Origin of the sequence: Streptomyces smyrnaeus (assembly GCF_017676345.1) — a bacterium.
Lineage (GTDB): Bacteria > Actinomycetota > Actinomycetes > Streptomycetales > Streptomycetaceae > Streptomyces > Streptomyces smyrnaeus.
The window spans coordinates 1-114491 of record NZ_JAFFZM010000019.1; the positions used below are offsets into that span (position 1 = coordinate 1).

At 71.9% G+C, this 114491-nt stretch carries 97 protein-coding genes, 6 pseudogenes and 1 riboswitch (1 of these 104 running past the window's edge); of the genes and pseudogenes, 52 read left to right on the forward strand and 51 right to left on the reverse strand.

Features of this window, described 5'->3' with window-relative positions:
* Positions 1 to 290: 290 nt before the first annotated feature.
* The 6 genes and pseudogenes from JW613_RS27045 to JW613_RS27070 all read right to left on the reverse strand — a co-directional run bounded on the left by JW613_RS27045 (position 291) and on the right by JW613_RS27070 (position 7561).
* Positions 291 to 1355, reverse strand: a complete 1065-nt coding sequence (locus tag JW613_RS27045) for a YeiH family protein (protein WP_209213515.1) — start codon at positions 1353 to 1355, stop codon at positions 291 to 293.
* Complete coding sequence (locus JW613_RS27050) at positions 1355 to 1927, reverse strand: cysteine dioxygenase family protein (RefSeq protein WP_209213516.1); 573 nt, start codon at positions 1925 to 1927, stop codon at positions 1355 to 1357. Before JW613_RS27050 ends, JW613_RS27045 begins: the two co-directional genes overlap by 1 nt.
* A 97-nt stretch (positions 1928 to 2024) precedes the next feature.
* Positions 2025 to 2930, reverse strand: coding sequence for a LysR family transcriptional regulator (locus JW613_RS27055; protein WP_209213517.1), 906 nt, complete (start codon positions 2928 to 2930; stop codon positions 2025 to 2027).
* A gap of 59 nt (positions 2931 to 2989) precedes the next feature.
* Positions 2990 to 4585: an MFS transporter gene (locus JW613_RS27060; protein ID WP_209213518.1), complete on the reverse strand. Its 1596-nt coding sequence runs from the start codon at positions 4583 to 4585 to the stop codon at positions 2990 to 2992.
* 117 nt (positions 4586 to 4702) lie between these two features.
* Positions 4703 to 5815, reverse strand: a pseudogene (locus JW613_RS27065) (N-acetylmuramoyl-L-alanine amidase); the annotation flags it as partial.
* Between the two features lie 240 nt (positions 5816 to 6055).
* On the reverse strand, positions 6056 to 7561 hold the full coding sequence (locus tag JW613_RS27070) for an FG-GAP and VCBS repeat-containing protein (protein ID WP_307866051.1): 1506 nt from the start codon (positions 7559 to 7561) through the stop codon (positions 6056 to 6058).
* Between the two features lie 371 nt (positions 7562 to 7932).
* Here JW613_RS27070 and JW613_RS27075 point away from each other — a divergent pair, with 371 nt between their 5' ends.
* The 4 genes from JW613_RS27075 (at position 7933) to JW613_RS27090 (ending at position 12410) form a co-directional block, all read left to right on the forward strand.
* Entirely contained in the window at positions 7933 to 8595 is a 663-nt protein-coding gene (locus JW613_RS27075) for a hypothetical protein (RefSeq protein ID WP_209213520.1), read from the forward strand.
* A 121-nt stretch (positions 8596 to 8716) separates the two neighbouring features.
* A complete protein-coding gene (locus JW613_RS27080; protein WP_209213521.1) occupies positions 8717 to 10516 on the forward strand; it encodes a DEAD/DEAH box helicase in 1800 nt (599 codons plus the stop codon).
* Positions 10517 to 10853: 337 nt separating this feature from the next.
* Entirely contained in the window at positions 10854 to 11498 is a 645-nt protein-coding gene (locus JW613_RS27085) for an IclR family transcriptional regulator (protein ID WP_099881334.1), read from the forward strand.
* An 87-nt stretch (positions 11499 to 11585) separates the two neighbouring features.
* Complete coding sequence (locus tag JW613_RS27090) at positions 11586 to 12410, forward strand: S16 family serine protease (RefSeq protein ID WP_209213522.1); 825 nt, start codon at positions 11586 to 11588, stop codon at positions 12408 to 12410.
* A gap of 23 nt (positions 12411 to 12433) precedes the next feature.
* Here the strand turns inward: JW613_RS27090 and JW613_RS27095 are convergent, their stop codons facing one another.
* Positions 12434 to 12916: an Lrp/AsnC family transcriptional regulator gene (locus tag JW613_RS27095; protein ID WP_099881330.1), complete on the reverse strand. Its 483-nt coding sequence runs from the start codon at positions 12914 to 12916 to the stop codon at positions 12434 to 12436.
* Between the two features lie 150 nt (positions 12917 to 13066).
* Between JW613_RS27095 and hppD the strand changes: the two genes are divergently transcribed.
* Both hppD and JW613_RS27105 read left to right on the forward strand, forming a co-directional pair.
* The gene (hppD, locus tag JW613_RS27100; RefSeq protein WP_099881327.1) at positions 13067 to 14227 is read left to right on the forward strand and encodes a 4-hydroxyphenylpyruvate dioxygenase; all 1161 of its coding nucleotides are present in this window, start codon (positions 13067 to 13069) and stop codon (positions 14225 to 14227) included.
* A 747-nt stretch (positions 14228 to 14974) separates the two neighbouring features.
* A riboswitch (SAM riboswitch) is annotated at positions 14975 to 15093 on the forward strand.
* Positions 15094 to 15281: 188 nt separating this feature from the next.
* The gene (locus JW613_RS27105) at positions 15282 to 16658 is read left to right on the forward strand and encodes an aminotransferase class V-fold PLP-dependent enzyme (RefSeq protein ID WP_209213523.1); all 1377 of its coding nucleotides are present in this window, start codon (positions 15282 to 15284) and stop codon (positions 16656 to 16658) included.
* Between the two features lie 54 nt (positions 16659 to 16712).
* Here JW613_RS27105 and JW613_RS27110 read toward each other — a convergent pair whose 3' ends face one another.
* Complete coding sequence (locus JW613_RS27110; RefSeq protein ID WP_209213524.1) at positions 16713 to 17942, reverse strand: MFS transporter; 1230 nt, start codon at positions 17940 to 17942, stop codon at positions 16713 to 16715.
* A 95-nt stretch (positions 17943 to 18037) separates the two neighbouring features.
* On the opposite strand from JW613_RS27110, the gene JW613_RS27115 reads away from it, so the two are divergent.
* Entirely contained in the window at positions 18038 to 18979 is a 942-nt protein-coding gene (locus JW613_RS27115) for a LysR family transcriptional regulator (protein WP_307866052.1), read from the forward strand.
* Here the strand turns inward: JW613_RS27115 and JW613_RS27120 are convergent.
* Positions 18968 to 20353, reverse strand: a complete 1386-nt coding sequence (locus JW613_RS27120) for a helix-turn-helix domain-containing protein (protein WP_307866054.1) — start codon at positions 20351 to 20353, stop codon at positions 18968 to 18970. The genes JW613_RS27115 and JW613_RS27120 overlap by 12 nt on opposite strands.
* A gap of 168 nt (positions 20354 to 20521) precedes the next feature.
* On the opposite strand from JW613_RS27120, the pseudogene JW613_RS36460 reads away from it, so the two are divergent.
* Together JW613_RS36460 and JW613_RS37115 are read left to right on the forward strand one after the other, a co-directional pair.
* Positions 20522 to 21043, forward strand: a pseudogene (locus JW613_RS36460) (NAD-dependent epimerase/dehydratase family protein); the annotation flags it as partial.
* 125 nt (positions 21044 to 21168) lie between these two features.
* Positions 21169 to 21615 carry an NAD-dependent epimerase/dehydratase family protein gene (locus tag JW613_RS37115; protein WP_504739762.1) on the forward strand — a complete coding sequence of 149 codons (447 nt, stop codon included), beginning with the start codon at positions 21169 to 21171 and terminating at the stop codon, positions 21613 to 21615.
* Here the strand turns inward: JW613_RS37115 and JW613_RS27130 are convergent.
* Complete coding sequence (locus JW613_RS27130) at positions 21612 to 22487, reverse strand: glycosyltransferase family 2 protein (protein WP_209213525.1); 876 nt, start codon at positions 22485 to 22487, stop codon at positions 21612 to 21614. The two genes, JW613_RS37115 and JW613_RS27130, sit on opposite strands and share 4 nt — an antisense overlap.
* An 80-nt stretch (positions 22488 to 22567) precedes the next feature.
* Here JW613_RS27130 and JW613_RS27135 point away from each other — a divergent pair, with 80 nt between their 5' ends.
* The gene (locus JW613_RS27135; RefSeq protein ID WP_209213526.1) at positions 22568 to 23272 is read left to right on the forward strand and encodes an LbetaH domain-containing protein; all 705 of its coding nucleotides are present in this window, start codon (positions 22568 to 22570) and stop codon (positions 23270 to 23272) included.
* A gap of 159 nt (positions 23273 to 23431) precedes the next feature.
* Positions 23432 to 24067: pseudogene (locus tag JW613_RS27140) on the forward strand (SDR family oxidoreductase).
* Between the two features lie 12 nt (positions 24068 to 24079).
* On the opposite strand, the gene JW613_RS27145 reads toward JW613_RS27140, so the two are convergent.
* The 10 genes and pseudogenes from JW613_RS27145 to JW613_RS27190 form a co-directional block, all read right to left on the reverse strand.
* Positions 24080 to 24640, reverse strand: coding sequence for a GyrI-like domain-containing protein (locus tag JW613_RS27145; RefSeq protein WP_209213527.1), 561 nt, complete (start codon positions 24638 to 24640; stop codon positions 24080 to 24082).
* Positions 24637 to 25467: a MerR family transcriptional regulator gene (locus JW613_RS27150; RefSeq protein ID WP_209213528.1), complete on the reverse strand. Its 831-nt coding sequence runs from the start codon at positions 25465 to 25467 to the stop codon at positions 24637 to 24639. The genes JW613_RS27145 and JW613_RS27150 overlap by 4 nt, the downstream gene beginning before the upstream one ends.
* A 57-nt stretch (positions 25468 to 25524) precedes the next feature.
* Complete coding sequence (locus JW613_RS27155; RefSeq protein WP_209213529.1) at positions 25525 to 25881, reverse strand: hypothetical protein; 357 nt, start codon at positions 25879 to 25881, stop codon at positions 25525 to 25527.
* Positions 25878 to 27095 carry a glycerate kinase family protein gene (locus tag JW613_RS27160; protein WP_209213530.1) on the reverse strand — a complete coding sequence of 406 codons (1218 nt, stop codon included), beginning with the start codon at positions 27093 to 27095 and terminating at the stop codon, positions 25878 to 25880. Before JW613_RS27160 ends, JW613_RS27155 begins: the two co-directional genes overlap by 4 nt.
* A gap of 43 nt (positions 27096 to 27138) precedes the next feature.
* The gene (locus tag JW613_RS27165) at positions 27139 to 28590 is read right to left on the reverse strand and encodes an SLC13 family permease (protein WP_209213531.1); all 1452 of its coding nucleotides are present in this window, start codon (positions 28588 to 28590) and stop codon (positions 27139 to 27141) included.
* 80 nt (positions 28591 to 28670) lie between these two features.
* The gene (locus JW613_RS27170; protein WP_099879974.1) at positions 28671 to 29330 is read right to left on the reverse strand and encodes a response regulator transcription factor; all 660 of its coding nucleotides are present in this window, start codon (positions 29328 to 29330) and stop codon (positions 28671 to 28673) included.
* Positions 29327 to 30713: pseudogene (locus tag JW613_RS27175) on the reverse strand (sensor histidine kinase). Before JW613_RS27175 ends, JW613_RS27170 begins: the two are co-directional and overlap by 4 nt.
* 76 nt (positions 30714 to 30789) lie before the next feature.
* A complete protein-coding gene (locus JW613_RS27180) occupies positions 30790 to 31146 on the reverse strand; it encodes a hypothetical protein (protein WP_209213532.1) in 357 nt (118 codons plus the stop codon).
* A gap of 91 nt (positions 31147 to 31237) precedes the next feature.
* Positions 31238 to 31519 carry an Lrp/AsnC family transcriptional regulator gene (locus JW613_RS27185; RefSeq protein ID WP_099879968.1) on the reverse strand — a complete coding sequence of 94 codons (282 nt, stop codon included), beginning with the start codon at positions 31517 to 31519 and terminating at the stop codon, positions 31238 to 31240.
* The gene (locus JW613_RS27190; protein WP_209213608.1) at positions 31516 to 32187 is read right to left on the reverse strand and encodes a rhomboid family intramembrane serine protease; all 672 of its coding nucleotides are present in this window, start codon (positions 32185 to 32187) and stop codon (positions 31516 to 31518) included. The genes JW613_RS27185 and JW613_RS27190 overlap by 4 nt, the downstream gene beginning before the upstream one ends.
* 329 nt (positions 32188 to 32516) lie before the next feature.
* Between JW613_RS27190 and JW613_RS27195 the strand changes: the two genes are divergently transcribed.
* The 5 genes from JW613_RS27195 (at position 32517) to JW613_RS27215 (ending at position 38134) form a co-directional block, all read left to right on the forward strand.
* Complete coding sequence (locus tag JW613_RS27195; RefSeq protein ID WP_099879966.1) at positions 32517 to 32756, forward strand: hypothetical protein; 240 nt, start codon at positions 32517 to 32519, stop codon at positions 32754 to 32756.
* Between the two features lie 32 nt (positions 32757 to 32788).
* Complete coding sequence (locus JW613_RS27200; protein WP_372448004.1) at positions 32789 to 34222, forward strand: NYN domain-containing protein; 1434 nt, start codon at positions 32789 to 32791, stop codon at positions 34220 to 34222.
* 349 nt (positions 34223 to 34571) lie between these two features.
* A complete protein-coding gene (locus JW613_RS27205; RefSeq protein WP_209213533.1) occupies positions 34572 to 35603 on the forward strand; it encodes a C40 family peptidase in 1032 nt (343 codons plus the stop codon).
* 217 nt (positions 35604 to 35820) lie between these two features.
* The gene (locus JW613_RS27210) at positions 35821 to 36867 is read left to right on the forward strand and encodes a C40 family peptidase (protein WP_209213534.1); all 1047 of its coding nucleotides are present in this window, start codon (positions 35821 to 35823) and stop codon (positions 36865 to 36867) included.
* A 34-nt stretch (positions 36868 to 36901) separates the two neighbouring features.
* Complete coding sequence (locus tag JW613_RS27215) at positions 36902 to 38134, forward strand: eCIS core domain-containing protein (RefSeq protein ID WP_307866055.1); 1233 nt, start codon at positions 36902 to 36904, stop codon at positions 38132 to 38134.
* Here the strand turns inward: JW613_RS27215 and JW613_RS27220 are convergent.
* A complete protein-coding gene (locus JW613_RS27220) occupies positions 38088 to 39404 on the reverse strand; it encodes a glycosyltransferase 87 family protein (protein WP_307866056.1) in 1317 nt (438 codons plus the stop codon). The two genes, JW613_RS27215 and JW613_RS27220, sit on opposite strands and share 47 nt — an antisense overlap.
* Positions 39405 to 39492: 88 nt before the next feature.
* Between JW613_RS27220 and JW613_RS27225 the strand changes: the two genes are divergently transcribed.
* Positions 39493 to 40635, forward strand: coding sequence for a glycosyltransferase family 4 protein (locus JW613_RS27225; protein ID WP_209213611.1), 1143 nt, complete (start codon positions 39493 to 39495; stop codon positions 40633 to 40635).
* 13 nt (positions 40636 to 40648) lie between these two features.
* Here the strand turns inward: JW613_RS27225 and JW613_RS27230 are convergent, their stop codons facing one another.
* Positions 40649 to 41554 (reverse strand): sigma-70 family RNA polymerase sigma factor, encoded by a 906-nt coding sequence (locus JW613_RS27230; RefSeq protein WP_209213536.1) that lies wholly within the window; start codon positions 41552 to 41554, stop codon positions 40649 to 40651.
* A gap of 70 nt (positions 41555 to 41624) precedes the next feature.
* Here JW613_RS27230 and JW613_RS27235 point away from each other — a divergent pair, with 70 nt between their 5' ends.
* The gene (locus JW613_RS27235; protein WP_245226366.1) at positions 41625 to 42440 is read left to right on the forward strand and encodes an NAD(P)H-dependent oxidoreductase; all 816 of its coding nucleotides are present in this window, start codon (positions 41625 to 41627) and stop codon (positions 42438 to 42440) included.
* Positions 42441 to 42509: 69 nt separating this feature from the next.
* Here JW613_RS27235 and JW613_RS27240 read toward each other — a convergent pair whose 3' ends face one another.
* Positions 42510 to 44324, reverse strand: coding sequence for an AMP-dependent synthetase/ligase (locus JW613_RS27240; protein WP_209213537.1), 1815 nt, complete (start codon positions 44322 to 44324; stop codon positions 42510 to 42512).
* A 357-nt stretch (positions 44325 to 44681) separates the two neighbouring features.
* Here JW613_RS27240 and JW613_RS36645 point away from each other — a divergent pair.
* The 6 genes and pseudogenes from JW613_RS36645 to JW613_RS27265 form a co-directional block, all read left to right on the forward strand.
* Positions 44682 to 45440, forward strand: a pseudogene (locus JW613_RS36645) (metallophosphoesterase family protein); the annotation flags it as partial.
* A gap of 141 nt (positions 45441 to 45581) precedes the next feature.
* Complete coding sequence (locus JW613_RS36650) at positions 45582 to 46058, forward strand: SRPBCC family protein (protein ID WP_099886430.1); 477 nt, start codon at positions 45582 to 45584, stop codon at positions 46056 to 46058.
* Positions 46059 to 46120: 62 nt separating this feature from the next.
* Positions 46121 to 47491 carry an ArsA family ATPase gene (locus tag JW613_RS27250; RefSeq protein WP_209213613.1) on the forward strand — a complete coding sequence of 457 codons (1371 nt, stop codon included), beginning with the start codon at positions 46121 to 46123 and terminating at the stop codon, positions 47489 to 47491.
* A 112-nt stretch (positions 47492 to 47603) separates the two neighbouring features.
* Entirely contained in the window at positions 47604 to 48152 is a 549-nt protein-coding gene (locus JW613_RS27255; protein WP_209213539.1) for a DUF5304 family protein, read from the forward strand.
* A gap of 174 nt (positions 48153 to 48326) precedes the next feature.
* The gene (locus tag JW613_RS27260) at positions 48327 to 49268 is read left to right on the forward strand and encodes an ROK family glucokinase (protein ID WP_099886428.1); all 942 of its coding nucleotides are present in this window, start codon (positions 48327 to 48329) and stop codon (positions 49266 to 49268) included.
* Between the two features lie 21 nt (positions 49269 to 49289).
* Positions 49290 to 50075, forward strand: coding sequence for an endonuclease/exonuclease/phosphatase family protein (locus JW613_RS27265; RefSeq protein WP_209213540.1), 786 nt, complete (start codon positions 49290 to 49292; stop codon positions 50073 to 50075).
* A gap of 27 nt (positions 50076 to 50102) precedes the next feature.
* On the opposite strand, the gene JW613_RS27270 is transcribed toward JW613_RS27265, so the two are convergent.
* Together JW613_RS27270 and JW613_RS27275 are read right to left on the reverse strand one after the other, a co-directional pair.
* The gene (locus JW613_RS27270; RefSeq protein ID WP_209213541.1) at positions 50103 to 50732 is read right to left on the reverse strand and encodes a hypothetical protein; all 630 of its coding nucleotides are present in this window, start codon (positions 50730 to 50732) and stop codon (positions 50103 to 50105) included.
* The gene (locus JW613_RS27275; protein WP_209213542.1) at positions 50719 to 51513 is read right to left on the reverse strand and encodes an alpha/beta hydrolase; all 795 of its coding nucleotides are present in this window, start codon (positions 51511 to 51513) and stop codon (positions 50719 to 50721) included. The genes JW613_RS27270 and JW613_RS27275 overlap by 14 nt, the downstream gene beginning before the upstream one ends.
* Positions 51514 to 51744: 231 nt before the next feature.
* On the opposite strand from JW613_RS27275, the gene JW613_RS27280 reads away from it, so the two are divergent.
* The 4 genes from JW613_RS27280 (at position 51745) to JW613_RS27295 (ending at position 55825) form a co-directional block, all read left to right on the forward strand.
* Entirely contained in the window at positions 51745 to 52530 is a 786-nt protein-coding gene (locus JW613_RS27280) for a lysophospholipid acyltransferase family protein (protein WP_209213614.1), read from the forward strand.
* 79 nt (positions 52531 to 52609) lie between these two features.
* On the forward strand, positions 52610 to 53833 hold the full coding sequence (gene macS, locus JW613_RS27285; RefSeq protein ID WP_372448005.1) for a MacS family sensor histidine kinase: 1224 nt from the start codon (positions 52610 to 52612) through the stop codon (positions 53831 to 53833).
* Positions 53823 to 54494, forward strand: a complete 672-nt coding sequence (locus tag JW613_RS27290; protein ID WP_185016649.1) for a response regulator — start codon at positions 53823 to 53825, stop codon at positions 54492 to 54494. Before macS ends, JW613_RS27290 begins: the two co-directional genes overlap by 11 nt.
* 302 nt (positions 54495 to 54796) lie before the next feature.
* Entirely contained in the window at positions 54797 to 55825 is a 1029-nt protein-coding gene (locus JW613_RS27295) for a 6-phosphofructokinase (RefSeq protein ID WP_209213543.1), read from the forward strand.
* Positions 55826 to 55875: 50 nt separating this feature from the next.
* On the opposite strand, the gene JW613_RS27300 is transcribed toward JW613_RS27295, so the two are convergent.
* Positions 55876 to 57828: an anthranilate synthase family protein gene (locus tag JW613_RS27300; protein WP_209213544.1), complete on the reverse strand. Its 1953-nt coding sequence runs from the start codon at positions 57826 to 57828 to the stop codon at positions 55876 to 55878.
* Between the two features lie 310 nt (positions 57829 to 58138).
* Here JW613_RS27300 and JW613_RS27305 point away from each other — a divergent pair, with 310 nt between their 5' ends.
* Together JW613_RS27305 and JW613_RS27310 are read left to right on the forward strand one after the other, a co-directional pair.
* Complete coding sequence (locus tag JW613_RS27305; protein WP_209213616.1) at positions 58139 to 59482, forward strand: class II 3-deoxy-7-phosphoheptulonate synthase; 1344 nt, start codon at positions 58139 to 58141, stop codon at positions 59480 to 59482.
* A 188-nt stretch (positions 59483 to 59670) separates the two neighbouring features.
* Positions 59671 to 59976 carry a (2Fe-2S)-binding protein gene (locus JW613_RS27310; protein ID WP_209213545.1) on the forward strand — a complete coding sequence of 102 codons (306 nt, stop codon included), beginning with the start codon at positions 59671 to 59673 and terminating at the stop codon, positions 59974 to 59976.
* A gap of 31 nt (positions 59977 to 60007) precedes the next feature.
* Here JW613_RS27310 and bfr read toward each other — a convergent pair whose 3' ends face one another.
* Entirely contained in the window at positions 60008 to 60496 is a 489-nt protein-coding gene (gene bfr / locus JW613_RS27315) for a bacterioferritin (RefSeq protein ID WP_209213546.1), read from the reverse strand.
* A 217-nt stretch (positions 60497 to 60713) separates the two neighbouring features.
* On the opposite strand from bfr, the gene JW613_RS27320 reads away from it, so the two are divergent.
* Positions 60714 to 61337: a sulfite oxidase-like oxidoreductase gene (locus JW613_RS27320; RefSeq protein WP_099879931.1), complete on the forward strand. Its 624-nt coding sequence runs from the start codon at positions 60714 to 60716 to the stop codon at positions 61335 to 61337.
* 24 nt (positions 61338 to 61361) lie between these two features.
* Here JW613_RS27320 and JW613_RS27325 read toward each other — a convergent pair whose 3' ends face one another.
* From JW613_RS27325 to pknB, 4 genes are all read right to left on the reverse strand, one after another.
* The gene (locus tag JW613_RS27325; protein ID WP_209213547.1) at positions 61362 to 61874 is read right to left on the reverse strand and encodes a DUF4396 domain-containing protein; all 513 of its coding nucleotides are present in this window, start codon (positions 61872 to 61874) and stop codon (positions 61362 to 61364) included.
* Between the two features lie 96 nt (positions 61875 to 61970).
* Positions 61971 to 62825 carry a deoxyribonuclease IV gene (locus JW613_RS27330; protein WP_209213617.1) on the reverse strand — a complete coding sequence of 285 codons (855 nt, stop codon included), beginning with the start codon at positions 62823 to 62825 and terminating at the stop codon, positions 61971 to 61973.
* A 29-nt stretch (positions 62826 to 62854) separates the two neighbouring features.
* Positions 62855 to 63640 carry a transglycosylase SLT domain-containing protein gene (locus tag JW613_RS27335; protein ID WP_209213548.1) on the reverse strand — a complete coding sequence of 262 codons (786 nt, stop codon included), beginning with the start codon at positions 63638 to 63640 and terminating at the stop codon, positions 62855 to 62857.
* A 372-nt stretch (positions 63641 to 64012) separates the two neighbouring features.
* Positions 64013 to 66076 (reverse strand): Stk1 family PASTA domain-containing Ser/Thr kinase, encoded by a 2064-nt coding sequence (pknB, locus tag JW613_RS27340; RefSeq protein WP_209213549.1) that lies wholly within the window; start codon positions 66074 to 66076, stop codon positions 64013 to 64015.
* Positions 66077 to 66745: 669 nt separating this feature from the next.
* On the opposite strand from pknB, the gene JW613_RS27345 reads away from it, so the two are divergent.
* Genes JW613_RS27345 through JW613_RS27360 form a run of 4 tightly spaced genes read left to right on the forward strand, consistent with a single transcriptional unit; the run spans position 66746 to position 71233 of the window.
* Positions 66746 to 67672, forward strand: a complete 927-nt coding sequence (locus JW613_RS27345) for a carbohydrate ABC transporter permease (protein ID WP_209213550.1) — start codon at positions 66746 to 66748, stop codon at positions 67670 to 67672.
* A 5-nt stretch (positions 67673 to 67677) separates the two neighbouring features.
* Positions 67678 to 68508: a sugar ABC transporter permease gene (locus JW613_RS27350; protein ID WP_209213551.1), complete on the forward strand. Its 831-nt coding sequence runs from the start codon at positions 67678 to 67680 to the stop codon at positions 68506 to 68508.
* Positions 68509 to 68558: 50 nt separating this feature from the next.
* Positions 68559 to 70223, forward strand: a complete 1665-nt coding sequence (locus tag JW613_RS27355; RefSeq protein WP_209213552.1) for a glycoside hydrolase family 13 protein — start codon at positions 68559 to 68561, stop codon at positions 70221 to 70223.
* Complete coding sequence (locus tag JW613_RS27360) at positions 70220 to 71233, forward strand: LacI family DNA-binding transcriptional regulator (RefSeq protein ID WP_209213553.1); 1014 nt, start codon at positions 70220 to 70222, stop codon at positions 71231 to 71233. Before JW613_RS27355 ends, JW613_RS27360 begins: the two co-directional genes overlap by 4 nt.
* 26 nt (positions 71234 to 71259) lie before the next feature.
* Here JW613_RS27360 and JW613_RS27365 read toward each other — a convergent pair whose 3' ends face one another.
* Positions 71260 to 71916: a response regulator gene (locus JW613_RS27365; protein WP_099880170.1), complete on the reverse strand. Its 657-nt coding sequence runs from the start codon at positions 71914 to 71916 to the stop codon at positions 71260 to 71262.
* 156 nt (positions 71917 to 72072) lie between these two features.
* Between JW613_RS27365 and JW613_RS27370 the strand changes: the two genes are divergently transcribed.
* Together JW613_RS27370 and JW613_RS27375 are read left to right on the forward strand one after the other, a co-directional pair.
* Positions 72073 to 73011, forward strand: coding sequence for an ATP-binding cassette domain-containing protein (locus JW613_RS27370; protein ID WP_209213554.1), 939 nt, complete (start codon positions 72073 to 72075; stop codon positions 73009 to 73011).
* Positions 73008 to 73793 (forward strand): ABC transporter permease, encoded by a 786-nt coding sequence (locus JW613_RS27375; protein WP_307866058.1) that lies wholly within the window; start codon positions 73008 to 73010, stop codon positions 73791 to 73793. The genes JW613_RS27370 and JW613_RS27375 overlap by 4 nt, the downstream gene beginning before the upstream one ends.
* A gap of 29 nt (positions 73794 to 73822) precedes the next feature.
* Here JW613_RS27375 and JW613_RS27380 read toward each other — a convergent pair whose 3' ends face one another.
* From JW613_RS27380 to JW613_RS27410, 7 genes and pseudogenes are all read right to left on the reverse strand, one after another.
* Complete coding sequence (locus tag JW613_RS27380; RefSeq protein WP_209213555.1) at positions 73823 to 75643, reverse strand: hypothetical protein; 1821 nt, start codon at positions 75641 to 75643, stop codon at positions 73823 to 73825.
* Between the two features lie 69 nt (positions 75644 to 75712).
* A complete protein-coding gene (locus tag JW613_RS27385; RefSeq protein WP_372448006.1) occupies positions 75713 to 76840 on the reverse strand; it encodes a sensor histidine kinase in 1128 nt (375 codons plus the stop codon).
* Positions 76841 to 76888: 48 nt separating this feature from the next.
* Positions 76889 to 79936, reverse strand: coding sequence for an alpha-N-acetylglucosaminidase (locus JW613_RS27390; RefSeq protein ID WP_245226367.1), 3048 nt, complete (start codon positions 79934 to 79936; stop codon positions 76889 to 76891).
* A gap of 272 nt (positions 79937 to 80208) precedes the next feature.
* A complete protein-coding gene (locus JW613_RS27395; RefSeq protein ID WP_209213557.1) occupies positions 80209 to 80856 on the reverse strand; it encodes a LuxR C-terminal-related transcriptional regulator in 648 nt (215 codons plus the stop codon).
* A 67-nt stretch (positions 80857 to 80923) separates the two neighbouring features.
* Entirely contained in the window at positions 80924 to 81415 is a 492-nt protein-coding gene (locus tag JW613_RS27400) for a nuclear transport factor 2 family protein (protein WP_307866061.1), read from the reverse strand.
* A pseudogene (locus JW613_RS27405) lies at positions 81410 to 81787 on the reverse strand (VOC family protein); the annotation flags it as partial. The pseudogene JW613_RS27405 and the gene JW613_RS27400, both read right to left, overlap by 6 nt.
* Before the next feature lie 95 nt (positions 81788 to 81882).
* On the reverse strand, positions 81883 to 82830 hold the full coding sequence (locus JW613_RS27410) for a S1 family peptidase (RefSeq protein WP_307866062.1): 948 nt from the start codon (positions 82828 to 82830) through the stop codon (positions 81883 to 81885).
* Positions 82831 to 83451: 621 nt separating this feature from the next.
* Between JW613_RS27410 and JW613_RS27415 the strand changes: the two genes are divergently transcribed.
* From JW613_RS27415 to JW613_RS27425, 3 genes are all read left to right on the forward strand, one after another.
* A complete protein-coding gene (locus JW613_RS27415; protein WP_209213558.1) occupies positions 83452 to 84297 on the forward strand; it encodes a putative protein N(5)-glutamine methyltransferase in 846 nt (281 codons plus the stop codon).
* A gap of 41 nt (positions 84298 to 84338) precedes the next feature.
* Complete coding sequence (locus tag JW613_RS27420) at positions 84339 to 84770, forward strand: MerR family transcriptional regulator (RefSeq protein WP_209213559.1); 432 nt, start codon at positions 84339 to 84341, stop codon at positions 84768 to 84770.
* 71 nt (positions 84771 to 84841) lie between these two features.
* On the forward strand, positions 84842 to 86077 hold the full coding sequence (locus tag JW613_RS27425; RefSeq protein ID WP_209213560.1) for an MFS transporter: 1236 nt from the start codon (positions 84842 to 84844) through the stop codon (positions 86075 to 86077).
* Here the strand turns inward: JW613_RS27425 and JW613_RS27430 are convergent.
* The gene (locus JW613_RS27430; RefSeq protein WP_209213561.1) at positions 86031 to 86915 is read right to left on the reverse strand and encodes a Gfo/Idh/MocA family protein; all 885 of its coding nucleotides are present in this window, start codon (positions 86913 to 86915) and stop codon (positions 86031 to 86033) included. The genes JW613_RS27425 and JW613_RS27430 overlap by 47 nt on opposite strands.
* Positions 86916 to 87112: 197 nt before the next feature.
* Between JW613_RS27430 and JW613_RS27435 the strand changes: the two genes are divergently transcribed.
* Together JW613_RS27435 and JW613_RS27440 are read left to right on the forward strand one after the other, a co-directional pair.
* On the forward strand, positions 87113 to 88579 hold the full coding sequence (locus JW613_RS27435) for an aldehyde dehydrogenase family protein (protein ID WP_209213562.1): 1467 nt from the start codon (positions 87113 to 87115) through the stop codon (positions 88577 to 88579).
* A gap of 34 nt (positions 88580 to 88613) precedes the next feature.
* Entirely contained in the window at positions 88614 to 90194 is a 1581-nt protein-coding gene (locus JW613_RS27440) for a GMC family oxidoreductase (RefSeq protein WP_209213563.1), read from the forward strand.
* Positions 90195 to 90290: 96 nt separating this feature from the next.
* Here the strand turns inward: JW613_RS27440 and JW613_RS27445 are convergent, their stop codons facing one another.
* Positions 90291 to 92642, reverse strand: coding sequence for an MMPL family transporter (locus JW613_RS27445; protein ID WP_209213564.1), 2352 nt, complete (start codon positions 92640 to 92642; stop codon positions 90291 to 90293).
* A 460-nt stretch (positions 92643 to 93102) separates the two neighbouring features.
* Between JW613_RS27445 and JW613_RS27450 the strand changes: the two genes are divergently transcribed.
* Positions 93103 to 94320, forward strand: a complete 1218-nt coding sequence (locus tag JW613_RS27450) for a sensor histidine kinase (protein ID WP_209213622.1) — start codon at positions 93103 to 93105, stop codon at positions 94318 to 94320.
* A 6-nt stretch (positions 94321 to 94326) separates the two neighbouring features.
* On the opposite strand, the gene JW613_RS27455 is transcribed toward JW613_RS27450, so the two are convergent.
* The gene (locus JW613_RS27455) at positions 94327 to 95256 is read right to left on the reverse strand and encodes a LysR family transcriptional regulator (RefSeq protein ID WP_245226369.1); all 930 of its coding nucleotides are present in this window, start codon (positions 95254 to 95256) and stop codon (positions 94327 to 94329) included.
* Between the two features lie 75 nt (positions 95257 to 95331).
* On the opposite strand from JW613_RS27455, the gene JW613_RS27460 reads away from it, so the two are divergent.
* Complete coding sequence (locus JW613_RS27460) at positions 95332 to 96702, forward strand: MFS transporter (RefSeq protein ID WP_209213565.1); 1371 nt, start codon at positions 95332 to 95334, stop codon at positions 96700 to 96702.
* On the opposite strand, the gene JW613_RS27465 is transcribed toward JW613_RS27460, so the two are convergent.
* Complete coding sequence (locus JW613_RS27465) at positions 96688 to 98433, reverse strand: NsdA family TPR-like regulatory protein (protein ID WP_209213566.1); 1746 nt, start codon at positions 98431 to 98433, stop codon at positions 96688 to 96690. The two genes, JW613_RS27460 and JW613_RS27465, sit on opposite strands and share 15 nt — an antisense overlap.
* A gap of 241 nt (positions 98434 to 98674) precedes the next feature.
* On the opposite strand from JW613_RS27465, the gene lipB reads away from it, so the two are divergent.
* The 4 genes from lipB to JW613_RS27485 all read left to right on the forward strand — a co-directional run bounded on the left by lipB (position 98675) and on the right by JW613_RS27485 (position 102099).
* Complete coding sequence (lipB, locus tag JW613_RS27470) at positions 98675 to 99529, forward strand: lipoyl(octanoyl) transferase LipB (RefSeq protein ID WP_209213567.1); 855 nt, start codon at positions 98675 to 98677, stop codon at positions 99527 to 99529.
* 194 nt (positions 99530 to 99723) lie between these two features.
* Positions 99724 to 100671 (forward strand): lipoyl synthase, encoded by a 948-nt coding sequence (gene lipA, locus JW613_RS27475; RefSeq protein WP_099880137.1) that lies wholly within the window; start codon positions 99724 to 99726, stop codon positions 100669 to 100671.
* Positions 100672 to 100993: 322 nt separating this feature from the next.
* Positions 100994 to 101185 carry a hypothetical protein gene (locus JW613_RS27480; RefSeq protein WP_209213568.1) on the forward strand — a complete coding sequence of 64 codons (192 nt, stop codon included), beginning with the start codon at positions 100994 to 100996 and terminating at the stop codon, positions 101183 to 101185.
* 224 nt (positions 101186 to 101409) lie between these two features.
* Positions 101410 to 102099 (forward strand): DUF4191 domain-containing protein, encoded by a 690-nt coding sequence (locus tag JW613_RS27485; protein ID WP_099880133.1) that lies wholly within the window; start codon positions 101410 to 101412, stop codon positions 102097 to 102099.
* A 103-nt stretch (positions 102100 to 102202) separates the two neighbouring features.
* On the opposite strand, the gene JW613_RS27490 is transcribed toward JW613_RS27485, so the two are convergent.
* Entirely contained in the window at positions 102203 to 102673 is a 471-nt protein-coding gene (locus JW613_RS27490; protein ID WP_209213569.1) for an RDD family protein, read from the reverse strand.
* Between the two features lie 446 nt (positions 102674 to 103119).
* Between JW613_RS27490 and glnA the strand changes: the two genes are divergently transcribed.
* A complete protein-coding gene (gene glnA / locus JW613_RS27495) occupies positions 103120 to 104535 on the forward strand; it encodes a type I glutamate--ammonia ligase (RefSeq protein ID WP_099880129.1) in 1416 nt (471 codons plus the stop codon).
* 504 nt (positions 104536 to 105039) lie between these two features.
* Here the strand turns inward: glnA and JW613_RS27500 are convergent.
* The 3 genes from JW613_RS27500 to JW613_RS27510 form a co-directional block, all read right to left on the reverse strand.
* Entirely contained in the window at positions 105040 to 105300 is a 261-nt protein-coding gene (locus JW613_RS27500) for a hypothetical protein (RefSeq protein WP_099880121.1), read from the reverse strand.
* A gap of 179 nt (positions 105301 to 105479) precedes the next feature.
* Positions 105480 to 105683, reverse strand: a complete 204-nt coding sequence (locus JW613_RS27505; RefSeq protein WP_209213570.1) for a hypothetical protein — start codon at positions 105681 to 105683, stop codon at positions 105480 to 105482.
* Positions 105684 to 105688: 5 nt separating this feature from the next.
* Positions 105689 to 106273 carry a DUF5994 family protein gene (locus JW613_RS27510; RefSeq protein ID WP_209213571.1) on the reverse strand — a complete coding sequence of 195 codons (585 nt, stop codon included), beginning with the start codon at positions 106271 to 106273 and terminating at the stop codon, positions 105689 to 105691.
* A 344-nt stretch (positions 106274 to 106617) separates the two neighbouring features.
* Here JW613_RS27510 and JW613_RS27515 point away from each other — a divergent pair, with 344 nt between their 5' ends.
* The gene (locus JW613_RS27515; RefSeq protein ID WP_209213572.1) at positions 106618 to 107145 is read left to right on the forward strand and encodes a DUF5994 family protein; all 528 of its coding nucleotides are present in this window, start codon (positions 106618 to 106620) and stop codon (positions 107143 to 107145) included.
* Between the two features lie 85 nt (positions 107146 to 107230).
* Here JW613_RS27515 and JW613_RS27520 read toward each other — a convergent pair whose 3' ends face one another.
* The 3 genes from JW613_RS27520 to arsM form a co-directional block, all read right to left on the reverse strand.
* Positions 107231 to 108154 (reverse strand): hypothetical protein, encoded by a 924-nt coding sequence (locus tag JW613_RS27520; protein ID WP_209213573.1) that lies wholly within the window; start codon positions 108152 to 108154, stop codon positions 107231 to 107233.
* On the reverse strand, positions 108147 to 109616 hold the full coding sequence (locus tag JW613_RS27525) for a radical SAM protein (RefSeq protein WP_209213574.1): 1470 nt from the start codon (positions 109614 to 109616) through the stop codon (positions 108147 to 108149). The genes JW613_RS27520 and JW613_RS27525 overlap by 8 nt, the downstream gene beginning before the upstream one ends.
* A gap of 365 nt (positions 109617 to 109981) precedes the next feature.
* Positions 109982 to 110761, reverse strand: a complete 780-nt coding sequence (arsM, locus tag JW613_RS27530) for an arsenite methyltransferase (protein WP_209213575.1) — start codon at positions 110759 to 110761, stop codon at positions 109982 to 109984.
* A 288-nt stretch (positions 110762 to 111049) separates the two neighbouring features.
* Here arsM and JW613_RS27535 point away from each other — a divergent pair, with 288 nt between their 5' ends.
* Positions 111050 to 112495, forward strand: coding sequence for a glyceraldehyde-3-phosphate dehydrogenase (locus tag JW613_RS27535; RefSeq protein WP_209213576.1), 1446 nt, complete (start codon positions 111050 to 111052; stop codon positions 112493 to 112495).
* A gap of 149 nt (positions 112496 to 112644) precedes the next feature.
* On the opposite strand, the gene JW613_RS27540 is transcribed toward JW613_RS27535, so the two are convergent.
* The gene (locus JW613_RS27540; protein WP_209213577.1) at positions 112645 to 113421 is read right to left on the reverse strand and encodes a hypothetical protein; all 777 of its coding nucleotides are present in this window, start codon (positions 113419 to 113421) and stop codon (positions 112645 to 112647) included.
* Between the two features lie 418 nt (positions 113422 to 113839).
* Here JW613_RS27540 and JW613_RS27545 point away from each other — a divergent pair, with 418 nt between their 5' ends.
* Positions 113840 to 114491, forward strand: partial view of an NADP-dependent isocitrate dehydrogenase gene (locus JW613_RS27545; protein ID WP_209213578.1) — the 5' end (the start) only. It continues 1571 nt past the right edge of the window; the window shows 652 of its 2223 coding nt (coding positions 1-652); the start codon lies at positions 113840 to 113842; its stop codon lies off the right edge, out of view.

Consider the following 114491-nt stretch of genomic DNA (forward strand, 5'->3'; position numbering starts at 1 on the left):
CCGGCGTTGCCGGTAACGCCGGTGCGGGCGGAGTGGCACCAACACTCGACCCGCAGGGTCGTCACCGGCCGAATTGGGGGCAGCAACAGGCAAGCGGATTCCATGTATGTCAATGGCTTGCCTGGTTGCGGCAGGGGGGTTCTAGGGGGGCGAAGCCCACCTAGCGGGGGGCGTTGGGGGGCGGAGCCCCCCGACACGACCCCTCGGCGACAGCCGAAAGACCAAGGGGGCGTGCCCCCACAACGGGGGCGGCGGCAGCCGGAGGGGGACGGGGGGCGGAGCCCCCAGGGTTAGGTGAGGAGGATGCCGGTGTAGGCGGTGCCGGCGATGACGAGCCAGGAGCTCATACCGAGCGCGGCGACCCGCAACCCGGTGCGGGTCAAGGACGGCAGGTGGACGGCGCTGCCGAGGGCGAACAGGGCGGCGGCCAGCAGGATCTCCTGGATCCGGGCGGCGCCGTCCAAGGCGCCGCCCGGCAGCAGGCCGGTGGTGCGGAAGGCGACCATGGCGAGGAAGCCCACCACGAACAGCGGCACCAGCGGGGGGCGTTTCTCCGCGGCGGCGGAGCGCCCGCGCCGCCGCACCGTCAGCACCATTGCCGCGACGAGCGGCGCCAGCATCAGTACTCGCAGCAGCTTGACCAGTACGGCTTGTCCCAGTGCTTCCGGGCCGGCGGTCTGGGCCGTGGCGACGACCTGGCCCACGTCGTGTACGCCCGCGCCGACCCACCGTCCGAACTGTCCGGCGTCCAGTCCCAGGGGGGCCTGCAGCAGGGGCAGTACGGCGATGGCCAGGGTGCCGCACAGCGTCACCAGCGCGACGGAGGTGGCGACGTCCTCCTCGTCGCTGCCGCGTACCTCGCTGACGGCGCCGATGGCGGAGGCGCCGCAGATCGAGTAGCCGGTCGCGATGAGCACCGGCTGGTCGCCGCGCAGGCCGAGTCTGCGGCCGAGCCATACGGTGCCGAAGAAGGTGGCGACGACGACGCACACCACCATCGCCAGTGTCGCCCAGCCCAGCCCCAGCACATCGCTGAGTGCGAGCTTCAGTCCGAGCAGCACGATGCCGAGCCGCATCAGCCGCTTGGCCGCCAGTGTCAGCCCGGGGCGGGCGGCTCCGCGGACCAGCCCCCGTGCTCCGGGCAGATGGGCGGTGGCGATGCCCAGCACCACTGCCGCGGTCAGCATCGGTACGGCGGGCAGCAGGAGATGCACCGTCGACGCCGCTGCGACGCCGAGTGCGGCGAGGGCCAGCCCGGGCAGTCGGCTCGGTCTGTGTGCGGGCGGCTTGCTTGCGGGTGCGGTGGCGGGAGCCGTGGTCGGGGCTGTCCGTGCGCGGTCCCCCAGGAGTGCCATCAGGCGTCGGCCGGTAGGTCGTAGACGCGGCGGACGCTGCTGCCGAGCCGGGAGATGTCGGCGCCGTAGATGTGCAGGGAGACGGCGACGGTGTCGCAGCCGTTCCACACGCGGTGGATGTCGCCGGGCGGGGCGAAGCCGCACACGGCGCCCAGCGGGTTGACCACGTCCTCGGTGGCGACGAGGCGCGCGCTGCCGCCGGCGGCCTCGGCGGGCAGCAGCCGGTAGCGGCGCTCGTGTTCCTCGCCCTGGTGGACCCCGGTGACGCACCAGGAGACGTGGTCGTGGACGGAGGTGCCCTGGCCGGGCAGCCACACCAGGGCGACGACGGAGAAGCTGCCGTCGCGTTCGGCGTGCAGCACGTGCTGGCGGTAGTGCTCGGGGTCGGGTTCGCACTGTGCGTCGGTCAGCAGATCGTCGGCGCCCAGGTGCGGTGTCAGCTTCTCGCCGACCAGGTACGCGGTCACGTCCGGCGGCAGCCCCCTGCCGACGGCCTCGCGCACGTCCTCGATGAGGCCCTGCAGGCGCTGCGTCGTCGGGGCGGCGGAAGGAGTGGTCGTCGTCGCTGTCATACGGGCAGCGTCGTGGCGGTCACCTATCACGTCCAACGACGGTTCGTTGGGGAGGTTCTCAGTTCTGCTTATGAGTGTTGCGGCGCCGGGGGCGCTGTCAGCAGCCCACGCGGCGTTCCGCCACCGTGCGCAGCGCGTCCAGGACGCGCGCGGTCGCCGGTATCTCCAGATGTTCGCGGAGCACATAGGCGGAGACCTGGCGGCGGGAGGCGGGGTCCAGTGCGCGTCCTGTCACCTTCTTGTGGAGGAGGAAGGAGAGGACCAGGCCCGGCACCATGGCGACTCCCAGCCCCTCGGCGACCAGGCTCTGCACCACCAGGTTGTCGTCGGTGGTGAAGGCGATCTCGGGGGCGAATCCCAGTTCGGCGCACTCGTGCAGGAAGTTGGCGCGGCAGCGCAGGCAGCCGGCGATCCAGCGCTCGTCGGCCAGTTCGCGCAGCTGTACCGCGCGGCGGCGGGCCATCGGGTGGCCGACGGGCAGCAGTACGGTGAGCTGGTCCTCCAGCAGTGGGATCTCGACCAGCTCCTCGGGCACCTGTTCGCGCAGGCCGGGATAGGTGAACGCGAGGGTGATGTCGCACTCGCCGCGCACCACCCGGCGCAGCGACTCGGGCGGCTCGTCCTCCTGGAGCCGGACGCGGATGCCGGGGTGCTCGGCGGCCAGTTCGGCCAGGGCCTCGGGCACCAGGGTGGCGCCCGCGCTGGGGAAGGCGCAGACGGTGACCTTCCCGGCCTGCAGCCTGGTGAGGGATTCCATCTGCTGCTGGGCGGTGCTGATGCTCTCCAGGATCACCTCGGAGTGCCGCGCCAGCGCCTCCCCGGCCTCGGTGAGCCGCATCCGGCGGCCGACGCGGATGAACAGCGGGGTGCCGACGGATCGTTCCAGCGCCTTCATCTGCTGGGTGATCGCCGGTTGGGTGTAGCCCAGGGCGCGGGCCGCGGCGGAGTAGGAGCCCGCGCGCACCACTTCGTGGAAGGTCTTGATGTGCCGCGAGTCGAACATGGCAGAACCATAAGCAGATTTTGGGTTGGTGTGTCAGGCCGGGTGGCTCCGCTTCTGGATCACTCCCCTTGCACTGCTGCCCCGGCGGGCTCTTCCGTTTCGGCCGGCGCGGCCCTGCGGGGCTCCGCCTCGCCGGGCGCCCCGGTGTCCGGCTCGGGCCGCAGTCGGCCCGCCACCCAGACGCCCATGAGGGCGACGACGGCCGAGACGGCGTAGACGGCGGTGAACGCCGCCGGCTGTGCGGCGTCCGCTCCGCCCGCGCCCGTGTGCTCCCCCGCGCCCGAGGTCCCGGTGACGGAGACGGAGCCGCCGCCGAGGGCGGCGAAGAGGGTGCCGGTCAGGGCGAGCAGCAGCACATTGGACAGGCCGTCACTCAGTTGCAGGGCGGCGGAGTTGCGTCCGGCTTCGTCGGGTGCCGAGAGCCCCAGCAGCAGGACGCTCAGCGAGGAGATGGTCAGGCCCATGCCGAAGCAGCCGATGCCCATGGCGAGGGCGAGTGTCCATACCGGGACCGATTCCACCAGCACCAGCGGGGTGTAGGCGATGGCGAAGGTGACCAGTGCCATCCCGGTCTGCACCAGCCGTTCGCGGTGCGGCTCCCAGCGGGGCCGCGACTGGGTGAAGGAGCCCAGCGCCCACAGTGCGCCCCCGGCGGCGAGGGTGAGTCCGGCGAGGGTGACCGACAGCCCGCGCTGGGTCACCAGCATCAGCGGGACGAAGCTCTCCGCGACGACGTAGGAGCCGGCCGCGATGCCGCGCAGCAGGACAACGGCGGGCAGCCCGCGCGCCGCCCGTACGGTTCCGCGGGGGAGCAGCACCCGCAGGGCGAAGGCCAGCAGGGCGACTCCGGCGGCGGCGGGCAGCAGCGCGAGCCAGCGCGGGTCCTGGCCGGCGTACTGGAGCAGTCCGGCGCCCAGCGCGACGGCGACCGCGAGCCGGATGCGCCGCCCGCCTCCGGAAACGTTTCTGCGGCCACCTCCGGAGCCCGCCCCGCCCCCGTCCCCGGCGGCTGCCTCGGGCGGCCCGGAGGCCCGGCGCTTGAGCGGTGGCAGCATCACCAGCAGCGGCAGCACCACCAGCGCCGGTATCCCCAGGAACACCCAGCGCCAGCCCAGGTGTTCGGCGACGGTTCCGGATATCAGCGGGCCGACGATGGACGGCACCACCCAGGACGCGGCGAACGCGGCCATCACGGTGGGGCGCAGCCGTTCGGGGTAGGCCCGGCTGACGGTGACGTACAGCGCGACGATCACCAGCCCGCCGCCGACGCCCTGCACGGCGCGGCCCAGGACGAAGACCCACATGGCCGCGGCGGTGCCGGACAGCACGAGGCCACCGGCGAACAGCGCGATGCCGGTGGCCAGTGGGGGCAGCGGCCCTCTTCGGTCGCACCACTGGCCCGAGGCGACCATGCCGACGACGGAGGTGGTGAAGAACGCGGAGAAGGCGTACGCGTACAGGGAGATGCCGTCCAGCTCGTCGGCGGCCAGCGGCATGGCCGTTCCGACCGCGGTCGCCTCGAAGGCTATGAGGAGGACGACGGAGACGATGCCGAACGTCAGCGGCCGGTGGGTGCCGCTGAGGACGGACTCTGCGCGGAGCGTCGCCGGGTCTGGCGGCGGAAGGGGCTCGGGGCCGGTCTCGGTCGCTGGCATGCTCACCACGGTAAGTGCCCCCCGGGAAGGGCGACACCTACCGTGGTTGCTGAGACCGCTCCGCCGCTGGTCCTAGGCCGCGTCGGGCCGGGCGTCAGGGCGCGGTTGCGCTGCTCAGCCCTTGACCAGCTTCATGTACGTGTCCCAGTTCCAGTGCTTGCCCGGGTCGGTGTGGTCGTTGTCGGGGAGCTCGTTGTGCCCGACTATGTGCTTGCGGTCGAGCGGGATGCCGTGCTTGTCGGCCAGATGGCGGGTCAGCTTCGCGGAGGAGCGGTACATCGGGTCGGTGAACCAGGAGGCGTCGTCGACGTACCCCTCGTGCTCGATGCCCAGCGAGGAGGAGTTGGCGCTTCTCGCGTGGTAGGCGGTGTTCGCGTCGCGCACCATCTGGGTGACCTGGCCGTCCTTGGAGCGCACCACGTAGTGGGAGCTGACCTTGGCGTCGGGGTTCTGGAACCAGCTTATGGTGCCCGCGTAGGAGCCCTGCGTCACATGAACGACGATCTTGTCGATCTTGGCGCTGCGGCCGTCGGCGTAGTTGGCGCCATGGGCAGGCACCCATGCGGCGTCGGGGTAGTCCGGGGCCTTCGTGTCCAGTCCGGACGCGTCCACCTCGCTCTTGTCGGGGTGGACGGTACGGCCGGCGACCTCGATCCGCTCGCCGTCCGGTGTGGTGGCGCCGACACCCTTGTCCAGGGTGTCGTAGACGTCGTCGGCGTACATCCGGGCGACGGCTCCCTCGGCGCCGCTGTAGCGGGCGACGGCCGGGTACCACGCGTCCACGTCGTTGCGCTCCGCCGCGCTCAGACCGAGCTTGTCGGCGTGGGCGCGCAGTACGGCTGCTCCGCCGTGGATGTTGGCGTCGGTGTCCTCGCGCAGCTCGGTGACGGACTCGCCGGTGATCTCGGCCGCCTGTTCGAGCGTCTGCCGGGAGGGGTTGCTGACCAGGTGCATCACGCCGAAGCCGTGTGCCTGGCTGGGCTTGCCGTCGTGGCCGTCGAAGTGCGTCTCGCCGTAACCGACGGCGGCCAGCACATCGCGCGGTACGTCGTACTTCTCGGCGGCCGACTCGAAGGACTCGTTCATCGAGGGGGTGGAGTCCTTCGGTCCGGCCGTCGCCGACTGGACACCGGCGAACAGCGCGGTGGAGCCGAGGACGGCACCGAGACCGACGGCGACGGTGGCGCGGGTCCGCTTGTGCGACCTGCGGGCATGGGTGTGTGGGGGCATGGTTGCTCCTGTGGTGGGGGGATGGAGCTCAGGCGCCTGGGGCGTCACAGTACTCATGTGGTTAGGACATGACAACGCCCTTATGAACACCGGCAGTTGAGCACCCCGAAGGGGCGCGGGAGACCGCGCGGGCGACAACGACCATGCCGCCCCCGGCCGATTCCCCGCCCGACGGCGAAAAGCCGAACGCCGCCCCGGTGGAGGAATCCACCAGGGCGGCGTCGGCACACTCCGCGAAGGTCAGCGGGCGAAACTGCTCCCCAACTGCGAACCCTTCTCCGGGGCCCCCAAGGCCTTCGGCCCGTAGGACACGACGCCCTCAGCGGTCAGGCCGCCGGAGGCACCCCGCAGCACCCACACGGCGCCCGCGTCGGTGGCGGTGCTGTCACCGTCCTCCCCCGGAGCGCCGATGGCCAGGTCGTCCCGGCCGTCCTTGTCGGTGTCGCCCAGGGTCATCGCCGAGCCGAAGCCGTCCTGCGCCTCGACGGCGCCGGGCACGCCCGCGCTGCCCTGGTCCCAGTTCTTCGCGCCGGTGCCGGTCAGCCCGTTCTTGCCGCCCAGGAGCTGGACGACGGCACCGGTGTTCTTGCCGCCGGCGCCGCTGCCGATGTCCTCGCCGGGCACACCGACGGCGATGTCGGCGTAGCCGTCACCGTTGACGTCACCGGCGGCCAGGGCCTTGCCGAACTCGTCACCCTCCTCGTTGACGCCCGGGACGCCCGCGCTGTTCTGGGTCAGCGTGGCCGTCCGCTCGGCACCCGGGCCCTTGGCCGAGCCGTAGAGGACCTTGAGGGTGCCGTGGTCGTAGGGCAGATTCTCCACGACGCCGCCCGGGACGGTACGGATCACCAGGTCGCCGAAGCCGTCCTTGTCGACGTCGGCGATGACGCCGCTCTCCGCGTCGGTCACGTGCTGCGGCTTGTTGACGAGTCCGTCCTCGGAGCCCGCGAAGAACTCGCTGCTCTCGGACATCTCCTCGAACGCATGGGTGGTGACCAGGTCGTCGACGCCGTCGCCGGTGATGTCGCCCGCCGTCAGCGATGTCGGGCCGAACTCGTGGCCGGTGGTGACCTCGCTGCTCCTGGCCGCCTTGCCGTCCCGGGTGAAGCCGCCGTGGAGCACCTTCAGGCCCTTGTCGAAGTCGCCGGTGCCCAGGGCGAGGTCGGGCTTCTCGTCGCCGTCGAAGTCCCCCGCGACGAGCCGGGCGATGTGGTCGGTCGCTTCGGTGAGCTGCGTCGCGCTCGTGAGGCCCTTGCCCTTCTCGCCCCACAGCATGACGACGCCGTTGTTGCTGGTGACGGCCAGATCGCTGACGCCGTCACCGTCGAAGTCGCGGGCGGCGGTGTTGTGACCGAAGTTGCCGTAGGCCTCGGCCTCCCCGGGCACACCCGCCGAGTTGGCGCTGAAGAGCTGCCGGTGCGTGGTGCTCGCTCCCTTCGCCGAGCCGTAGGCGACGGTGAGATAGCCCGCGTACTGCTTGCCCCCGACGGTCGCCTTGTGCGCGGCCGCGACGGTGTCGGCGTACCCGTCCCCGTCGAAGTCGGCCTTCGGCGCGGCGGCGCCGGCTATGGCTGCGGCGCCAGGGGCCGTCGTCTTGCCCGGTGTCTGCGCGTTCGCCGGGCCCGCGACGAGCGCGGAGCCGGCCACCAGGACGGCCGCCAGCCCGATGACGCGGGCAGCGGTGGCGGTGGCGGTGGTGGTGGTGCTTACGGTGCCGGTGGGGGTGGCTTCTGCGTGGTGACGCACTCATCCTCCTGTGGGTGGTGCTCCGGTCCGCAGCGGCCTTGTCATGAGCGGAAGTTGGGCCTGCGGGGACGGACCGGGACCGGGGCGTTGGTCATTCACCGGTGAGACCTGCGAGACGGGTGAAGGGTTGCGCTGGGCCGACAAGCGGGTTGCCGCGAGGTTGCCGTGCCGGGGCGGGCAGGTCGGTGCCGGGTCCGGCCGGCTGCTTTCCGCTCGCTTTTCCGTATTCCCGGTCCGGCGGAGACGAAGGGGAGAAACCATTCCGTTTGTGATGGTTTTGCTGTGCCTGCTGTGGCAAACTCCCCGGGAAATTCCCTTTTGGGCGAGCCGCCCCTTTTCCGGGTCGGCCATCGGACAGGACAGGAATGCTCGTGCGGGGAACAACTCCACTCGTCGCAGGTGTCGTCGCGGTCGTGGCACTCACCCTGTCCGGCTGCGCCGGCGAAGGGGACGGCAAGAACCCCGAGGCGGCCCGGAAGCCCGGGCCGGACCGCAGCGCGAGCCGAAGCCCCGGCCCGGAGAAGGACAGCGCCCCGCCCGGGGCGAGCTCCTCCGCCGGCGCCTCCTCCGCCACCGGGACCTCGGCCCGCCCCTCCGCGGAGTCCTCGCACTCCTCGTCGGCGGGCAACGGCAGCGCCCGCGCCGCGGAAGCCTCCGCCTCCAGCAGTCCGGGCCGCGCCACCGGCTCGGGCACCGCGGACGGCGAGCGGGCGCCCGGCGCGGGAGCCGGCCCCGACTCCTCCGAGCGGCAGCACGGGGGCGGTGGCCGGGCCGCCGGTGTGCAGGGGACCTGGTACTTCCCCTACCTCGTCAAGGGCAGGGCCATCACCTTCACCGTCAACGGCGGCTCGTACACGTTCTCCGGCAGCGGCGTCAGCTGCACCGGGACGATCGACCGCGATCTGCGGCTCGGCGGCAGCTGCCGGGGCCGGACCCTGACCGGGCGGGCCGTGGTCAGCGAGGGCGGCCGGAAGCTCACGCTCAACTGGGACAACGGCAAGCCGGACCAGTTCACCCGCGCGCAACCCAGGTGACCTGCCGGGAGGTTGGTCACAGTGACCCGGGGCTGCTCCGCACGCGCCGGGCCGACGGTAGGGTTGCCGGGGTTGTGCCCAGTCGGCCGCCGCCGTACCTGACCCCGTCGTCCCGGAGACCGTGACTACCACCCCCACCACCCCCAGCAACAACCACCATCTGTCTCCCGCCTTCCCCGGCCGCGCCCCCTGGGGCACGGCCAGCAAGCTGCGGGCCTGGCAGCAGGCGGCGATGGACGCGTACCTGGAGCGGCAGCCGCGCGACTTCCTCGCCGTCGCGACGCCGGGCGCCGGCAAGACGACGTTCGCCCTCACCCTGGCCTCGTGGCTGCTGCACCACCACGTCGTGCAGCAGGTCACCGTCGTCGCGCCGACCGAGCATCTGAAGAAGCAGTGGGCCGAGGCGGCGGCACGGGTGGGGATCAAGCTCGATCCGGAGTACAGCGCGGGCCCGCTGAGCAAGGAGTACCAGGGGATCGCCGTCACCTACGCGGGCGTGGGCGTACGGCCGATGCTGCACCGCAACCGCGTCGAGCAGCGCAAGACCCTGGTGATCCTGGACGAGATCCACCACGCCGGCGACAGCCGCTCGTGGGGCGAGGCCTGCCAGGAGGCGTTCGAGCCCGCCACCCGCCGTCTGGCGCTGACCGGCACCCCGTTCCGCTCCGACACCAACCCGATCCCGTTCGTGGAGTACGCCGAGGACGGCGAGGGCGTCCGGCGGTCGGTCGCCGACTACACCTACGGCTACGGCGACGCGCTCGCCAACGGCGTCGTGCGGCCCGTCATCTTCCTGTCCTACAGCGGCAACATGCGCTGGCGCACCAAGGCCGGGGACGAGATCGAGGCCAGACTCGGCGAGCCGCTGACCAAGGACGCGATCTCCCAGGCGTGGCGCACCGCGCTCGATCCGCGCGGCGAGTGGATGCCCGCCGTACTGCGCGCGGCCGACCACCGGCTGACGGAGGTCCGCAAATCGGTGCACGACGCGGGCGGCCTGGTCATCGCCTCCGACCAGGACTCGGCCCGCGCCTACGCCAAACTGCTGCGGGAGCTCACCGGCAGCAAACCGACCGTCGTCCTGTCCGACGACACCGGCGCCTCGCAGCGCATCGAGGACTTCCGGCATAACGAGGACCGCTGGATGGTCGCCGTCCGCATGGTCTCCGAGGGCGTGGACGTGCCCCGGCTGGCCGTCGGGGTGTACGCCACCACCGTCTCCACGCCGCTGTTCTTCGCCCAGGCCGTCGGCCGCTTCGTCCGCTCCCGGCGGCGCGGCGAGACCGCCTCCGTCTTCCTCCCGACCATCCCCACGCTGCTGACCTTCGCCAACGAGATGGAGGTCGAGCGCGACCACGTCCTCGACAAGCCGAAGAAGGGCGACGAGGACGACCCGTACGCCGAGGAGGCGGACCTGCTCAAGGAGGCCGAGCAGGAGAAGGACGAAGAAGTCGGCGAACAGGACCAGCTGCCCTTCGAGGCGCTGGCCTCGGACGCGGTCTTCGACCGGGTGATGTACGACGGTGCCGAGTTCGGCATGCAGGCGCACCCCGGCAGCGAGGAGGAGCAGGACTACCTCGGCATTCCCGGACTGCTGGAGCCCGATCAGGTGCAGCTGCTGCTGCAAAAGCGGCAGGCCCGGCAGATCGCGCACAGCAGGAAGAGGCCCGACGGCGAGGCCGACCTGCTGGAGATGCCCGCCGAGAAGCGTCCCGTGGTCACCCACAAGGAGCTGCTGGAGAAGCGCAAGCAGCTCAACAGCCTGGTCGGCGCCTATGTGCACCAAAGCGGCAAGCCGCACGGTGTCGTGCACAACGAGCTGCGCCGGGTGTGCGGGGGGCCGCCCAGCGCGGAGGCGACCGCGAGCCAGATCGAGGCACGCATCGCGAAAGTGCGGGAGTGGGCCACCCGGATGAAATAGCCGGGCGAAAAGAATTTCGAGTCCGCACCTTCGGGATTTTTGTGGTGAAGGCGGTCAGGCGGAGACCGGATTCTGGACAGACTCTTCCGGTCAGCGGTGCTCCTCGCTAGGTTTCCGGGACACACGGCCCGTGGCGACACCGCCACGGGCGGCCGGTTACCTCGATGACACTCAGCTTGCCCAGCTTGCATCGCTACAGCTCTTGCCAGTGCCACCGCGACCGGCGGCCTCCAGCGCTGCGCTTGGGGTACCGACCCAGGCCAGGGGCCGGGGGAGGTGACCGCCAACCGCTTCCGCACCCGCGGCTGCCGTCACTCACCCGAGGGAGGGGGGCGTCGTGACCGCGGAGACCTCTCAGACGCTCGACCGAGGGCTGCGAGTCCTCAAATTACTGGCCGACACCGACCACGGCCTCACCGTCACCGAGCTGTCCAACAAGCTCGGCGTCAACCGGACCGTGGTCTACCGGCTGCTGGCCACCCTGGAGCAGCACGCCCTCGTCCGCCGTGATCTCGGCGGACGCGCCCGGGTCGGGCTCGGTGTGCTGCGTCTGGGACGCCAGGTCCACCCCCTGGTACGGGAGGCGGCGCTGCCCGCGCTGCGCTCGCTGGCCGAGGACGTGGGCGCCACCGCGCACCTCACCCTCGTCGACGGCACCGAGGCACTGGCCGTGGCGGTGGTCGAACCGAGCTGGACGGACTACCACGTCGCCTACCGTACGGGCTTCCGCCATCCCCTCGACCGGGGGGCCGCGGGCCGGGCGATACTCGCCGGTCGCAGACCCGACAGCGAACGCGGGGCGGGATTCGTCCTCACCCACGGCGAACTGGAGGCGGGCGCCAGCGGCGCCGCCGCGCCGGTGCTCGGCGTGAGCGGGATCGAGGGCAGCGTGGGCGTGGTGATGCTGTCCGAGACGGTGCCCGAACAGGTCGGCCACCGCGTGGTCCGCGCCGCCAACGAGGTCGCCGACGCGCTGCGGTGACCGACCGCACCGCGGTACGCGGCCGTACGGGCACCGGCGGGACGGGGTGTCCGTACGGCCGCGTGGACCGCTCGATAGATTGCGGGGGTGTCCGCATCCAGCACCCGCGCCCCGGGAACCGACGGCCCGCGCCGTACCCGCCGCCGTACGCTCGCGCTCTGCGCGCTGCCCGTCGTCCTGCTGTTCGTCGTGGCGCTGCTCGCCCCGCTGCCGTACTCGCTCGCCCAGCCCGGCGAGACCGCCGATGTGCTCGGCAGGACCGACGGCAAGCCCGTCATCGCGATCGAGGGCGCCAGGACGCAGGGCGCGGACAAGGGGCGACTGCTGTCCGTCACCATCGCCGCGACCCGCCCGGAAGCCACCGTGCGGCTGCCCGACGTGGTGCGCGCCTGGTTCCGCGAGGACCGGGCCGTGATGCCGCGCGAGGCCGTCTACCCGGGTGGCGGGGACACCGAGGACGCCGAGGAGCGCATCTCCGAGGAGATGGAGGACTCCCAGCACAAGGCCGTCACCGCGGCCCTGCGCCAGCTGCACCGCTCGCCTGAGAAGGTGCGGGTACGGCTGCGCCTGGGGGACGTCGGCGGCCCGAGCGCCGGGCTGTTCTTCGCACTCGGCATCGTCGACAAGCTCGACGGGGACGGCGCCGGACACGGGCTGACCGGCGGCCGCACCGTCGCCGGGACCGGCACCATCGACGCGAACGGCAAGGTGGGGGCCGTCGGCGGCATCCCGCTCAAGACACAGGCGGCCCGGCGCGACGGCGCCACCTACTTCCTCCTGCCCAAGACGCAGTGCGGCCAGGCGCAGGCGCAACTCCCCTCCGGGCTGCGGCTGGTGCCGGTCGGCTCGCTCCAGGGCGCACTGGACGCGCTGAAGGAGATCCGCACGGACGGCAAGGTCCCCAGCTGCTGAACCGGGGCGTTCCGTCCCGCCGCTCACCCGGCGGCCCCGCTGTCCTGCGCGGCCTGCCGCACCAGCGGCACGATGCGCAGCGGCACCGGGTTCTCCATGACGATGGCCGTGGAGGCGCGGACGATGCCCTCCATGCCGACCACCCGGTCGATCACCCGCTGGAGATCCGCGTTCGAGCGGGCCACCAGCCGGCAGAGCATGTCGCCGCTGCCCGTCGTCGTATGCAGCTCCAGCACCTCGGGCACCGTCGTCAGATGGGCCCGTACGTCCGGGCCCTGGCCCTGCTTGATCTCCAGCGTCGCGAACGCGGTCACCGGGTAGCCGAGCGCCGCCGGGTCCACCTGCGGGCCGAAGCCCCGGATGACCCCGCCGGAGGTGAGCCGGTCCAGCCGCGCCTGCGCCGTCCCGCGGGCGACTCCCAGCCGCCGGGACAGCTCCAGCACCCCGATCCGCGGCTCCTCGGCGAGCAGTTCGAGCAGCCGTCCGTCCAGCCGGTCAATGCCCATGACTTGCCTCTCCGTGAGCGAAGGCGTAGGGCGAGCAGCGGCTGCACAGATTGCACACATCGTCCGCTGCTTCCCGTGTTCCACTGAACAAACTGCCCAGTGAAAACGCAAACTATTGCGCACCTTGTGGTCCGGCGAGACGCTGCCGCCATGACTGCTGCATCCGAAACGAACGTCCACGCGGCAACCCCGCAGACCGCACGGCAGGCAGACCCCTTCCCGGTCAAGGGGATGGACGCGGTCGTCTTCGCCGTCGGCAACGCGAAGCAGGCAGCCCACTACTACTCCACCGCCTTCGGAATGCGGGCCGTGGCCTACGCCGGCCCGGAGAACGGCAGCCGCGAGACGGCCAGCTACGTACTGGAATCCGGCTCCGCCCGATTCGTGTTCACCTCTGTCATCCGCCCCACCACCGACTGGGGCCGCTTCCTGGCCGACCACGTCGCCGCCCACGGAGACGGCGTCATCGACCTCGCCATCGAGGTCCCGGACGCCCGCGCGGCCTACGCCTACGCCGTCGAACACGGCGCACGCGGCCTCGAGGAGCCCTACGAGACCAAGGACGAGCACGGCACGATCGTGCGCGCCGCCATCGCCACCTACGGCGAGACCCGCCACACCCTCGTCGAGCGCTCCGGCTACGACGGCCCCTACCTGCCCGGCTACGTCGCCATGGACCCGATCGTCGAGCCCCCCGAGCGACGCTTCTTCCAGGCCGTCGACCACTGCGTCGGCAACGTCGAACTCGGCCGCATGAACGAATGGGTCGCGTTCTACAACAAGGTCATGGGCTTCACCAACATGAAGGAGTTCGTCGGCGACGACATCGCCACCGAATACTCCGCCCTGATGTCGAAGGTCGTCGCCGACGGCACACTCAAGGTCAAGTTCCCCATCAACGAACCCGCCGTCGCCCAGAAGAAGTCCCAGATCGACGAGTACCTGGAGTTCTACGGCGGCGCAGGCGTCCAACACATCGCACTGGCCACCAACGACATCGTCTCCACGGTGCGGAGCATGCGCGCCGCCGGCGTCCGGTTCCTGGACACCCCCGACACCTACTACGACACACTGGGGGAGTGGGCGGGCGAGACCCGCGTGCCCGTGGAGACCCTGCGCGAGCTGAAGATTCTCGTCGACCGCGACGAGGACGGCTATCTGCTGCAGATCTTCACCAAGCCGGTGCAGGACCGGCCGACCGTCTTCTTCGAACTCATCGAGCGGCATGGGTCGATGGGGTTCGGCAAGGGCAACTTCAAAGCCCTTTTCGAAGCCATCGAACGCGAACAGGCCCTACGCGGCAACCTATAGTCTCCCCGCCGCCCCATGAGGGCCCTCTCCCTCGGGGCTCCGCCCCCCGTCCCCCTCCGGCTGCCGCCGCCCCCTGTTGTGGGGGCACGCCCCCTTTGCCCTTCGGCTGCCGCCGAGGGGTCGTGTCGGGGGGCTCCGCCCCCCAACGGCCCCCCGCTAGGTGGGCTTCGCCCCCCTAGGACCCCCCTTCCGCAACCAGGCAAGCCATTGACGTACGTGCAATCCGCCTGTGCGTCACTGCCCCCGATTCGGCCGGTGACGACCCTGCGGGAGCGTCGCTGGTGCGACTCCTCCCGCAAAGGAGACACCGGCAACGTAATTTTCGGCTCCCTCCCGCCCGGCGTTGCCGCCCCACACTTTGCGGGCGGAGTGGCACCACAACTCGACCCGCAGGGTCGTCACCGGCCGAATTGGGGGCAGCAACAAGCACGCCGATCGCTCGAAAGAAAGGACAGCTCATTCGGGGGCAGGGGGGTCCTAGGGGGGCGAAGCCCACCTAGCGGGGGGCCGTTGGGGGGCGGAGCCCCCCGACACGACCTCTCGGCGGCAGCCGAAGAACCCAGGGGGCGTGCCCCCACAAAGCAGGCGACGCACCCCGCGGAGCGAGTGCGTGCCCCCACAAAGCAGGCGGCGCACCCCGCGGAGCGAGGGCGTGCCCCCACAACAGGGGCGGCGACAGCCGGAGGGGGTCCACATGGTGGACGGGGCGATGGTGGGGCCGCGAGGGCTGTGGCATACTCCCTCGCAGGTCACGAGCGACAGCGACCAAGGCCCCGGCCCGCTGTCCGGCAACCCTCCGTCCGTGGCGGGGTGCCCCGGGTGATGACCAGGCCGTAGGACAGCAAGGTCTACGGCAAGCGCGGATCCCTCTCCGCCAGGGGTCCTGGTCTACGAGGGAGCCTTCTGTGAGCAAGCGAATGCGCTAGGGCCGACGGGCGGCACTTTTCCACGCCCCGGCCCTCCACTGTCACGCCGTCAGGCGACCCGCAACGGTGTCGCCATGCCGTGATTCCCCCTTGCCGCTGACTGCCTTCACCTTGCCAGGAGTACCGCTATGTCGCCCACCGCCACTTTTGCCCCCTCTTGTTCCTCCGTGTCCGTCGACTCCCGTACCGATGAGGTGCTGCCGGTGCTGGGCCGCGACGTTCAGGTGCCGCTCGTCACCGGGGGCGAAGCCCCCTACGCGGCGCTGGACTACGCGGCGAGCGCCCCCGCGCTGCAGCGCGTGTGGGACGACGTGGCGGCGTATGCGCCGTACTACGGCAGCGTGCACCGCGGCGCCGGTCACCTCTCGCAGCTGTCGACGGAGCTGTTCGAGAACAGCAGGCGCACCGTCGCCGAGTTCCTCGGCTGCCGTGAGGGCGACCAGGTGGTCTTCACCCGGGCCACGACCGACTCCCTCAACCTTTTGGCGGCGGCACTGCCCGAGGGGACCCGGGTGTTCGTGTTCGAGACCGAGCACCATGCCTCCCTCCTTCCGTGGCGCGCGCACGACGTGACGTATCTGGACGCGCCGCGCTCGCCCGAAGCGGCCGTCGCCACGCTGGAGTCGGCGCTGCACGCGGCGCCCGCCGGGCCGAAGCTGGTCTGTGTGACGGGCGCCTCGAACGTCACCGGCGAGGTGTGGCCGGTGCGGGCGCTGGCCCGCGCCGCGCACCGGCACGGGGCGCGGCTGGTACTGGACGCCGCGCAGCTCGCCCCGCACCGCCGGGTCAGCCTGACGGAACTGGAGGCGGACTGGGTGGCGTTCTCCGGGCACAAGCTGTACGCGCCCTTCGGTGCGGGTGTGCTGGCGGGGCGCGCCGACTGGCTGCGCGCCGCGGAGCCGTATCTGGCGGGCGGCGGCGCGAGCCGCCGGGTGTCCCGCACCGACGACGGCACCGTGGAGGTGGAGTGGCAGCGCAGCGAGGCGCGGCACGAGGCGGGCTCGCCCAATGTCATCGGTGCCTACGCCATCGCTTCGGCCTGCCGGGCGCTGACCGAGGCCGGGTTCGACCGTCTCGCCGCCCGCGAGGAGGAGCTGCTGGGCCGGCTCCGCAAGGGCCTGGCCGACCTTCCCGAGGTGAAGGTCCTCTCGCTGTTCGGTGAGGACGCCGACCGGGTCGGCGTGGTCTCCTTCGTCGTCGAGGGGTGGAACAGTTCGCACTTCGCGGCGGCGCTCTCGGCCGAGTACGGGATCGGCGTCCGGGACGGTCTGTTCTGCGCGCATCCGCTGCTGCGCACCCTGCTCGGGCAGCGGGGCGACACCCCGGGCGAGTGCGGGGCGGCCGGGGGGACGCCCGCGCTGAACGCGATCCGTGTCAGCTTCGGCGCCGGAACGCCCGACGAGCACGTGGACCGGTTCGTCACCGCCGTCCGGGAGTTGGTGCGTGACGGGGCGCGCTGGACCTACCGTACGGAGGACGGCCGCTGCGTCCCGGATTCCGCCTGACGTAGACCCGGTCCGGCCGGGCGGGGTCGGCAATCGGTTGTGGGACCTGCCAGGTCAGTGCTTCGCCCGCACCCGCTCCAGGCCCCACACCGCCAGCGCGGCGGTGGCCAGTCCGGCGCCCAGCAGGCACACGCCGCTCCATCCGGCGTGGGTCCACACCACGGCGGTCAGCGCGGAGCCGGTGGCGCCGCCGACGAAGAAGCTGGTCATGAAGACGGAGTTGAGGCGGTTGCGGGCTTCGGGGCGCAGCGCGTACAGCACCGTCTGGCTGCTGTTGAGCACGGCCTGCTGGCCGATGTTGAGCGCGACGATGCCCACCGACAGCCACAGAAGGGAGCGTTCACCTGCCAGGAGCAGCAGCCAGCCGCCGCCGAGCAGGACGATGCCGGACCCGGTCACGTGCTGGACGAAACCGCGGTCGTTGAGCCGCCCGGCGAAGGTCATCGCCAGGACGCCGACGGCGCCGAGCAGCCCGAAGAGCCCGATCGCTCCCTCCGACCAGTCGTAGGGCGGGCGGGCCAGCACAAAGGTGAGTGCGGTGAGCTGCACGCTGTACGAGGCGAGGGAGAGGCCGCCGAGCAGTGAGCGGTGGCGCAGCAGCGGCTCCTGGCGCAGCAGGGCGAGGGAGGAGCGCAGCAGCGCGGGGTAGGACAGCCGGGCCGTCGACCGTACGCGCGGCAGGTACCGGTGCAGCAGTACGGCCATCACGGCGACGGGTATCGCGCTGACCCAGTACACGGTGCGCCATCCGCCGAGTCCGGCCAGCGCGCCGGAGACGGTACGGGCGAGCAGCCCGCCCAGCAGCACCCCGGACATCACGGTGGCCACCGCCCGTCCGCGTGCCTCCTCCGGTGCGAGGGCCGCCGCGTAGCCGACGACGACCTGTGCGCCGACCGCGGTCAGTGCCACGGCCACGGTGCCCGCCAGCAGCAGCGGGCCGTTGGGGGCGGCGGCCGTCAGTGCGAGGAAGAGCGCGGTGGCCGCCAGCAGTCCCACGGCCAGCCGGCGCCGGTCCAGGACGTCCCCGAGCGGAACGATCAGCAGCAGGCCGAGCGCGTATCCGGCCTGCGAGGCGGTCATCAGCAGTCCCGCGAGGGTGGTGCCGACATGCAGGTCGCGGGAGATGAGGTCGAGGAGCGGCTGGGCGAAGTAGTTGCCGGCGCAGGAGAGTCCGGTGGCGACCGCCATCAGGAGCAGCAGGCCCCGGCCGGGTGCGGCGGCACCGGGGTCCGGGCTGGTACGGGCGGGTCTCGCCGAGGAGGTGCCGAGGGCTGTTTCGGTCATGGATTCAGACTGCGGTGGACGTCATCGATGAGTCCAACACATCCTTGTCATATGAGCGATCGTGCAGCGCGATCGATCGGGGCTAGGGTGCGCGCATGGAACTCCAGCAATTGCGCTACGTCGTCGCCGTCGCCGAGACCGGTGGCTTCACCCGCGCCGCCGAGCGCTGCCATGTCGTCCAATCCGCGCTCAGCCACCAGATCGCCAAGCTGGAGAAGGAGTTGGGCGCCCGGCTGTTCGACCGTACGAGCCGGCGGGTGGCGCTCACCCCGGCCGGTGAGGTGTTCCTGCCCGCCGCCCGGCAGTCGCTGGAGGCCGCCGAGCGGGCCGCCGCCGAGGTCGCGGCGGCCACCGGCGAGATCCGCGGCACTCTCGCCCTCGGCGCGATCAGCACCATCGCCTCCGTCGACCTGCCACGGCTGCTCCGCGACTTCCACACCCGCTATCCGCAGGTGCGTATCAGCCTGACGTCCAGCCGCAGCGAGATGCTGGTCGAAGAGGTCCGCCGGGGCACGCTCGACCTGGCGTTCCTCGGCGTCACCCCGGCCTTCCGCACCAGGGGTGTCCGCAGCCGCACCCTGGTACGCGACCACCACGTCGTGATGGCCGCCCCCGACCATCCGCTCGCACAGGAGGGAACGCCGGAACCGCTGGAGCTGGCCCGGCTCGCCGAGGAGACCTTCGTCGACTTCGCCGCCGGCAGCCATGCCCGCGCCCAGACCGAGGAGATCTTCGCGGCGGCCGGACTGCGCCGTGAGGTCGCCTTCGAGGTCTCCCACTGGGAGTTCCTGGTCGGCCTCGTCCGCAACGGCATGGGCATCGCCCTGCTCCCCTCCGCCTTCGTCTCCCAGCTCTCCGGCGTGCGCGTCCTGCCCGTACGCGACGGTCCGCAACGCGAGGAGCGCCTGGTGTGGAGCGCCACCCGCCTCACCCCGGCAGGCACGGGCGTTCCTCCGGGAGTTGGGGGTGGGGGAGGGCGAGGAAAGAGGCGAACGGGCGGGCTGAGCCACTGCGGCCGAAGGCGTCTAGGCCCGTAGGACGCCGACTCGGGAGGCGAGGCCGCGGAGGTCGGGTGTCGTGCGGCCCGAGAGGAGCAGGCCGGAGACGAGGGATTGGACGGCGGGGCGTGCGTGTGTCTCCTGCGGGGCGCAGCGTTCGGCCACGAGGAGGCTGGAGATGCAGGCGTCCCGGTGCCCCCATCGGTGGTGGGCATGGGCCATGTCCGTGTACAGGCGGGCACGGCGCTCGGTGCTGGGCAACGCGGCGGGGTCGATGGTGTGTGCTGCTGCCAGCGCCCGGGCCGGGTCCCCGACGCTGTTCTCGGCCGAGACGAGGTGGAGTTGCACGGTGGCGGGGCTGAAGCCGCCCAGGTCCCTCAGCCGGGTGTCGCCAAGGCCGGAGGCGAGGGCGGCAGCTTCGGTGGTGAGCTCGCGCATTCCCGCTGGGTCCCCCTTCCAGGCGGCGGTGTAGGCGGCGGACTGGACGAGCAGTCCTCGCAGCGCGGTACCCGGTGCGCCGGCGTCGCGCAGTTCGGGCGCGTCGGCCGCGTCGAGTGCGAGGGAGAGCGCTTGGTCGTGCCACCCGGCTTTACGGGCGAGGACGGCGAGCTGGCGTGCCGACTCGGCGACGATGATCGGGTCCCCGGATACTGTCGCCAGCTGTCGGGCCCGGTCGGCGGCCATCCACCCGAGTTGCTGTTCGTCCAGCTTGATCAGGAGCCGTGTCGCGAGGAGATAGCTGCTGCACAGCACGCGGTGGTCCGTAGCGGGGGCCGCGTGGGCGGCGCTGATGAGGCGTGGCAGGCGTACGGCGAGGTCGGTGTACCCGCAAGAGCGGTAGTCGCGGTGCGCGTGGTCGAGCTCGGCGGCCAAGTGCTCGGAGTCCGGGACTGGCGTGGAGCTGCCAAGTCCGAGCATCGCGTCGCGCAGTCGTGCGACGAGGACTTCGCCCAGCTGAGCCTCATGGGCCTGCGCGGGGCAGTCGACGGGTGGAGCTCCGACGCTCGCCGCCGCGGCAGCACTGGCTGCGAGAAACTGCCGACGCCTCACACTCTCACCGTCCTCCCTGCCCCTCAGCGTAGGCACGGGGATTCGGGGATAGGGGCCGGTCGGCTCGATGTGTCGGCCAGGTCGGAGAGTGTCGAGGAGCGGGCCGAGAGCCCGGGACGGGATGCCGAGGGCGTCGGCGAAGGCCCGGAGGGCATCGACCGTCATCGGCGAGATGCCGCGTTCGAGACGGGAGAGCTGCGCGGCCGAGTACCCGGTCTTCCGCCCAGCTTCTCCAGCGTGACGCCCTGCTCCCGCCTGATACGGCGGACTAGGTCGCCCGGGGCTTCGTGCTTCGTGGACGAGGCGGACGGTAAGCGAATCACCGATCGCATCGGAACCCTCTGGGTCGCGCTGCCGGAGCACCCATCGTAGGAGCGGAAAACACGGTCGCGGTCACTTTTGCACGGGATGCAAAGACCGTGCGCACCCACCAGCTGCGTCTCCCGCTCACTTCCTGGCCGAGGCTCAATCGGTGTGGGCGCCCTACCCGAGCTGTCGTGGGGCGTCCTACCGACCGCAACGGGAGGCAACATGCCCGACACGTATCTGTCAGAGCTGGCTGGGCGAACCGTCTTGGTGACGGGAGGCGCCGGGTTGATCGGCAGCCGCATCACTGCTCGACTGCGCGAACTGGGAGCCCAGCCCCGTGTGCTGTGCACGCTGGACGCCTATCCCGCCCACACCTACCGGGACATCTTCGGCGTCGGCCTCGACAACCCCGACATCATCCAGGGAAGCGTCACCGATCAGGCCGCCGTTGCGTGTGCTGTTGACGGGGCCGACTACATCATCCACGCAGCAGCGCTGGCCGATGTGGCGGCCTGCACACGCCACCCGCATCGCGAGATCGCAGCCAATATCACCGGCACACAGACCGTGCTGGACGCTGCCGCCGCCAGTGACCGGCTGCGCCGGTTCGTCGTCGTCTCCTCCGCCAGCGTCTACGGCAACGGCGAGCCGGACGACTCCCTGCGCTGTGCCGAGTTGCGCTCAATGCGGCAACTGCTGGAGTCCGTCCACGGAAAGGCACCCGCGCTGTTCACCGAGGAGACCCCGCTGCGGCCCGTCTTGGTCTACGGCAGCACGAAGGCGTGGGGCGAGACACAGACGCGGCTGATGCTGGGCGCGGTCGGTATCTCCCATGCCTGCGCTACTTCTCCGTCTACGGAGAACCGCAGGTGGTCAAGGAGAACAGTCACTCGTGGGTCGTCGCCTGGTTCGCCGTGCGCGCCGCTCTGGGGCTGCCGCTGCACCTGCACGGCGGAGGCCGGCAGATCCGCGATCTGGTGCACGTCGACGATGTGGCCACCGCCACGGTGCGCAGCCTGGTCGCACCGCGTGCGCACAACGAGACCGTCAACGTCGGAACAGGAACGCCTACAAGTGTGCGCGCTGTGGCCGACCTGATCGCGGAACCCTTCCCCGGCACACGGTTGCTGGAGACGCCGATGCCTCCTGGCGACCCACTGGGCGGCTACGCCTCGCCTCACCGGCTGGCCGCAACGCTGGGGTGGAAGCCGTCCATCACCGTCGCCGACGGGGTGGCCCGCTATGTGCGGTGGTTGGGCGAGACGCCGGGTGCGGTACCGGAGTGGTTGCTGGCCGAGCGGGCCTCGGGCGTCTAGAGCACCGGCGGGCGGCCAAGGCGGGTCATGTGCCAGACCGTGGCCCACCGCATCGGGCGCCGGGGTGGACACGGCGTTCGTACGCCCTCGGTGAAGCCTCCGAGCCAGGCGCGGAGCCCGCCCCACGAGCGGGTCCGGGCCAGGGTGAGGAGGCTCCAGGCGCCGAGGTAGGCGGGGACGAGCGGTGCGGGCAGGTGGCGTTTGGCCAGCCATACCCGGTTCCGGGCGACCATGCGGTGGAAGACCGCGTGCCGGGTCGGCGAGGTCCACGGGTGCTGGAGCACCAGGGCGGGCTCGTAGAGCACCTTCCACCCCGCGTCCAGGGCGCGCCAGGCCAGGTCGGTCTCCTCGTGGGCGTAGAAGAAGGCGTCCGGCCAGCCGCCGGTCTGCTTCAGCATCCGGGCCGAGAGGGCGTGGCCACCGCCGAGGAAGGTGGTGACCAGGCCGCCGCGCATCGGGTCACCGGCCCGCAGCCGGGGCACATGGCGCCGCTGGGTACGGCCGCGCTCGTCGCAGATCCGGAAGCTGACGATACCCAGCCGCTCGTCCCGCTCGTACAGGGCGGCCAGGCGCGTGAAGACGTCCGGGCTGATCAGCAGGCCGTCATCGTCCAGATCCACCACCACATCGACGTCCCCGAACTCAGCCAGGTGGGCAAGGGCCGCGTTCCGGCCGCCGGCCACGCCCAGATTCTCCGGCAGTTCGAGGCCGGTCACCCCGTCCGGGAGCGTGGGCAGTGGCGCTCCGTTCCCGACCACCACCACCCGCTGCGCGGGCGTCTCCTGCACAGCTACCGACTCCAGCAGTTCCATCAGCTCGTCGGGCCGGTTTCCCATCGTCAGGATGGCGACGCCGATACGCGGGTGACTCACGGATGAACGCTCCGTTCCTCGGGACTGACGCAGATGCTAACGACCCGCGTGGTGGAGCCGACTACAGAAGAGAGGCCTTCATGCCCCGTCTACGTATCGGCGACTACCTCACCGCACCGAGCGCAGGGATGCTCGCCGACACCCCATATGCCGATCTGGATGACGCCGAGTTGGCCGATTTCCTGGCGGCGTGGGAGGACTGGCACCGCCAAGCCCTCGCACGGCTCCCTCACCCGCATCGCATCCACCCCACCGCTGAGATCCATCGAACAGCCCTCATCGGAGAGGACGTCATCATCGGGCCCGGCGTGCGGGTGTGGGAGTTCTCCACCGTACGGGCCGGCTCGGTACTCAGCGCGGGAGTCAGCGTCGGCTTCAACTGCGAAGTCACCCGGTCATTCCTCGGGGAAGGCACGATTCTCGGGCACCGCATCGGCCTCAACAGAACCCTCGTCGGTGACGAGGCGCATCTCTCCGCCAACGTCACCGTCGCTGCGATCAGCATGTGGAGCCCTCACATGTCCATGCCCGAGCGCGAGATCCGCTTCCGCGCGCCTGGGGGGATCTACCGGTGCGGAACGCCTCGCTTTGGTGCACTCCTCGGCGACGGCGTCCAGACCGGCAACAACATCAGTCTGGGTCCCGGGCTCGCGATCGGGCGATACTCACGGATCGCGAGCGGCGTCACTCTGGCCGGACGCACCCTCCCGGAGCGCAGCATCGTGACCGCACCACACACCGCCGAAGCACGCGTGCGTCGGCGGCCCCGGACGAGGCAGGCGTAGCCCGAGGGCAGCATGCGCCCGTCCGGAGCTCCCGGTGTCGTACGCGGGACTTGCGTTGGAGCGCACTCGAAGTGGCGGTAACCGCCAGGACGTTCGGGCACCGGCGTTCGTCCGGGGCCGGCGTGCCAGTCCGCTCCCTATCGCTGTCCTGGAGGACTCATGAACGACTCACCCGTCACGCTGATTACGAGGGGCTCTGCCGGTATTGGGGCTGCGGTGGCGCGGCGGTTGTTGGGGGTCGGGCATCGGGTGGCCGTCACCGGTCGGGATGAGCGGCGGCTGGGGCGGTCGCGGCGGAGGTCGGGGGCTCCGAAGTGTTGCTGACGGTGGCCGGTGACGCGGGCGACCACATGGCGGTCCAGGCCGCCGTGGACGCGACCGTCGAACGGTTCGGGCGGCTCAACAACGCCGTTGCGAACGCGGGGTTCGCCACCCACGACACCGTCACCGATGGCGCCCCCGCGGGCTGGCGGGACATGGCGCTCACCAATGTCCTCAAGTCCGGCTCTGATCCGGGCGGCCACGGAGCAGTTGCGGGTCACGGGAGGGCGGATCGTGCTGGTCGGCAGCGTCGCGGGCATCGTCCCGACGGTCGGCAACCTGTACGGGGTGACCAAGTGGGCGGTCACCGGGCTCGCCGAGAACGCTCGCCGCGCGGTCACCGGGGGCGGTGTCGCGGACAGCCCGATGCTGACCGCCGACCAGGTGGCCGAGTCCATAGTGTGGGCCCTCGGCCGGCCGGCCGGCGTCGACGTCAATACCGTCGCCGTCCGCCTGCTGGGCCAGCCCAACTGACGAGGGCCCGCCTCACGCGGGGCGGCACGGGTGGCGCAGCAGCGTCCGCATTTTGGCGGGGTCGGTCTCCGTCACGTCCGACAGATAGATCTCGTGGTGCAGCCCGTTCGGCACCAGACCGTTGTCCCGCATGTACCGGTCCATGCGGGCGAGGGAGGCCGGTTCGTCGGCGTAGGGCCCGTGGTGGACCAGCTGTACGCAGCGGCCCTCGGTGAAGGTCACCAGCTGTACCCGGTCGACTGCCGCGCCCGAGGGGCGCGCCGCTTCCCGGGCCTGATCGACGAGCGCGGGGTCCAGCTCGTCCGGCAGCCGCAGGAAGAGGTGCCACCGCCACAGCGCCCGCTCCACCTCCAAAGGCGGGCGCGGGTCCTCCACCCACCACCGGCCCTCCAGCGGTACCGGCCCGGCGCCCGGCAGCGCGCCGGCGACGGCGTACAGGGCGCGTACGCAGATTCCGTACTCCTCGCCGCCGGGTTCTCCCCGCCCGGTGACTCCCAGGCCGCGCACGGGCCCGAACTCGGCCGACTCGGGGTCGTCGGCGGCGGTGTACCAGGAAGCGGTATGGGTCCTCATACGAGCGTTCCGTTCGGTTGAGGCGTCTCGTGCACCGGAACCAGCAGATAGGTGACGAGCTGCTCGGGCGGGGTGGTGGCGGGGTCGCTGACGTAGACCTCACGCAGCGGTCCGGCGGGGTCGTGGCCGTGCTCTGCGCACCAGGCCAGCAGGGCGTGCGCGGTCAGCGGCATCTGCGCGTACGGGCCCAGGTGGGTGGCGCGGGCGAACATCCCGCCGGGCAGCAGGTCGACCGCGGCGGACTCCGGCGCCGGGGCCCCTTCCTCCAGCGCGGCGGTGATCGTGATCGGGATCTGCTCGCCCATGTCGAGGGGGAAGAGCCCGGTGAGCCGGGGAGGGCGGTCGCGCGGGAGCAGTGGCAGCAGCCGGGCCACGCACTGCGAGGTGACCCGCCCGATGCCGTACGGCGAGGAGGCGACGTCCCGTACGAGAGCGACCCGCTGCGGGGGCTCCTCGCGGAGGGTGACCTCGGTGGTGTCGGAGCCGGGCAGCCCTCGCTCCAGGATCCGTTCCAGCGCGGCGAGGCCCTGCTGCCGCCGGGCCAGCTCCTCGTCGAGCTGGTCCCGTACGGCCGCCAGCGCGCCGTCGGCGTCGGGCTCCCCGCGCAGCACCTCCGCGACGACGGGCAACGGCACGTCGAGGGAGCGCAGCAGCCCGACGGTCAGTGCGTCGCGGGCCTGACCGGCGCGGTAGTAGCGGTACCCGGTGGCGGGGTCCACCCGGGCGGGAGGCAGCAGGCCCAGGTCGGCGTAGTGCCGCAGCTGTTTGACGCTGAGCCGGGCCAGGCGGGCGAACTGTCCGATGGACAACAGGTGGTCGTCGTTCACGGGACAACAATGGACTCTCCCACGGAGGGAGAGTCCATCCCCGTCCGGTGCGTCGGTTCACCGGAACTCGTGCACGACCTCGATCGTCCCGACGATGTGCGCGTTGAACTCCGCCAGCTCCTCGGCCGGGACCCACAGTTCGAGGATGGTCTCGCCGCCCGCCTGCTGGACGGGGTAGCGCGCGAGGAACTCCGTGTCGACCTCGAACCGGGTCACATACCCCGCCCCGTCGTGCTTGACGTTCCAGTCCCGGGCGATCCGCACGGCGTAGTCCTCGTTGAGCACCGGATAGAAGATCGGCTGCTGTGGCAACCGTGGCGGCCACGCCCGCCACCCCAGCTCCCGTACCAGCTCCAGCTCCGCCGGCCCGGTGGGCCGCCACAGTGTGGTCGTCGCAACCTGCCCCGTGCTCATTCCCCCACGCTACCGGCCCCGGTCAGCTGCCGCCGTACGGGGAGTCGGGTGCCCAGCAGCACCATGCGGACGGCGTGTTCGGTGGCGTCGGCCAGATGGCGAGGCGCCAGTGCGAGGGCGTCGGAGAGGGCGAGCGGCGCGGGGAGTATGGAGCGGTAGGCGTCGATGCCGGTGGCGCGGGTCTCCTCGGCGCCCTCGCCCAGGGTGCCGGCCAGCGCCAGTACCGGCTTGCCGAACCCCTTGGCGCGGCGGGCGACTTCGGCGGGCACCTTGCCGCGCGCGGTCTGCCGGTCCAAGGAGCCCTCGGCGGTCAGTACGAGGTCGGCGCGGGAGAGCCGGGCATCCAGGTCGAGGTGGTCGAGCAGCACCTCGAACCGGGGCAGCAGCCGGGTGCCGAGTGCGGCCAGACCGGCCCCCAGGCCGCCGGAGGCGCCCGTACCGGGACCGGTGCGCAGGTCGACTGCCGCCCTGCTGTGGATCAGATCCCGCGCCAGGACCGTCGCCCACCGCTCCAGCGCCGCCGCCAGCGACCGCACCTGGGCGGGCGTCGCGCCCTTCTGCGGCCCGAAGACCCCGGCCACCCCCGAGGGCCCGCACAGCACGTTGAACGGATTGCAGGCGGCCAGCAGTTCGGTCTGCGCCAGCCGGGGGTCGAGACCGGACGGATCGATCCGCTCCAGCCGCGCCAGAGCGGCTCCGCCGGGTGGCAGCTCCGCCCCGTCCGCGTCCAGCAGCCGCGCGCCCAGCGCCTGCAGCGCTCCGGCGCCGCCGTCCGAGGTGCCGGAGTCGCCACATCCGACGATCACCCGGCGCACCCCGGTCTCCAGCGCCGCCCGGATCAGCTCCCCGACCCCGTACGTGGTCGTCGCCCCCGGATCGCGGCGGTCCGCCGGAACCAGGGAGAGACCCGCGACCGCGGCCATCTCCACCACCGCGGTGGGACGTGTGCCGAGAGCCCCGGACGTGCCCAGGAGCGCGAAGTGCGTGGGCACCGGCTCACCGACCGGGCCGGTCGCCGCACGGTGCACCAGTCGGCCGCCGGTCGCCAGGGCCAGCGCCTCGGCCGTGCCCTCGCCGCCGTCCACCAGCGGTATCAGGTCGAGCGTGGCTGTTGGCGCGACTCTGCGGACGCCCGAAGCCATGGCCTCGGCGGCCTGCCGCGCGGAGAGGGACTCCTTGAATCCGCCGGGTGCGAGAGCGAAGTGGAACGGCATCCGAAGCTCCTGGATGAGAGTGGAGGAGGAAGGGCGGTGCGGCTCAGCGCACGGGAACGCCGAGCAGCGGCCAGACCGCCAGGGCGAACACCACGACCAGCAGCGCCGTCAGCGGTGCCAGGACGGCGGACAGCCGCAGCAGGTCGCGCGGTGTGTAGGTGGGGGTCTCGGGGAGACCGGCGAAGAGGGCCACGGGCTTGGCCGAGGCGGGGAGCGTGTGGCAGAAGCCGGCCGCCGCCGTGGAGGCGAGCGCGGCCGACACCGGGTTGACCCCCGCCCCCGCCGCCGCGGCGACCACGAGCGGCACCAGCACACTGGAGCGCGCCGACCGCGACTGAAGCAGCAGATGCGCCGCCGTGCTCACCACCACGACACCCGCGAGGAACGCCCACGGCGGTACGGCCGCGCCCCCGGGCAACCCGCCCACCAGCCACTGCGCGGCACCCGAGGCCGACAGGGCGACGCCCATCGCCATCGTCGCGGCCATGAACAGCAGCAGCGACCACGGCACCGTCTTGAGCGCGTCCTTCAGCCCGACCGTGCCCAGCGCGGGCGAGGCGGCGACCACGGCGCCGATCAGCGCGACCAGCGCGGGCGAGACCCCGTGCAGCGGCTCCGCGCACCACAGGACGACGACCGTGCCCAGCAGCAGCGCCGAACGGGCCTGGGGCGGGGACAGCGGTCCGGTGACCCGGGTCGTGGAGTGCTGCTGGATGTCCTCGACGGTGACGCGTACCCCCTCGCGCCGATCAGCCCGCCGGGTGGTGGTCAGCAGCACCGCCTCGGCCGCCAGATGCGAGGAGGCGACGGCCAGCGGCAGGCCCAGCAGCAGCCACCGGGTGAAGCCGATGTGCTGCCCCGTCGACTCCCACAGCACGCTGACGGTGATCAGATGCGCGCCCGCGCCGATCAGCGTCGCCACCGCGGACAGCAGGATGACGGTGGGGAAGAGCAGCGCGAGCATCACCACCAGCCGCGCCCGTTCCCGCAGGGCGGCGGCGAGCGCGAGGAAGACGGGCAGCGCCAGCGCCGCCCGTCCCGAGGTGGCGGGTATCGCGAACGCGCTCACCACCAGCGCCGCGGTCGTCAGATGGACCAGTTGCCGCACCGATCGGGCGCCGCTGACCAGAAAGGCGGCCGCCCGCGTCGGCAGCCCCGTGCGCGTAACGGCAGCCGCGAGGACGAACGCGCAGATCAGCAGCCAGACCGTGGCGTCGCCCAGGGTGCCGAACAGCGTCTCGGAGCTGATCACCCCGGTCGCGGCCAGCGCCAGCCCTCCGCCGAGCGCGACATAGGTGTCGTCGATCGGAGTGCCGATCCATGCGCACGTCGTCAGGGCGAAGACGGCCAGGGTCAGCCGCGCCTGCCCGCTCAGCCCGGGGAAGTTGCCGGGGACGGCGAGCAGTGCGCACAGGCTCAGCCCGACGCAGAGCGCGCAGAGGGTGGCGGGGGAGAGGGCCTTCCGGACGGACGGCCCGGTGACGGACGCTGTCATGCCTGCGAGTCTTCGGCCCGGCGGTGAGCCGTCGATGAGCGCCTGATGAAGGCGGTTTCATCCGGCCCGCCCGGCCCGGCTCACGGCAGCCGGTATCCCATCCCGCGCACCGTCTCCACCCGCTCGGCGCCCAGCTTCTTGCGGAGGGCGCGCACATACACGTCCACGATGTTGGAGCCGGGGTCGAAGTCGTAGCCCCACACGTGCGAAAGGATCTGCTCCCGCGACAGCACCTGTCCGGGGTGGCGCAGGAACAGCTCCAGCAGAACGAACTCCCGCGCCGTCAGGTCCACCGTCCGGCTGCCCGCACGGGCCCGGCGGGTGCGCAGGTCCAGTGACAGCTCGCCGCTGCGCAGCACGGTGATCTCCGGTTCCCGTGCCGCCGTGCGCAGCCGCAGCCGCACCCGGGCCAGCAGTTCCTCGAAGCGGAACGGCTTGGTCATCCAGTCGTCGGCGCCGCCCTCCAGCCCCGCGACCGTGTCACGTACCGAGTCCCGCGCGGTCAGCACGATCACCGGCACCGTCACCCGTGCCTCGCGCAGCTGCCGCAGCACGGTGAAACCGTCCCGGCCCGGCAGCCCGATGTCGAGGATGACCAGGTCGAAACCGCCGGTGTGGGCGTAGTCGTAGGCGGTGTCCCCGTCGGCGGCGACCGTCGTGGTGAAGCCGCTGGCGCGCAGCCCCTTCTCCACGAACGCGGCGATCCGCTCCTCGTCCTCCACGATCAGCACCCGCGTCATCGCTCTTCCTCCTCCTGCTCCGGCCGGTCCGGCACCGCCTCGGGCAGCACGAGCACGAAAGTGGCCCCGCCGCCCGCCGTGGTCCGCAGCTCCACCCGGCCCGAGGGATGTCCCTCCGCGATGGCCTTCACGATGGCGAGCCCGAGCCCGGCTCCGCTGCCGCGCGAGCCGCGCCGGGCGGTGCCCCTGCGGAAGCGTTCGAAGATCAGCTCGGCGTCCGCCCCGCTGACGCCGGGCCCGCTGTCGGCGACGTACAGCTCGACCGTGCGCCTGGTGGGGCAGCGCCTCGAACCGATGCGTACGGCCGTGCCCCGGGCGGTGTGCTGGACGGCGTTCTGCGCGAGCTGCACCATCGCCTGGGTGACGCGCTGCGGGTCGAGCCGCACCGTGCCCTCCGCCACCTCGGCCAGCTGCCACGCCCGCTCGCCCAGCGCGCGCGCCTTGACGAAGACATCGGCCGTCAGCTCGGCGAGCTCCACCGGCTCGGGGGTGACGAAGTCCGGCCGCTCGGCCTTGGCGAGGAGCTAGGTCCTCCACGATGCGGCTCATCCGGTCCAGCTCGTCGGTGACGACCCGCACGGTCTCCTCCCGTTCCTGCGGACCGTCCCCCATCAGCTCCAGATGTCCCCGCACGATGGTGATGGGGGTACGCAGCTCGTGCCCGGCGTCGTCCACGAACTGGCGCTGCGCCGCGAAGGCCCGCTCCAGCCGGTCCAGCATGGCGTTGAAGGTCTCGGCCAGCGCCGAGATGTCGTCCCGGCCGCGCACCGGGATGCGCCGGGTCAGATCCTGCTCGGTCAACTGCGCCGCCGTCGTCCGCACCAGCCGTACGGGAGCCAGGATGCGGCCCGCCACGGCCCAGCCTATGCCGCAGGTCAGCAGCAGTGCGACGCCGGATATGGCCAGCAGGATGCGGAAGACCGTCTCGGGCCCCGCCTGTTCACGGTCGGCGTGGATGGCGACGACGAAGGTGCCCGACGGCGAGCCGCCGCCCGGCTCGATCGCGACGCGCGCCCAGCGCACCTCGCCCTGCGGCCTGTGCAGCACGCCGCTGCGCCGCTCGCCCGAGGTGATACGGCGCAGCGCCGCCCTGTCCTGGTACAGCGGCAGCGCGGAGGGGATGTCCCGGCTCTGCCGGATCACCTTGCCGCGCACCACACCCAGCAGTTCCTCGTCCGGGTCGGAGTACTGCCTCTCCAAGAAGACCTTCAGCAGCCGCCTGGCCTCGGTGAAGGGGCGCCCGGTGCGAGGGTCCTGGCCCCGTTCGACGAAGTTGGCGAACTCGCCGGTCTCCTGCTCCAGCAGCCGGGTCACCCGCTGTTCGACGTCCCGCACCAGGATCGACCTGGTGGTGGTGGCGACGGTGCCGAGCGCCACCGCCATGACCGCCAGCAGCCACAGCAGGATGCGGACGCGGGCCGAGATCCACGGCCGCCGCGCGGGGCCGCCGGCTGCGGTCTCAGCCGTCGTCGCCGCCGTCGTCCCGGCCGCCGGAGTCGTCGCGGTCGTCCCGGCCGCCGTCGTCGTTGCCGTCGTCCGTTTCCTCGCTGCGGTCATCGTCGCTCGTGTCGTCGGTGGCGGGCGGTCCGACCGTCTCGTCCCCGGACGGCCGGGGCGACTTCTGCGAAGGGGAGGAGGACGGGTCCGGGCTCTGAGCGGGCGGGCTCCCGGTGGACGGGCTCTCGCTGTCCAGCTCGACCTTCGCGGGCGGCTCGGGCGGGTCCGGGCTGTCGGTCAGCGCGTAACTGGTGGCGGCGATGCCCAGCGGGATCGCCACCACGGCCGTGAGGGTCGCGATGCGGTGTGAGAAGGCCATACGGGCCACGCTGCCGTGCCCACCGGTGCCCGGTGATGAAGCGCGGATGAGGAAACGTTCATCGACACCGCCGCCGGTGACGCGGGCCCGGTCAGGCGTCGAGACCGATGGCGAAGGCGGTTTCCAGGTCGTGCTGGGAGTAGGTACGGAAGGCGATGTGCGTCTCGGTGGACTCGACGCCCGGGACCTTGCTGATCCGGCCGGGGATGATGTCGGCGAGATCGTCGTGCTGGGCGACGCGGACCATGGCGATCAGATCGTGCGCACCGGTGACGGAGTAGACCTCGCTGACGCCCTCGATGGCGGCGATCTGCTCGGCGATCTCGGGGATGCGGTCGGTGCTCGTCCGGATGAGGACGATGGAAGTGATCACGGTGGGGTCTCTCCCTCTGACGCCGGGGTTGGCCCGGTCACTTTAGCCCGGCGGTAGTGGAGCCAGGCATACAGGAAGCCCAGCGTGAAACCCACCACATGGGCCAGGTGGGCGACGCCGGGCCCGTCGCCGTCCTGCCTGGCGGACAGCCACTGCAGGGTCAGCCAGAACAGCAGCACCACCCAGGCGGGGAAGCGCAGCGGAAGGAAGAGCAGGAAGGGGAAGACACTGGTCACCCGGGTGTGCGGATGCAGATAGAGGAAGGCGCCCAGTACCGCCGAGATCGCCCCGGAGGCGCCGACCAGCGTCTCACCCGAGGCGGGATGGGCCGCCGCGTAGCAGAGCATGGCCACATAGCCGGCGCCCAGATAGAAGAGGGTGAAGCGGACCGGCCCCATGCGCTGCTCGACCAGGCCGCCGAAGACGAACAGGAAGAGCAGGTTGCCGAGCAGATGCAGCCAATTGCCGTGCAGGAACAGCGCGGTCAGCGGCGTCGTGAGCGGGCGTACGGCACCGCTGAGCAGCGCGCGGGGCACCACGCCCCACTGGTTGAAGTAGGCCGACCGGGCTTCCTGGAGCGCCTGCCCCGTACCGTAGGAGGGGACGAAGCCGGAGGCCGGCCCGATCAGGAAGACCAGGCAGCAGCAGCCGATCAGGGTGTAGGTCATCAGGGGCCGCGCCGCCCGGGCACGGTCCGGGTGCGCGCGGTGGGACGCCCCGACGCGCCCCGGGGGCTCGCTGCGGTCCGCCTCGGTGCGGGGCGTGGGCTCGTCGCCCTCCGGGTGCGCGGCGTCGGCGCGGTCGGTGCCGTCCATGACCGGATCATGGACCGCTCGGTGTCCGGGCATGCTCCTCGACACACGCGGAGGCACGCGGACGGTCCCAGGCCGTAGGGTTTACGGGATGTGACCCCGCGCCGCATGTCCGTGACGTGTTCCGCGGAATCGACAGCCGAGACCTTCGAGACTTCGACCTTCGAAGAAAAGAGGACGAGACGATGGCGGTCCCCACGCCGACGGCCGAGACGCGCTGGCGCTGCACCCTGTGCGGCAATCTCACCCGGTTCGACGTGACCCGTTCCAGCAAGGTGGTCGAGTACGTCCATCTGGACCTGGCCGGAGCGCCGACGGTCGAGGAGCGGGACGTGGTCAGTGAGAGCATCGAGTCGGTGCGCTGCAGATGGTGCAACGCCGTGGACCAGGTCGAACTGGTGGACCGGCCCAGCGCTCAGGTGTAGGGCTCAGGGCTCAGAGACGGCAGGTGTGACCGGTGGAGGAACGGACGGGCGGCGACCCTCGGCAGCCGGAACCGGCTGCCGGGAAGGAAGCCGGGCCCGCTGCCCGCGCGGCGGCTGAGGGCCCGGCGGCCCGGACGGACCCGGACCCCGCCGAGCAGGAGAGCCTGGAGCGGCCGCTGCCGGAGCGGGTGCGGCGGCGGGTGGTCGCCTTCACCGGGGACGCCCTGGGCGGGCTGACCATCGCCGAACTCCCACCCCCGCTGCGGCAGTACGCCCGCTTCACTCCGCAGCGGCGCGCCAAGTTCGGCGGGAACGCCATGGCGGCGGCGCTGGAGAGCGACGCCGCCTTCCGGCAGCGCATCGCCTCCCGGGTACGCGAGCAGCTGCCCGAGCTGACGGGCGCCCTCGACGAGGGCACACCGCCTCCGGCCGCCGACCCGGTGGACGTGGCGGCTGCGGCCTACATCCTGCGGCCGTCCGGCTGGGCCAAGCTGGTCGCGGCGGCGGGTGAGGAGGCCCAGCGGGCCCAGGCCGAGCGCGCCGGCGAGGAGGCCCAGCGCGAGCTGGCCCGGCTGCGCGACGAGCTGTCCCAGGCCAGGGGCGCCGCCCGCGACGAGGCCGAACGGGGCCGCCGCGAACTGGAGGCGCTGCGCAAGGAGCTGGACGGCACCCAGCGCAAGCTGCGCAGTGCGCAGGCCGATGTGCGCCGCCGTGAGGCGTCGCTGCGCAAGCTCCAGGAGGAGCTGGACGCGGTGCGCTCGGCGGCCGGTACGGAGAAGGCGGCGCTCGACAGCGAGGTGCGCCGGCTCAAGTCGCGCCTCGCCGAGACGGAGTCCGCGCTGGAGGCGGGGCGGCGTGCCGCGCGGGAGGGCCGCAGCGTGGAGGACATGCGGGTGCGCCTGCTGCTCGACACCGTGCTCGACGCGGCCCAGGGGCTGCGCCGCGAACTGGCGCTCCCACCGTCCGAGACGCGTCCCGCCGATACGGTCGACGCCGTGGAGCCGGGCCGGATGTCGCCCAAGGACGTGGCGGCCCGGGCGCTTTCGGAGACCGATCCGGCGCTGCTGGACCAGCTGCTGGCCCTGCCCCAGGCCCATCTGGTGGTGGACGGCTACAACGTCACCAAGACCGGCTATCCCACGCTGCCGCTGGAGAAGCAGCGGCTGCGGCTGCTGGGCGGTCTCGCCGTGCTGGCGGCCCAGTCGGGCGCCGAGGTCACCTGTGTCTTCGACGGCGCCGAACTGGCCGCGCCCGTGCTGCTGGCCCCGCCGCGCGGGGTGCGGGTGCTCTTCTCCAAACCGGGCCAGACTGCGGACGAGTTGATCCGCCGTCTGGTGCGCGCCGAACCGCCGGGCCGCGCGGTCGTGGTGGTCTCCAGCGACCGCGAGGTCGCCGACGGCTGTGCGGCGGCCGGGGCCAGGCCGGTGGCTTCCGTGCTTCTCCTCAAGCGACTTGCCCGCAGCTGACCGGTATGCGCCTTGATGTGCCCGCTGGTGCGCGTTCTCAACTCCTTTGCACATAAGGGACATCCTGCCTGTCGTGCCGCGCGGGTGATGAGCGCTGTGTGAGGCGGTGCTCGCCGTGCGTGGGTGCCGGGTAAAGAATGCGGCTGTGAGACGCCTTTTTCCCTGAGGGATTTGATCGGATCACTACGCGTGGCTAACCTCAGGCGCGAACCTTCGCTCGGTTGATCACCTATCCGGGGTGGCAGCGGAGGACCGCCTCGTTCCGTCCGATCGGGATCGCCCAGTCCTGAGAAGCGGAGCCGGAGATGACCAGACCGGCAGGCGGCTGAGGAAGAAGGAGCTCGCCCCAGTGGCGTCCCACCGTCGTCCCAAGCAGCCGAGTCGCGCACGAGTCAGTGTCTTCACCATGACCGCTGCCGCGGCTGTAGCGCTCACCTCCCAGGCGGCCCACGCCGACCCGCAGTCCTCCAAGAAGGACGTCAAGGAGAAGGTCGACAAGCTCTACGAGGACGCCGAGGCCGCAACCGAGAAGTACAACGGCGCCAAGGAGAAGCAGTCCAAGCTCTCCAAGGAGGTCGAGAACCTCCAGGACAGCGTCGCCCGCGGCCAGGGTGAGCTCAACAGCATGCGCGACAAGCTCGGTTCGATGGCCACCGCGCAGTACCGTACGGGCGGTATCGACCCGTCGGTGCAGCTGTTCCTCTCGTCCGACCCGGACAACTACCTGGACAAGGCCTCGGCCATGGACCAGCTGAGCACCAAGCAGGCCAGCGCGCTCAAGAAGATCCAGGCCAAGCAGCGCAGCCTCGCGCAGCAGCGCAAGGAGGCCGCAGGCAAGCTGAAGGACCTCGCCAGCACCCGCGAGGAGCTCGGCAAGAAGAAGAGCGAGATCCAGGGCAAGCTCGCCGAGGCCCAGCGGCTGCTCAACACGCTGACCGCCAAGGAGAAGGCGAAGCTGGCCGAGAAGCAGGAGCGCGCCGACCGCGCCTCCAGCGACCGCGCCGACCTGGGCAAGCTGCCCGCCGGCTCCGGCTATGCGGCCACCGCGCTGGCCGCCGCCAAGGGCAAGATAGGCAGCCCCTACGTGTGGGGCGCCACCGGCCCCAGCTCCTTCGACTGCTCCGGACTGACCTCGTGGGCGTACAAGCAGGCGGGTGTCTCGCTGCCGCGTACCTCCCAGGCGCAGGCCAACGCCGGAACCCGCATCTCCAGCCAGAGCCAGCTCAAGCCGGGCGACCTGGTGCTGTTCTACAGCGACCTGCACCACATCGGCCTCTACGCCGGCAACGGCCAGGTGCTGCACGCCCCCAAGCCGGGTGCCAACGTGCGCTTCGAGTCGATGGGCAACATGCCCTTCCAGTTCGGTGTCCGCGTGGGCTGACCGATCAGCAGCCAGTGTGATGACCGCTAAACGTCCTTCGTCCGAGTGAACCCACCCGGGTGCGGATGACCCCCGGACCCGGCCGGTGACCTGCGTGATCGGCGAACGCCGGGGCGCGGAGCAGGACTTACGGGCACCGAACGGTCCTTTGTCCCCTGTAAGGGCACGGCTACATTCTGCGGGCGCAAGTCGCCTAGCGGAAGGAACGCCTCCTCCAGTGGCATCGCACCGGTCCCCTCGACGTACCCCGCAGCCCGGGCAGGGCTGGCCAGCGCGGGTCACCGTGCTGTCCGCCGCCGCTGCGGGCGCGGCAGCCGCGCTCGTGCCGTCGGCGCCGGCGGGCGCCAAGCCCGACGACCAACCGTCAGCAGCCGCCCTCAACTCCCGTGTCGACCGGCTCTACGAGCAGGCGGAAGTCGCGACGGAGAAGTACAACGGGGTGGCGGAGCGCGCCGGGAAGCTGCGCGAGCAGGTGTCCAACGCCCAGGACGGCGTCGCCCGCGGCCAGGCCAAGGTCAATCGGCTGCGCGACTCCCTCGGCTCCCTCGCGGGCGCGCAGTACCGCTCGGGAGGCATCGACCCGACCGTGGCGCTGATGCTCACCACCGACCCGGACAGCTTCCTCGACAAGGCCGCCACCCTCGATCGCATCAGCAGCCGCCAACTGCTCAAGCTGCGCCGGCTCCAGTCCGCCCAGCGCGATCTGGAGCAGCGGCGCAGCGAGGCGTCCGACAAGCTCGAACAGCTCGACGGCCTCCAAAAGACGCTGCAGCGCCAGAAGAAGGACGTCCAGCAGAAGCTGGCCGCGGCCCGGCGGCTGCTCGACCAGCTCTCGCCCGAGGAGCGCGCCTCCCGCAACAGCCATCGGTCCGGGAAGGAGGCGGCCGGTGCGGGCCCCGGCGGCGCCGAACCGTCCTCCGAGCGGGCTGCCGCGGCCGTCGCCGCCGTCAAGTCGGCGCTGGGGCGCCCCTACGCGTGGGGTGCGGCCGGGCCGGGGTCCTTCGACTGCTCGGGGCTCACCCAGTGGGCGTACAAACAGGCGGGCATCTCCATTCCGCGCACCTCCCAGGCGCAGCGCTCGGCCGGCCGGCAGGTCCCGCTCGGCCAGGCCCGCCCCGGCGATCTGGTGATCTACCGGGACGACGCCAGCCATGTGGGCATGTACGTGGGCGGCGGCCAGGTCGTGCACGCCCCCCATCCGGGCGCCCCCGTGCGCTACGACCCGGTCGGCATGATGCCGGTCTCCTCCGTCACCAGGCCCTGATCGGCCCGCTTCGCGCCCCCGTACCCTCGGTGGAGTGGGTGAGCGGTGGCAGTGGATGCACTACGGGCGGGCGCTGAGCGGTACGGCAGCGCTCGCCCTGCTGTGCGGGCTCGGCGCCTGTGTGCGCGCGGACGGCCGGCAGCACGCCCCGTTCCAGCAGATCCTCGACCGCCAGGCCGCCGCAGTGCGCAGCGGGGACGAGCACGGCTACCTCGCCCCCGTCGATCCGGGCGCCCCCGACCACCGCGACGCGCAGCGGCAGGTCTTCCGCAATCTGCGGAAGCTGCCGCTGGCCGAGTGGTCCTACGACGTGCGCCAGGTCACCGAGCGGGACCGCGCCGCCACCGTCGAGGCCACCTTGCGCTACCGGTTCGCGGGGTACGACCGGGTCACCACCACCGACACCGAACGGCTGCGCTTCGTACAGCGTGACGGTGCCTGGCACCTCGCCGACGAGGCCCCCGGCAGCGACCACCAGCTGTGGGAGCAGGGCGCCATGACGGTCGTACGGGGCGAGCACAGCCTGGTGCTGGGAGTGGGGCGGCAGCGGTCCGGGCTGCGGGCGCTCGCCGACGCCGCCGACCGCGCCGTGCCCGCGGTCGCCCGGACGTGGCCGAACGCGTGGTCCCGCAAGACGGTGCTGGAGGCGCCCGCCTCGACGCGGCAGATGGCCCGGCTGCTGGGCCCGCCCGACGCGAACTCCCGGACATACGCGGGCATAGCCGCCGTCACCACCGGGGAGGCGACCGGCGCGGCCGGGACCGACGCCGACCGCATAGTCGTCAACCCCCGTGCCTACGGGCTGCTCAGCGAAGAGGGACGGCAGGTCGTCCTCGCCCATGAGACGACCCATGTCGCCACCCGCCGGCAGACCACCTCCGCCACGCCGCTGTGGCTCTCCGAGGGCATCGCCGACTGGGCCGGCTACCGCGGCTCGCGACTGACCCCCCGCGAGGCCGCCCCGGAGCTGGCGCGCGCGGTCGCCGACCGGAAACTGCCCAACGCCCTCCCCTCCGACGACGACTTCCGCTTCGGCAACGACCCCGACGCGCTGGCCCGCGCCTACGAGTCCGGCTGGCTGGCCTGCCGCATGATCGCCGAGGAGTGGGGCACCGACGAACTGCTCGCCCTCTACGAGCGCGCGGGCCGCGGGAACGGGGGCGAACGCCCTGACACCGACGCCGCGCTGAAAGCCGTCCTCGGTGTCGACACCCACCGATTCACCGCCCGCTGGCGCGCCTATGCAGGTCGGCAGCTGGAGCCGTGACCCCTGCGGTGCTCCGGGGGAGGGACGCGCTCCTGACGGGGCGCGTCCCTCCCGCTGCGCGGGGCACGGTGGAGCGCCACAGCCGGACGCCGGCGATCACGGTCGCCACCACCAGCAGCACGTTCCGTACGGCCAGCACCAGCACCCCCTTCCCCTCGCTGGCCACCACGTCCGCGAACCAGACGGGGAACTCCAACTGGGTCAGTCCGGCGGCCACGACCACCAACCAGCCGGGCAGGGCCTGCCGGCTGGCCCGCAGGGTCAGACAGACCGCCGCCAGCCCCACCAGCCAGACCAGGTACTGCGGGCTCAGCACCCGGCTGGTGACGACGAAGACCAGCACGGCGGTGAACGCGGTGTCCGCCACGGTGGCGGGGGTCCAGGTGCGTGCCCGCAGCCGCCACAGCACCAGCCAGCCGAAACCCGCGCCCGTCAGTACGACGGCCACGTTGCTCACCGTCCGCACGCCCGGCCCCACGAACTCCATGGAGCCGTAGCGCAGCAGCACCTGGCCCTCCCAGCCGAACTGCCGGGCGGCGTGCAGCGCCAGCGAGGAGACCGATTCCACCTCGGTGCCCCGGCCGCCCTGCGCGGACAGGAAGTCCAGCGCGCCCGGCATCGTGGCGGCGAAGCCGGCGGTCACCACCACCACGGTCACCAGGGCGCTCAGCCAGAGGATCCGTGTCGCCCGGCCGCGCGGCGTACCGAGCAGCAGCAGCACCGGCCACACCTTCACCAAGGCGCCCACCCCGGCCAGCACCCCCGCGGTCCGCGGGTGCCGTGCGGCGGCCAGCAGCGCGGCGACGGCGAGCGCCGTGACCATCAGGTCGTAGCGCGCGTACGCCGTCGGCCCCAGCAGCGGCACCCCGACGACCCACGCCCACACCCCGGCGCGCCGCCGGGTGCCGGCTTCCGCGTCCCGCGGGCCGCGCTGTCGTACGGCGTACAGCAGCAGTCCGAACACCAGCGCGTCGGCGGCGCAGGCGAGCGCGAAGAACGCGGAGGTGTAGTCGAGCAGACCGACCCCGGTGAGCAGCCCGGGGGAGAGGATCACCAGGGCCGCGGCGGGCGGGTACTGCCATGTCACATCACCGGACGGAAACGTTCCGTCGCTCAGCCGGTCGAACCAGCCGTGGTAGATCACCGAGACGTCGGAGGTGATGTCCATACCGCCGGGCACGGTCAAGACCTTGCACACGTACAGCAGCAGCACCACCCGGGTGACCGCCCACACCAGCCCGGACACCACCGCACCGCGGGCTCTGTTCACCTCGCCCCGCACCCCTGTCCTTCCCACCACACTCTGCCCGCCCGGCCCGTCCCGGCACGCGGTACTGTCAGCCGCGATGCCCAAGACGATGCCCAAGACCCTGATCGTCACCAACGACTTCCCGCCCCGCCCCGGCGGCATCCAGGCGTTCCTGCACAGCATGGCGCTGCGCCTGGACCCGGACCGGGTCGTCGTCTACGCCTCCACCTGGAAGCGGGGCGCCGAGGGCGCGGAAGCCACGGCGGCGTTCGACGCCGAGCAGCCCTTCACGGTCGTCCGCGACCGTACGACGATGCTGCTGCCCACTCGGCGCGTGACCAAGCGTGCCGTCTCGCTGCTGCGCGAGCACGACTGCCGCGCGGTGTGGTTCGGCGCCGCCGCTCCGCTGGGGCTGATGGCGCCCGCACTGCGCAAGGCGGGCGCCGAGCGGATCGTGGCGACCACGCACGGCCACGAGGCGGGCTGGGCGCAGCTCCCGGCGGCCCGCAGCCTGCTGCGGCGGATCGGCGAGGAGACCGACACCCTCACCTACCTCGGTGAGTACACCCGCCGCAGGATCGCCCGCGCCCTCACCGGCGAGGCCGCAGCGCGGATGGCGCAGCTGCCGCCCGGCGTGGACGAGAAGACCTTCCACCCCGGCTCCGGCGGCGACGCGGTGCGCGCCCGGCTCGGACTGACCGACCGGCCCGTCGTCGTCTGCGTCTCCCGTCTCGTCCGCCGCAAGGGCCAGGACACCCTCATCGAGGCCATGCCCCGGGTGCTGGAAGCCGTACCCGAAGCGGTGCTGCTGATCGTCGGCGGCGGCCCCTACCGCGCCGAGCTGGAGAAGCTGGCCGCCTCCCGGGGGCTGACCGACGCCGTGCACTTCACCGGCCCGGTCAGCTGGGAGGAACTGCCCGCGCACTACGGCGCGGGCGACGTCTTCGCGATGCCGTGCCGCACCCGCCGCGGCGGGCTGGACGTGGAGGGGCTCGGCATCGTCTATCTGGAGGCCTCCGCCACCGGGCTGCCCGTCGTGGCCGGCGACTCCGGGGGAGCGCCGGACGCCGTGCTGCCCGGCGAGACCGGCTGGGTCGTCCCCGGCGGCGACCCGGAGCTCACGGCCGACCGGTTGGTCGAACTGCTCCGCGACCCCGAACTGCGCTCCCGCATGGGAGCCAGGGGCCGCCGCTGGGTCGAGGAGCGCTGGCGCTGGGACCTGCTCGCCGAGAAGCTGCGCGAACTGCTGTGAACCCGGCCCGCGCTCAACCGCTGCCGGCCGCGGCCGGCAGCGGATCGAGCAGCGCCAGCTCCAGACCGGCGAGCCGCGCCGGGTCCGCGATCACCTCGTACGCCGCGATCCGGCCGGCCTCGCAGCTGAATGTGAGCGCGCACAGCAGCCTTCCGCGCGGCGCCACGACGGCTCCCACGGCCCCGTCCACCAGCGCGGTCTGCGCGTACCGCGACCGCTGGGCCAGCAGCACCGTGCCCCGCGCCACGGCGTCCGCCCCCCGCACCAGCTCGGCGGCGCCCGCGGGCAGTACGGCCGGATCGCTGCGCCGCACCACATCGGGCGCGAGCACGGCGAGCAGCGCGGACAGGTCCCCGCCGCGTGCGGCGGCCAGGAACGCCTCGACGAGCGAGCGCTGCTCGGCCACCTCTCCGGCGGGCAGGGCAGGCGTGCCCCGTACCCGGCTGCGGGCGCGGCTGGCGAGCTTCTTGGTGGCGACCGGGGAACGTTCGACCAGCGGCGCGATCTGCTCGAACGGCACGGCGAACATGTCGTGCAGCACGAACGCGACCCGCTCGGCGGGGCCGAGCGTGCCCAGGACGACGAGCAGCGCCCTGCCCACCGAGTCGGCCAGCACCGCCTCCTCCTCCGGACCGTCCCCCTCCTCCTGCGGGAAGCCTTCCGGCACCTGCCCTCCCACCGGCTCCTCGGGGCGGGCGGCGCGGGCGCGCAGCATGTCCAGACAGACGCGGGAGACGACGGTACGCAGCCAGGCGGGCAGATTGTCGATGGCGTCGGCGTCCGTACGGCTCAGCCTCAGCCAGGCCTCCTGCACGGCGTCCTCCGCCTCGCTGAGCGAGCCGAGCATCCGGTAGGAGACGGCCAGCAGCAGGCCGCGGTTCTCCTCGAATCGCCCGGCCAGCCCGGTCAGCTCGTCCATCGGTCACCTTTCCCTCACGCGGTCCGTCACCTTCACCGACGTGTCCGACGGGAAAGAAGTGACAGGAACAATGACCCGAATCATGAAGCACGACGCGCCCACGCCGTCCCTGCTGCACCTCGACGCCAGCGTGAGCCCGGCCGGCGAGTCCGTCAGCAGGCAGCTGACCGCGCTGTTCGCCGACAGCTGGCGCGAGCGGTACGGCGACATCCCGTGCGGCTACCGCTACCGGGACCTGGCGGCCGCGCCCGTCCCTCTCGTCACGGCCGCCTACGCCCGCTTCGGGTACTGGGTGGAGCGCCACGGCACGGTGGCGGCCGACCAGGTGGCCGCGCTGGTCAGGGACGCCGAGGACGAGCGCGTATGGCGGACGACGCTGCCGCTGGTCGAGGAGGTGCTCGCGGCGGACGTCCTGCTGCTGGGGGTGCCCATGTACAACCTGACGGTGCCCGCCGCACTGATGGCGTGGATCGACCGCATCAGTTTCCCCGGCGCCCTCCTCGACCCCGGGACGGGGGACAGCCTGCTGCGGGACAAGCATGTCGTGGTCGTCGGCGCACGTGGCGGCGGTTACGGTCCCGGTGCCCCGCGTGCGGGCCTGGACTTCCAGGTCCCCTATCTGCGGGGGTACTTCACCGACCGCGGAGTGCCCGCGCAGCAGCTGCACTTCGTGACCGCCGAGCTGACCCGGGCCGGGGACGTGCCCCGGATGGCGCCGCTCCGGCCGCAGGCCGCCCGCTCGCTGGCCGCGGCGCGCGAGGCGGTCACCGAACTGGCGGCCCGGCTCGCGGCCCCGGCCGGGGCGCGGGGAGCGGCACGGGAGGCCGCGAGCAAGCCGCGGACTGCTGACGACAGCCGGGAGCAGCCCGTGACTAAAACGGCGTAGGTCCAAAGCCTGCAGCGGGTCCATGCGGGGCCGCCGAGCGCGGCGAGCCCGTGCAGCGGCGCAGCGCGACTACGCGTACAGCGCCTCGATCTCATCGGCGAAGTCCTTGGCGACCACGCCCCGCTTCAGTTTCAGGGAGGGGGTGACATGGCCGGAGTCCTCGGTGAACTGCTCCCGCAGCACCCGGAACTTGCGGACCGACTCGGCCTTGGAGACGGCCTTGTTGCCCTCGTCCACGGCGGACTGCAGCTCGGCGAGCAGCTCGGCGTCGGCCAGCAGCTGCTCGTGGCCGAGGTGCTCCTTGCCGTGCTCGGCCGCCCAGCGGGGCAGGAACTCCTCGTCCACGGTCAGCAGGGCGCCGACGAAGGGGCGCCCGTCACCGACGACCATGCACTCGGCGACCAGCGCGTGGGCGCGGATGCGGTCCTCGATGACGGCGGGGGCGACGTTCTTGCCGCCCGCGGTCACCAGGATCTCCTTCTTGCGGCCGGTGATGGTCAGATAGCCGTCCACATCCAGCGTGCCCAGGTCGCCGGTGTGGAACCAGCCGTCGGCCAGGGACTCGTCGCTGGCCTGCTGGTTGTTCCAGTAGCCGGTGAACAGGTGCTCGCCGTGCAGCAGGACCTCGCCGTCGTCGGCGATCCGGATGACGGAGCCGGGCAGCGGCTGCCCCACCGTACCGATCTTGGGCCGGTCGTAGGGGTTGAAGGCGGTCGCGGCGCAGGACTCGGTGAGCCCGTACCCCTCCAGCACGGTGAAGCCGACACCGCGGAAGAAGTGGCCCAGCCGCGAGCCCAGCGGCGCGCCGCCGGAGATGGCGTGGGTGGCCCGCCCGCCCAGCACCGAGCGGAGCTTGCTGTAGACCAGCTTGTCGAAGACCTTGTGCTGGATCCGCAGCTTGAGGGAGGGGCCGGCCGGGTCGTCCAGGGCGCGGCTGTAGGCACCGGCCACCTCGGCGGCCTTGTCGAAGATCTTGCCCTTGCCGCCCGCGACGGCCTGTGCCCGCGCGGAGTTGAAGACCTTCTCGAAGACGCGCGGGACGCCCAGCACCATCGTCGGCCGGAAGGAGCCGAGTTCGTCGGTGAGGGTCTTCAGGTCCGAGACATGCCCCAGTTTGATCGGCGCCATCACGGCCGCCACCTGCACCAGCCGGCCGAAGACGTGGGCGACCGGCAGGAAGAGCAGCACCGACCCCTCGCCGGGCCGGAACATCGGGCGCAGCCGCTCGACCACGTTCCCGCACTCCGCGAAGAAGCTGCGGTGGGTGAGGACACAGCCCTTGGGGCGCCCGGTGGTGCCGGAGGTGTAGACGATGGTGGCGGGTGAGTCGGCGTCAGCGACGGAGCTGCGCTCCTCCACCAGCTCGTCGCTGATCCCGGCGCCGAGGGCGGCGAGTCGGGCGACGGCGCCCTCGCTCTGCTCGGCGCCCGGCGCGGGCTCGATCTGCCACACGTCGCGCAGTTCGGGCAGCCGGTCGCGGACGGAGTGGACGGCCGCCGCGTGGCTGTCGGTCTCCACCACGGCCGCGACGGCGCCCGAGTCGCCGAGGATCCAGCTGATCTGCTCGGGCGAGCTGGTCTCGTAGACGGGCACGGTGACGCCGCCCGCGCTCCAGATGGCGAAGTCCAGCAGCGTCCACTCGTAGCGGGTGCGCGACATCAGCCCCACCCGGTCGCCGGGCTCGACGCCCGCGGCGATCAGACCCTTGGCGGCCTGCCGTACCTCGGCGAGGAACGCGGCAGCCGTCAGGTCCTCCCACCGGCCGTCGCGCTTGCGCCCCATGACGGCGAGGTCCGGGTGCTGAGCCGCGTTCCGGCGGATGAGGTCCGTCAGATTTCCCTCTGCGGGGACTTCGTAGAGGGCCGGAAGGCTGTACTCGCGCAAGACTGCTGCTCCTCGTCGGCGCGCCAACAGGGGCCGCGGGGGGTCGGCCTCCATTGGCTCGGTCCAGGGTCGGCGAACGATCCTGGAAGAATGACGGCCCGGACGTTACCCATCGGTATGGGGACAGGGGTAGAGGGTGACGCTCAGATGTCTTGTGCGTCACAGGTGGAGATGGCTGATAGCAGCCTAGTCGAGGCGTTCAGGGACACGGAAGTCGCGAGGAGGAGGGAGCGGAAAGAGCGGACGTACGGCGCTTTTCAGTCACCGGCGAGCAGAACGGCACCGCATGTCCGCGCGGATGCTCCCCCGGGGTCGCGCGCCCTCCCCGCGGTGTGCGGGGCGATCTAGGGTGGGCGCATGCGAGTCCATGTGGTCAGCGACGTACACGGCAACAGCGCGGACCTCGCGAAGGCGGGCGAGGGCGCTGACGCGCTGCTGTGTCTGGGAGACCTCATCCTCTTCCTCGACTACGCCGACCACTCGCGCGGCATCTTTCCCGACCTGTTCGGCGTGGAGAACGCGGACCGCATCGTCGCCCTGCGTACGGCCCGCCGCTTCACCGAGGCCCGCACGCTCTCCCGGCAGCTGTGGGCCGGGCTCGATCGCGAAACGGCGATGGAGGCGGCGGTGCGCAAGCAGTACGCCGAACTGTTCGCGGCGTTCCCCACGCCCACGTACGCCACCTACGGCAACGTCGACATGCCGCCCCTGTGGCCCGAGTACGCGCGTCCGGGTGTCAACGTCCTGGACGGTGAGACGGTGGTGATCGGCGGATGGCGCTTCGGCTTCGTCGGCGGCGGACTGCGTACGCCGATGCGCACCCCCTACGAGATCGACGACGAGGCCTACGCGGCGAAGGTGGCCGCGCTGGGAGAGGTCGACGTACTGTGCACCCACATTCCGCCGGAAGTGCCCGAGTTGTGCTACGACACCGTCGCACGCCGCTTCGAGCGCGGAAGTCCGCACCTGCTGGAGGCCGTGCGCACGCTGCGTCCGCGCTACCACCTTTTCGGCCACGTCCACCAGCCGCTGGCCCGGCGCATGCGGATAGGCGCCACCGAGTGCGTCAACGTCGGCCACTTCAACGCGACCGGGGTGCCCTGGGTGCTGGAGTGGTGGCCCGCGCGGCCCCGGGGCGGACGGGCGCGCGGTAGCCTTCCCCCGCAGACGCTTCCCCGCGCCACGGCGGGTATCCCGCACGGTCGTTCCACATCACTGCGGGCATTTCAGACACGGGTAAATCGGAGGGCCATGGCGATGGCGGAACACACCAGCTCGAGCATCACCGTTGACGCGGCACCCGAGGCCGTGATGAACGTGATCTCCGACTTCCCCCGCTACCCGGAGTGGGCCGGCGAGGTGAAGGAGGCCGAGGTCCTCGGCCGGGACGAGCAGGGCCGTGCCGAGCAGGTGCGCCTGCTGCTGGACGCCGGAGCCATCAAGGACGAGCACACCCTCGCCTACGAGTGGATCGGGGAACCGGAGCCCCAGGAGGTGCGCTGGTCGCTGGTCAAATCCCAGATGCTGCGCTCCCTGGACGGCGTCTACCGCCTCACCCCGCTGGCCGGCGGGGAGCGGACCGAAGTCATGTACCAGCTCACCGTCGACGTCAAGATCCCCATGCTCGGGATGATCAAGCGCAAGGCCGAGAAGGTCATCATCGACCGCGCACTCGACGGGCTGAAGAAGCGTGTCGAGGCAGGCGGCGCCGCGGCCTCCAAGGACGGCAACTGACCGGCGCGGCGGGCCCCGGCACCGGGTCGGCGCACCCCGACGGTCCGGGCCCACAGACGGTCCTGGTCACCGGAGCGGGCGGCGCGGGACGCACCACGGTGGCCGCCGCCACGGCCTGCGCCGCCGCGGCCCAGGGCCACCGCACCCTGCTGCTGAGCGCGGAGCCCGCACGCCGACTGGCCGCGCTGCTGGGCACGGACCCGTCCGAGGCGTCAGGCGCACAGCCGGCCCCGCAGCCGCCCCGGGAGCCGGGCCCCGGCAGGCCCGAACCGGTCGCCGGTGCGGCCGGGCTGTGGCTGCTGCGGATCGACTCGGGGGAGGAGTTCCGCAGGCAGGCCGTCGCCCTCCAGACGCGCGGCAGGACCGCGCTCGATCTGCTCGGTGCCGTACCGCTGGACGAGGACGAGCTGACCGAACTCCCCGGCGCCGGCACCTTCGCACTGCTGCGCGCCCTGCACACCACCCACCAGGGCGGTACCGGACGGAACGCGGACGACGGCACCGGACGGAGCCCGGGGGGCGGCTGGGACATCGTCGTCGCCGACATGCCCGCGGCGCCCGAGGGCCTCAACCTGCTCGCACTGCCCGAACAGCTGCGCCGCTATCTGCGCCGGCTCGTACCCGCCGAGCGCCAGGCCGCCCGCGCCCTGCGCCCCCTGCTGGCCCAGCTCGCGGGCGCCCCCATGCCCGCCCAGTGGCTCTACGAGGCCGCCGGCCGCTGGTCGGACGAACTGGCCGGAGTGCAGCGGATCGTCGAGTCCCCGACGACGGTCGTCCGGCTCGTCACCGAGCCGGGCCCGCTCGCCGCCGAGGACCTGCGCACCGCGGGGGCCGGGCTGCGGCTGCACGGGCTCGCGCTGGAGTCCGTCGTCGCCAACCGGCTGCTGCCCACCGGCTCCTCGGACAGCTGGCTGACCGCGCTGGCCGGACAGCAGCAGACCGCGCTCGCCGCGCTGCGGGAGAAGTGCGAGGCCGAGTCCGTCCCGCTGTGCGAGCTGCCGCACCTGGGCCGCGACCCCCGCGGCCCCGAGGACCTGCGAGCCCTCGCCAACGCCGCCCGCACCGCCGTGGCCGCCGACGGGACGGCGGGCGAGGGCCTGCGCCCGCCCGCCGGCGCCGAGGGCGGACCGGGCACCGACATCACCTACGGCTGGCTGGAGGACCGGCTCGCCGGGGACGGCACCCTGGTGTGGCATCTGCCGCTGCCGGGCGCCGAGCGGGAGGAACTGGAACTGGTACGCCGCGGTGACGAGTTGACCGTCGGCGTCGGCCCCTACCGCCGGGTGCTGCCGCTGCCGTCGGCGCTGCGCCGCTGCCGGGTCTCCGGAGCCGGCCTCAAGGGCGGGGTGCTGGGGGTCCGCTTCACCCCGGACCCCGACCTGTGGCCCGGCGGGCAGCGGGGCGGCTCCGAGCCCGCCCGGCAGGGCGGCTGACCGGGCGCAGGCCTGCCCCGGCGGCTGCCGTTCGCCCTCAACGCCGTGCCGCCGTTCGGGTAACGTCGGAAGGCGAACGACAACCACCACCCGTCGCCCGTAGGAGCCCGCCATGAGCGATGACGCCGAGCGCACTGCCGCCCCGGACCCCGACGCCTGGGCCACCGCGTGCGAGGAGGACCTGGCCGCCGAGAGGGCCCGCCGCCGCGCGCAGTACGGCCCGCCGCCCACCGACGCCGCCGAGGAGCTGCGCCGGCTGGCGGACGCGGTCACCGAGAAGGTCGCCGAGTTCGGCAAGCCGCTGCTGGGTGCCGCCGGAGCGGCCACCGCCCAGGGCGTGGCGCAGCAGCTCTTCAAGCAGGCCAAGGCGACCATCGAGCCCGTCGTCGAACGCAACCCGCAGCTCTTCGACCACCTGGCCGCCGCAGGCGGTGAGCTGCTGGCCGCCTACCGGTCCATGGTCCACGAGTCGGAGCGCCGCTGGAGCGAGCCGTCCGGCGCCGAGGACGCCGAGCGGATCGATGTCGAGGAGGCCGCCGACCTCTCCCGTGCGGCGGACCTGGACGCGGACGTCGCCGAGCAGGCCGTCGAGGAGCACATCGCGGTCGAGCCGGACGACGACGCGGACGCGGCCGGGGACGAGGGCCCCGGCGACAAGTAGCGGCGGCGCCCTCCCGCCGCAGCGGTGAGTGGTCCGTCGTCGCAGCGGTGAGCGGTGAGCGGTGAGCGGTGCCGCGGACAAGGACGCGGCCCTGCCCCGACCGTGCCCGGTAACGCAGAGTGCTCCGGTACCGTTGGCGGCGGCGGGGATCACATTCGGATGACCGAGGGACACATGGGACTCACAATCGGGGTCGACATCGGCGGCACCAAGATCGCGGCTGGCGTTGTCGACGAGAAAGGCACCATTCTCGAAACCAGCACGGTGCCCACCCCCGACACCCCGGAAGCCGTGATCGACGCCATCGCGGACGCCGTACGGCAGGCCAGCGCCGAGTACCAGGTGGAGGCCGTCGGGATCGGCGCCCCCGGGTACGTGGACGACAAGCGCGCCACCGTGCTGTTCACCCCCAACCTCAGCTGGCGGCACGAGCCGCTCAAGGACAAGGTCGAGCAGCGCATCGACCTGCCCGTCGTGATCGAGAACGACGCCAACGCCGCCGCCTGGGGCGAGTACAAGTTCGGCGTCGGCACCGGTCACGAGGACGTCGTCTGCATCACCATCGGCACCGGCCTGGGCGGCGGCACCATCATCGGCGGCAAGCTGCACCGCGGCCGGTACGGCGTGGCCGCCGAGTTCGGCCACATCCGGATGGTCCCCGACGGCCTGCTGTGCGGCTGCGGCAACCAGGGCTGCTGGGAGCAGTACGCCTCCGGGCGCGCGCTGCTGCGCTACGCCCAGCAGCGCGCCACCGCCACCCCGGACAACGCCTCGATCCTGCTGGGGCTGGGCGACGGCACCAGCGAGGGCATCCGGGGCAAGCACATCAGCGAGGCGGCCCGGCAGGGCGACCCGGTCGCCATCGACTCCTTCCGCGAGCTCGCCCGCTGGGCGGGCGCCGGTCTCGCCGACCTCGCCTCCCTCTTCGACCCGGGCGCCTTCATCGTCGGCGGCGGCGTCTCCGACGAGGGCGAGCTGGTGCTCGACCCGATCCGCAAGTCCTACCGCCGCTGGCTGGTCGGCAGCCGCTGGCGCCCGCACGCCGAGGTCCTCGCCGCCCAACTGGGCAACAAGGCGGGTCTCGTGGGCGTAGCGGACCTGGCCCGCCAGGGCTGAGCGGACCGGGGGGCCGCCGCGATGACGGGGGAGAGGACAGCCGAGGAGGGCACGCGGGTCGCCGACCTGCCGCCCTCCTGCACCGAGCCCGACGGCTCCGCCGTCGTCCGGCTGCTCAGCTACAACATCCGTTCCCTGCGGGACGACCGGGAAGCGCTCGTCCGGATCATCCGGGCGTGCGCCCCCGACGTCGTCTGCGTGCAGGAGGCGCCGCGCTTCTTCCGCTGGCGCAAGCGGGCGGCCTGGCTGGCGCGCCGCACCGGCCTCACCTACGTCACCGGCGGTGCGACGGCCTCCGGACCGATGATCCTCGCCTCGCTGCGTGCGCACGTCGAGCGCACCGAGGACGTGCTGCTGCCGCGTACGCCCGGACTGCACCAGCGCGGCTTCGCCACCGCCGAGCTGCGGTTCGGCCCCGTCGCCCGGCTGGGCGTCGTCAGCTTCCACCTCAGCCTCCAGGCCCGCGAACGGCGCTCGCAGGCCCGGGCGCTGCTGGAGCGGACCGCCGCGCTCGGCACCCCGGCGACGGTCGCCGCCGGGGACGTCAACGAGCGGGCCGGCGGCCGCACGTTCGGCCTGCTGGGGGAGGGGCTGCGGGACGCGTGGGACTTCGCGCCGTGGGGCGCCGAGCACACCTCGACACCCGCCGAACCGGTGCAGCGCATCGACGCGGTCTTCGCCGGGGAGGGCGTACAGGTCCTGGGCGCCGGTGTGCCCCGCGGGCTGCCGGGTGTGACCTCGGCGGACCTGGTGGCCGCCACCGACCACCTCCCCGTCCTGGCGGCCCTGCGGCTCCCCGCACGGTGAGCGGGCCTTCGCCCGCCCACCCGGGGCTCACACCACGGCGCCCCGGCCCGGGTCGTCCCAGTCGTCGTCGTCCCGGCCGTCCCGCATCCGGGTCACCAGGGTGGCGAAGCCTCCGAGGAACCCGCCGACCCCCAGGGTGACGATCCACCACTCCATGTCGGCCTGCAGCAGCACGGTGCCGATCAGCAGCAGCGGGCCGCCCAGCGCGGCCAGCCAGGCGAACTTCGTCGTGGTGTCCGTCTCGGGCAGCGGCGGCGGCTCGGGCGGCTCGAAGTGGCCCTCGTCGTCCGCCTCCCCGTCGCCCTTCTCCTCCGGGTCCGGTGCCGGCTGCCAGTCGCGGGGCCCGGCTCCGGGCGCATAGACGGTGAAGCTGCGCGTGGGCGGCTCCGCGTCCGCCGCGGGCCGCGGCTTGGTGAGCATGTCGCCGTCCGGCTCTGCGGCGTCGTCCCCGGCGTCCCCGCTCACGCCGTCGGCGGCGCCGTCCCCGCCGCCGGACTCGGCGGACTCGGCCGGCTCCTCACCGTACGCCGCGACGATCGCCGCCCAGGCCGCCTCCTCCTCCGGCGGCAGGGACGATCCGCTTCCTGCGGCGTCGGCGGAATCCTGGGGCTCGTGCGGGTCGCGGGGCTCGCCCTCGTCCGGGTCACGCGCCGTCACGGGCGCTCCGTACCGTGGTGACCGGCTGCTGCCCGGCGGTGAGCCGGTCGATGAAGCCGCGGGTGTCGGCGAAGATCCGCTCCGCGTCGTGGTCGAGGGTGGCGACGTGGAAACTGTGCTCCAGCACGGTCTCGGTCACATCGGTGGACGAGACGCGGCCCAGGACGAGCGCCGAGTCGCCGGCGGGCACCACGTGGTCCGTCCGGCTGCACAGCAGCAGCAGCGGCTGCGTCACCTTCGGCAGGTCGCGCTGGGCGACGCGGAAGAAGTTGCGCAGCGCGTACGCGGCCCGGGTGGGCACCCGGTCGTAGCCGAGTTCGTGCCGGCCCTCCTTGGCGATGTCGTCGACGATGCCCGGCACCGACCGCGCGAGGAAGCGGCCGACGGGTACGGCGTACCCCTGCAACCGGGGGAAGGTCATCGCCGGGTTGACGACGGTCACCCCGCGCACCGCCTCCCCGTGCAGCGCGGCCAGCCGCAGCGCCAGCGCGCCGCCCATCGACAGCCCGCAGACGAAGACCTCGTCACAGCGTTCGCGCAGCAGCCGCAGCTCGCGGTCCACGGTCGCGTACCAGTCCTCCCAGCTCGTCAGCGCCAGGTCCTCCCAGCGGGTGCCGTGTCCGGGCAGCAGCGGCAGGGAGACGGTCAGACCGTGCGCGGCCAGGTCCTCGGCCCATGGGCGCAGGGACTGCGGGGAGCCGGTGAAGCCGTGACAGAGCAGTACACCGGTCGCTGATCCGTCGCGGCGGAATGGCTCGGCTCCGGGGAGGATGGGCGGCACGGCGGGCCTCCAGAGGCTCAGCGGTCGGGCTCGGCAAGGAGTGCTGCCACCCTAATTCGTCGCCCGGTGCTCCGGCAGTCTCCAAAGGTCCTACGGGGGCACACCGCTCGGGCGACGGCGGGTACCCGGCGGTCGGACGGCGGCGGATGACGGCGGCGGGGATCCCGGGGTGCGGCGGCGGGATAGGGTCGGTGGGTCCCACCAAGGAGGTCGAGGTTGTTCTACAGCGCGATGAAGCTGTCGGTCGGCAGCACGCTGAAGCTCGCGTTCCGGCCCTGGGTGGAGGGCCTGGAGAATGTGCCGGCGCAGGGGCCCGCCATCCTCGCCAGCAATCACCTCTCGTTCTCCGACTCCTTCTTCCTGCCCGCCGTCCTCGACCGCAAGGTCACCTTCATCGCGAAGGCCGAGTACTTCACCTCGCCGGGGGTCAAGGGCAAGCTGACGGCCGCGTTCTTCAAGGGCGTCGGCCAGCTCCCGGTCGACCGCTCCGGGGTACGCGGCGCGGGCGAGGCGGCGATCAGAAGCGGGCTCGAAGTGCTGGAGCGCGGTGAGCTCTTCGGTATCTATCCGGAGGGCACGCGCTCGCCCGACGGCCGCCTCTACCGGGGCAAGCCCGGCGGTCTGGCGCGGGTCGCCCTGCGCTCGGGGGCGCCGGTGATCCCGGTGGCGATGATCGACACGGAGAAGATCCAGCCGCCCGGCAAGGTCGTGCCCAAGCTGATGCGTCCGGGCATCCGGATCGGCACCCCGCTGGACTTCAGCCGCTACCAGGGCATGGACAACGACCGGTTCATCCAGCGTGCCGTCACCGACGAGGTCATGTACGCCATCCTGAAACTCTCCGGCCAGGAGTACGTGGACATGTACGCGACGGCGGCCAAGCGGCAGCTCGCGGAGGCCGCGAAAGCCGCGAAGATCGCGGAGGCCGCCGAGGCGGAGGAAGCCGGCGCGCAGGACGAGGGAGCCGCAAGGAAGCGGGCCGGGAAGGACGAGGCAGGCGGCGACAGGGCCGCCTAGTCCGGCCGTCGCCGGACCCGCCGGACTCTCGCCGTGCGGGGCCTCGCCCTCGCGGCGGGAAGGTTTTGTGGGGGGAACCGTGGTTGCGCAGTTGGTGTCCGTCGAGCAGCCGTTGTGGCGGGCGCTGACGGGCTACCGGATCCTTGCCGTCCTGTACATCGCCGGCGTCTTCGCCTGGAGCCACCAGGAGTACAGCGCGCCGGTGCCCGGTGGCATCTTCCTGCTGGTCCTCGCCTGCTGGACGTTCGGCACGCTGCGCCACGTCGGTTCGGCCGAGCGCTGCACGCTGCCCTTCCTCGTCACGGACATCGCGCTGGGCGTCGTCGGCATCCTGCTGTCACCGCTGGTGGACGGCCACGACCGGGTGGGGCCCACGCTGCCGTCCATCTGGGTCGCCGGCCCGGTCCTCGCCTTCGCGCTCAAGGGTGGCTGGCGGTGGGCCGCGGGCGCCTCGGTACTGGTGGGGATCGCCAACATCGTCGAGCGCGGCACCATCACCCGCCCCACCTTCCACAATGTGCTGCTCGTGTGCGTGGCGAGTGTCGCCATCGGCTACGTCATCGAAGTGGCCCGGGCCAGCGAACGCACCCTGGCGCGCGCCCTGCGGATCGAGGCGGCGACCCGGGAGCGTGAGCGGCTCGCCCGGGACATCCACGACAGCGTCCTGCAGGTGCTGGCCATGGTGCAGCGCCGGGGTACGGCCCTGGGCGGCGAGGCGGCCCAGCTCGGCCGGATGGCGGGGGAACAGGAAGTGGCCCTGCGCGCCCTGGTCTCCAGCGGGGTGGCACCGGAGCCGGGGCCCGCTTCCGCCGGTGACCACCGCCCGGCGCTCGCCATGGAGGGGGGCGGTCCCTCCGGCGGCGTGCCCACGGCCACCGACGACGCTGCCGACACCGCCCCTTGCGACGTCCGTGCGCTGCTGTCCTCGTACGCCGCCTCCGGGGTCACCTTCTCCGAGCCCGGGGCCCCGGTGCTGCTGCCGGCCCGGACGGCCACGGAACTGGCCGCGGCTGTCGGTGCCGCGCTGGACAATGTGGCCAAGCACGCCGGTGACGGTTCCGGCGGCAAGGCGCACGCGTGGATCCTGCTGGAGGACGAGCCGGACACGGTGATCGTGACCGTGCGGGACGACGGCCCGGGCATCCCCGAGGGACGGCTGGCGGACGCGGAGGCGGAGGGCCGGATGGGTGTCGCGCTGTCCATCCGGGGACGGCTGCGGGACCTGGGCGGTACGGCGGAGCTGGTGTCGGTGCCCGGGCAGGGGACGGAAGTGGAGATGAGGGTTTCGAAACATGACAACTGACGCACAGCCCGTGCGGGTGATGGTCGTCGACGACCACCCGATGTGGCGGGAGGCCGTCGCGCGGGACCTGGCCGAGGCCGGGTTCGAGGTCGTCGCCACCGCGGGCGACGGTGAGCAGGCGATCCGCCGGGCCCGCGCCACCTCGCCCGACGTACTGGTGCTGGATTTGAACCTGCCGGGCAGGCCGGGGGTGGAGGTGTGCCGCGAGCTGGTGGGCCCGCAGAGCGGGCTGCGGGTGCTGGTGCTGTCGGCCAGCGGCGAGCACAGCGATGTGCTGGAGGCGGTCAAGTCCGGAGCCACGGGCTATCTGGTCAAGTCGGCGGGCCCGCAGGAGTTGCTGGACGCGGTGCGCCGTACGGCGCTGGGCGACCCGGTCTTCACTCCGGGGCTGGCCGGGCTGGTGCTGGGCGAGTACCGCAGGCTGGCCGCCGATCCGGCGCCGGCCGCCGACGACGGCCCCCGGGCGCCGAAGCTGACCGAGCGCGAGACGGAGGTGCTGCGCCTGGTCGCCAAAGGGCTCGGTTACAAGCAGATCGCCGAGCGGCTCGTCATCTCGCACCGCACCGTGCAGAACCACGTCCAGAACACCCTGGGGAAGCTGCAGCTGCACAACCGGGTCGAGCTGGTCCGCTACGCGATCGAGCGCGGACTGGACGACTAGAGGGACGCGCCCCGAAGGGGCGCGGGGAACTGCGCGACCAGCCACAAAGCACCCGCAGCCTGCGACGGGCAGAAAGCGGCACCCCCTGTCCAGAGCAGGCGAGGGCCACAGAGGAGCGGCGCCGCGTACGCGTGTCCTTCGTACGAGTGATGGCCCGCGCGTCAAATCCCTCCTCTCCCAAGGAAAACCGCCGCTCGCCACATCCCGTGTGACGTGGATCACCGTTAGCGTGACGGATGTTGCACCGTGGGCTCACGACCGTGAGCCCACGCAGGCGCGTCCATGCGGAGAAGGGAGATCCCATGCGGGTCGGAGTGCTGACCGGCGGCGGCGACTGCCCCGGTCTCAATGCGGTCATGCGGGCCGTCGTCCGTAAGGGAGTCCAGCGTTACGGCTACGACTTCACCGGGTTCCGCGACGGCTGGCGGGGGCCGCTGGAGGGGGAGACGGTCCGGCTCGACATCCCGGCGGTGCGCGGCACGCTGCCGCGCGGCGGCACCATCCTCGGCTCCTCCCGCACCAACCCGTTCAAGGAGGAGGACGGCGTCCGGCGCATCAAGGAGAACCTCACCAAGTACGAGGTCGACGCGCTGGTCGCGATCGGCGGCGAGGACACCCTGGGCGTGGCGGCCCGGCTGACGGACGAGTACGGCATCCGCTGTGTCGGCGTGCCCAAGACGATCGACAACGACCTGTCCGCGACGGACTACACCTTCGGCTTCAACACGGCCGTCACCGTCGCCACCGAGGCCATCGACCGGCTGCACACCACCGCCGAGTCCCATATGCGGGTGCTGGTGGTGGAGGTCATGGGGCGGCACGCGGGCTGGATCGCCCTGCACTCGGGACTGGCGGGCGGCGCCAACTGCATCCTCATCCCCGAACAGCGCTTCGACGTCGGCCAGGTCTGCGAGTGGGTCACCTCCCGCTTCAAGGCGAGCTACGCGCCGATCGTGGTCGTCGCGGAGGGGGCGATGCCCAAGGACGGGGAGATGGTCCTCAAGGACGGCTCCACCGACTCCTTCGGGCACGTGAGGCTGTCGGGCGTCGGCGAGTGGCTGGCCAAGGAGATCGAGTCGCGCACCGGCAAGGAGGCCCGCACCACCGTCCTCGGGCACATCCAGCGCGGCGGCACCCCCACGGCGTTCGACCGCTGGCTGGCCACCCGGTTCGGCCTGCACGCCATCGACGCGGTGCGGGACGAGGCGTGGGGCAGCATGGTGGCCCTGCGCGGCACCGACATCGTCCGCGTCCCGCTCGCGAAGGCGACCGAGAAGCTCAAGACGGTGGACCCGGCCCTCTACGAGGAGGCGGGCGTCTTCTTCGGCTGACGACGTCGCGGGGGAGCCCTGCTCGGGGGGTCCCCCGCCCGCCCTCGCGTTCAGCGGTGTCCGGCGCCCGCCGCTGTCTCGCTCACCGCCGCCAGCAGGTGCGCCGTCACCGTCACCCCGTCCAGCGTCAGTACCGACTCGGGGTGGAACTGCACCCCGGCGAAGCCGGGCCCGCGCAGGGCGTGGACGTCGCCGTCGGCCGGGTCGCGGCTCAGTTCGACGCCGTGCAGGGCCAGTTCCGCGGCGGCCTCGTCGTCGCAGCGCGCGGTGTAGGAGTTGTAGAAGCCGACCGTCTCCTGCCGTCCGAACAGGTCGATCGTCTCCTGCGTCCCTTGGTGGGGGCGTCGCTTGCGGACCAGTTCCAGGCCCAACTCGGCGGCGAGCAGTTCGTGCCCGAGGCAGACGCCCAGCAGCGGCTGCCGCCGGGCGCGTACCAGGTCGGCGGCGAGACCGCGCAGCAGCCGCATCTTCGGGTCGGCCGTATCGCGTGGGTCACCGGGCCCCGGGCCCAGCACCACGGGCCCCTCGTGCCGCAGCGCTGCCTCGGCCAGTCCGGGTTCGTCGTAGCGCCGCACCCGCACCGGGTGTCCGGTGGAGCCCAGCAGATGCGCCAGCATCGAGGTGAAGGTGTCCTCGCCGTCGACGACCAGCACCTGTGCCGCCTGTGTCCCGGCGGGCCGCCCGACCCGCATCCGCAGCCAGAACGGTGCCAGCGCGGCGCGCCGTCCCTCCAGCGCGGCCCGCACCCGGGGGTCGTCCGCCAGCCGGGGGCGCGGACCGCCCCGCGGACGGGGCCCGGCCGCGCGCACCCCCAGCGCCGTGAGGACGCCGGCCGCCTTGGCGTGGGTCTCCGCCACCTCGCTCGCCGGGTCGGAGGCGCGCACGAGCGTGGCACCCACCGGTACCCGCAGCCGTCCGCTGCGCGCGTCGATGTCGGCGGTACGGATGAGGATGGGGGAGTCCAGCGTCTGCGTGCCGCCGGGGGAGTCGTGGCCGAGCAGGGCGAGCGCCCCCGCGTAGTAGCCGCGTCCGCCGCTCTCATGCCGCCCGATGACGCGGCAGGCGTTCTCGACCGGGGAGCCGGTCACGGTCGCGGCGAACATCGTCTCGCGCAGCACCTCGCGTACGTCCAGTGTGGAGCGGCCGCGCAATTCGTACTCGGTGTGCGCCAGATGTGCCATCTCCCTCAGCCGTGGCCCGACGACGACCCCTCCCTCGTCGCCGACCGTGCACATCATCTTCAGCTCCTCGTCGACGACCATGGACAGCTCCTCGCTCTCCTTGCGGTCGGCCAGGAAGTCCAGCAGCCCCGCCACGTCCGGGCCCTGCGGCGGATAGCGGTAGGTGCCGCTGATGGGGTTCATCACCACGGTCCCGCCGGTCATCCGTACGTGTACTTCAGGGCTCGCGCCGACCAGTACCCGCTCGCCCGTGTGGACGACGAACGTCCAGTAGGCGCCCTGCTCACCGCTCAGCAGCCGTCCGAACAGGGCCAGCGCGTCCGCACGGCAGAAGCCGGGGATCAGCCCCTGGTAGTCGCGCCGGATGACGAAATTGGCGCCCTCACCGGATCCGATCTCCTCCGTCACGACCCGGCGCACGATCTGCTCGTACGCGCCGTCCGGTACGTCGAAGGCGCCCTGCTCGACACGCACCGGGTGGTCCGGCAGCGCGGCGAGCGTGGCCTCCAGCGGCAGCTCGTACCGCTCGTCGGGCAGCAGCACCGACAGCGGTGTGCCGTCGTCGCGCACGTCGAAACCGCGCTCGCGCAGTTGCCGGAACGGTACGAGCGCCAGTGCGTCCCCTTCGCCGCTCCCGCCGACAGGCAGATCGGCGAGGCGCTCCACCTCGTGCACGCTGCCGACGAGCACCTCGACGAGGTCGGGCTCCCGGCCCGGCGTCCGCCTGCGCAACAGCGCGAACGGTGGCGCGTCATCGCTGGTCAGACGCTCGACAAGGGCGGCGGGTGCGGGTGTGGATGCCTGTGGTGCGGTGCGGTGCATGCGGGGTCCCTTCGCGGAGATACGGGAGGAACGGCCGCTGACACGCGAAAGGCCGCCCCTCGGGCGGCCTGGCACGTAGCTGGATCTCTCAGTGCATACGCGCGTCGTGGCGGGCCGCCGTGCGGGCGGGCCACCACCAGTTCATGGTCGACAGCGCGTGCATGCCGCACACCATAGCGGACGAGTCGGCCGCGGACCCGGCTACGACGGGGAACGGCCGTCACCGTCCCGGAGCCCGGTGATACCGGTCTCGTATGGCGGGCACCCGGATGGGTTCCCCTCGAAAACCCGTAACCTGGGGTCCGTGACTGTGAACGCCCACACCGACGCCGGTGCCCACACCTGGCGAGACCTCCCTGCAGCACAGCAGCCCGACTGGCCGGACCAAGAGGCTCTGCGTACCGTACTCGCCGAGCTCGAGTCCTATCCGCCGCTCGTCTTCGCGGGCGAGTGCGACCAGCTGCGGGAGCGGCTGGGATCGGTTGCGCGCGGTGAGGCGTTCCTGCTCCAGGGCGGCGACTGCGCCGAGGCGTTCGACCAGGTCAGCGCCGAGCACATCCGCAACAAGCTCAAGACGCTGCTGCAGATGGGCGCCGTGTTGACGTACGCGGGCTCGGTGCCCGTGGTCAAGGTCGGCCGGATCGCCGGCCAGTACAGCAAGCCCCGCTCCAAGCCGACCGAGACCCGGGACGGGGTGACGCTGCCCTCCTACCGGGGCGACTCGGTCAACGGCTTCGAGTTCACCCCGGAGGCGCGCAGGCCCGACCCGGAGCGGCTGAAGCGGATGTACCACGCCTCCTCCGCCACGCTGAACCTGGTCCGCGCCTTCACCACCGGCGGCTACGCCGATCTGCGCCAGGTGCACGCCTGGAACCAGGACTTCGTCAGGTCCAGCCCCTCCGGGCAGCGCTACGAGGCGCTGGCCCGCGAGATCGACCAGGCCATGAAGTTCATGCACGCCTGCGGGACCGATCCCGAGGAGCTGAAGACGGTCGAGTTCTACTCCTCGCACGAGGCGCTGCTGCTCGACTACGAGTCGGCGCTCACCCGCGTCGACTCGCGCAGCGGCAACCTCTACGACGTGTCCGGGCACATGGTCTGGATCGGCGAGCGCACCCGGCAGCTGGACGGCGCGCACATCGAGTTCGCCGCCCGGGTGCGCAACCCGATCGGGGTGAAGCTGGGCCCCACGACGACCCCGGAGGAGGCGCTGGCCCTCATCGAGCGGCTCGACCCGGAACGCGAGCCGGGCCGTCTCACCTTCATCACCCGGATGGGAGCCGACAAGATCCGCGACCGGCTCCCCGAGCTGGTGGAGAAGGTCACCGCCTCGGGCGCCACGGTCGCCTGGGTCTGCGACCCGATGCACGGCAACACCTTCGAGGCGGCCAGCGGCCACAAGACCCGCCGCTTCGACGATGTGCTGGACGAGGTCAAGGGCTTCTTCGAGGTCCACAAGAGCCTGGGCACCCACCCCGGTGGCATCCATATGGAGCTGACCGGTGACGACGTCACCGAGTGCGTGGGCGGTGGCGACGAGATCTTCGTCGACGATCTGCACCAGCGCTACGAGACGGCCTGCGACCCCAGGCTCAACCGCAGCCAGTCGCTCGATCTGGCCTTCCTGGTCGCGGAGATGTACCGCGACCAGTGAGTCGCGCAGGGGGTGAAGCGCCGCGGCCGTGAGCCGCGGCGCGCACCGCCGGCCGTACCGTCGGCCATGCCGCCGGCGCCCGCATCACCCGTGTGACGCGGGCCCCAGCGACGTATGTGGACAGGCTCTGGCGGGTAAGGTTAGGTTAACCTCAGAACGACTGACCGAACCGAGCCGGAGGTGACCGCGTGTACGTCTGCTCGTGCTTCGGCATCACCGAAGAGCAGGTGCAAGAGCACGCGGCAGCGGGGGCGTGCACCCCGCGCCAGATAGCCTCCGCCAGCAAGGCGGGCACGGACTGCGGCTCCTGCGTCCGCCGTATCCAGGGCATCCTCGGACGCGGCCAGTGCCCCCGCAGGGCCGCCCTCGACCGTGGCGAGTCGCCCCTCACCACGCAGCAGCCTTCGACGGCTACCACGCCGGAACCCGCCGAGGTCGCCGCCATGGCGGCCCAGGCCCCGGCTCCGGCCGCTGCCGCGCGGGTGGCGGCGTAACCCACCGCGGGCGGCACACCTCGATCAGGCCTCAGGTCTCGTCCGGGGCCTTCTGCTCGATCTGCTGCGCGATGTACAGCGACTCGCCCAGCTTGTCGACCAGGTCGAGCTGGGTGTCCAGATAGTCGATGTGGTGCTCCTCGTCCGCCAGGATGTCCTCGAAGATGTTGGCGGACGTGATGTCGCCCTTGTTCCGCATCAGCTCGACGCCGCGCTTGAGCCGGTCGATCGCCTCGACCTCGATCTGCCGGTCGGCGCGGAACATCTCGGTGAGGGTCTGGCCGACCCGTACATGGAAGAGCCGCTGATAGTTCGGCAGGCCCTCCAGGAACAGGATGCGGTCGGTGAGCCGCTCCGCGTGCCGCATCTCGTCGAACGACTCGGCGCGGGTGTACTCGGCGAGCTTGTTCCAGCCGTAGTGCTCCTGCATCTTCGCGTGCAGGAAGTACTGGTTGATCGCGGTCAGCTCGGCGGTGAGCTGTTCGTTGAGGAACTCGATGACCTCGGGGTCGCCCTGCATGGTGGCGGGCTCCTTCCAGGGGCATGACGCATGTACCGGGCAGATTGCGCGCTGGCGCGCAATCGCGCATCCTGTCACCGCCCACCGGCTCGGTCCAGTAAGTGCACGCTTACCGGCTGTGCCGGTATTTGCTGTTGTGAGCTGCGATTCCGCCGCCGTCGACCGGCCGCTCGGGGGGTGGTCAAGACCACGGGCCGGGGTCTGTCACCATGGGGGCATGGGTCAGCCGCAAAGCCGCGAAGGGGAGCAACCGGAGCTTCCGCCCGGGCAGCGGCTCCAGCGTGGGTGGCCGGTCACCCACTACGGCCCCGTACCCAAGTTCCGCCGTGAGCGGTGGGACTTCCGGGTCTTCGGCGCCACGGCGGACGGCGAGAAGCACTCCTGGAACCACGAGGAGTTCTCCGCGCTGCCGTACCGGACCGTCGTCGCCGATCTGCACTGTGTCGCGAAATTCAGCATGCTGGGTGCCGAGTGGGGCGGCGTGCTCGCCCGTACGATCCTCCAGCTGGCGCCGCCCGCGCCCGATGTCACCCATGTGATGGTGTGGGCGGAGTACGGCTTCAGCTCCAACCTGCGGCTGGCGGACTTCACGGCTGAGAACACGGTCTTCGCCACGCACCGGGCCGGTGAGCTGCTGACCGCCGAGCACGGCTTCCCCGTCCGCCTCGTCGTACCCCACCTGTACGCCTGGAAGGGCCCCAAGTGGGTCAGGGGCATCGAGTACATGACGGCCGACCGGCGGGGCTTCTGGGAGGAGCGGGGCTACCACAACATCGGCGACCCCTGGCAGGAGCAGCGCTACTCCTACCAGGAGGAGCCGGGAGACGGCCCCGAGTTGTAGCCGCCCCGCCCGCCCCCCGTCGCGTCAGTGGTACTGATGCACCACGGCGTGGCCCTTGCCCGCGCTGATGAGCAGGCGGTTGACCGGAGTGGTGACCGCGAAGGCGATGGCGAAGGCGACCGCGAGGGCACCCCAGAACAGTGCTGTGTCCAGATGAGCGTCCATCGCACCCGGGACCAGCAGGAGCACGCCGTTGTCGACCAGCTCCATGACCAGGATGGAGACCGTGTCCGCGGCGAGGGCGACCTTGAGCGCCGTACGGAAGTCGAGGCCGGCGCGTACGACGGCGTACATCGTGAAGCTGTAGCCGAAGACGAACGCCAGAACGATCGCCAGCGCCATGGTTGGCGCGTTGTGCCAGGCCAGCGCTGTCCCGATCACCATGCCGAGGATCTCGCCCAGCGCGCAGCCCAGCAGGCAGTGCAGGGTGGCCCTGGCGGCCACGGACCAGGAGACGGGGCCGTGGCCGTGGTCGTGGCTGTGGTAGGGCTCGCCGTGCCGGTGGGTTCCGGAGTCGTGCTGGACGTGCTGGGTCATGGGACACCTCGTTGTAAGCAGAGCGGATCGTGCCGTCGCACCGCCGCAACGCTATACCCCACCCGGGTATTCCGTCATGCCGTGCGCCGAGGAGTGTCAGCCGTTCCGCAGCTTCTTCAACAGCTCCACGTCCGCCGCGTGCCCCTCCTTGCGGCCCGGGGTCTCGATCACCAGCGGTACGCCCTCGGTCAGCGGGTGGGCCAGCAGCTCGGCGAACGGTGCGGTCCCTATATGGCCGCCGCCGATGTTCGCGTGCCGGTCCTTGTGGGCACCCGCCACGTCCTTGGAGTCGTTGGCGTGGATCAGCCGCAGCCGACCGGGGCCGGCCACCGACACCAGCTCATCGAGGGTACGCGCCACCCCGCCGGGCGCGGCCAAGTCGTGGCCCGCCGCGAAGACATGGCAGGTGTCGAGGCAGACCCCGAGCTTGGGATGGTGCTCCAGTGCCTCGAAGTAGGGGCCGAGCTCGTGCACTTGGGAACAGAGCGAGGCGCCCTGCCCCGCCGTCGGCTCCAGCAGCAGCCACGGGTCGTCCTCGTCGGACAGCTCGTCCAGCAGCGGCATCATCAACTCGCGGGCCTGGGCGAGCGCGGTGCGGCGGGACCGGCCACCGGTCGCCGAGCCGGTGTGCACGACGACCCCCAGCGCGCCGATGTCCCGACCGCGCCGCAGCGAATGCCGCAGCGAGAGCACGGATCTGGTGGCGGTTTCCTCGGTGTGCGAGCCGAAATTGATCAGATAAGGAGCATGGACAAAGGCGGGAAGTCCACGCTCCGCACATGCGGTACGGAATGCGGCGTCCTGGTCCGCATTTCCGGTCGGTGTGGCCCAGCCGCGCGGATTCGCGACAAAAACCTGAAGTGCTTCGGCGCCGATATCGGCGGCGTAGGAAATGCCAGTGGCGGCCAGGCCCCCGGCTACGGGGACATGGCCGCCAATGGGATTGCGCATGCGCTGCGTGTCGTTCGTGGTCACACCACTCAGTATGCCGAGTTGACGTTGTCCATCGAACCGTAGCGGTCCGCCGCGTAGTTGCAGGCGGCGACGATGTTCGCGACCGGGTCGTACTGGTCCCAGGAGGTGCCCTCGACGTGGTAGGCGTCGAAGGTCGGCTTGATCACCTGGAGCAGGCCCTTGGAGGGCACGCCGTTGATGGCGTTGATGTCCCAGTTGTTGATGGCGCGCGGGTTGCCGCCGGACTCCCGGATGATGTTGCGCTTGATGCCCTCGTAGGAGCCGGGGATGCCGTGCTTGGCCATGATGGCGCGGGCCTCACGGATCCAGCCGTCCAGGTTGTTCGGGTAGCTGGGCGCCGCGGCGCGCTTCTCGGCGCGGTTCGCCGCCGCCTTGGCCGCCCGCTCCTTCGCCGCTGCCGCCTCCGCCTTCTTCTGGGCCGCGGCCTTGGCGGCGCGCTCCTCGGCGTCGGCCTGTATCGCGGCGGCCACCTCGTCGGTGCTGGTGAAGCTCTTCGCTGTGGTGGTGGCGTCCTTGACGCTCGCCACCTTCTCGCCGTCGGCCGGCACCTTCACCAGGGACTGCTGCTCGGCGGTGATGTCCTTGCCGTGCTCGGGCAGCACCGAGGAGTGGGAGCTGAAGGCGACGCTGTCGGCGGTGATCTTCTTGGCGGTGGCCTGGCCGGAGTCACCGTGGGCCGCCGTGCCGGGCAGGACCGTCAGAGCCAGGGCCGCGGCGCCCGCGGTGCCGAGACCGATGGTCGAGATCTTCTTGGCCTTGGGGCTGAGACTGAGGCTGGAGATGCTGGGCATGAGGAAGTGCGGAACCTTTCATCGCTGGCGTCGTCGCAGAGGCGGGGAGCCGGGGGGAAACGCCGAGTGCTGTTTCGGCGCCGTGCGACGACCGCAATTGTTAAAGGGCCCGTTTTCCGAAATCAAAGGTGTGACGTACTACCCGAATTCGTTGACGGGGGTTCCGCACCGGGGCGATGAGCGGTGCTGCATTCCAGGTCGAGCAGTGGATTCCTTTCCACTACTCTCTTTCGTAGGTGACGTGCGTCCTATGGGTGGGCTCACATCCCACCGGATCGGGCGCCACAGGCCGTGACGGGATATACGCGCCAAGTCGGACATGGAGCGACCCGCGGTGACGGTCCCACCACGCACACGACAGCAGCCCCGCGCTCAGCGGAGCCAGATCGTGACCTCCGAGCCCCGGGGCGCCTTCCCACCGCTGTCGGGAGACTGGTTGAAGACCGTGTCCCCGAAGAAGATGCGACGCACGGTCACCTCGAACCCCGCTTCTTCCAGCTTCGAGGTGGCCTCGTCCTCGCTGCTGCCCTCCACATCGGGCACCTCGACCATGTCGGGCCCCTTGGAGACCGTCAGCGTCACCGTGTCGCCCTTGGCGGCCCGGCTGCCGTCGGTGGGGGACTGGCGGGCGATGGTGCCCTTGTCGTGCTCGGAGTGGACGCGCTCGGAGGCGATACGCACCTTCAGCCCCTCGTCCTTCAGCTCTTCCACGGCGTCGCTCTGGTCGTCACCGACCACATCGGGCACATCGATGGGCGCGCCCTTGGAGACCGTGAGCGCCACCGCGGCGCCCGGCCGACGCTTGCTGCCCGACGCCGGGTCGCTGGTGATCACCGAGCCCTGCGCGGTCTCCTCGTCGAACCGCCGCTCGACCGTGCCCGGCTTCAGCCCGGCGTCCTTGAGCTCCCGGCGGGCGTCCGAGAGCGGTGTGCCCTTCAGATCGGGAACCTTCACCACATGGGGGCCGCGCGAGACGGTCAGCGTCACACTGCCCGTCCTGCGGACACGCTCGCCCGGCTTCGGATCGGTGCTGATCACATGGCCGCGCTCGACCCGCTCGCTGTACTCCAGATCCACCTCGACATCGAGCCCCGCGTCCGAGAGCGTCCTGGTCGCCTCGGACCGCGTCTTGTCCAGCACCGCGGGTGTCCGCACGAACTGCCCGGAATTGACGTACCAGATGCCCGTACCCACCAGCGCGACCAGCAGCACGCCCAGCGTCACCAGCCACCAGCGCGGCTGCAGCACCCGCCGCCGCGGAGCACCACCGCCCCCCGAGCCCTCGCCGCCCGCCGGATCGCCGGGCGGCGCGACCGGGGGCGCCGACAGCAGCGCCGTACGGTCCAGCGGCTCCGCGTCCGGCACCGGATCGGCGGCCCCGGCCCCCGCCGGCCGCGGAATCACATAGGTGTCCGCCTCCGTCTGCGAGGCCGGCACCTCGGCCTGTCCCGCTGCCGCCGCCAGATCCCCCGACACCGGGGAGGACTCCTCGGCACCGGCCGGACCCGCCGGCCCCGTACCGCCGTCCTTGGCCTGCGGCGGCACCGCGTCCAACTCCTCGTCGGACAGCCCCGCACGGGCCGTACGCGTCTCCGACAGCAGCGCCACGGCGTCCTCGGGCCGCTCCTCGGGCGCCCGCGCCGTCGCCCGTGCGACCAGGGCGTCCAGCGCCGCCGCCATCCCCGGCACCGCAGCGGAAGGAGCCGGCATGTCCTTGTTCAGATGCAGATAGAGCACCTGCGCCGGCGAACTCCCCGAGTGCGGCTTGGCGCCGGTCAGCATCTCGTAGAGCATCACCCCGCACGAGTACAGATCCGTACGCGGAGTGGCCGCCCCGTCCTCGATCTGCTCCGGCGCCAGATACGAGACCGTGCCCAGGATCGAGTCCGTCGTCGCGGACGTCTGACTGTCCACCGCCCTGACCAGACCGAAATCGGCGACCTTGACCCGGCCGTCGTCCCCTATCAGCACGTTCTCGGGCTTCACATCCCGGTGCACCAGACCCGCGCGGTGCGCGGCACCCAGCGCCGCCAGCACCGGCTCCAGGATGTCCAGCGCCGCCCGGGGACGCAGAGCGCCCCTGGCCCGCAGCACATCGCGGAGGGTGCAGCCCTCCACGTACTCCATCGCCAGATACACATATGTGCCGTCCGTGCCCTGGTCGAAGACACCGACCACATTGGGGTGCGCCAGACGCGCGGCGGACTTGGCCTCCCTGATGAAACGCGTCACGAACGTGTCGTCCGCGGACAAGGAGGTGTGCATCACCTTCAGGGCCAGCACACGATCGAGGCGGGTGTCCACGGCGCGGTACACCGTCGCCATGCCGCCGATCGCTACCCGGGCCTCGACGCGGTACCGGCCGTCGAGAACCTGGCCGACCAAGGGGTCTCCCCGGCCGAAGGCCGAGGAAGGGTCCTTGAGGGTGGTGTCCATTGCGCAGAGTGTACGAGGGCGCTGCGCTGGCTTGGCCGCATGGTTGCGGGTTGCCACTGTTCTGCGCCCGAACAGTGACAGAGGGCTCCGCCCTCGCCCCGCCCCCTGCTTTGTGGGGGCACGCCCCCTTGGTTTTTCGGCTGCCGCCGAGGGGTCGTGTCGGGGGGCTCCGCCCCCCAACGGCCCCCCGCTAGGTGGGCTTCGCCCCCCTAGAACCCCCCTGCCGCACCTTTGGCCCCCTATTGACGTACATGGGGTCCGCCTGGGTGTTGCTGTCCATGGTTCGGCCGGTGACGACCCTGCGGGTCGTGTGTTGGTGCCACTCCGCCCGCACCGGCGTTACCGGCAACGCTGGGCGGGAGGGAGCCGAGATGCGTTGCCGGTGTCTCCTTTGCGGGAGGAGTCGCACCGGCGACGCTCCCGCAGGGTCGTCACCGGCCGAACCGGGGGCCTCAAGTCGATGGGGGACTTCACGTAAGGCAATGGCTTTTGTGATTGCGGAAGGGGGGTCCTAGGGGGGCGAAGCCCACCTAGCGGGGGGCCGTTGGGGGGCGGAGCCCCCCGACACGACCCCTCGGCGACAGCCGAAGAACCCAGGGGGCGTGCCCCCACAAAGCGGGCGCCCCGCGCGGAGCGGGGGGTATGCCCCCATGAGAAGGAAAGGTCATGATGAGGCGGGTCACAGGTTGGGCGGCGAGACATTGGTGGGCGTGGGCCATGGTGGCCCCGGTGGCCCTGGTCATCGGACTGATCGTCGGCTACCCCCTCACCCGCGGCATCTACCTCTCCCTCACCGACGCCGACGAAGCCAACGTGGAGCGGACGATCGGCGTCAACCACATCCCGGCGACCTATGAGTTCATCGGTCTCGACAACTACACGGCGATCCTGTCCGACAGCGTCTTCTGGGACCGGCTGGGCTGGACGGCGGTGTGGACGGTCGGATGTGTCGGCTTCACCTTCGGCCTGGGGCTGACGCTCGCGGTGATGCTCAACCGGAAGGTGAAGGGCCGCTCCTTCTACCGCGTCGCGATGATCGTGCCGTGGGGCATCCCGGCCTTTGTCTCCGTCTTCGCCTGGAAGATGCTCTTCAACGAGAAGAACGGCCTGCTCAACAAGGTGTTGGACGGCGGGGGTATCGACGGGGTGCCGTGGTTGGGGGACCCGGTGTGGGCGAAGGTCTCCGTGGTCGCGGTGAACGTCTGGCTCGGCGTCCCGTTCATGATCGTCGCGATGCTGGGTGCGCTGCAGTCGATACCGGGGGAGTTGTACGAGGCGGCCGAGATGGACGGTGCCGGCCCCTGGCAGCGGTTCCGCAACATCACGCTGCCGGGCGTGCGCTCGGTGAGCAGCACGGTGATCCTGCTCAGCACCATCTGGACGTTCAACATGTTCCCGGTGATCTTCCTGCTCACCAAGGGCGGGCCCGAGGATTCCACGGAGATCCTGGTGACGTACGCGTTCCGGCTGTCGTTCGTCAACAGCCCGCGTGACTTCGCCACGTCAGCAGCCTGGGGTGTGCTCATCCTGCTGCTGCTCTCGCTGTTCACGGTGGTCTATCGGCGGGCACTGCGCCGCCAGGGAGAGGCGTGGTGACAACCATGAGGACGACGAAGAGAAGCCCGTTCGCCTCCGTCGGGCTGCACGCGGGTCTGCTGCTGGGGACGGCGTGTGCGCTGTTTCCGCCGCTGTGGCTGCTGGTGACCTCGTTCAAGCCGGAGAGCGAGTCGTTCACCACCGCGCTGGTGAAGGACTTCACCTTCGCCAACTACCGGCACGTCATCGCCGACACCCGTTTCCTCACCTGGTTCGGCAACTCGCTGATCGTCGTGGTCGGGACGACCGTCATCGGGGTGCTCATCGCGGCGACCACGGGGTACGCACTCAGCCGGTTCCGCTTTCCCGGTATGCGGCCGCTGATGTGGGTGCTGCTGATCACTCAGATGTTCCCGATGGCCGTGCTGATCGTCCCGCTGTACAACACGATGGCGAAGCTGGGGCTGCTCAACCAGCCGCTCGGGCTGATCATCACCTATCTGACCATCGCCGTGCCGTTCTGCGCGTGGATGATGAAGGGCTTCTTCGACACGATTCCCGTCGACATCGACGAGTCGGGCCGGGTGGACGGGCTCAACCCGTTCGGCACGTTCTGGCGGCTGATCCTGCCGCTGGCCAAGCCCGGTATCGCCGTCACCGGCTTCTACACCTTTGTGACCGCGTGGGCGGAGGTCGCCTACGCGACCGCCTTCATGACCGGCGAGGAGAACCTGACCCTGGCGGGCGGTCTGCAGACCTTCGTCAACCGCTACGGCTCCGACTGGGGCTCGATGACGGCCGCCGCCGTCGTCATCGCCGTACCGGCCGCCGTGGTCTTCGGTTTCGCCCAGCGCCATCTGGTCGGGGGGCTGACCGCCGGCGCGACCAAGGCGTAGCGCGGCGGCTTCTCTGCTCCGGACGAACACCTCAACTCTTCAGGGACGACATGACTCAGCACAGCAGTGCACCCCAGGCCGAAGGCATCACGCAGGGGGCGCCCCGGGCTGTTCCGTCGGCGCGGCCCGGCGCGACCGGCTGGTGGCGCGACGCGGTGATCTACCAGGTGTATCCGCGCTCCTTCGCCGACGGCAACGGCGACGGCATGGGCGATCTGCCCGGTGTACGGCAGCGGCTGCCGCACCTGGCCGAGCTCGGTGTCGACGCGGTCTGGCTCAGCCCCTTCTACGCCTCCCCGCAGGCGGACGCCGGGTACGACGTCGCCGACTACCGCGCCATCGATCCGATGTTCGGGACGCTGCACGACGCGGACGCCCTCATCAGGGACGCGCACGCGCTCGGACTGCGCGTCATCATCGACATCGTCCCCAACCACTCCTCCGACCAGCACGAGTGGTTCAAACGCGCCCTGGCGGGGGACGCGGCGGCCCGGGAGCGCTACCACTTCGCGGCCGGAAAGGGGCCGCTGGGCGAACTGCCGCCCAACGACTGGGAGTCCGTCTTCGGCGGCCCCGCCTGGAGCCAGGTGCCCGGCTCCCCCGGGATGTGGTATCTGCATCTGTTCGCGCCCGAGCAGCCCGACTTCAACTGGGACCACCCGGCCGTCCGCGACGAGTTCCGCTCCGTGCTGCGGTTCTGGCTGGACATGGGCGTCGACGGCTTCCGTATCGATGTGGCGCACGGACTGGTCAAGGCGGCGGGGCTGCCCGACATGGGCAGCACGGAGCAGCTGAAGCTGCTGGGCACCGCCGAGCTGCCGTTCTTCGACCAGGACGGCGTGCACGAGATCTACCGCTCCTGGCGGCAGGTCCTCGACGAGTACCCGGGGGAGCGGGTCGGTGTCGCCGAGGCCTGGACGCCCAGCGCCGAGCGCACCGCGCTGTACGTACGCGAGGACGAACTGCACCAGGCGTTCAACTTCCACTACCTCAACACCGGCTGGGACGCGGCGGCGCTGCGCGAGGTCATCGACGCCTCCCTCTCCTCGCTCGGCGCCGTCGGCGCACCCGCCACCTGGGTGCTGTCCAACCACGACGTGGTGCGCCACCGCACCCGGCTCGGCGGCGGCCACGGCCGGGGGCGCGCCGCCTCGCTGCTGATGCTGGCGCTGCCCGGCTCCGCCTACCTCTACCAGGGCGAGGAGCTGGGGCTGCCCGAGGTGACCGAACTGCCCGACGAGGCACGCCAGGATCCCTCCTTCTTCCGCTCCAGCGGTCAGGACGGGCTCCGCGACGGCTGCCGGGTGCCGCTGCCCTGGGCCGAGGAGGAGAGCGCCGACGGCGGCAGTTCCTACGGATTCGGCAGCGGCGGCAGCTGGCTGCCCCAGCCGCCCGGCTGGGGCGCCCTGTCCGTCGCCGCGCAGACCGGCGACCCCACCTCCACGCTGGAGCTCTACCGCACCGCGCTGCGGCTGCGCAGGGAGCGGCCCGAGCTGGGCGACGGCGAACCGCTGGAGTGGCTGCCCGCGCCCGAGGGCGTGCTGGTCTTCCGGCGCGGCGCGTTCGTGTGCGCGGCCAACACCCGCAGCCGGCCGGTACGGCTGGACTCCCGGCCCGGGGAACTGCTGCTGGCCAGCCGTCCGCTGGACCAGCAGGAGACGGCGGCCGGGGTCGAGCTGCCCGGCGACACGACCGCCTGGTGGGTCGCCGGATGACCGGTGCCCTCACCGCGCGCCTCGCCGACATCGCCGCGCAGGCCGAGGTCAGCGAGGCCACGGCGAGCCGGGTGCTGAACGGCAGGCCGGGCGTGGCCGCCACCACCCGGCAGCGGGTGCTGGCCGCGGTGGACGTCCTCGGCTACGAGCGCCCCGCGCGCGCCCGGCAGCGCAGCGCGGGGCTGGTCGGACTGGTCATCCCGGAACTGACCAACCCGATCTTCCCGGCGTTCGCCCAGGTCATCGAGCAGTCCTTGTCGGGGTACGGCTTCACGCCGGTGCTGGGCACGCGGATGCTCGGCGGCGCCACCGAGGACGAGCTGGTCGGCCAGCTGGTCGAGCGCGATGTGTCGGGCATCATCTTCCTCTCCGGCCTGCACGCCGATCTGACGGCCGACCCGGCCCGCTACGCCCGGCTGGCCGAGCGCGGTGTGCCGTTCGTCCTGATCAACGGCTACAACGACCGGATCAGCGCGCCTTTCGTCTCGCCCGACGACCGGGCGGCGGCTGCGATGGCGGTGGAGCATCTGCGCCAGCTGGGACACGAACGCATCGGACTGGCCGTCGGCCCGGAGCGGTTCGTCCCCACCCGCCGCAAGGTCGCGGGCTTCACCCGCGCGGTGCGGGAGGCCGGGTGCGAGCCGCGTATCCAGCACACGCTCTTCACCGTCGAGGGCGGCCACGCCGCGGCCGGTACGCTGATCGACCAGGGCTGTACGGGCATCGTGTGCGGCAGCGACCTGATGGCGCTGGGCGCCGTACGGGCGGCCCGGCAGCGGGGCCTGCGGGTGCCGCACCAGATCTCGGTGGTCGGCTACGACGACTCCGAGTTCAACGCCTTCACCGACCCGCCACTGACCACCGTCCGCCAGCCGGTCCGCGCCATGGCCAACGCCGCCGTCCACGCCCTGCTGGAGCCGATGGGCGGCAGCCCGATGGCGGAGACGGAGTTCGTCTTCCAGCCGGAGCTGGTCGTGCGGGGGTCGACGGCGCACGCACCCGGGGGCTGAGCGGAGCTTCGGAGCGCGAAGCTCGCCTACGAGGACGGCACCAGCCCCGCCTCGTAGGCGAGGATCGCGGCCTGTACGCGGTTCTTCATCTCCAGACGGGCCAGGATCTGGCTGACGTACGTCTTCACCGTGCCCTCGACCACGTGCAGCCGGGCGGCGATGTCCGCGTTGGACAGGCCGGCGCCGACCAGGCCCAGCACCTCCCGCTCGCGGGGAGTCAGCCCGGCGGTGCGGGCCTGGGCGGTCGCCCGGCGGCCCAGCTGCCCGGCGGCCATGTGCGTGATGACGTGCCGCGCCACGGCGGGGGAGAGGTAGGCGCCGCCCTCGTGGACGGCGCGTACGCCCGCCAACAGCTCCCTAGGATCACCGGACTTGAGGACGAAACCGGCGGCGCCGGAGCCGAGCGCGGTGGCGATGTACTCGTCCTCGCTGAAGGTGGTCAGCATCATCACCGCGCTGTCCGGGCAGGTGCGCCGCAGCTCGGCCGCCGCACGCAGCCCGTCCAGCTTCGGCATCCGGATGTCGAGCAGACACACATCGGGGCGGTGCCGCTGCGTCAGCGCGACGGCCTCCCGCCCGTCGGCCGCCTCCGCCACGACCTCGATGTCTCCGGCCGACGCGAGGATCGCCCGCACCCCGCCCCTGATCATCGCCTCGTCGTCCGCCAGCAGTACCCGGATCATCGTGTTCCCGTCCCCGCTCTCGCCCCGCTCACGGAAGCACGCTAACCCAGTGCCCGCAGGGCTCGCCCGGCGGCGCCGCTCCCCTGACGAAAGTGCAGTGGCGCCGACGACCAACGTGCACTGTCCGGGCTCCGGCCGCTGCCTACCGTCCAGGGCATGCTCACACTGCGCGGACTGACCAAGAGGTACGGCGGCAAGACCGTCGTCGACGACCTGACGCTGGAGGTGGCACCCGGCAAGGTCACCGGATTCCTCGGCCCCAACGGGGCCGGCAAATCCACCACCATGCGCATGGTGGTGGGGCTGGACGAGCCCACCTCCGGCGCGGCGCTGATCCGTGGGACGCCGTACGCCGAGCTGGCCCATCCGCTCCGGGTGGTGGGCGCACTCCTCGACGCGCGTGCCGCGCACCCACGGCGCACCGCCCAGCAGCATCTGCTGGCCATGGCCCGCAGCAACGGGATTTCCGCGCGCCGGGTGCCCGAAGTGCTCGACGCGGTCGGTCTGACTCAGGTGGCGGGCAAGCGGGCGGGCTCCTTCTCGCTGGGAATGGCCCAGCGCCTGGGCATCGCCGGTGCGCTGCTCGGCGACCCGGAGGTGCTGCTGCTGGACGAGCCCGTCAACGGCCTCGACCCCGACGGAGTGCTGTGGGTGCGCACGCTTCTGCGCTCCCTCGCCGCCGAGGGCCGGACCGTCTTCCTCTCCAGCCATCTGATGAGCGAGATGGAGCTGACCGCCGACCGGCTCGTGGTCATCGGCCGGGGCCGGCTGCTGGCGGACGGGCCGACCGCGGAGGTCGTCGGGGCCGGCGCCGGCCGCACCGTGTGCGTACGCGGCCCGCAGCACGGCGGGCTGGCGGCGCTGGCCGACCGGCTCAGGCGGGAGGGCGCCGAGGTGGCCCGGCCGGCGCCGGACGAGCTGTCCGTGAGCGGCGTGCCGCTCGAACGCGTCGGCGACCTCGCCCATGAAGGACATGTGCACCTGTACGAACTGCGCGCCGCCGAGGCGTCGTTGGAGGAGGCTTATATGCGACTGACGTCACAGAGCGTGGAGTACGCCCAGGAAGGGCGTACCGACCTGGAAGCGGGGGTGTGACGGTGGCTGCCGCCCTCGCCCCGCCCACGGCGGCCCCGCGCGGGACCCGCTCCCGCAGCGCGGGACTGCGCGGCGCCCTCGCCGCGGAGTGGACGAAGCTCGTCTCGCTGCGCTCGACCTGGTACCTGCTGCTGGGGGCGGCCGTGCTGACGGGGGTCATCGCCTCCGCGGCGGGGGTCCTCACGCACGACCCCGCCGCCTCGCCCGGCGACCCCGCCGTGATCGCCGAACTCAACGGCCTGGGGCTTGTGCTGGCGGCCCTGGCCATGCTCTCGGTCACCGGGGAGTACGCCACCGGGAGCGTCCGGACGTCCCTGCTGTGCGTACCCCGCCGAGGGCGCCTGCTGGCGGCCAAGACCTTGTTGCTCTCGGCCGTCACCTTCGTGGCCGGGCTGGTGTGCGGCCTCTTGGCCGTGGTGTGCGGGGCACTGACGCTGGAGGAGAGCACGTTCGACGCCGCCACCGTCTGCGGCCAGGTGTTCCTTGTCGGGACGCACGCCGCTTTGCTGAGCGTGATGACCGTGGGGCTGGCCGCTGTCGTACGCAGGTCGGCGGGGACGGTCACGGCGCTGTTCGGGCTGCTGTTCCTGGTGCCGATGGCGCTGGATGTGCTGCCCGGCGGCGACGTCCTCGTCGATCTCCTCCCGGCCGGTGCCTCGGAGGCCCTGGCCCTCGGTGGGAACGGCACCTACGGGCGGTCGGTCGCTCTGCTGCTGCTCGTCGGCTGGGCGCTCGCCGCGGTGGCGGCGGGTACGGCCGTGCTGCGGCGCCGGGACGCCTGACGGCCGCGTCGTCACGGGGGGGCCGAAGGTCAGCGGGTTGCCGACAGCCGCGCCGAGGCCCCCCGTTCGGCGCGTACGGCCAACGTGTTGCCGGTCACCTCCGCCGGGCCGTCCGCCAGGCCCTTGCCCCGCGCCCGCAGACGGGTGACGCTCTCGTCCGCCGCGGCCAGCACGTACCAGTGGCCCCGGGTGGACTTCCACAGCAGCCCGGTGAGCACATCCCGCTCGCGCGGGCCGCAGGCGCGGGAGTCCTCCGCACGGGAGGTGACGGCCCCCGGGCGTCCGGGCGGGGCCGGCGGCTGGAACTGCGTCATCACCCTGGCCCCCGTACCCCGCCAGGTACCGGCCCGGGTGCACACCCACGCCGCCTCGCCGTCCCCGTCCGGCAACCGCTGCCGGGCGAACTGCCAGGAGTTGACGGTCTTGACCCCCTGGTCGAGCACCGCGGGCAGGTGGCAGGCCGTACGTGCCAGCCGCTCGCGGGCCGCGGCGCCGGTGGCGGGCTCGCGGGCGGTGCCGTCCGTCAGCCGCGCCGGGGTCAGCTCGCCCAGATCCGTGTACAGCTGCGCGGCGGACGCCGCCCCCGGGCTGCCGGTCAGCGCCAGCCCCGGCCAGCTCTCGCAGTGGTGCGGCTGCGTGACCGGGAGCGGTACCGGCCCGGTCACCCCGTCCTCGCCGCGGGAGAGCTCACGGCCCGCCACGTCCGCCGGGTCGAGGAGGTCCACCTCGGCGGCGCGCCGGATCCACGGCGCCGTCAAATAGCGCACCTCGCCCTCCTTCCGGGTGACGGTCAGCGCCCCCGAAGCCGCCGTCTGCGCACCCGCCGTACGGGACAGCTCCAGCGACACCCCGTCCTTGGCCGCGGCCGAACCGTCGTCGGGGTCCAGGGGTTCGGCGTACCGCGCCACCCGCAGCCCGTCGTACAGCAGCACCACGGCGGCACCCTCCAGCCGTCCCGCGTACAGCAGTTGGGGCGGCCCCGGCGGTGGTCCCTCGGGGGTGCCCGGTGCCGCACTGACCCGTACGTCGGCGCGCGGCCGGGCCCAGGTGACCAGCGCCCGGCGCAGCAACGATTCATCGCGGGTGAGGGAGCCGCGGGCCGGCCATGCGGCGAAGTCCACGCGGGAGGCCCGACGCCAGGTGCCGGGCGGCACCCGGACCAGCGCGTCCGGGTCGAGGGCGCGCTCCCCGTCGGTGCCCCGCACCAGCGGGGGGCGGGCGGCGGCGTCGGGCCCCCAGGTGTCGCCGGGCACCCCCAGCATCCCGCCGCACACCAGCGCGGCGAGGACCGCCGTGCCGACGACCCGCCGCCGGCGGCGCCGCCGTACCACTTCGAGGGGGTGGGGTTCCCGCGTCCCGCACAGGACGCACGGCATCTCGGGACTGTCCGGGCTGCCCGGGCTGCCCGGACTGTCCGGAGGGGGCCGGTCGGCCGGTCCCGTGCGGGCTTGCGCGAGGGCGGCGTCCGGGTCCCGGACGTGGGCGGCCCGCAGCAGCCGCCGGATGTCCGGGTCCGCCATCGACTCCAGATGCCGCAGCGCGTACGCGGCACGGGCCTCGGCTCCGTCCCCGGGGCGGGCCAGTGCCGCACGCAGCACCCGAAGCCGCAGCCAGACATACGCCGGGTCCTCGTCCTGTGCGCCTTCCGGCTGCTGTCGCGTTTCCGGTCGCGTCTGCGGCCGGGGCAGCGCCGCCGTCGACGTGCACCGTCGGGGGAGTGCCTCACGGGTCAGCGCGTGCGCCTTGCGGGGGGTGTCGGCCAGCACGCAGTGCGCGAGCCGGACGAGTCTTCCGTAGTGCTCGACGAGGGCGAGTTCGGCCTGCTCGACGTCCAGGGTCCCCTCACTCACACCCCTCAGAACGAGGCGGGGCGTCACCGGGTCACCCCGAGGGCGCCGGTGGCGAGCGGCGACAAGCGCTCAGGCGAGGGGGGCGGGGACCTCGAGGGTGGCCATGGTGGGGCCGCCGGACGGGCTGCTCAGCGCCAGGACGCCGTCGAACTGGGCGAGGCGGCGCTGGACGCCCTGCAGCCCGGAGCCGGCGTCCAGGGAGGCACCGCCCTTGCCGTCGTCCGTGACCGTCACCCGGATCCTGGAGTCGCCCCCGGCGGATTCGTCGGCGACGTACAGCACATCGAGCCACACCTTCGTCGGCTCCGCGTGTTTGGCGGCGTTGGTCAGCAGCTCACTGACGGCGAAGTACACGGCCGTCTCCACCGGCTCGTCGAACCGGCCCGGCAGTTCGATGTCCTCCTCCACGGGGACCGGCATCCGCAGTGCCAGCGCGCGCAGCGCGTCGGGCAGGCCGCGTTCGGCGAGTACGGGTGGGTGGATGCCGCGTACCAGGTCGCGTAGTTCGGTGAGTGCCTCGGCGGAGTTCTCCCTCGCCTGCGCGATCATCTGCTTGGCCTTGGCCGGGTCGTGTTCGATCAAGGCCTCGATGGTGCCCAGGCTCATCCCCATGGCGACCAGCCGGGCCTGCGCGCCGTCGTGCAGATCCCGCTCGATACGGCGCAGCTCAGCGGCCGAACTGTCCACCGCGTCATGCCGCGTCTCGTACAACTGCTCCACCCGCTGCGTCAGCAGCATCTCGCGGGTGGGCTCCAGCATCGCCTTGGTGAGCTGGTGGTTGATCGGCAGCATCGGCGGCAGCAGCGCGGTGACGAAGCCGGCCGTCATATCGGCCGGCAGCCACACCATGTCCCGCCAGGTGGCGGGGTCCTTGAGCAGCAGCGTGCAGCGTTCGACCTGGCCGACGATGCCGCTGTGCGGCCGGCGCGGCAGGGGGCGGTACGGCTCGGGCACCTCCAGTCCGCCCCACTCGCGGACCAGCCGGCGCCGCTGGTTGGCGTACCAGCGGACGGCCTGCTGGGTGGGCGGCGTGGTGACGACGCCCACCCCGATCGGCAGCAGCACGATCGAGACGAGGGAGAGCGTGAACAACAGGATGGACACGGGAAGGGTGACGACCGCGAGCGCGGGCCCCCGGACGAGCGCCAGCATCAGCTCGTGCGTCTGTACCGCGGCCCGCGGCTTGTCCTCCGTCACGTCTTCCGTGTCCTCCACGCGTTCCCCACCCTGGCTCCCCCGTCCGCCCTACCCGGTCCGCCAGTCCGCGAACTCGACGAGGGCACGATCGCCGCTGCCGCCGTTGGTCGCCGACATGAACAGTCCGGTGTCCTGCTTGCCTGACGCGCCGGGAGTCTCGACGGTTGAGACCGTACGCCACGAGTTCCCGTCGTCGGTGGACAGCTCCCCCTTGTAGGAGGCGCCGGCCCGGGAGAGCCGCAGCAGGACCGGGGCCTTGACCCCGGAGACCGCCCGGTAGGTGTCCAGGGTCCCGTCGCCGTTGCTGTCGTACGACAGCACGACTCCGTTGCCGGGGGTGAGGGCGAGATTGACGAACCCGGCGGACCCCGGTGCGGAGAGGTCGTTGCGGACGACGATGCCCGCGCGGGCCCACGGCCCGCTGTTCTCCTGGGAGACGACCTTCACCGTCACCGTGCCGCCGTCGGCCAGCGCCCGCGCCCGGTAGACGGTGCCGAACTCGGCGGTGGCCTTCCACAGGTCCGCACCGGCGCCGTCGATCGCCCAGCGGCCGTCGAGGTGCCCGAAGACGGCCTCGTTGGTCGTCGCCGTCCGTACGCCGTCCGGCAGCGGGCCGGCGCGGTAGATCCGGCCGTCCTGGCCGATGGTCACCCGCTCCTGGCCCTCGGGTCCGTTCTCCACCTCCACCGTGTACTCCAGCGGCTCCAGCGGCTCGGCCAGTGGGCGGTCGGCGGTGGTGTACTGCCAGCGCACGGTCGCCATGCCGCCGGGGCTGACGGCCCGGTGCGAGGTGGGGTCCTGCGCCCGGGCACCGTCCAGGCCGCGCAGCGCGAGGTCGACGGCTCCGGTGGGGCACAGCCCGTTCTCGTTGCGGAAGTCGGCCCGTACGGTGCTGGCCTTGCCGGGCGCGACGGCGCGCGGCTCGGCGGAGACCTTCAGCGAGCCCTGGTAGGGCGCCTTGACCAGGACGTCACGGACCCGGGTGGCGGTGGTGTACGGGTCGGCGGCCGGCCGGGTGGGGTAGTCGTTCCGCTGCTTGGTCCAGGGCTCCTCCTCGGCGTACCAGTCGAACTTCTTCGGTGCCCGCCGCTGTTCGAGCGCGTCCTGCAGATCGTCGAGGAACGCCTTCCACTGCGGCAGGTGGAAGTCCCGGATCAGGCCCTGCCAGTCGCGGTTGGCGTAGTTGGCCAGCCGACCGCCGTCGGCCGTGGGGCGGTCGGCCCAGGTGGTGACCAGCACCCGGGCCGTCCGCTCCAGCTGGGCGCGCTCCGGCGCCGAGGCGGCCGAACCGCGGGCCGCCGCCAGCCAGGGGCCCAGCAGGAAGGCGCGGTGGCCGCCGGACATGTCGTCGGCCAGCTCCATCAGCTTCAGCCACAGCGCGGCCAGCTTCTTGAAGGTGGCCACGTCCTTCTTCTTGTAGGCGGCCTGCAGCTGCGGGATGAGCGACCAGGAGCGGTTGGCCAGGACCTGGCGGCCGGTGTCGGTCAGGTCGTAGCGGTAGGCGTCGGTCCCGCGCAGCCGCGCGTCCACGCCCAGCAGCGCATCGAACGCGGCGTCGAAGGCGGGCAGGTCGAAGGCGGGTGTGTGGGTGGCGTAGTAGGCGCCGGAGCGGGCCGTCAGGCTGGGGCGGGCCGCGAAGACGCTGTCGTGCGGCCGCCCGTCCTTGCTGCTGATGCGGTACGCGGTCTCCCGCAGCGCCGTCATCGCCTTCTTGGCCTTGGCGTCGGCTGCCCCGTACCGGATCTTCGCCCAGCCGTCGAACCAGGTGCCGCGGTCGACCGCCTGCTGCCGCCACGCCAGTTCGCTGAACAGCTCCAGTGCCGCCGCGTCGCGGTGGGTGGCCTCGGGCATGTAGCAGGTGCCGGCCAGCTTGCTGCCCCGCTTGTCGCGCCAGGCGGTGAAGCGCTCCGTCCACATGTGCGTCTTGGCGCCCATGGTGGTGCGCCCGCCGAAGTTGGGGATGGTGCCGAACGCGTACGGCACCCCGCCCCAGTCCTTCTCCCGGTCGGTGACCCGGTCCAGATCCGAGAGGCCGTCGACGATCAGCATCTTGTCCTTGGCGGCCAGCCCGTCGAGCAGGTCGCGGCGCGGGTTCTCCTGCCAGCCGAGAATCACCCAGGTGGCGCCGGGCCGTGCGGTGTGCAGGGCCTTCTCCACGGCCCGCGCCGCCTCGGGCACCGGCACGTCACCGGGGTCGCCGCCCTCGTGCAGCAGGTCCATCTTGAAGTGGTCGACCTCGCCGAACAGTTCCCGCTGGTGCTTGTAGAAGGAGGCCGCAACCTTGCGGAAGACCGCCGTACGCGGGTCCAGCCACGGCGGCCTGGCCAGCCCGCTCCACTTGCCCTGCGGCACGGTCCGCCCGCCCTTGTTGCGCTTGGCGAAGTCGGCGGGGACGGTGCCGAAGTAGCCCGGCAGCACGGGTTTCATCCCCAGCTCGCGCATCCGGCCCACGATCCGCTTGCCCAGCGCCGTGCGCCGATTCAGCAGCTCGGTGCTGATGGGGCCGCCGTACTCGGCCATGTTCTGCAGCAGCCACCACGGCTGATGGGTCGGCGCCGGGATCCAGGAGCGGGCCTCCTGGTCGCTGTAGCCGAAGTCGCGGAGCATCCGGTGGTAGACGGCTTCCTGGCCCGCGGTGACCAGCACCTCGTTGAAACCGTGCAGCGCGAGGACGTCCAAGAAGCGCTCCCAGTGTCCCCAGTCGGCGTACGGGGCGGTGTAGCCGTCGTGGGTGTCGTTGAGCGCGAACCGGTTGGCCACGGTGGCCCGCTGCGCGTGCTGTTTCCGGGGCGCGGGCAGCGTCTTGGGCAGCTCCAGCTGACTGCCGGCCCAGGAGATATGGGCGTCGCAGCTGTACTTGAGGTACCAGTGCACGCCCGTCAGCAGCGCCACAGGCCCGGTCCCGGCGACCCGGATGCGGCCTGCCCGGCCGGTGACCTTGAAGCGTTCGGGACCGCTGATCTGCTGGAGCGTGATCTGGTCGGCGTGCTGGGGGAGCAGCCGCTTGAGCGCCGCCCGCGCGGCGTCGGTGGCGGGCGCCTTCGCCCCGGAGGTGGTCGGTGCTTCCTGGAGTCCGCCCGTTCGGTCCGCTGCCATGGCGGGGAGATACCCGTTGCCCAGCGCGAGACCCGCGCCGAGTGCCCCTGTTGTGCCCAGCACGGCGCGTCTGTTGAGGGGGGAGCGCGCGGGGGGAACCGGGCGCGGATCGGACTGATCGGATTTGTCGTATCTTTCACGCTCGCTGATCGGCTCGTGCATGGGGGTGCCTCCAGGTGACGGATGTCCTGTCGGATGTCCTGCCGTAGGTGGCCCGTATGGGGCCCGTATGTGACCAAAGACACGTACGGGGAGGCACGGTAACGAAGCGGTCAGCCTCGGTCGAGGTAGGCGAGCACGGCGAGTACCCGCCTGTTGTCGTCGTCCGAGGGCGGCAGCCCGAGCTTTCCGAAGATGTTGGAGGTGTGCTTGGCCACGGCCCGCTCGGTGACGAACAGCTGCGCCGCGATGGCCGCGTTCGACCTGCCCTGCGCCATCAGCTCCATGACCTCCTTCTCCCGGGAGGTCAGACCGGCCATCGGCTCGTCCTGCGCGCGGCGCGTCAACAACTGCTGGATGACCTGCGGGTCCATCGCCGTACCCCCGGCGGACACCCGGCGTACGGCGTCCACGAACTGGTCCGCGTCGAAGACCCGGTCCTTGAGGAGGTAGCCCACCCCGCCGTTCCCGTCCGCCAGCAGCTCACGTGCGTACAACTGCTCGACGTGCTGCGAGAGCACCAGCACCGGCAGCCCCGGCCGCTTGCGGCGGGCCTCCAGCGCGCACTGCAGGCCCTCGTCGGTGAACGAGGGCGGCAGCCGTACGTCCACCACCGCCACGTCCGGCTCCAGCTCCTGCAGCGCCCGGCTCAGCTCCGGTCCGTTGTCGACCGCGGCGGCGATCTCGAAGTCGAAGGCCTCCAGCATCCGTACGAGCCCGTCCCGGAGCAGGAAAAGATCCTCGGCGATCACGACACGCACGGAAAACTCCAAAATCGCAGCGGGTTGAGCCGGATGGCGGCAGGGCGCCATGAATCTATCGGTGAATCTACCGGCCCGCGCCCTCGTCCAGGGCGGTGACGATCGCGTCGGGGCCACCCTCTCCCCGACCCCGGCCCGTCGGCGCCCCCACGCGGGCGAGCCCGAGCCCGTCCAGATAGTCGCGGACATGGACGAGACGGCCGTCGCGCACCCGCAGCACCAGCAGCCCAGCGAGGCGGAACGGACGGCCCCCGGCCTCCAGCGTCCCGGCCACCGTGTGCTCGGCGGTCAGCACCTGTGGGTCCGTGCTCCGGTGCACCACGACGTCGCGGATCTCCGTCACCCGGGCCCCGCCGCCGTCCCACAGTGCGCGGTGGCCCGCACGGATCTCCTCCCGCCCGGTGAAGCGGCCCGGCAGCCCCGGAACGGCGAACGGGAACTCGTGCACCCCGTCGACGGCGTACAGGCCGGCCAGCGCGTCGGCGTCCGACTCCAGCATCGCCCGGTGGTAGCGGACGAGGAGCTCGTGCGGGTCCGGCGGGTGCGCCCGGCCCTGGATGAGATCCCATCGGTTGCCGTACGGATCCCGGAAGACGGCGACCGTTCCGTACGGCTCCTTGCGGGGGACCTCCTCGAAGTGGACGCCTGCCGCGGTGAGACGGGCGTGCTCGGCGGCGAAGTCCAGGGTCCGCAGGAAGAACCCCACCCGTCCGCCTGTCTGGTCCCCGACCCGGCCCCGCTGGGCCGGGTTCGCGGCGCGGGCCAGCAGCAGGCCGGTACCGCCCGGCGCGGGCGGCTCCACCACGACCCACCGCTTGTGCGCGTCGAGACGGGTGTCCTCGCGTACGGCGAAGCCGAGGACGTCGACGTAGAACGCCAGGGCGTCGTCGTACTCCTCCACCAGGAGCGTGACCAGGTCGATCCGGTTCATTCCGGGTGTCCTTTCCGAACGTTTCTCCCTGGGGAGGGGCTCCCCGTCCGGCCCGGCGGGCACGGGGAGCCCCTTGGCGCGGCAGGTGCGGCGGATCAGCCGATGACGTCGCGTATCCAGTCGCGGTGCTCCGCGACGCTGGGGTAGATGTCGGGCGTGGTGCCGCAGTCCCCCACGGCCCGACTGGTGAGACCGGACAGCTGCCAGCGGCCGTTCACCTTCGTCAGTGCGGGAGCCCCCGAGTCGCCGCCGCAGGTACCGGCGTTGCCGTCCGGGTTGCCGGTGCAGAAGTCTCCCTCCCGGATGCCCCAGGCGTCCCCGTCCGCCTCGCCGGAGGCGCACTCGGGGGTGTCGGGAGCCAGCACCGGCAGCTCGACCTCGCGGTGCATGACGGGCAGCTGCGAGGGGTCGTTGCCCGTCGCCTTGGTGTAGCCCCACCCCGTCGCCTTGACGGTCTCACCGGCGGCTGGAGTGCGGGACGCCAGCGGCGCGGGCTTCTTGGAGACCGTGGAGGACAGCTTGATGAGCGCCAGGTCGTGGGCGCTCCCCTCGTCCTCGTACGCCTGGTAGCCCGGATGGACGACGAACTCGTCGACCTGGGCCACCTCGCCGCCTCGGGTGCGGTCCAGTGAGCCGACCCGTACGTGGTACGGCTTCGGGTCGTTCACCCCGGCCGCGGTGGTGACGCAGTGCGCCGCCGTCAGCACCCAGTCGGCCGCGACGAGGGTGCCGCCGCAGTAGTGGCCGTCGGGGTCGTCGCCGCGCTGCTTTTGCAGGGAGACGATGAACGAGTAGTTCTCGGTGGACTCCTCACCGCCGATGATCTTCGTCTGGTGTCCCGAGTCCCCGGCCGTGCCCGACTGCGGAGCCGCGTACGCGACCGTGCCCGCCGCGGCGAGACCCAGGGAGAGGGCCGAGACGCACGCCGCGCGCGCGGCCCTTGTGGTGCTCCGTACCGTGCGGCGTGCGAGGTTGCTTCCGAGGTTGTCCTGGCTGGTCTTGATGAGCCTGTCCTTTCTCTTCCGTCCCCGGCGCCAGGGCAGGCGCCGGGGCCTTGCTCTGTCGGGCGGCGGCCGGCGACGCTCTCCTCAGCCACCCCGGCGCGGCCGGACGGCGCACCGGGCTCCGCTTCGATGCCTTGGCACCGATGAACTGAGCCGGGGTGGCCTGAGCCGGAGTGACCTGGGCTTGGATGACCTTCGCCTCGGTGGTCTGCGCTTCGGTGGCTGCGCTTCGTTCGGCGGAGCCCCGCCGACGCCCTCCGCTGCGGCATCGGCCACCTCACCAGATGACACACGTATCCCCCCCGTGACCTGCGACGCGCCCATCCCATCTTCTCAACTCCCTTGTGTCCACGGCTTTTCGGGGATACCGGGAGGGGCGCGAGACCGGGGCGACCGGGGCTACCGGGGAGACCGGCGAGACGGGGGAAGACAGGGAAGGAGACGTGGGCGGGCCCGCCGACCCGCGGGTGCGCTCGGGCAGCGGTCGGGATAAGGTGCGGCGACCGGCAACGGATGTTCGAGCGACGCGGTGACACAGGGAGGTGAGACGCATTTCCGCTCCGGCAGACAACGCGCTCTCGCCTCGCGGCGTGCGGCCCCGCACCAGGTAGCGGAGGCCGGCGCAGGCGACGGGAGCGTTCCAGCACTGGAAGGGCTTCCATGCACCACCCCACCCACTCCACCACCCCTGCCTCTCACTCCTCCCGCCCCTCTGACCCCTCCCGTCCCTTCTCTCCCGACGACCTGGTCGAACAGCTCCGCGCGGCGGGCTGCGTCTTCGCCGAGGACGAGGCCCGGCTGCTGTGCGAGACGGCGGGCGGACCGGCCCAGCTGTGGGAGATGACCGCCCGGCGCGTCGCCGGGCACCCCCTCGAACACGTACTGGGCTGGGCGCAGTTCGCGGGCCTGCGGATCGCCGTCGACCCCGGCGTCTTCGTGCCCCGCCGACGTACCGAGTTCCTGGTACGGTGCGCAGCCGCGTCGGCTCCGGCCGAGGGGACCTTGGTCCTCGTCGACCTGTGCTGCGGTACGGGCGCGGTCGGCGCTGCCCTGCTCGCCGCCCTGGGAGGGCGCGGCGAACTCCATGCGGCGGACCTCGACCCGGCCGCCGTACGGTGCGCCAGACGCAACCTCGCCGACAACGGCGGCCATGTCCACGAGGGCGATCTGTTCACGGCGCTGCCCGACCGGTTGCGGGGCCGGATCGACGTGCTGACGGCCAACGTGCCCTACGTCCCCACCGCGGACATACCGCTCCTTCCGCCCGAGGCACGCGAGCACGAGCCGCGGCCCGCGCTCGACGGCGGGCCCGACGGCCTGGCCCTGCTGCGCCGCGTCGCCGCCGAAGCGGCAGGCTGGCTCGCCCCCGGCGGCGTCCTGCTGACGGAGACCAGCTCCCACCAGGCCGAACCCGCCGCCGGCATCCTGTCGGCCGCGGGCTTCGCCGTCACCGTGACCACCGATCCCGAGCTGTGGGCCACCACCCTGACCGCCCGGCGCCCCTGAGGCGCGGGAAGCACGCGGGCCGCAGCGGCGTTGGGGCGAGCATGTTGATCGGTGAGCTGGCGCAGCGTACGGGTGCGAGCCGACGCTCGCTCCGTTACTACGAACAGCAGGGACTGCTCGTGTCCAGGCGGACGGCCAAAGGGTGGCGCGCGTACGACGAGAGCGCCGTCAACCGGGTCCGCAACGTCAGGGAACTGCTCGCGGCGGGCCTCGGTACCGAGGACATCGTCCAGGTGGCGCCCTGCCTGGACATGAAGACCGAGGAGTTCATGGCCTGCCAGGACAGCCCCGCGGAGACCCTGGCGATGTACGAGCGACGGCTGGCCGCGGTCGAGGAGAAGGCGGCCGAGCTGGACCGGTACCGCTCCCGGCTGGTCGCCCGCATCGCCCGGCTCCGTGCCGCCGATCCGGCCACCTCGCTGGACGAGGTCCTGCGCCGCGCGGAGGAGTCGGAGGCGGGCCGGGGCCGCTGAGCCCCGGCCCGCCCGCCGGCGGCGCCGCGCACTTGCAGGTGACACCGGTGTCACTACCTACCGTGCGCCGCATGAGTACCGCACACAGTTCCGCGAGCAGCCGGCTGCCCGGCTGGCTCTTCGTCCTCTTCCTCACCCTGCTGGCCACCGCCACCGACGAGTTCATCATCGCGGGCGTCCTGCCGCAGGTCGCCGACGATCTGAGTGTCAGCGTCCCGGCGGCGGGTCAGTTGGTGACCGTCTTCGCCGTCGTCTACGCGCTCGGCGCTCCGACGCTCGCCGTGGTGTGCGCCCGCCTTCCCCGCCGTACGGTGACGGCCGCCGGGCTGGCGCTCTTCGTCGTCGCGAACGTCGCGGCGGCCCTCGCGCCGGGCTACTGGTGGCTGATGGCGGCCCGGGTGGTCGCGGCGCTGTGCGCGGCGGTCGTCACCGCGGCGGCGTTCGCCACCGCCGCCGCCGGAGCGCCTCGGGGCGCACAGGGCCGCTACCTCGGTGTCGTCACCGCGGGGATGACCGCGGCCCTGTTCACCGGGGTGCCCGTCGGCTCCTGGCTCGGCGGCGCGTTCGGCTGGCGGGCCACCTTCTGGCTGATCGCCGCCGTCGGCGCCGTCGCCGCGCTGGGCGTGGCGGCCACCGCACCGGCCGTGCCGGGCGAGGAGCCGGCACCGCTGCGCCGCCGCCTCGCCCCACTGCGGGAGCCGGCCGTGCTGCGCATGGTGGCGGTGACGTTCCTGGCGGCGAGCGGTGGGCTGATGTTCTACACCTACTTGGGCGCCTACACGGCCGAGGTCGCCTCCGGCTCCTGGGGGCTGCTGTCCTTCCTGCTCTTCCTCGTCGGCGCGGCCGGGCTCGCCGGGGCGCTGCTGGCGGGCCGCGCCACGGACGCCTGGGGGCCGGACCGGGGACTGCGGCTGGTGCTCGGCGGGCACACGCTGACGCTGGCGGTGGCGACGGTGCTGGTCTTCAGCGGTGCGGGCGGCCCGGTGGTGCTGGCCGTCGTCGTCGGCTGCTGGGCGGTCTTCGCCTGGGGGCTCAACCCGCCGGTGCAGGCCGGTGTGCTGGCGGCGGCCGGGCCGGAGGCGGGGATGACGGCTCTGGCGCTGAACATCTCGGGCCTCTACCTGGGCACCGGTGTGGCCGGGGCGCTGGGCGGCGCCGTCATCGGCGCGGCCGGTGTCCGGTACGTGCCGGCGGTGGCGACGGCGCTGCTGCTGTGCTCGTTCGCCCTCGCCTCGCTGCCCGTCCGCGCCCGGGGCGGCCTCACCGGGCCGGCAACTGCCGCTGTGCCGAGTGCAGCACCGAAGTGACCGTCTCCGCGAAGCGTGCCCCGCACAGGTGTTCCTCACCGGTGCGGGCCGCCGTCAGCAGGGCGTCGACCGCGCGGGCGAAGGAGGCGGCGGGTGCCTCGTCGCGCAGCGGCAGCTCGGCGACGCCTTGGGCGCCCCGCACCTCCGCGGTGACCCCCGCGGCGGCGGGCGGCACCGAGTGGGTCAGCGTGCAGGTGCTGGAGGCCCCCGAGGTGTGCCGCAGCGCGAGGTGCACGGTGTCTCCGAAGCCGCCGGGCGCGGCCGTCACCTCCTCGACGGGGCCGAGCAGCGGCAGCAGTACCGACAGCGCGTGCGGACCCACATCCCACAGGGCGCCCTTCTCACGCCGCCAGGGGGAGGCGGTGTACGGGGAGTCGGCGCCGCCGAAGACGGGGGAGAGCCAGTCGGCGCGCCCGATCCGCCAGTCGTCGACCGCGGCCTGCTCGCGCAGCCAGTCGCCGGTCGAGACGCAGAAGTGCAGCGTGAAGAAGACCACGCAGCCGACCCCGGCCCGCTCGACCGCTTCGGCGACGCCACGGGCGGCGTCGGGCGTGGTGGCGACGGGCTTGTCGAGCAGCAGATGGCAGCCGGCGTCGGCCGCGCGGACGGCGAGCGGTGCCTGTACGTCAGGGGGGAGCGCGACGGCGACCGCGTCGCAGGCGGCGAGGAGCGTGTCGAGGTCGGCGTACGGCCGGGTTCCCAGCCGGGCGGCGAGCGCTCCGGTGGGTTCGGGGCGCCGCCCCCACACCCCGACCAGCTCCACCTCGTCGTGGGCGGCCAGCGCGGGTCCGTGAGTGCGCTCCGCCCAGGGCCCTGTCCCCAGCAGTCCGAACTTCATACCGAGCAGCGTACGAGGTCCCGCCCGGCCGTCCCGGAGCGCCCGGGGCACCCCGGGGCGGCGACGGCATGGCCCGGATTGCCCCATCGGTGCCGAATATCGCCGGGCAGGCGCCCTTGTTCGGTGCGTCCCGTAGCCAGCGGCGCGACCGGGGCGCAATCTTGGCGCCGGTCAGGTGCGAGCGAGGGAGACGGGCGATGGCTGAGCTGTTCATCGACGGGGAGTGGCGGCAAGCCACCGCCGGCGGGCGGCGGGACGTGATCAACCCGTTCGACGCCTCCGTGATCACCACGGTCGACGAGGCCGACGAGACCGATGTCGACCTGGCCGTACGCGCGGCCAAGCGGGCCTTCGAGCGGGCCGACTGGTCCTCGGCGCCCACCCGGCGCCGCGCCGACGTCCTCTACCGCGTGCACGAGCTCCTGCTCCGCGACCAGGAGGAGATCGCCCGCACCGAGACCCTCGACACCGGCAAGACGCTCACCGAGGCCCGCCTCGACATCGAGGACGTCGCGAACGCCTTCCGCTACTACGCCGAGCTGGCCGGCAAGGACGGCGGCCGGGTGGTCGACGTGGGCCCCGACGTGCTCAGCCGCGTCGTCTACAACCCGGTCGGCGTCTGCAGCCTGATCGCACCGTGGAACTATCCGCTGCTGCAGGCGTCCTGGAAGGTCGCCCCCGCGCTGGCCGCCGGCAACACGCTCGTGCTCAAGCCCAGCGAGACGACGCCGCTGTCCACCATCGCCATGATCCGTCTGATCGCGGAGGCCGGAGCGCCGCCCGGAGTCGCCAATCTGGTGCTCGGCTCCGGCGCGACCGTCGGCGCCGCCCTGACCACCCACCCCGAGGTGGACCTGGTCTCGTTCACCGGCGGACTGGCGACCGGGCGGAAGATCATGGAGAGCGTCGCGCCCGACGTCAAGAACCTCGCCCTGGAGCTGGGCGGCAAGAACCCCAATGTGGTCTTCGACGACGCGGACTTCGCCGCCGCCGTCGACTACGCGCTGGACGCCGCCTTCCTCCACTCCGGCCAGGTCTGCTCGGCCGGTTCGCGGCTGCTGGTGCAAGAGAGCATCCACGACGAGTTCGTGGCGGCGCTGGGCGCCCGGGCCAGCGGTATCCGGCTCGGCAACGGGCTGGAGCCGATGACCGAATCGGGGCCGCTCAGCTCGGCCGAACACCGCGCCAAGGTGGAGAGCTATCTGGAGATCGCCCGCGAGGAGGGCGCCCGGCTGGTCACCGGCGGGCGCCGCCCGGACGACCCCGAACTGGCCAACGGGTACTTCCTGCTGCCGACCGTCTACGCCGACTGCGACCGCTCGATGCGCATCGTCCAGGAGGAGATCTTCGGCCCGGTCGTCACCGTCGAGCGGTTCCGCACCGAGGACGAGGCCGTCGAGCTGGCCAACGACACCCGCTACGGGCTGGCCGGCGGAGTGTGGACGAGCGACGCGGGCCGCGCCCAGCGGGTCGCCAACCGGCTGCGGCACGGCACGATCTGGATCAACGACTTCCACCCGTACGTACCCCAGGCCGAGTGGGGCGGCTTCGGCCGCTCGGGCATCGGCCGCGAACTGGGGCCGACCGGGCTGCGCGAGTACCAGGAGGCCAAACACATCTACCAGAACCTCTCACCGGCCCCCTCCGGCTGGTTCAAGGGCTGAGGCACGAGACGGCAGGAGAGGAACACCGACCGGTATGAACGCGAACGACGCGAGCCGCTCCGGCGACGAGCACACCTACGACTACGTCATCGTCGGCGGGGGCACGGCCGGCTCCGTGCTGGCCGCCCGGCTGAGCGAGGACCCCGACTGCCGGGTGTGCGTCATCGAGGGCGGGCCCAGCGACGTGGGCGACGAACAGGTGCTGCGGCTGCGCAACTGGATCAACCTGCTGGAGTCGGAGTACGACTACGGCTACACCACCACCGAACAGCCCCGCGGCAACTCGCACATCGTCCACTCCCGGGCCAAGGTGCTGGGCGGCTGCTCCTCGCACAACACGCTCATCAGCTTCCTCCCCTTCCCCGAGGATTTGGACGAGTGGGTGGGGATGGGCTGCGCCGGCTGGGACCCGGTGACCGTCCTGCCGTACCGCAAGCGGCTGCGCAACAACATCGTTCCCGTCGGTGAGGCGGACCGCAACCCCATCGCCCGGGACTTCGTGACCGCCGCCGCCGACGCGCTGCACGTGCCCGTCATCGACGACTTCAACCGCCGCCCCTTCTCCGACGGCGTCGGCTTCTTCTCCCTCGCCTACGACCCGGAGACCAACAAACGCTCCTCGGCCTCCGTCGCCTACCTCCACCCGATCATGGACAAGCGGCCCAATCTGACGCTGAAACTGCGCACCTGGGCCTACCAGCTGGCATCCGACGGCGCCGGGCGGCTCACCCGCGTCCGGGTGCGGTACGCCGACGGCAGCACGGGCACGGTACGCGCCGAGCGCGAACTGCTGCTGTGCGCCGGGGCCGTGGACACCCCGCGACTGCTGCTGCTCTCCGGAATCGGCCCCGCCGACGAGCTGCGCGCCCTCGGCATCGAGGTGCGCGCCGACCTGCCCGGTGTGGGGGAGAACCTGCTCGACCACCCCGAGTCGGTGATCGTGTGGGAGACCCACGAGCCGCTGCCGCCCAACTCCGCGATGGACTCCGACGCCGGACTGTTCGTACGGCGCGACACCAGCCAGCCGCGGCCCGATGTGATGTGGCACTTCTACCAGGTGCCGTTCACCGTCAACACCGAGCGCCTGGGCTACCCCACACCCCCGCACGGGGTGTGCATGACCCCGAACGTGCCGCGTGCCCGCTCCAGCGGGCGGCTGTGGCTGCGCAGCTCCGACCCGGCCACCCATCCCGCCCTGGACTTCCGCTACTTCACCGACCCGGACGGCCACGACGAACAGACCATCGTCGACGGGCTGCGCCTGGCCCGCGAGGTGGCCAACGCCGCACCGCTGCGCGACTGGCTGAAGCAGGAGATCGCCCCGGGCCTGCGGGTGAGCACGGACGCCGAACTGTCGGAGTACGGCAGGCGCGTGGCGCACACCGTCTACCACCCGGCGGGCACCTGCCGGATGGGCGCCGCCGACGACCCGGCGGCTGTCGTCGACCCGCTGCTGCGGCTGCGCGGGCAGGAGGGGGTGCGGGTGGTCGACGCCTCCGTCTTCCCGACCATGCCCACCATCAACCCCATGGTGACCGTGCTGCTCGTCGCGGAGCGCGCCGCCGACCTGATCACCGGCCGACCGGGGCCGCAACCCGAGGGGGGCGAGCGCTGAGGCGGCGGCGACCGGCGGTGGCCTTACGCCGCTAACGGGGGCGGCACCCTGCGAAGTGCCGCAGGGCGCCGCCCCCGTCCGCTCGCACGGCATCCGTCAGCGGACCTGCTCCGAGGGCCGGTCGGTGCCCTGCTGCGGGCGCCCGTAGGGCCCCGCACCCCACGCCTCCAGTGGCGTGCTCCCGTCCGGCGAGGGCGAGGCGGTGACCGGTGCGCCGGCCTCACCGTGCTCCATCCGCGGCAGCCGGTGCAGCCAGCGCGGCAGATACCAGTTCCGCTCGCCCAGCAGCATCATCACCGCGGGCAGCAGCACCATCCGCACCACGGTGGCGTCCAGGAAGACGGCCACCGACAGGCCGACCCCCATCTGCTTCATGTCCTGCATCGACAGTGTCGCGAAGACCGCGAAGACGGCCACCATGATGAGCGCCGCACCGGTCACCGCCGAGGCGGTGGCCCGGATCCCGTCGCGGATCGCCTCCCGGGTGCTCATGCCCCGGTCCTTCGCCTCCCGGATCCGGGAGACCACGAAGACGTGGTAGTCCATCGACAGACCGAACAGGACGACCAGGACGAACAGCGGCATCCACGACTCGATCGCACCGACCGCCTCCGTCCCGAACAGCTCGGCGCCCCAGCCGTGCTGGAAGACCGCCGTCATCACCCCGTAGGCCGCACCCACCGAGAGCAGATTGAGAACGATCGAGGCCAGCGCGATGGGCACCGAGCGGAAGCAGACGAGCATCAGCAGGAAGGTGACGACGGTGATGAAGACGAACACCGGCACGATGCCGTCCTTCAGCTGGTCGTTGAAGTCCTTGGAGCCCGCGAGCTCCCCGGTGACGTAGACCTGCCCGTCGGCGGCGACCGGTGCCAGCTTCTCCGGTACCAGCGTGCCGCGCAGCGTGTCGAGCGCGGCGAGGGAGGTCTCGTCGGTGCCGTCGCCCGCCAGGGGGACGTCGACGACCGCCACGTTCTGCTTCGGATGCACGGCGGTCTCCACGCCCCGGCCGAAGTGGCCGGTGTCCTCGCGGACCGTCTTCTCGAAGTCCGTGAGCGCCGCGCGGACCCCGGCCGAGCGGATGTCGTCGGCCTTGAGGACGACGCGGGCCGGTGCCGGGCCGCCGGGGAAGGTCTCGCTGATCTTCTCGGCGCTGACCCGCAGTTCGGTGCCCTTGGGCATCTGCTTGTCGAGGGAGAGCTGTTCGGTCTTCATCCCGAGCGCGGGCGCGGCCAGCGCCAGCATCACCACAGCGGCCAGGACGGCGAACAGCCCCGGAGCCGCCAGCACCGGACGCAGCAGCGCTGCGGAGACCCGTCCCGCGGGCTTGCGCCGCCCCGCGGCACGTTCGCGCTTCCGGCCTCCCAGGAAGGGGACCTTGCCCTTGTCGACACGGTCGCCGAGCCAGGACAGCAGCGCGGGCAGGATGGTCACCGAGCCGAGCATCGCGATGAAGACGACCAGGATCGTGGCGACGGCGAAACCCTTGAACAGCAGCAGCCCCGACAGGAACATGCCCGCCATCGCCACCATCACCGTCACACCCGACACCAGCACGGCACGGCCGCTGGTGGCCGCGGCGATCCGCAGGGCCGTGTCCGCGTCCCGTCCGGCCGCCCGCTCGTCCCGCTCCCGCCGCAGATAGAACAGGCAGTAGTCGACGCCGACGGCGAGCCCCATCAGCAGCATCACGGAGTTGGTCGTCTGGTCGATGTGCAGCTGGCTGGAGACCAGCGCGAGGATGCCGTTCGCGGCGAGGAACGCGGTCAGCGCGAGCGCCACCGGCAGCAGTGCGGCCACCAGCGCGCCGAAGGCCACCAGCAGGATGCCCAGTGCCAGCGGAACGGCCGTCCACTCGGCCTTGGCGAAGTCCTCACCGAGGATCTTGTTCAGCCACTTCATGGCGCTGGCCTCGCCGTACTGGTGGATCTCCACGCCGTCGCCGCTGTGGGCCGCGCGGACCTCGCCGACCGCGTCGATGACCTCGTTGATGGGCTTCTCGTCGGTCGAGTCCGGATCACCCCGCATCTCGAAGCCGATGAGGCCCGCCTTGCCGTCCTTGGAGGGGAGGGGGTCACTGACGTTCTCGACCCGGCCGGTGTCCTCGACCGCCCGGACGACCTCCCTGGCGGTCGCCCGCCAGCCGTCCTTGTCGGCGCTGGAGACCATCACCGACTCGGCGGGCGGCTCGTCGATCCCCGCCTCCTCCAGGATGGCGGTCGCCCGCGCCGAGTCCCGTACGGACTGCTCGCTGTCGGTGGGTTCGGTCAGCCCCGTCATCCCGCCGAGCACCGCGGCGAGCACGACGAAGAGCAGCCAGCCGAAGACCGCCGTCTTACGGTGCCGGGTGCTCCAGCCGCCGAGCCGCGCGGCGAGCCCCTGGCGGGGCGGCCGGCCGGGCACCTCCCTTCCGCTGCGAGAGGTGGTGGGTGTCGAAGGTCTGCGCATCGGGCTCTCCCCGTTTCCGTGGCTCCGCCGGTGGCCTGTTCCAGCCGCTGGAGCTGCCTGTGCTGGGCAGTACCGACGCTAGAAACGGCGGGCCGACGGCCACAGCCGCCGAGCACCCGTAACCGGGAGGCACGAACACCCCTGGTGGAGAAGGAAAAGGCGAGCCGCGTGGTGGTGCTAGGTCTACCTACTGGACGGGAGCCCGGGCCAGTGCGCGGCCCCGGCGCCGGGGGCAGACTGGCAGAGTGCCGGAAAGTGGCACGGGGGCCGATGGTGACCGACGGAGCCGGGGGCGAGTGGTGAGCGGGTACGAGAAGTGAGCGGGACGAAGGTGACCGAGGCCAAGGGCACGGTGACGGGGCGGAGCGACGGCGCGGAGCGGCAGGCCCCGCACCGGCAGCGGCGGCGTGCGGGAAGCCCGGCCGCGGCGCTGCTGGCGACCGCCCGCGGCCTCGTGCTGATGGTCCTGTCCCTCGGCGTCTCCCTCGCCCTGTTCCTGCTGACGCTGGTCTCCATGGTGCTGATGCTGCTGGGCTTGGGGGTCTTCACCACCCCCTGGCTGCTGCACCTCGTGCGGATGCACGCCAACCAGCGCCGCGCGCTGGCCGGCGCATGGGCGGGCCTGCACATCGGTCCCCCGTACCGACCGCTGCCGCCCGGCCCACGCGGAGTGACGGGCCATGTCGAATGCTGCGTCCTCATGCTCAAGGACCCGGCCACCTGGCGGGACTTCGTCTGGCTGATCACCGATGCCGTCTTCGGCTTCGTCCTGGCGCTGCTGCCGGTGGCGCTGATCGGCTACGGCATCGAGGGCTGGGTGATGTTCGCGGGCGTATGGCGCGCCGTGGCCGGCGACTACTGGTACGGCTTCATCCATCTGGACACCTTCGGCGACGCGGCACAGTCCGCGGCTCTCGGCAGCTTCGTGCTGCTGCTCGGCCTCTACGCCAACCCGCATCTGATCGCGGCCCACTTCCAGCTGGCCCGGGGGCTGCTCGCCCCCACCCGCGGCGCCCGGCTCGCCCACCGGGTGGAGCAGTTGTACGAGACGCGGCATGACGCGGTGGACAGTTCGGCCGCTGAGTTGCGCCGTATCGAGCGGGATCTGCACGACGGCGCGCAGGCCCGGCTGGTCGCCATGGGGATGAGCCTGGGCACCATCGAGGCCTTGATCGAACACGACCCGGCCAAGGCCAAGCAGATGATCGCGCAGGCGAGGGAGAACTCCGCCGAGGCACTCACCGAACTACGCGACCTGGTACGCGGCATCCACCCACCCGTACTCGCCGAACGCGGCCTGGGCGACGCCGCGGAGGCCCTCGCCCTGCGGATGCAGCTGCCCGTCGAGGTCGATGTCGAGCTGCCCGGCCGGTTCGCGGAACCGGTCGAGTCGGCCGCCTACTTCGCGGTCAGCGAGGTTCTCACCAACGCGGTCAAGCACGCCGAGGCCGAGCACATCTGGCTGGACATCCACTACACCGACGACGCGGGCGGCATGCTCCGGATAGCCGTCACCGACGACGGCCAGGGCGGCGCCGACGTCTCCCAGGGCTCGGGCATCGCCGGTATCGAGCGCCGGCTGGGCCCGTTCGACGGCATCCTGGCCCTCAGCAGCCCGCCGGGCGGCCCCACGATGGTCACCATGGAGATCCCCTGCCGCCCCCTGGCCCCGGCCTGACCACCGTCACGTCCGAGGCTCCGCCTCGGACCACAGCTCGCGCGCCAGCCCGGCCAGCTCCCGCACCGCGGGTGTCATCGCGCGGGCGGCGTGGCGGACGAAGAAGATGTCCAGCACGGGCTCGTGTTCCCACGGCAGTACGGCCAGCTCACCCCGAGCGATCTCCTCGTCCACCGAGGACGCCGGAGCCAGGCCCACCCCCAGCCCCGCCGCCGCACACCGCCGCAGCGCCTCCAGACTGAAGAACTCGATTGTCTGCGGAGACAGCCCCGCCCGGCTCAGTTCGCGTTCCATCACCACCCGCTGGACGCACCCGGGCTCCAGCAGCAGCACGGTCTCGCCCGCCAACTCGGCGGTGGAGACCAGCGGCTTCCCGGCGAGCGGATGCTCCGGCCGGCACACCAGCCGGAGGGGTTCGCGCCGCATCCGCTCGGCCCGCACCCCGGGAGAGTCGACGGCCTCCTCCTGGAGGAACCCCGCGTCGAGGGTGCCCTCCGCCAGGGCGTCCAGCAAAGGGCCACGCCCCGCGGGCTGGAAGGCCAGCCGCAGCAGCGGGAACCGCGTGCGCATGGCGCGGAGAACGGGCGGCAGGTGGTAGGCGGACAGGCTCTCCGGGGCGGCCACCCGCAGGGTGCCCCGTACCTGGTGCGGGTCCTCTCCCGCGCCTCGTACCGCCTCCCGGGCCTGCTCAGCCTGACCGAGCAGCGCGCGTGCGTGTCCGCACAGTTCCCGGCCGGGTTCGGTCAGCGTCACCCGCCGCCCCAGCCGTTCGAACAGCGCCACGCCCAACTCCGCCTCCAGGGCCTTGATGTGCGCCGTGACACTGGACTGCACGTACCCCAGCTCCCGTGCGGCCCGGGTGAAATGGAGGTGACGTGCCACCACGAGGAAGGTCTCCAGTTGTTTGAGCTCCATGCCCGCCGAGACTAGCGGCATGGATCGGTGCTGCCGATGGGTTGGATCGAGAACATTCGTTGGACTCGATGAGTGTCGGCGATCTACAACTCGTACATGAGCAGCGTCCGTTCCCGCCGCACCCACCCGAGTCGTTCCGCACCCCACGACACACCCCACGGCGCACCGCCCGCCGGGCCTCGTACCGGGGCCACCGCACCCGGGCTGGCGAGCCGCCATTTCCTCCTCCTGCTCGCCGCCACGTTCGCCACCTTCGGCAGCGCCACGCCGATGCTTTCTGTCGTCCCGCTGTGGGCCGAACACGGTGGCAGCGGACACGGCGGAGCGGGCGCGACCACTGCCGTGCACATGGCGACCACCGTGGCGACGCAGATCGTCACCGGCCGTATCCTGCGCCGGCTGCCGGCTCCGCGCGTGCTGTGCGTGGGCGCCCTGCTGATCGGCCTGCCCACCCTGGGCTACCCCGTCACCGCCGCACTTCCCTGGACGGTGGCGGTCTCGGCCGTCCGGGGGGTGGGCTTCGGCCTGGTCACCGTCGCGGGCAGTGCTCTCGCCGCCCGGCTGGCCGGTCCGGGACAGCGCGGCAGGGCGGTGGGCTGGTACGGCGTCGCCGTGGGGCTCCCGGCGGCGGCGCTGGTGCCGCTCGCGGTCTGGGCGGTGGCGGAGTTCGGCTTCGTCCCGGTCTTCTGGGCCTCCGCCGTCCTGGGGACGCTCGCGGCCCCGCTCGGCGTCGCCGTCCTCGCCGGGCACCACCCCTCGCGGGTCCGTCTCCCGGCACCTGACCCGGTACCGGGCGCCCCGCAGGCCGGCACCGGGCCGGGCGACACCGCCTCGACGCCGGCTTCGCGGAGCGGGCACGTCCCGGTGCGCCGCCTGCCCGTGCGGCTTCTGGCGGTGCCCGTTCTGCTGCTCCTGGCCCCCGTGTGCGCACTGGGCAGCCTGATGTCCTTCCTGCCGCTCGCCCTCGCACCCCACGCCGCCCCGGCCGCGCTGCTCACGCTCTCCGCCGCGCTGACAGCCGGCCGCTGGGCTGCGGGGGAGTGGAGCGACCGGCGCGGCGGCACCGGCCGCTTCATGGCGCCGTGCGCGGCCCTGTGCGCGCTGGGAACGGGGGCGTTCGCCCTCGTCGGCGGCGGGGGGACGGCGGCGGGCGGTGCCGTGGCGCCGGGAACCGGCGCGGCGGTGGTGGCAGCCCTCGCGTTCGGGCTGGCCATGGGCGCGCTGCAGAACGACACACTCGTGGCGATGTTCCACCGGGCCGGCCCCGAGCACCACGGAACGGTCAGCGCCGCCTGGAACATGACGTTCGACTCGGGCTACGGCGCCGGCGCGCTGCTGACCGGCGCCATAGCCCAGGTCTTCTCCCTCAGCCTGTCCGCGGCCTTCGGAGTCCTGGCCGTCCTCATCGTCGCCACCCTGCCCGTGGCGGCCGCGCTGCAGCTTCCCCGAAGCTCACACCAGGGCTGAGACCTTGTCCCGGTACTGCCGCACCGCTGCCGCGTCCCGGTACGGCTCCAGCCGCCGCTCGAAGTCCCGTACGTACTCGTGCGCCCGCACCGACCGCATCTCCGCGGCCTGGTGGGCCGCCTCGGCGCCCAGCGCGCAGGCCTGCTCGATCTCGCCCAGCCCCAGCCGCGCCGTGGCCAGCACCACCCGGCAGAACAGCCGGCTGCGGGCGAACCCGGCGCTGCGCAGCTGGAGCGAGCGCTCGGCGTGCTGTGCGGCGGCACGATACTGCTGGAGGTCCCGGTGGCAGTGCCCGAACTCGTCGGCCAGCTGCGCCTCGTCGAAGAACCGCGCCCAGGCGGGGACGTCCTCGCTGGGCCTGGCGGCCTCCAGCGCCCGCTCAGCGCGGGCCAGCGACGCCGTGCAGGCCCGTACCTCGCCCAGCACCCCGTGGCCGCGCGCCTCGGCGGCGTGCAGCAGCGCCTGGACCACCGGCGGCACCGAGGTGCCCACGCCCTGCTGGGCGACCCGGGCCAGCTGCACCGCCTCGCGCCCGTGTCCCAGATAGACGGCCTGCCTGCTCATGGTCACCAGCACATAGGCGCCGAACGCGCGGTCGCCGGCGGCCTGCGTCAGCCGCAGCGCCTGGACGAAATAGCGCTGCGCCAAACCGTGCGCCGCGATGTCGTAGGAGGTCCAGCCCGCCAGCCGGGTCAGATCCGCGGCGGCGGCGAACAGCCGCCGGCCCAGCTGCTCCCCGTAGACGCCGCGCAGCATCGGCTCGGCCTCGTGCTCCAGATACCGCACCAGGGCCTGCCGCGCATGCCCACCCCCGTAGGCGTGGTCCAGGGCGCGGAAGAGCTCGCACACCGAGCGCAGCGCCGCCACATCACCGCCGGAGACCCGCTGGCCGGGGCCGCGCTCCACCCGGTCCAGCCGGGCGGCGGCCAGCGACGGCGGCCTGTTCGCCGCTCCCGCACCGCCGCCGAGCCGGGACTGCGCCGGGACCCGCAGCCCACCGCCGTGCCCCGCGCCGCCCGCCCCCGGGTGCCCGGCGGCGGCCCCGTGGCCGTGACCGGGACCCTGCCCCGGCCCGTGGTGTCCGTGCCCCGGCCCCGGTCCCTGTCCACGTGCCGTGCCCAGCCCGCCGCCGACCGCGGACTGCCCGGGCCCGTGTCCGGGGCCCGTCGAACCGCCGGCCGAACCGTGGCCGCCGTGGCCGCCGGGGCCTGCGGGGCCGCCCGAGCCGTCCGGTTCCGGGCCGCGCGCCACCCGCTCGTCCGCCCGGCCGATCAGCCAGTCCCGGCTCGGTACCACGAGCCCGGCCGGAGTGAACGCGATCTTGCGCAGCTCGGCGTGGCTGCCGGAGTCCTTACGCCACAATCCGCTGACGATGTCCACCGCCTCGGCGGGCGTCGCCGCGAACTCCAGCCCCGCGTACACCGGCGCGCACGCGTCGAGGCCGAGGTCCTGAGCCGTCAGCCGCCGCCCCAGGCGGCGGGTGAAGACCTCGGCGATCAGGGCGGGGGTGGTGCCTCTGGGCTGCTGGCCGCGCAGCCACCGGGTGACCGATGTCTTGTCGTAGCGCAGGTCAAGACCGTGTTCGAGTCCGAGCTGGTCCACGCGCCTGGCCAGGCCCGCGTTGGAGAAGCCCGCCTCGGCGATCAGGGCGGCGAGCTGGCGGTTGGGGATGCGCTGCTGGGATGGCTGGGCCGCGTCGTTCACGGACTCCCCAGGTCGTTCCATCGTCATCAGGTCTACGGTCTCCTGCCCTCACGGCTTGTGTCAGACGCCGGGGCGCCCTGCTGGAACGGCGCGAATGTAACGGTCCCTCGTACATCGTTCGCCCCCTTCGTCGCGTATTCATCCATACGTGTGAGGGGGCAGCCACCTGCGAGGACGGTGCGCGACGGCCGTACAGTGGCTGGGGGCGCGAGCGTGGAGCAGCCCGCCACCCCGGGTGTGCGAAGCGGGCTTACGAAGGAGAGAAGGCATGGGAGAACCCCGGCCGGCGGGTCCGGCGGACGGTCCGGTGGAGGGCGAACTTCGCTTCGTCCACCTGGGATTCGGCGACAACGCCGTCGACTACCTGGACGCCTGGCAGGAGCAGAAGCGGGTGCACGCCGCACGCTTCGCCGACGAGATCCCCGACACCTGTCTGATGCTGGAGCACCCTCCGGTCTACACGGCCGGGCGGCGCACCGAGGACAGCGAGCGCCCGCTTGACGGCACCCCGGTGGTGGACGTCGACCGGGGAGGCAAGATCACCTGGCACGGTCCGGGCCAGCTCGTCGGATACCCGATCCTGAAGCTGCCCCGCCCCGTCGACGTCGTCGCGCACGTCCGCCGTCTCGAAGAGGCCATGATCCGCGCCTGTGCCGAGCTCGGCCTGGCCACGACGCGGGTCGAGGGCCGCAGCGGTGTATGGGTGCTGGGCGACGCCGTCGAGAAGCCTGCCCGGGGCGCGGGGAACACCACGCCGGGCGGCGACTCCTCCGGGCTGGCGCTGGACTTCGATCCCCGGCTGAACCAGGAGGACTACGACCCGCGCCTGATGGGCCCGGAGTACGCGCCCTCCAACGCGGGCCAGCGCGGTGAGGACCGCAAGCTCGCGCAGATCGGCATTCGCGTCTCCAAGGGCGTGACCATGCACGGTTTCTCGTTCAACTGCAATCCGGACACGACCGGTTTCGACCGGATCGTCCCCTGTGGCATCCGCGATGCGGGCGTCACCTCGCTCTCGCAGGAGCTGGGCAGGAATGTTCCGGTCTCCGAGGTGCTTCCTCTCATGGAGAAGCACCTGCGCGAGGTACTGGAGTCCGCGACCCCGCTGCCCCGCGCGGTCTGAGCCGCCGCCGGTCCTGCCGGTGCGGCCCCACCCGGGGCCGCCACCGGCGGGACCGCCCCGGGGCGCTGCCGTGGGCCGCGCCCCGGGCTCCTTCGGGCCAGGGTGTTTCCTGGGCTCCGGCCCGTACGAAAGCCGTAATCCGCAGGCGTAGGCTGATACCCGCCGCTGAATCGAAAGTACGTAGGGAGCCGGACGTGTCCGCTGTCGCACCCGACGGTCGCAAGATGCTCCGCCTGGAGGTCCGCAACAGCCAGACCCCCATCGAGCGCAAGCCCGAATGGATCAAGACCCGGGCGAAAATGGGCCCCGAGTACAACGCCCTCCAGAGCCTGGTCAAGAGCGAGGGGCTGCACACGGTCTGCCAGGAGGCGGGCTGCCCCAACATCTTCGAGTGCTGGGAAGACCGCGAGGCGACCTTCCTGATCGGTGGCGAGCAGTGCACCCGCCGCTGCGACTTCTGCCAGATCGACACCGGCAAGCCCGCCGAACTCGACCGCGACGAGCCCCGCCGCGTCGCCGAGTCCGTCCGCACGATGGAGCTCCGCTACGCGACCATCACCGGCGTGGCCCGCGACGACCTCGACGACGGCGGCGCCTGGCTCTACGCCGAGACCGTGCGGCAGATCCACGGGCTGATGCCGGACACCGGCGTCGAACTGCTGATCCCCGACTTCAACGCCGAGCCCGACCAGCTCGCCGAGGTCTTCTCCTCCCGCCCCGAGGTGCTGGCGCACAACGTCGAGACGGTGCCGCGCATCTTCAAGCGCATCCGCCCCGGCTTCCGCTACGAGCGGTCCCTGGAGGTCCTCACCCGCGCCCGCGAGGCGGGACTGGTCGTCAAGTCCAACCTGATCCTGGGCCTGGGCGAGACCCGCGAGGAGATCAGCGAGGCCCTGCGCGACCTGCACGAGGCCGGCGCCGAGCTGATCACCATCACCCAGTACCTGCGCCCCACCCCCAGGCATCACCCCGTCGAGCGCTGGGTGAAGCCGCAGGAGTTCGTCGAGCTGAAGCAGGAGGCCGACGAGATCGGCTACGCGGGCGTCATGTCCGGCCCGCTCGTCCGCTCCTCGTACCGCGCCGGGCGCCTCTACCAGCAGGCCGTCGAGGCCCGGCAGACGGGCACGACCTCCGCCGCCTGAGCCTCCGGCGGCCGAGCCGCTGGCGCCTCAGGCGGCGCCCCCGACCGAGGCACCGGCGGTTGAGGCGGCGGCCATTCCGTCCCGTCCTGTTCTGTCCCGGTCGGCCCGCGTGGGACGGTGGGCCGACCGGGGGCGGGCGGCGACGCCGCACGGCTCCCTCGAAGTGAGCTTCGCCGCACTGGCTTTCGTGGACTTTGACCCTGCGGTCATCGCCTGGTAACACCAATGCGTAACGCTGAAACCACATACTGCGCATGTGCGCACGGCCGCACGCCGTGCGACAGGGGCGCCCGGTTCAGACGGATGACTGACGGAGGGGACAGTGCGGACCACCCTGTGGGCACTGGAAGGTCTCGAACATCTTTTCTTCAGCAACGGGCAGCGGGTCGCCCGGCGCAACGCGTGGACGGCGGTCCTTGAGGACCGCCGCCGGGCCCGTGCCCGGCGCGAGGCGGAAACCGTACTGAACGCCGCGTCGGACCGCCGCCCGCCCCGGCTGACATCCCAGGGCTGACCGCGGTCGCGGCCGGGGCGACTGCCGTACCCCGTACCTCGTACCCCCGGCCGCGCGGCGGGCCGCCCGCCCTGCCACGTGCTGGTGTCTTCCGGGGGCGACCCCCGTACCCCCGGCCGCGCGGCGGGCCGCCCGCCCTCCCACGTGCTGGTGTCTTCCGGGGGCGACCCCCGTACCCCCGGCCGCGCAGCGGACCGCCCGCCCTCCCACGTAAACTTCACCGCATGGCGAGGAAGGACAACACCGAGAATCCTGGGCGGCTCAAGCAGATCGCTCAGACGTACAAGATGACCCGGCGCGTGGACCGGAAGATCGGTTGGATCCTGGCCGGCGTGGGGCTTGTCACCTTCGGTGTACTCCTCGCGATCGGCTTTCTGATCGGTCACCCGGTCTACCTGGGCATCGTCGGCGTGCTGCTGGCCCTGCTGGCGTGCGCGATCGTCTTCGGGCGCCGCGCGGAGCGGGCGGCGTTCGGGCAGATGGAGGGCCAGCCGGGCGCGGCGGCGGCTGTGCTGGAGAACATCGGGCGCGGCTGGCAGGTCACCCCGGCCGTGGCGATGAACCGCAGCCAGGACGTCGTCCACCGCGCGGTCGGCAAGGCGGGCATCGTGCTCGTGGGCGAGGGCAACTCGAACCGGCTGCGTGGACTGCTGGCGTCCGAGAAGAAGAAGATGAACCGCGTCGTCGGCGACGTACCGGTCCACACGCTGGTCGTCGGCACCGGCGAGGACCAGGTCGAGCTGAAGAAGCTGCGCGTCAAGATCCTGAAGCTGCCCCGTACGCTGCAGGGCTCCGAGGTCACTCAGATCAACGACCGGCTCCGGGCGCTCGGTGACCTCATGAGCAACATGCCGATCCCGAAGGGCCCGATGCCCAAGGGTATGAAGCTCCCCAAGGGCCCGCAGGGCCGCTGAAGGCTCGAAGAACGAGCAGGGGAAGAACGAGCAGGGTGGGGTTCCCGCGGCGGGAGCCCCACCCTGTTGTGTCGGCGACCCTGTTGTGTCGGCGGCGCTTCGCTCAGATCCGTACCTGCACGGAGCCGGAGAGCCGGTCGTGCAGGCCACGGTTGTCGCGGTCCCAGACGAGCGCGGGGATGGCGAGGCCCAGCAGCACCGTGCGCACCGCCGTGCGCCACACCGGCAGCTTGCCCAGCCCGTCGAGCGAGACCACGCGCAGCCTCAGCAGCCGCTTGCCCGGCGTGGAGCCGATGGTGCCGACGGTCAGTAGGCTCATCACGAGGAAGACGACCAGCGCCCAGTTGTTGGTGGCCTCCAGGCGGCGTCCCGCCAGCAGCCCGTAGGCGATGAGGGCCGAGAGCGCCCAGTCGATGAAGAGCGCACCGACCCGACGCCCGACCGGCGCGATGGCTCCGGGGCCGTCCTCGGGGAGGCCGAGCCGCTTGCCGCGATGGCCGAAATCGGCCCCCATCTCCTCTGCCGCGGCGCGCGGTCCTGACAGCCACGACCCGATTGCTTCCCTGTTGTCCACCCGACAACGGTATCGCGCCGGTTTCCCTGGGGAACCGGCCCCGTTGCACCGGCGCCCGGCGGGCTCCTGTACGGCGTACATCGAATGCCGTACGCCGTACGTTTCCGCACGTCGCGTGCCCCTGCCGGGCCCGGCGCCGGGCCTCAGGCCCCGGCCCCGGCCCCGACCCAAGAGCCGACCGCGTGCCGGAAACACGTACCGAGCGGCAGCACCCACCACCCATCACCCCACCACCCCATCGCCCTCCCGGCGAGCTGAAAGTAACGGTCGGACTCCGTACGGTTAAACGCTGCCTGCTCAGCCTGGTGGTTAACATCGGCGAAACAGATGGGTCATGCTGGAGAAATGGCCCCTGCCTAAGGTCGGCCACCAGGCGTGCGGAGCCCTCGTGCTCGCACCCGGAGCCGGAGCAAGCCCGTCCCGACGCGGCGGGACTAGGAGGATGGATGTTCCAGAACGCCGACGAGGCCAAGAAGTACATCGCGGACAACGACGTCAAATTCATCGACGTCCGGTTCTGCGACCTGCCCGGCGTCATGCAGCACTTCGCCGTACCGGCGGAGTCCTTCGACCCGGCCGAGAGCCTGATGTTCGACGGCTCCTCGATCCGCGGCTTCCAGGCCATCCACGAGTCCGACATGGCCCTGGTCCCGGACCTGTCGACCGCGCGTCTGGACCCGTTCCGCTCCGAGAAGCACCTCAACATCAACTTCTTCATCCACGACCCGATCACCGGCGAGCAGTACAGCCGTGACCCGCGGAACGTGGCCAAGAAGGCCGAGGCCTACCTCGCCTCCTCCGGTATCGCCGACACCGCGTTCTTCGGCCCGGAGGCGGAGTTCTACGTCTTCGACGACGTCCGCTTCGAGACGAAGGCGAACGCCGGCTACTACCACATCGACTCCGAGGCGGGCGCCTGGAACACCGGCGCCGTCGAGGTCGGCGGCAACCGCGGCTACAAGGTCCGCTACAAGGGCGGCTACTTCCCGGCCCCGCCCATCGACCACTTCGCCGACCTGCGCGCCGAGATCTCCCTCGAACTGGGCCGCGCCGGCCTCCAGGTCGAGCGCCAGCACCACGAGGTGGGCACCGCGGGCCAGGCGGAGATCAACTACAAGTTCAACACGCTGCTGGCCGCGGCCGACGACCTGATGCTGTTCAAGTACATCGTCAAGAACACGGCCTGGCGCAACGGCAAGACCGCCACCTTCATGCCCAAGCCGATCTTCGGCGACAACGGCTCCGGCATGCACGTCCACCAGTCCCTGTGGTCCAGCGGCGACCCGCTCTTCTACGACGAGCAGGGCTACGCGGGCCTCTCGGACACCGCCCGCTACTACATCGGCGGCATCCTGCGCCACGCCCCCTCGCTGCTGGCCTTCACCAACCCGACGGTGAACTCCTACCACCGCCTGGTCCCCGGCTTCGAGGCCCCGGTCAACCTGGTCTACTCGCAGCGCAACCGCTCGGCCGCCATGCGCATCCCGATCACCGGCTCCAACCCGAAGGCCAAGCGCGTCGAGTTCCGCGCCCCGGACCCCTCGTCCAACCCCTACCTGGCCTTCTCCGCCCTCCTCCTGGCAGGCCTGGACGGCATCAAGAACAAGATCGAGCCCGCCGAGCCGATCGACAAGGACCTCTACGAGCTCGCCCCCGAAGAGCACGCCGACGTCCCCCAGGTCCCCACCTCCCTCCCCGCCGTCCTGGAAGCCCTCGAGGACGACAACGAGTACCTCCAGGCCGGCGGTGTCTTCACCTCCGACCTGATCGAGACCTGGATCGACTACAAGCGCACCAACGAAATCGCCCCCATGCAGCTCCGCCCCCACCCCCACGAGTTCGAGCTGTACTTCGACATCTAAAGGGCGGGAGCGGGCGACCTGGGCGGAGCCCGGAGAACTCGCTGTGACCGGCGGCACCGGTACCTGCTGTTTCTCATTGGTCCCGGCTGACATTCCGTCCCTTGCGTACCGAACGCGTAGCAGCACAGCTGCACGGCTTGTCGTTCAGGTAAGCCCTGAGGGCCATCACCTCTGTCTGGGGTGGTGGCCCTCAGGACGTCGGTCGAGGCCATATTCCATACGGGGAGGGCAGCGCGGATGTCCGAGCGCGGGAGCGGCATGCGCGGCTAGGGCCAGCGCCGATGGAGCCTCCTCCGCGAACGCCTCCTCCTGCACGCACGACCTCAGCACCTGCGCGCGGGCAACCCGCCCAAGCCCGGTAGAGGCTCGCGGCCGCCTACCGGGTGGTCGGACATGGCCCCTCGCACCGCACATTCTCCTGAAACGCCTGAAACGCAGGTCGGCCCGGTTCTCTGCCGGGTGGTTCTCGACCGCGCAGTGCTGATCTGCGCCCGCTGTCCGGTGTCACTCGTCCGACTGCGTTCGGTTGTCGTCCGAGCCCTCGCTGGTCAGCAGCCAGGAGCGGGCGGGTTCGGCGGCACGGGTGGTGTCCACCGTGAGGTGGAGACGTGTGCCGCCCTCCTGGCCGACGGGGTAGCTGCGTTGCTCCGTGGAATCGAAGCAGCGTCGGAGAACCTCCGCCACCTGACGTGCCGTCTCCGGGGACGCCGCGACGATACGGACCTCGGCGTGTCCGGCCGAGGGCACGGGTTCTGCTGGTTTCATCGTTTCCCTTGTTTCTGGCTGACACGGGGAGTCAGCGGCGTTCCTCCGGCTGATGTGGGGCCGGAGGAACCGTGTGCTGTATCGGGGCCGTGCGCGTCGGTGCAGCGCCCACGCCCTGGTGGACGCGTCCCGGCCGGACATGCCGTGATCAGGCGCGCCCTGGTCAGGAAGGGTAAGGGTCACTCGCGGTTTCCGTCGTGATGTCCGGCGGCGCTGTCGGCCGGTCGGCGGCGCTTCCGGCGTCGGCTGCGGCGCACCGGCAGTGCGGCGCCGTAGCGGAAAGCCGCGATCCGCTGGTCGTGCTGGGCGTTGAGCCGGTGGATCAGCAGAACTCCCAGAGCGATCATCGCGATGACCACGGCAACGGTGACAAGAGCGTCCATTGCTCTCACCTCTCCAAGGTGGCGGAGGCCCGGAGCCCGGTCGAGTGCCCGGGCGGGGGCGCGGCCCCGCCCTCGGCGTCCCACTCCGCTGTCCGGCCCCGATCCTCGGCGGCGTCGCGGATCCTGTGCTCGTCGTCCATCAGCATGCGGGCGGTGAGGAGACTCCCCGGGACGGCTGCGGCGGACATCAGCCGGTCGGCGGAGGCCGCAGTGGTTTCCGGCGGGATCACCAGCAGATCCCAGCGTCCACGGTCGGCGGTGTAGGAGAGCAGTATCAGTTTGTGTGGGTCCTGCTCTTTACTGAACCAGCCGACGCCCACCGTGTGCCCGGCGACGGGCACCTTCCGCGGGATCACCGGCCAGTGCGTCGGATTCACCGTGACACGGGTGATCCGGCCCCAGCACACGTCCAGCCTGGCTGTCAGGGTGGGCAACTCGCGGAAGAGATCCCGGGACCGCGGCCACCAGGCGCCGTCGAGCAGTCCCGGAGGCGCGTTCGCGGGGGTCAGTGCCAGGCGGACCGGTGGCGGGGACACGCGCTCATCAGTGGTCGAGGGGTCGGTGGTCGTGCGGTCGGTGGTCGCGGTCATCGCGCGCGCCTGACTCCGGGCTCGTCTTCGAGCTCCGGCGTTGTTGCTCGCCGGGAGCGGCACCGGCACGGGAGCCGATGTGCGAAGTACTTCCGGTAGCTCCACACTACTCCGGTCCATGGGCCGGACCGAATGTCTCGCGGCCACTGATGTCCCGCGGCCACCGATGTCTCGCGGATGCGGCTGCACCCGGCCTTGCGGACGAGCCTGCGGCCCGGCAGCCGGGTACGGTTGAACACCTGGAAGATTTCGCGGCGGCGACCCCAGTGGTTCTGTCCCAAGCTCACAAGCTCGCAGGCCCACGGGCTGTCCGGCGAAGATGTCGAGCCCCGAGGGAACCCACCATGGCCGACTCCGACACCCCACACCCCCCGCGGCCCGTGCCGGGCGGGCTCCACCATTCGGTGAAGCCCGGGACAGCGCTGCTGAGGCTGGAGACGACACGGCTCCGTGAGGGGATCCTCGACGGTGCATGGTGGCCGCGCTCTCATGACATCGCTGCCGAACTACCGCGTCTGATCACCGAGTTGAGTCGGCGTCTCGGGCCGATCACCCGGGTCGGTCTGGACGCCAGTGCGTGGGAGGAACTGCCGACACGACTGGTCATCGACGACCGTGTCGTGCACCTCGACGCCTTCCCGGTCGGCGACGACACCGTCCTCATCACCCGGGGCGACCGGGATCATTTCTCCCTCCTGGTCGTTCCCCCGCAGGCGACGCCCGAGGCGGCCCGGGCCGCGATGGCCCAGGCGGTGCGGGCCGACAACATCTCCGCGGCCGAGCAGATCCTCATCGACACCGGCACCAACCCCGCCCACCCGGACCCCGCAGAACCCGGTCGCGAGGGCCGGCCGGACGGTGACTCGCCCTGATGTCGCTCGCTCGTTCGCAGTCTCCTCTCCTGAAGCCGGCGACCCGCGCGGCATCCAGCATCACAGCGGACGCGGGGCGGGCGGGTCAGCGGCTCCAGGCGGGGGCGCGGTCGAGGTGGAGGGCATGGCCGGTGGTCAGTGCCTGCGCCGCGCGCTCCGCTGTGGCGCCGCTCAGTCCCGCCCCGAGCAGGGCGCGGAGAGCGAGCACCTGGGCGGCCATCATGGCGATGACGGGGTTGCCGGAGGTCAGATAGGGCTCGCAGCCGGGATCGGCCAGGTCGGCCGGGGTCAGCCGGCGCCCGGCGCGCAACTCCTCGATGAGGGCTTCGATGCGCGTACGCAGCGCGCCGGGTGCTTCCTGGGCGGCCCATCGCAGATACGGGAGCTCGCGCGTGCCCATGGCGACAACGACGGTCTCGGCCATCCGCCGTACGACCGGATCGACGTGCAGCAGTTCGTGGGCCTGGCAGACCGGGATGCACGTACAGACCTTGTTGCAGGTGCAGATCGTGCCCCCGCTGCCGCCCCCGACCGTCGTGCCTCCGGTGGTGCCGTACGTGGGATCGACCGGATCGGGATAGCGGTCGGAGGGTGCCGGTTGTGTCGGATACGCCGGAGACGTCGGCGGGGCGGAGGACGGCGGCCTCGAGGAGGGGGTCGGCGAATCCGTCTCGGTGGGCGACGGGGAGGAGGGGGTCGAGTCGGTGGGGGAGGGGGATCCGCTGCCGGAGTCGCTGGGGGAGGGGGACGGGGACTTGGAGTCGTCGTCGCCGCACCCGCTGAGCAGGAGGGCCGCGGCGACCGACGAGGCGATGCCGGCGCCGAGGAAGCCGCGCCGCCCCGACTTCGCCGCCCAGGGCGGCCGGGTGATGGGCAGGACTTCGACAGGCCCGGTGGAGCCGTCGGCGTTCACCCGTTGGATCTCGTAGTGCGGGGCGGGCTGCGGCTGCTCGGCTCCGGCCTTTCCCGGTCGCCTCGGCTCCGGCCAGGGCAGCATGACGTCATTCATCACGGCCTCCGTGAAGGGCGCAGGGCTCGCCGTCGTGGCCGTCGCGCCAGATGAGGCCGCCCGATGTCGCGATGCGGGTGAGGAGCTGGTCCTTCACCAGCTCCCGGGTGATGTGGCAGCGCTGCGATCCGGCGAATTCGCCGCGTCCGTTGGCGGACAGGGACTTGTGGTAGCAGTCGCCCGCGCAGTTCCACTTGGCGAAGCACCCGTCGCAGAAGGAGCGGTGCTCGACGCCCAGGCCGCGCAGCCGGTCGAGCGCGTCCATGTCGAACGTGTAGCCGTCCGGCCCGGGCCCCGACGAACCGTAGAAAAAGATGTCCGCGAACTCGTTCTCCTCGGAGAACGCCTCGAAGCACGCCGACACGTTTCCCGAGGGACTCAGGCAGAAGTTGTCCTGGGTGACGCCGCAGAAGTGATTGGTGAGCGTCCCCACCCGGGCCGCGCTGTAGATCAGTTCGTGGCCGAAGCGGGCGGCGCGTACCTGGGCCTCCCGGTATGCGGCGATGAAATCCTCGGTCTCGGCGTCCGGTTCCCCCTCGTGCCGTCCCAACTGGTAGGCGGGTTCCACTTGTACGCGCTTGGGGGTGAAGTTCGACAGGATGAACTCGATGGAGTCCGGCAGGAGCGGGATCTGTTCGGCCGTGACGGTCAGCCGTACCGCGTAGGGATAGCCCGCTTCGGTGAAGCGCTTCATGGTGCGCATGACGCGAGGGCTGGACCCTTTGCCCTGAGCGGTCGGCCGATGCTTGTCGTGCACCTCGGGCAGGCCGTCGAACGACAGGCTCATGCCGCCGTCGAGGTTGGCGATCATCCAGTCGATCTGCCGGTCGGTGAATACGCCGTTCCCCGCGGAGGCCGCGATGACAGCGAGGTCCCCGGCCCGTTCCCGGGCGTATGCCAGCGACTCGGTCATGAGGTTCCAGTGGACGCTCGGCTCCCCGCCACCGTGGTAGTTCACCCCGGCGTACGGCGCCCCCGCGCGCCTGGCGTTGTCGATGACGAAGTCGATGCCCCGCTTGGCGACATCCATCGTCATGTAGGTGGCGGGGGTGTCGCCCGCCGAGGCGTAGCAGTAGGTGCAGCGCAGATTGCACGCCGTCGTCAGAAAGAGCGTCACCTCGGTCGGTGACGGAGCGCCCCGGCGGTGTGTGACGGGCGAGGGAGGAGTTCTCAGCAGCCCGGCCTCTCGGGCGAACGCCGCCACGCTTCCCTCGTTCTCCTCATCGCCTCCGCCGCCTTTGCCGCCTCCACCACCCTTGCCGACTTCGCGGCTGCCGCCGTCTCCGGCGCTTCCGCCGTCTTCGCCGCTCCCACCGTCTCCGCTGCTCTCACCGGCCAGCACGCCGGGAAGCGCACCTACCAGGCCCTTCGTGGCGGCGAAGGCGACACCGTGCAGCGGTGCGTAGACCAGGTACGCCTCGTCCTCCAGTGGGATCGCGAAAATGTCCCGGGCTCCGTCCAAAGAATCGCTCCAGCCGCTCGTCGCCGGTCCTGTCGTCGCGCAACCGCATCGGACCACAACTCACTGCGTTCTTCGGCCGACTCACGGATTGCCCACGAAAGCACCGGCGTTCCCCCATACTGTGCGCCCACAGCGGCGTGCCCTGGCCGAACCGGCCGTCGGGCGACTGGCCGACCGGGCGACCTGCCGACGGTGTCCCGGGTCTTCGGCTTCCGGGCGAGTGCCCCGACGTCCAGGCAAGCACGATTCACCCGGGATGGGAACGCCCGGGACTGCAGGCCGTTGGATCCCCGTGCTGGCCTCGTCCCACCCTTCCCACCCTCACCTGGCGTTGCCGGGCGCGTGGCGACTCACCGGGATCCGCGTCAGCGGGGGCTGGTTGCCGGCTCCGCTGCTGTGGTGGCCGGCTTCGTCGCGCGTACGACGGCGGAGTGCATGCCGTCGGCGACCTGGTGGGTCGGTGTGATGTCGATGGACGTGAACCCGGCCGCCTCGAGGCCCTGCCGGTATTCGGTGAACGAGAGGGCTCCGGCGATGCAGCCGACGTAGTCGCCTCGTTCGGCCCGCTGTTCGGGGTTCAGGCGGTCCTCCGCGACGACGTCGGACACGCCGATACGGCCGCCCGGGCGCAGGACGCGGAAGGCCTCGCTGAAGACGGCGGGCTTGTCCGTGGAGAGGTTGATGACGCAGTTGGAAATGATGACGTCGATGGTGTGCGCGGGAAGCGGGACGGCCTCGATGGTGCCCTTGAGGAACTCGACATTGGTGGCGCCTGCCTTCTCCTTGTTGGCCAGCGCGAGGGCGAGCATCTCCTCGGTCATGTCGAGCCCGTACGCCTTGCCGGTGGGGCCGACACGGCGGGCCGAGAGGAGGACGTCGATGCCGCCGCCGGAGCCGAGGTCCAGGACGTGCTCTCCCTCGTGGAGCTCGGCGACAGCGGTGGGGTTGCCGCAGCCCAAAGATGCGGCGACCGCCTCGACGGGAAGGTCATCGCGCTGGTCGGGGGCGTAGAGAGCCCCACCGAAGGTGTCGTCGATCTCCACTGTCTCCGGGCCGCAGCACCCGGCGTTCCCCTCGGCAACCTGCACGGCTGCGGCGGCGTACCGCCGACGGACGGTCTCGCGCAGTTCGTTCGTCTCACTCATGGTGCGCTCCTCACGGCAGGGCGGGGCAGGGGAGGGAACGGAAGGTCGGGTCGGGGGGCCGGGGATCGGACCCGGGAGCCCTGTTTCGATGCCTCTGAATACAAGGCTGGACGCTGCATCGAAGGGTGTCAAGATAGAAGGATGTCGAATCAGGATTCCTGGTCGCCCCCGTTCACCCGCATCCTCCCGCTCCGCGTGGCCGCCTACGGGGCTGTTCGTATGGCCGTTCGTATCGCCCTCGAGGTGCGGGTTAGCATATGAGCACCGCCTAGCTCGAAAGATAAATCTGTGACTGTCAACGACGACGTGTTCACCAACTGGAAGCACCGCGAGGAAATCGCGGAGTCGATGATCCCGATCATCGGGAAGCTGCACCGGGAGCGGGACGTCACGGTCCTGCTGCACAGCCGCTCCCTGGTGAACAAGTCGGTGATCAGCATCCTCAAGGCCCACCGGTTCGCCCGGCAGATAGCCGGGGCGGAGCTGTCCGTCACCGAGACGCTGCCGTTCCTGCAGGCCCTCACCACGCTCGATCTCGGCCCCTCCCAGATCGACATCGGCATGCTGGCCGCGACGTACAAGGCCGACGACCGCGGCCTGTCGGTGGAGGAGTTCACGGCGCAGGCCGTGGCCGGTGCGACGGGTGCCGACAAGATCGACCGCAGCGCGTCCCGGGATGTCGTGCTCTACGGTTTCGGCCGTATCGGCCGGCTCCTCGCCCGGCTGCTGATCGAGAAGGCCGGTTCCGGGAACGGACTGCGGCTGCGCGCCATCGTCGTCCGCAAGGGCGCCGGTCAGGATCTCGTCAAGCGTGCCTCACTGCTGCGCCGTGACTCGATCCACGGCCAGTTCCAGGGCACCATCACCGTCGACGAGGCGAACAGCACGATCGTCGCCAACGGCAACGAGATCAAGGTGATCTACTCCGACGATCCGACGACGGTGGACTACACCGCCTACGGCATCAAGGACGCCATCCTCATCGACAACACCGGCAGGTGGCGGGACCGCGAGGGGCTGTCCAAGCACCTGCGTCCCGGTGTGGACAAGGTGATCCTGACCGCGCCGGGCAAGGGCGACGTGCCCAACGTGGTGCACGGCGTCAACCACGACATGGTCAAGCCGGACGAGCGCATCATCTCCTGCGCGTCCTGCACCACCAACGCCATCGTCCCGCCGCTGAAGGCGATGGCGGACGAGTACGGTGTGCTGCGCGGCCATGTGGAGACCGTCCACTCGTTCACCAACGACCAGAACCTGCTGGACAATTACCACAAGTCGGACCGTCGTGGCCGTTCGGCGCCGCTCAACATGGTCATCACCGAGACCGGAGCCGCCTCCGCCGTCGCCAAGGCGCTGCCCGACCTCAAGGCGAAGATCACCGGCAGCTCGATCCGCGTCCCCGTACCGGACGTCTCGATCGCCATCCTCAATCTGCAGCTCGCACGCGAGACCACCCGCGAAGAAGTGCTCGACCACCTCCGGGACGTCTCTTTGACCTCGCCACTCAAGCGGCAGATCGACTTCACCAGCGCCCCCGACGCGGTCTCCAACGACTTCATCGGCTCGCGCCACGCCTCGATCGTCGACGCCGGCGCCACCAAGGTCGAGGGCGACAACGCGATTCTCTACCTGTGGTACGACAACGAGTTCGGCTACTCCTGCCAGGTCATCCGCGTCGTCCAGCACGTCTCCGGGGCGGAGTACCCGACCTTCCCGGCCCCGCTGGCCTGAGGAACCGACCGATCCCGCCGGGCCGACGGTTCGGCGGGCATCGATGCCGGTGCGCGTACCGGCACTGTGCCGGTGGCGGTGCTGGTGCCGGTGCCCGTGCGATTGCCTTCGCCGTGCCGTAGTCCGTCCGCAGCCGCAGTCTGTCGGCGTCAGGAAGGGCTCGGCTCCTGCTTGCCGAGCGGGAGTCCGTGCTCGTCCGCGAAGGCCCGTCGGCACAAGCCGTGGCAGAAGCCGTACAGGACCCCTTCATGCACCAGGGTGAGAGGGCGGTCGTCGAGGTCCACGCTCATCCCGCAGATCGGATCGATCAGCTTGCGCTGCGATGGCGATGGCTGCTGCGAAGGGTCCCTCTCCGCGTCGTCCTGCGCGGACTCGTGCTCGGACACGGATTCGGATGCGGACTCGGGTGCGGACTTCTGTGCGGCGTCCGGCGCAGGGCTCGCCGCCGGGCGGCCGGCGGTGGCGTCCCGGTACGGACGGGAGACGAACTCCGTGAGGTCCAGGCTGCTCATGGCCTTTCCGTGGATGCCGATGCCGCCCTCCGAGATGCCGTCCACGAGGATCACGGCGTGCGGTTCGCGCCGCAGCCGCTCCGGGTCCCGCCCCGCGCGGCGCTCGGTCTCGGCCAGCACATCCGTGACGATCTGCACGGTGTACTCGCTCATCTCCTTGCGCCATGAACCCGGAACGGTGACCCGCACCAGGTAGCGCGGCGGGTCCGCGGGGTCCGCCGCCGGCCGTACGCCGAGTACCCAGGCGGCGGGCTCGTGCACAAGGACCTGTGTGATTGTGCGCTGGGCGTCGAGGATTTCGATGGCGTGACTGTCGTCCTCGACCATGAGGGTGTCGATGAGCCGCTTCCCCAGCTCCTGCCGCTCCTCCTCACTCAAGGCGCCCTTGGGTGTGAAGACTTCGATCAGAAGCATGCCGTGCCCCTCCCCGCCAGTCGGTTGCCAGATGCCGACCACGGTACGGGCGGGGGGTATGGGGAGCATCCATCGGAAGGAGGACCGGCGCGTTACCCCTCCGGGAGTAGCCGAACCGTGGGCCTGCTGCGCTGGGGCCAGTGCTCGGCCCGGACCGGCTCGGGCCGACCCGGCCCGGCCCGGCTCGCCGCCGGGTGCGGCCTGTAAGCCGGGCGAGCGTCGGTGCAGCCCCAGGGTGGCTGCGGGTACCCGTGCCGCACGCCGGCCCCGGACCACGGCGCCCCGGACCACCGCGTCCGCACGGGCGCCCGGCAAGCCGGAACGCCAGCGCGTCCCGCAAGCGCGGGCCGCTTTACCGTGAGGGCGCCCCACGGGATATCTTGATATCGAGACGATGTAGACGCGAAGCGGAGTAGCGGTGACTGACTCGACCATCATCTATACGCACACTGACGAGGCCCCGGCCCTGGCGACGTATTCGTTCCTGCCCGTGGTCGAGGCCTACGCCTCGACGGCCGGTGTCGCCGTCGAGAGCCGCGACATCTCCCTGGCCGGCCGGATCATCGCCAGCTTCCCCGAGCGCCTGGAGGAGAACCAGCGCATCGAGGACGCCCTCGCGCAGCTCGGTGAGCTGGCCAAGACCCCGCAAGCCAACATCATCAAGCTGCCGAACATCTCGGCGTCCATCCCGCAGCTCAAGGCCGCCATCGCGGAGCTGCAGGAGAAGGGCTACGCGCTGCCGGACTACCCGGACGACCCGCAGACCGACGAGGAGCGGGAGGTGCGCGCCCGCTACGACAAGGTCAAGGGCAGCGCCGTCAACCCGGTCCTGCGCGAGGGAAACTCCGACCGCCGCGCCCCGGCCTCCGTCAAGAACTACGCCAGGAACAACCCGCACCGGATGGGCGAGTGGCGCGCCGATTCCAAGTCCAACGTCGCCCACATGACCCAGGACGACTTCCGCTCCACCGAGAAGTCCGTCGTACTGGCCGAGGACGGTGCGCTGCGGATCGAGCTGCACGGTGACGACGGCTCGACCACCGTGCTGCGCGAGTCGGTCCCGGTGCAGG

Excerpts from the sequence above, each read along its gene's own strand:
- JW613_RS27260 (WP_099886428.1), top strand. The coding sequence starts at position 48,327 with ATGGGACTCACAATCGGGGTCGACATCGGCGGCACCAAGATCGCGGCT.
- JW613_RS27515 (WP_209213572.1), top strand. The coding sequence starts at position 106,618 with ATGGCCGACTCCGACACCCCACACCCCCCGCGGCCCGTGCCGGGCGGG.
- lipB (WP_209213567.1), top strand. The coding sequence starts at position 98,675 with ATGGGAGAACCCCGGCCGGCGGGTCCGGCGGACGGTCCGGTGGAGGGC.
- JW613_RS27255 (WP_209213539.1), top strand. The coding sequence starts at position 47,604 with ATGAGCGATGACGCCGAGCGCACTGCCGCCCCGGACCCCGACGCCTGG.
- JW613_RS27435 (WP_209213562.1), top strand. The coding sequence starts at position 87,113 with ATGGCTGAGCTGTTCATCGACGGGGAGTGGCGGCAAGCCACCGCCGGC.
- JW613_RS27465 (WP_209213566.1), bottom strand. The coding sequence starts at position 98,433 with ATGACGATGGAACGACCTGGGGAGTCCGTGAACGACGCGGCCCAGCCA.
- JW613_RS27320 (WP_099879931.1), top strand. The coding sequence starts at position 60,714 with ATGGGTCAGCCGCAAAGCCGCGAAGGGGAGCAACCGGAGCTTCCGCCC.
- JW613_RS27355 (WP_209213552.1), top strand. The coding sequence starts at position 68,559 with ATGACTCAGCACAGCAGTGCACCCCAGGCCGAAGGCATCACGCAGGGG.
- pknB (WP_209213549.1), bottom strand. The coding sequence starts at position 66,076 with ATGGACACCACCCTCAAGGACCCTTCCTCGGCCTTCGGCCGGGGAGAC.
- JW613_RS27110 (WP_209213524.1), bottom strand. The coding sequence starts at position 17,942 with ATGACCGAAACAGCCCTCGGCACCTCCTCGGCGAGACCCGCCCGTACC.
- JW613_RS27420 (WP_209213559.1), top strand. The coding sequence starts at position 84,339 with ATGTTGATCGGTGAGCTGGCGCAGCGTACGGGTGCGAGCCGACGCTCG.
- JW613_RS27055 (WP_209213517.1), bottom strand. The coding sequence starts at position 2,930 with ATGTTCGACTCGCGGCACATCAAGACCTTCCACGAAGTGGTGCGCGCG.
- JW613_RS27345 (WP_209213550.1), top strand. The coding sequence starts at position 66,746 with ATGAGGCGGGTCACAGGTTGGGCGGCGAGACATTGGTGGGCGTGGGCC.
- JW613_RS27290 (WP_185016649.1), top strand. The coding sequence starts at position 53,823 with ATGACAACTGACGCACAGCCCGTGCGGGTGATGGTCGTCGACGACCAC.
- JW613_RS27430 (WP_209213561.1), bottom strand. The coding sequence starts at position 86,915 with ATGAAGTTCGGACTGCTGGGGACAGGGCCCTGGGCGGAGCGCACTCAC.
- JW613_RS36650 (WP_099886430.1), top strand. The coding sequence starts at position 45,582 with ATGGCGGAACACACCAGCTCGAGCATCACCGTTGACGCGGCACCCGAG.
- JW613_RS27440 (WP_209213563.1), top strand. The coding sequence starts at position 88,614 with ATGAACGCGAACGACGCGAGCCGCTCCGGCGACGAGCACACCTACGAC.
- JW613_RS27500 (WP_099880121.1), bottom strand. The coding sequence starts at position 105,300 with ATGAAACCAGCAGAACCCGTGCCCTCGGCCGGACACGCCGAGGTCCGT.
- JW613_RS27195 (WP_099879966.1), top strand. The coding sequence starts at position 32,517 with ATGGCGGTCCCCACGCCGACGGCCGAGACGCGCTGGCGCTGCACCCTG.
- JW613_RS27165 (WP_209213531.1), bottom strand. The coding sequence starts at position 28,590 with ATGACAGCGTCCGTCACCGGGCCGTCCGTCCGGAAGGCCCTCTCCCCC.
- arsM (WP_209213575.1), bottom strand. The coding sequence starts at position 110,761 with ATGAGTGAGACGAACGAACTGCGCGAGACCGTCCGTCGGCGGTACGCC.
- glnA (WP_099880129.1), top strand. The coding sequence starts at position 103,120 with ATGTTCCAGAACGCCGACGAGGCCAAGAAGTACATCGCGGACAACGAC.
- JW613_RS27180 (WP_209213532.1), bottom strand. The coding sequence starts at position 31,146 with ATGGCCTTCTCACACCGCATCGCGACCCTCACGGCCGTGGTGGCGATC.
- JW613_RS27045 (WP_209213515.1), bottom strand. The coding sequence starts at position 1,355 with ATGGCACTCCTGGGGGACCGCGCACGGACAGCCCCGACCACGGCTCCC.
- JW613_RS27505 (WP_209213570.1), bottom strand. The coding sequence starts at position 105,683 with ATGGACGCTCTTGTCACCGTTGCCGTGGTCATCGCGATGATCGCTCTG.
- JW613_RS27520 (WP_209213573.1), bottom strand. The coding sequence starts at position 108,154 with ATGAATGACGTCATGCTGCCCTGGCCGGAGCCGAGGCGACCGGGAAAG.
- JW613_RS27105 (WP_209213523.1), top strand. The coding sequence starts at position 15,282 with ATGTCGCCCACCGCCACTTTTGCCCCCTCTTGTTCCTCCGTGTCCGTC.
- JW613_RS27060 (WP_209213518.1), bottom strand. The coding sequence starts at position 4,585 with ATGCCAGCGACCGAGACCGGCCCCGAGCCCCTTCCGCCGCCAGACCCG.
- JW613_RS27225 (WP_209213611.1), top strand. The coding sequence starts at position 39,493 with ATGCCCAAGACCCTGATCGTCACCAACGACTTCCCGCCCCGCCCCGGC.
- JW613_RS27280 (WP_209213614.1), top strand. The coding sequence starts at position 51,745 with ATGAAGCTGTCGGTCGGCAGCACGCTGAAGCTCGCGTTCCGGCCCTGG.
- JW613_RS27300 (WP_209213544.1), bottom strand. The coding sequence starts at position 57,828 with ATGCACCGCACCGCACCACAGGCATCCACACCCGCACCCGCCGCCCTT.
- JW613_RS27360 (WP_209213553.1), top strand. The coding sequence starts at position 70,220 with ATGACCGGTGCCCTCACCGCGCGCCTCGCCGACATCGCCGCGCAGGCC.
- JW613_RS27145 (WP_209213527.1), bottom strand. The coding sequence starts at position 24,640 with ATGAGGACCCATACCGCTTCCTGGTACACCGCCGCCGACGACCCCGAG.
- JW613_RS27235 (WP_245226366.1), top strand. The coding sequence starts at position 41,625 with ATGACCCGAATCATGAAGCACGACGCGCCCACGCCGTCCCTGCTGCAC.
- JW613_RS27350 (WP_209213551.1), top strand. The coding sequence starts at position 67,678 with ATGAGGACGACGAAGAGAAGCCCGTTCGCCTCCGTCGGGCTGCACGCG.
- JW613_RS27325 (WP_209213547.1), bottom strand. The coding sequence starts at position 61,874 with ATGACCCAGCACGTCCAGCACGACTCCGGAACCCACCGGCACGGCGAG.
- JW613_RS27445 (WP_209213564.1), bottom strand. The coding sequence starts at position 92,642 with ATGCGCAGACCTTCGACACCCACCACCTCTCGCAGCGGAAGGGAGGTG.
- hppD (WP_099881327.1), top strand. The coding sequence starts at position 13,067 with ATGACTGCTGCATCCGAAACGAACGTCCACGCGGCAACCCCGCAGACC.
- JW613_RS27190 (WP_209213608.1), bottom strand. The coding sequence starts at position 32,187 with ATGACCTACACCCTGATCGGCTGCTGCTGCCTGGTCTTCCTGATCGGG.
- JW613_RS27425 (WP_209213560.1), top strand. The coding sequence starts at position 84,842 with ATGAGTACCGCACACAGTTCCGCGAGCAGCCGGCTGCCCGGCTGGCTC.
- JW613_RS27265 (WP_209213540.1), top strand. The coding sequence starts at position 49,290 with ATGACGGGGGAGAGGACAGCCGAGGAGGGCACGCGGGTCGCCGACCTG.
- JW613_RS27135 (WP_209213526.1), top strand. The coding sequence starts at position 22,568 with ATGCCCCGTCTACGTATCGGCGACTACCTCACCGCACCGAGCGCAGGG.
- JW613_RS27050 (WP_209213516.1), bottom strand. The coding sequence starts at position 1,927 with ATGACAGCGACGACGACCACTCCTTCCGCCGCCCCGACGACGCAGCGC.
- JW613_RS27415 (WP_209213558.1), top strand. The coding sequence starts at position 83,452 with ATGCACCACCCCACCCACTCCACCACCCCTGCCTCTCACTCCTCCCGC.
- JW613_RS27330 (WP_209213617.1), bottom strand. The coding sequence starts at position 62,825 with ATGCGCAATCCCATTGGCGGCCATGTCCCCGTAGCCGGGGGCCTGGCC.
- bfr (WP_209213546.1), bottom strand. The coding sequence starts at position 60,496 with ATGCAGGGCGACCCCGAGGTCATCGAGTTCCTCAACGAACAGCTCACC.
- JW613_RS27370 (WP_209213554.1), top strand. The coding sequence starts at position 72,073 with ATGCTCACACTGCGCGGACTGACCAAGAGGTACGGCGGCAAGACCGTC.
- JW613_RS27510 (WP_209213571.1), bottom strand. The coding sequence starts at position 106,273 with ATGACCGCGACCACCGACCGCACGACCACCGACCCCTCGACCACTGAT.
- JW613_RS27155 (WP_209213529.1), bottom strand. The coding sequence starts at position 25,881 with ATGAGCACGGGGCAGGTTGCGACGACCACACTGTGGCGGCCCACCGGG.
- JW613_RS27295 (WP_209213543.1), top strand. The coding sequence starts at position 54,797 with ATGCGGGTCGGAGTGCTGACCGGCGGCGGCGACTGCCCCGGTCTCAAT.
- JW613_RS27095 (WP_099881330.1), bottom strand. The coding sequence starts at position 12,916 with ATGGGCATTGACCGGCTGGACGGACGGCTGCTCGAACTGCTCGCCGAG.
- JW613_RS27365 (WP_099880170.1), bottom strand. The coding sequence starts at position 71,916 with ATGATCCGGGTACTGCTGGCGGACGACGAGGCGATGATCAGGGGCGGG.
- JW613_RS27390 (WP_245226367.1), bottom strand. The coding sequence starts at position 79,936 with ATGGCAGCGGACCGAACGGGCGGACTCCAGGAAGCACCGACCACCTCC.
- JW613_RS27485 (WP_099880133.1), top strand. The coding sequence starts at position 101,410 with ATGGCGAGGAAGGACAACACCGAGAATCCTGGGCGGCTCAAGCAGATC.
- JW613_RS27460 (WP_209213565.1), top strand. The coding sequence starts at position 95,332 with ATGAGCAGCGTCCGTTCCCGCCGCACCCACCCGAGTCGTTCCGCACCC.
- JW613_RS27170 (WP_099879974.1), bottom strand. The coding sequence starts at position 29,330 with ATGACGCGGGTGCTGATCGTGGAGGACGAGGAGCGGATCGCCGCGTTC.
- JW613_RS27160 (WP_209213530.1), bottom strand. The coding sequence starts at position 27,095 with ATGCCGTTCCACTTCGCTCTCGCACCCGGCGGATTCAAGGAGTCCCTC.
- JW613_RS27230 (WP_209213536.1), bottom strand. The coding sequence starts at position 41,554 with ATGGACGAGCTGACCGGGCTGGCCGGGCGATTCGAGGAGAACCGCGGC.
- JW613_RS27115 (WP_307866052.1), top strand. The coding sequence starts at position 18,038 with ATGGAACTCCAGCAATTGCGCTACGTCGTCGCCGTCGCCGAGACCGGT.
- JW613_RS27540 (WP_209213577.1), bottom strand. The coding sequence starts at position 113,421 with ATGCTTCTGATCGAAGTCTTCACACCCAAGGGCGCCTTGAGTGAGGAG.
- JW613_RS27455 (WP_245226369.1), bottom strand. The coding sequence starts at position 95,256 with ATGCCGCTAGTCTCGGCGGGCATGGAGCTCAAACAACTGGAGACCTTC.
- JW613_RS27335 (WP_209213548.1), bottom strand. The coding sequence starts at position 63,640 with ATGCCCAGCATCTCCAGCCTCAGTCTCAGCCCCAAGGCCAAGAAGATC.
- JW613_RS27450 (WP_209213622.1), top strand. The coding sequence starts at position 93,103 with ATGGTCCTGTCCCTCGGCGTCTCCCTCGCCCTGTTCCTGCTGACGCTG.